Origin of the sequence: Methylophilus sp. 3sh_L, assembly GCF_046766015.1 — a bacterium.
Taxonomy (GTDB): Bacteria; Pseudomonadota; Gammaproteobacteria; order Burkholderiales; family Methylophilaceae; genus Methylophilus.
Genome location: NZ_JBKOUF010000004.1, coordinates 115,344 through 210,402 on the forward strand (window position 1 = coordinate 115,344; position 95,059 = coordinate 210,402).

Consider the following 95,059-nt stretch of genomic DNA (forward strand, 5'->3'; position numbering starts at 1 on the left):
GAAGATGGCTGGCGTAGTTTTTCAGCCTCACGTGTAAAACAGTTGTTTACCAAGGCCGGTTGGCAGAACGAAAAAACCTCAGTAAATGTCAGCTTGTCGCTCGCAGACAACAAAATGCGTGGCAATGGCTTGCAAGCAGGTAGTTTGATTGATTCCTTGGGCTACAAGAGCAATTTCACCGTGCCTGACCAGACCAAAAACAACATGGCTTTTGTCAACCTTAACTTGAGCCATTACTTTGCTGACGACATTCAGTTAAGTGGCAATGTTTACTATCGTGATGTGCGGACTAAAACTTTCAATGGTGATTTGAATGATGGTTTTGAGTTAGCTGCAGGTGGGTTAGATGACAATAATGCTGACTGTAATGGTCCAGATGCTGACGAGAATTGCTCAGGTGCGATTAACCGCAGCAGATTAACGCAGAAGAGTTATGGCTTTACGTCGCAGTTAACCTTTTCGCAAGATTTGCTGGGCTTGAAAAACCAGTTTATCAGCGGCTTAGGTTACAACCGGGGTAAGACCAAGTTCTCGCAAAATACTGAATTTGGCTTGTTAAACAGCGATCGTGGCGTGGATGGCAATGGTCTGTTTAATGCTCTCACTGATCAGGTGAATTTAAGCGGTGTTAACCGTACCTGGAGTGTCTTTGCAACTGACACCTTGTCTCTGAATCCTTACTGGCATGTGACGGCCTCTGCCCGTTACAACACGACCAAAATTGATAATGATGACAAGATCACCCCCAGTGGTTCTGGCTCTCTGACAGGCACACACACTTTTAACCGTCTGAACCCATCTTTGGGCGTGAACTTTACGCCCAACAATCAATTGACGGCGTATGCGTCTTATAGCGAAAGCAGCCGGGCACCAACCTCTATTGAGTTGGGCTGTGCGGATGAAAACAATCCTTGTAAGTTGCCTAACGCAATGGCCGGGGACCCACCGTTGAAGCAAGTGGTGAGCAAAACCTATGATGCAGGTCTGCGTGGCTTCCTGACACCGACCATCACCTGGAGTTTGGGTGCCTATCACACGATCAACACCAACGATATCCAGTTCTTGACGTCTGCGACTGCGCTCAATAATGGTGCTGGCTTTTTCTCTAATATCAGTAAAACTAAGCGTCAGGGCATTGATGCTAGCTTGGCCGGGCGTCTAGAGGCATTTACATGGAATTTAGGTTATAGCTTTGTTCAGGCGACCTATGAGTCCTCTTTCCAGATTGCCAATGAGGTGAATACCAGTGCGACAGTAGATCCAGCTTCAGGCAACAGCTTCATTCAGGTAAATAAGGGCGATTACATGGCTGGTATCCCTAAGCACCAGCTCAAGCTTGGTTTGGGTTATGACGTGACTTCTGCCTGGAATGTAGGCAGCAATATTGTGGCTTTTTCCAGCCAGTATTCACGTGGCAACGAAAACAACCAGGACACAAGCTCTGGCGGTAAGGTGCGTGGATACACGGTTGTGAATTTGTTCACAAATTATCGCTTCGAGAATGGCTGGAACATCTTCGCGCGTGTAAACAACCTGTTTGACCGTGAGTATTACAGCTTGGGCATGCTGGGGCAGAATCCGATTGACCCAGCCACTGGCCAGTTTAGCGGTAATTCTAGTAACGATACGTTTTATGCGCCAGGTGCACCTAGAGCTGGCTGGATTGGCGCACGCTACGAGTTCGGTGCCAAGAAGTCAGTCGCGTCTTATGACAAAGACTAAGTAAAGAGGAAGATGCGTGCTTTCACAATTTTCATCATCAGTGGATAAATCCGGCTTAATGCCTCCCCTCAAGAAAAAAATCTTGCTGGTCGAGGATGAGGCGCTTTTTGCGCGCGCGGTGGTTAAGCGCCTGCAAAAAGCGGGGTTTGAGTGCGAGCACGCAGAATCTTTAAACGATGCCAGGCTGCTGGTGAAGCAGTTTGAACCGGATATGGCGCTGCTCGATATGCGCCTGCCGGATGGTAACGGTCTCGATTTGTTATCAGAGTTTATTGCCAGAAATATCAATACGATTGTCATGACTGCGTTCGGTGACGTGAGTGATGCAGTCAATGCCATTAAGCTGGGGGCGATCGATTACTTAAAAAAACCGATTGATCTCGAAGAGTTGTTGCTCATTATCCAAAAAAATGAGAAAACGACTGAATTGCAAACCAGCCTCGATTACTCGCGCCAGCGGGATGCGATTGTCAACGACTCTGTCCAACTGATAGGCGAAAGCACGCCTATGCAAAGTGTACGGCAGCAGATTACGCGGATTGCCCAGCTCAGTGCACTGAGTGATGCCGTGCAGCCGACGGTGCTGATCACAGGCGAAACCGGGACGGGTAAAGACGTTGTCGCCCGTTTTTTACACGCCAGTTGTGCCAACCATGAAAAACCGTTTGTGCATGTGGATTGCGCCTCATTGCCGGCGGAGTTGATAGAAAGCGAATTATTCGGCCACGAAAAAGGGGCCTTCACAAATGCGGTGGCCTCACGGCCAGGTTTGATTGAGTCCGCTGAAGACGGGACTTTATTCCTGGATGAGATTGGCGAGTTGCCTTTAGGCTTGCAAGCCAAATTACTGAATGTTTTGGAGCGCAGAGTGGTGCGTAGGCTGGGCTCTACCAAAGAGCGGCCAGTGCTTGCACGTGTGATTGCGGCGACCAATCGCGATTTATACCAGATGTCGAATGAAGGCCGCTTTCGCTCTGACCTGTATTACCGCTTGAATGTCATCACCATGAAAATGCCGCCCTTGCGTGACCGTGGGGCGGATGTCTTATTACTGGCCAATTATTTCCGGCAGCTGACTGAAAAGCGTTATGCCTTGCCGCATCATGAGTTTAGTGCGGCAGCATTGATGGCGATACAAAGTTATCATTGGCCAGGTAATGTGCGTGAGTTACGCCATCAAATCAGCCGTGCTGTGTTGATGTGCAGTCAGTCTATGATCTCCGAGCATGATTTGGGCCTGCCACAAGTGGGCATCAACCAGGTGGCGAGTGTGTTGCAAGGTGAAAGCCAAGTGACGCTGGATGATGCAGAAAAAGCCATGCTATTAAATGCCTTGGAACAGTCCCGTAATAATGTTTCCAAAGCCGCCAGGCTGTTAGGTATTACGAGAATGACTATGCGCTACCGGATGGATAAACATGGCATCTCTGTGTAATCCCTTGCCTTTCAGGCAATACTCATAAAGCGCCCCGTCACTGCGGGGCGCTTTTTTATGCCGGACGCAGTACTGGCGCCTGATGTAAATCAAGCGCGCAGCCACTTGCACATAAATCGCGCATGGTATCATTACGTTTTTACAGTGGAGCTAAAAATGATTGGTACCCCGTTAAGCGCAAATGCGACCAAAGTCATGTTGTTGGGAAGTGGTGAGCTTGGTAAAGAGGTGATTATTGCCTTGCAGCGTTTGGGGGTCGAAGTCATTGCGGTAGACCGTTATGAGCATGCACCGGGTCACCAGGTCGCACATCATGCCTATGCCATAGACATGACGGACGCCGATGCCCTCAAAGCGTTGGTAAGTCAGGTCAAACCCCATTATATTGTCCCGGAAATCGAAGCGTTGAATACGCAGGCACTGGCTGAGATTGAAGCGACAGGGGTGACGGTTGTTCCTACGGTCAAAGCCGTACAATTGACCATGAACCGTGAGGGCATTCGCCGGCTAGCCGCTGAAGAACTGGGGTTGCCGACTTCCCCGTACGCTTTTGCGCGTTCAGAGGCTGAACTTCAGGCGGCGATTGATGCGGGCATCGGCTATCCCTGTTTTATTAAGCCGACCATGTCTTCGTCTGGTAAAGGCCAATCCCGCATTACGCAAGCCTCAGAAGTCAAAACGGCTTGGGAGTATGCGGCGAGTGCGGGACGTGTCAATCAGGGCGTGGTCATTGTCGAAGGCCAAATTGATTTTGACTATGAAATTACCTTGTTAACCGTGCGTGCCAAAAATGCGGCCGGGCAAATAGAAACACATTTTTGTGCCCCGATTGGCCATGTGCAAAAGCAAGGCGATTACGTTGAAAGCTGGCAGCCGCAAGCAATGGATGCGCAAGCCTTGAAAAATGCACAGGAGATTGCCAAAAAAGTCACCGATGCTTTAGGTGGGCAGGGCTTGTTTGGGGTTGAGCTGTTTGTCAAAGGCGAGCAGGTCTGGTTCTCCGAAGTCAGCCCAAGGCCGCACGACACCGGCATGGTGACCATGTGTACGCAGCGCCTGAACGAGTTTGAGTTGCATGCGCGTGCCATTTTAGGCCTGCCGGTGGATGTGGCTCAACGTGAGACGGGGGCAAGCGCCGTGATTTATGGCGGTGCAGATAGCAAAACACTTGCGTATCACGGCCTCGAAGCCGCCATGTCTGTGCCTAACAGTGAGATTCGCCTGTTTGGTAAGCCGGAATCTTTTGTGCGCCGCCGCATGGGGGTCGCCCTGGCTACTGCCGACAATACTGAACTTGCGCGCACGCGTGCCAAAGAGGCTGCAGCACTGGTGACGCCTAAAGTCGCAGGGTAAGCGCGATGGCAATCACCGAAATACAAGAGCCAAATGCCGCTAAACAGTCATTGTTTGATTGGCTGGGCGGCGCTGAGAAGGGCACTGAAACCATACGGCAGCTGGTAGAAACTTTTTACGACATCATGGATAGTGATCCGAAAGCGGCTGGACTACGTGCTATTCATCAACCCGACCTGACTGAGGCACGGGAAAAGCTGTTTATGTTTTTAAGCGGCTGGACCGGTGGACCCCAGTTGTACATCGAGCGCTATGGCCATCCCAGATTGCGTGCCCGCCATTTGCCATTCTCGATCGGTGAGTCTGAGCGCGATCAATGGATGTATTGCATGATTAAAGCCATGCATACCTTACAGTTTGAAGAGTCACTGATGAAGCACATTGCCAACCAATTGTATGGTGTGGCAGATTTTATGCGTAATCGTGAGGGCTAGTTGCCTACATTCTGAGCATATGAAACGCTAGGTAGAAAATGAAAAAGCCCCGGGAAACCGGGGCTTTTTCATGGCGATTACCAAATGCTAAGCGCTCTTGGCTGCGTACCTGATATGCATAGTTAAGACTCGACCGTCGCAGTTTCTGCCACATTGTCAGCAGGTGCTTGCGGTAGATCCTGTTTCTGTTTGGTGCGACCATTTCCGCGCTTGGCCTGGGCACGGCTCTGCGGGGTTGCTTTAAAGCCAAATCCGCCTAGCAACGCCGCCACCACTTTGCGTTTTACATTTGCTGTGGCTTTGGTGACTGCTGGTTTAGGCGTTGCCGCTGTGGATGACGGTTCATATGGTTGCTGGAACCAAGCATCTGCGCTGCTAGATGGTTTTGAACTACGGCCACGTGTAGCGCTGCTGACATTCGCTTTTTCTTTAGAAATCTGTTTTTTGATGAGTTTTTCAATCTCGTCAAAATACTTGGTTTCATCCTCATCAATGAGCGAAATGGCTATGCCTTTAGCGCCGGCACGGCCGGTGCGGCCAATACGGTGCACGTAATCTTCTGGCGCCGTAGAGATTTCATAGTTAATCACTAATGGCAAATCGCTGATATCCAACCCGCGGGCAGCAACATCGGTCGCGACCAAGGCATGTATGCTGCCAGCCTTAAACGCGTCAAGTGCTTCGATCCGTTCTTTTTGAGACTTGTCACCATGAATCGCACTGCAAGGCACCTGGTCACGCTCGAGTGCTCGGGCAAGCTTGCTGGCAGAAAGTTTGGTTTTAGTGAAAATAATCACTTGCTGATTAGGATATTGCTTGAGCAGTTGGACTATAAAGCGTTGTTTCTGGTCAGTGTTCACCAGGTAGGCTTTTTGCTCAACATTGTCATTGGTGGCGTTACTGCGGGCCACTTCAATCAGCGTCGGATTGTTTAAAAAAGCGTCCGCCAGTTTTTTTATTTCATCTGAAAACGTCGCCGAGAACATCAGGTTTTGCCGCTGCTTAGGCAGCAAGGCCAGAATGCGCTTCAAGTCAGGCATAAAGCCCATATCCAGCATGCGGTCAGCTTCGTCCAGCACCAAAAACTGCACCTGGTTTAACGACAAGGTTTTTTGCTCAACATGATCGAGCAGCCGCCCTGGGGTCGCTACCAGAATTTCAACGCCAGTCTTGAGGATAGGCGTTTGCGTTTTGATGTCTACACCGCCATACACCACGGTGCTACGCAACGCCGTGTGCTTGGCATAGGTTTTGATATTGTCATAGACCTGAATCGCCAGCTCACGCGTCGGTGCCAGTACCAAAGCCCGGATCGGGTGCTTGGCGGGCGAGGTGCTGGTGCTGGCCAATGGCAGCAAGGTATGCAAAATCGGTAACGAAAACGCGGCCGTTTTACCCGTCCCGGTTTGCGCCCCGGCCATCAAATCCATGTGCTGCAAAGCAAGTGGAATCGCCTGCGCCTGAATCGGCGTCGGCGTAGTATAGCCAGAATCCTCAATCGCTTTGAGCAGCGGCTCGGCCAGGCCGAGCGCACGAAAATCTACAATGGTTTGCTCAGTCATAGGTGAGTCTTAGGCAAATGAACGGGGACGTTTGGCACCGCCATTGTCACCAAAGGATTTCCCTGCCGGACGCGGTTTTTGATTGCCACGGCTGGCGTTAGGGTTGCCAAAGCGTTCCTGGCTATTGTTTGAACGAGGGCGGCGTTGGCCAAATTCGTCAGCCAAAGCGCGGGCAAACTGGAAGTCGGTATCCTTGTTGTAGTGCTTGCTGTTACCGTTCACTTCTTTGTTTTGTCCGGCTTCAGGGCTGCGTGGCGCACGTGGTTTATTGTTTTGCGCATCGCGGTTACCTTCACGTGCAACGCGTTCACCAAATGATTTTGGTTGACCTGAGCGATCATCGCGGCGGAAGCCACCTTTGCCCTGTGGTTTGCCTTGGCCTGGACGTTTGCCGCGGCGGCCTTCGCCGTCATCCATGCGGACTGCGCGTTTTGGCTCAAAACCGGCAATTACTTCAGCCTGTAATTTCTGGCCGGTGTATTGCTCAATTTTGCGCAACAAATGGCGGTCAGCACTTGAAGCAAACGAAATCGCAACGCCAGTGTTATTGGCACGACCAGTACGGCCGATACGGTGTACATAGTCTTCAGCAAATTTAGGCAGGTCGTAGTTGATCACGTGAGAAATGCCTTGTACGTCGATACCACGGGCTGCAACGTCAGTCGCGACCAGCACTTTTACATCGCCATGGCGCAATTTAGTCAGCGTGCGGTTACGTGCGCCTTGTGTCATGTCGCCATGCAAGGCTGCGGTACGGTGGCCAGCAGCGTAGAGGTCTTCAGCCAGCAAATCAGCGTGACGCTTAGTGCTGGTGAAAATAATGGTTTGATTGACATCTGGGGCAATCAGCAAGTGCTCCAGTAGTTTGTTTTTGTGGTTCATGTCGTCGACAAAGTGCAGACGCTGCTCAATATTGGCATGTCTTTCTTTCTGGCCTGCGACTTGAATGGTCAGCGGATCACGCAAGAAACGTTTGCCGATATCCATAATGCCATCCAGGGTTGCAGAGAACAGTAGGGTTTGGCGATCTGCAGGCAAGGCTTCACAAATGCGCTCGACGTCTGGCATAAAGCCCATGTCCAGCATGCGGTCAGCTTCATCCAGCACAAGCATCTGCAAGCGGCTCAGGTCAATGCGGCCACGCTCAAGGTGGTCAATAAAACGGCCTGGGGTCGCTACCAAAATATCCAATGGTTGTGACAGCAACTTGTTTTGTAATGGGTAAGGCATGCCACCGACGATGCTGATACAACGCGCACGCAAAAATTTACCGTATTTACGTGCGGCTTCGTTCACTTGCGCTGCCAGTTCACGCGTTGGTGTCAGTACCAAAATACGTGGACCACGGCCGCGAACCGGATGCTGCGTCGCCAGCAGGTTTAAAGCGGGTAGGGTAAAAGCAGCGGTCTTGCCGGTGCCGGTTTGTGCAGAAGCCATGATGTCACGACCTTGCAATGCTTCAGGAATAGATTGTGCCTGAATCGGAGTTGGGTTTTCATAGCCTGCGTCGGTCAATGCGCGCAAAATGGAGGGGTCGAGATTTAAATCTGCAAAAGACAAGGAATGTCCCTTTCATCAACAATTAAAAAGGGCGCTAGTAAAGCAAAAGCAAAGCTTGTCAGTTTGACCAGCACGAATTGATGTGCGGAAAGATTAACAAAGCCAAAGCAACATTACATGATTAGAAATGAATTGCTTTTACCGGCGCTTGGGCATGGCCACTAACCGATAAAAGAAGATGTGTCATCAAGACTTCATCTAAAGATGATAACCTCAAAATTTCGCGAGTTATCGACAGGTCAGGGCAATGAATTTAAAACGTAAGATAGCGGGTCAAGTACCTGCTGCGCTTTAAAGTTGCTCGCAGTATATCCAATTTATTTTAAAAGTCAATTATTTAGTTGATTTGTGATAAAATCGCGCCCTTTCCAAACAGATGGCAGTTCACATGGCACGCAACTTAAGAAATATCGCAATTATCGCCCACGTTGACCACGGTAAAACCACCATGGTCGACAAACTCTTGCAACAGGCCGGCACCTTTGCTTCACACCAGCAAGTCACTGAACGTGTGATGGATAGTAATGACCTGGAAAAAGAGCGCGGCATTACGATTTTAGCCAAAAACACTGCCGTAAACTATGAAGGCACCCACATCAATATCGTGGATACCCCCGGGCACGCTGACTTCGGTGGCGAAGTAGAGCGCGTGTTGGGTATGGTGGATGGTGTTGTGTTGCTGGTGGATGCTGTTGAAGGCCCGATGCCGCAAACCCGCTTTGTGACCAAGAAAGCGTTGGCTCTGGGCCTGCGTCCCATCGTTGTGATTAACAAGGTTGACCGTCCTGGCTCCCGTACTGATTGGGTGATTAACCAGACCTTTGATCTGTTTGCTAATTTGGGTGCTACCGACGAGCAACTGGATTTCCCTGTCGTGTATGCCTCAGCACTGAACGGCTTTGCCACATTGGATATGAACAAGCCCAGCGACACCATGCGTCCGCTGTTTGAAACCATTTTAAGCCACGTGCAACCACCAGAAGGTGACAGCGATGCACCGCTGCAATTGCAAATCTCCGCATTGGATTACTCTACTTACACTGGCCGTCTGGGCGTAGGCCGTGTTAAAAATGGCCGTATCAAACCAGGCCAGGTCGTTGCCGTGATGCGCGAAAACGAACAAGTGGCACAAGGCCGTATCAATCAGGTATTAGGCTTTCAGGGTCTTGAGCGCGTACCAGTCGAAGGCGCTGAAGCCGGCGATATCGTGATTATTTCCGGTATCGAAGAGATAGGCATTGGCTTCACGATTGCTGACCGTGACAAACCAGTCGGCTTGCCACACCTGGGCGTAGACGAGCCCACCCTGACCATGGACTTTATGGTCAACACCTCACCGATTGCTGGTACAGAAGGCAAGTTTGTGACTTCACGCCAGATCCGTGACCGTTTAACTAAAGAATTGCTCACCAACGTCGCGTTGCGAGTAGAAGATACAGAGGACACTGACGTGTTCCGTGTATCTGGCCGTGGTGAGTTGCACCTGACAATTTTGCTGGAAAACATGCGCCGTGAAGGCTTTGAAATCGCTGTGGGTAAGCCGCGCGTGGTGTACCGTGAAGTCAATGGTGAAAGATGTGAGCCTTATGAAATCCTCACCGTCGACGTTGAAGATGAACACCAAGGCGCCGTCATGGAAGAACTGGGTCGCCGCCGTGGCGAAATGACCAACATGGAGTCTGACGGCAATGGCCGTACCCGTGTGGAATACCGTATCCCAGCCCGTGGCCTGATCGGCTTCCAGGGCGAGTTCTTGAGCCTGACACGTGGTACCGGTTTGATGGCACACATTTTTGACGACTACGCACCAGTGAAAGCAGACATGCCAGGCCGCCGCAACGGTGTGCTCATTTCTCAAGAAAACGGCGACGCCGTCGCCTACGCATTGTGGAATCTGGAAGACCGTGGCCGCATGTTTGTCAGCCCAGGCGACAAACTCTACGAAGGTATGATTATTGGTATCCACAGCCGTGATAACGACCTGGTCGTTAACCCGATCAAAGGTAAAAAACTCACTAACGTGCGTGCGTCTGGCACCGATGAAGCAGTACGCCTGACCCCACCAATCAAACTGACACTGGAGTCTGCAGTAGAGTTTATCGACGATGACGAATTGGTTGAAATCACACCAAAAACCATCCGCCTGCGTAAGCGCTACCTATTAGAGCACGAGCGTAAACGTGCTTCTAAAGACTAAGTCATTTGACAATAAAAAATGCCAGCGAAAGCTGGCGTTTTTTATTGCAAGAATGCTGGCTGATGAAGCATTCAAAAGTGCGCTTGCAACGGTTTAAAAAATAGCTTTAAATCAGTTGTGTATAAGGTTTCTTCAGCACGTTGGTCATGAAGCTTTGCCTTTGGGGTGCTAGTTAACGATGAGGGTAATATGAAAACTATCCGCATAATTGTCAGAAATATGCAGCAGACCGACTATTCGGCGCAAGTTCCCGGTGTTGTTTTGCGTCCCGGCGAAAATGATCTTGATATTCTTCACTGGCTCAATCTCCGTAGACATCTCAAGAGTCAAATCGATGGCGGCTTTGTGACAGTCAATGCCGCAGATGAAGCCACCGCTACTGAATCAATCAAGCAGGAGTATTTTAAATTATTCGAGACGCTTGGTGTTCCTACTGTAAAGGTCGCTTCCGAAAGTGGCGATTATTGTAAAGGCGCATTGCGAAATTTCGCCGATGAGTGGCTTATCTCAAAGTCTGAAGACCGTTCGACTGCTGCAATCGCGGCAAGTCTTGAGGCGAATTCGCTTGCCCGAGATTCCAATGACATAGCACGGTCTTCAAGCCGAGAGGCCGCCAAGGCGAATCGACGTGCTTCTATCGCATTGATAATTGCGGTTATCGGAGCTCTTGCTGCTGTCGGACAGGCAATCGCAGCATTCAAACAAACTCCCAATAGTTCGTGCTCATCATCCCAAACTCTGCGGTCAATCGAACCTTGAATATTGGGTTCATTAATAGTCTTATCAAGCATTCAAATCATGAACAAATTATTTAATAAAGCGAGCGTAATTTTTCTTATTTTTTGCTTATCTTCACTAACCACAAATGCTGGAAATGATAAATCGTCAACAGGCTTTGACATTGATGAAGAAAGGAGAGAGCAGGCTGTTCAAGATGCGAAAGCTATGATTAAGGAAAGCTGGGAACAATATAAACAAACCATATCCTTAATTACAACAGGATTTAAATGTGATGTTGTGGACGATATTTCTGCAAGTGTAGCTATACGAAAAATTCAGTTTATTATGCAGGATGAAAAAAACCACTCAGGCCTGATAGATGACACAACGTTAGATATTGAGAAGCTTACACAAGAGTCAATTAAAGATGGAAAAGTTGCGGCAGAAAATGGCGCATGCAAAAAGATGACTGCATCCCAACGTGTGCAATTACGGTCTCTCGTTTCTAATCTTTCAAGATAATACCTAGTAATTATTGTTTCCAATTTTTCTGTAGTTTCATAGGTTTCAAGTTAAATTGCAAATGACAGTCGAGTAGAGTGAGCAAATTCGGCGCCTATGCATTCTGGTTCTAAATAGCCTCGCCTATTGCAACCCGCTCAGCTTGAGATAAACTGCTTGTGATTTTGTCATCTTGGCAGGCCTTATGGAAAAGCTGGAAAAATACCGCGTTAACCCTAAAAAATTCTCCCTCAAGCAATATTCTCCCGATGACCGCTCCGCGCGCAGTGAAGATAAAGCGCAGGATTTGGCCGAGTTGGCAAAACTGACGGAGGCGATTAATGCGCGGCAGGATATTTTGCATGCTGAGGCTAAACACAAGGTGATTCTGCTGTTGCAGGGCATGGATACCAGTGGCAAAGATGGCACAGTCAAGCATGTGTTTAGTGCTTGCGACCCATTAGGTATCCGGCTGGCGAGTTTTAAGGCACCTAGTGCTGAAGAGTTGGCGCATGATTATTTGTGGCGGGTGCATGCGCAGGTGCCGGCCAAAGGTGAATTGGTGATTTTTAACCGTAGCCATTATGAAGATGTATTGATTGTTAAAGTGCATGGTTGGATTGATGAGGCGGAATGCCAGCGCCGTTACCAGCAAATTAATGATTTTGAACGCATGTTGACCGAGACCGGCACCACGCTGATTAAGTGTTTTTTGCATATCTCAAAAGATGAGCAAAAAGAACGCTTGCAAGAGCGCCTGGATGAGCCGACCAAGCATTGGAAATTTAACCCTAAAGATCTTGAGGAGCGCGCGCTTTGGGATGACTATATGCAAGCATATGAGTCTGCCTTGCAAGCCACCTCTACTGAATATGCGCCGTGGTATGTGATTCCGGCCAACTCAAAAACCAACCGCAACTTGCTGATTTCGCGCTTGTTGCTGGAGACTTTAAACGCATTGCCGCTGGCTTATCCGTCTAAACCCAAAGCGTGGGATGCGTTAAAAATTAAAGACTAAGCGCTGGCCCTGCAGAATTTAATGATTTTACGCTGTGAGAATGCGTGGTAGTTACAGTCTAATACGCCAATTGCGATTATCATCTTCCCCATGAGTTTACGTTTCAGGTTAAATCTTTTAGTCACCATGCTGTCGCTGGCTTTTTTGGTTGCGGCAGGCGTGGTGCTGGTGCGCGATACCAAAGACAGTATTCGTGAGCGGGTGGAGGCGGCTACGCGCGTAACGGTGCAATTGCTGGATACGGTGATTGTCAGTTCTGCCATGAATCCCAGCCTGGGGCCTACGCATTATGTGCTACAGGATTTTTTGCGCTCTTTGGGCTATGTGCGTAGCAGCCGCATTGAGCTCTATGATTACGCCAATAATCCTTTGTATCTTTCCCCCGAGTCGACTTTTAAATCTGAGGTCGTCCCGCCACAATGGTTTGTGCGTCTGGTGGCGCCTAAAGTAGAAACCGTGACTCGCCGAGTGCGTTATGGGGTGCTGATTATCCATTCCAGCGCAGAAGGATCGATTCGGGAGGCATGGTCCGGGTTTCGCCAGTTGATGATTATGGGCGTTGGCTTTTTTGTGCTGCTCAACTTGCTCGTATATGGCCTGTTGAGCCACGCTTTGCGGCCGGTCAGCCATATTTTGCATGCGATTAACCGCATAGAGCAGGGCGATTTGACGACGCGGCTGGCGCGCTTTTCTGTGCCTGAATTTGACCGCATTGGCCAAAGTCTTAACCAGATGGCGGTCTCGCTGGATGCCGAGCGCCAATTGGAGCAAAACCGCCAGCTGACGCAACTGATTCAACAGCATATTGAAGACGAACGGCGCAGCCTGGCGCGCGAGCTGCACGATGAGCTCGGCCAATATGTGACAGCCATCAAGACCTTTGCCGTGGCGATTGTCAATAAAACCAAGGCGACTGCGCCAGATATCTCCGCGAATGCGCAAACCATCGTGGCAGCTGCCAACCATATTTATGATGGCATGCACAATATCATCCGCCAGTTACGCCCGGCCGCCATGGATAATATGGGCCTGGTTGAAACCTTGCGCGATATGGTGTCTGGTTACCAGGCACAGCATCCGGAGTTAAACATTCAATTGCATGTGGCCGGCGAGTTTTTGCCTATGGGCGAGAATGTGAACATCAATCTATACCGCATTGTGCAAGAGGCGGTGAATAACGCCATTAAGCATGCACACGCGCAGTGTATCAATGTACATTTACTGGTAGATGACCAGGGCCTGCGCCTGATGGTTTGCGATGATGGTGTGGGGATGCATATTGATAGCGTGGATCAGACCAGGCATTTTGGTTTACTGGGCATGCGCGAACGTGTACAGGCATTGCATGGGCAATTTAAAGTGGTTTCGCAGCCGGATGCCGGCCGTGGAACCACCTTGGAAGTTCGGTTGCCTATACAATCAGCATAATTAAAGGGGAGACAAGTGTGATTAGTGTAATGCTGGTGGATGACCATGCCGTGGTCAGGATGGGATTCAAAATGCTGCTGGAATCCGACCAGGATATCAAGGTGATTGCTGAAGCTGAAAGCGGCGAGGCAGCCATTAAGGCCTACCAAGAGCATCATCCGCAAGTGGTCGTCATGGATATCACCATGCCGGGCATTGGCGGGATGGAGGCAATAGAACGGATTCTAGCCAAAGATAATCACGCGCGTATTCTGGTGCTGTCTGCACATGAAGATTCTGTGCATCCCAAGCGCGTGCTCAATGCTGGCGCGATGGGGTATGTCACCAAGCGCAGTGCGGCTGAAGAGTTGATTAAAGCCATCCGCAGCGTAGCCATGGGTAAAAAATACATCGAGGCCAGTGTGGCACAGCAAATGGCCATCCAGCAATTATCGGGTGAGCAGAATCCTGTTGATGTGCTCAGCGAACGGGAATTTGAAGTGTTTATGTCGCTGGCGCGCGGTAAATCAACCAACGAGATTGCTGAAACCCTGTTTTTGAGCCCGCGGACGGTGGGCACCCATTTGTACAACATCAAGCAAAAACTCAATGCACAAAACTCTGCCGAGATTGCGCTGATTGCCATGCGCTGCGGCCTGTTGGAGCCCTAGGTGCCTAATTAACGCCAGCGTGCATATTTACTAAAAAGTCATTCTTAGAAATAAGGATGACTTTTTTATTGGGTCTTGGGTGGATTGCGTCTACGGTTGGTTGTGTCTAGCGGGAGGTTTCGGATCGGCTACGGGTACTTAATACACCGAAGGCGATAATCAGCAGGATGCCTGCGGTTTCAAGCAGCGTCAGGGTTTCTTGCCAGAACAGGATCCCAAGCAGGGTTGCAAATACGATGGTGCTATAAGCCAGGCTTGCGACAGTCAGGGTGTTGCCGGTACGGTAAGCACGGGTGAGGGCTAGTTGGCTCAGGGTTGCTGACAGGCCAAGGCCGCCCAATAATGGCAGGTCTTGCCAGCGTAGCGGCGTGACATGGTCGATCAACATCCAGCCACCGCTGGCAATCGTGCATACCAGTGTGAAATAGAAGACAGTGCGCCAGTCTGGCTCGCCTTGTATCCCCAGTTGTTTGACGTGCACGTAGGCCAGTGCTGCACCTATGCCGGATAACAGGCCGACACCCCCTGCCAGCCATTGATCGTGATGAATGGTGGGTTGCAAGAGCAGGCAAATGCCAATAAAGCCACCCACGACGCAACTATTTAACCTTAGCCGCTGTTGCCAGGTTAGCGGCTTATCACCTGTGAGTAGCCAGGGGGAGAGCAGCGCGAGGAACATGGGCGATGTGTAGTTGAGTGTGATCGCGGTGGCTAGCGGCAGATGGGCGATGGCATAAAAAATAGCAGCAAGGCAGTGAATCCGACACCAGCCCTGCGCATCTGCATATTGAGGAGGGGCGTCTTGATCTGCTGGCCTTGGCTGTAGACGATGGCAGCAATCATTACAAAGCCGAAGGCCGAGCGGTAAAACACCAATTCACTGGTGGTAAAGCGGGCGGCCCCCGCTTTAACAAATGCGCCCATGATGGCAAATCCCAGCCCGGCCACCAGCATCCAGTAGCTGCCCAGCGGCCAGTATTTGGGATGCCAGCGGTTTAGATGCTCTTGTTTGCGACGCTCGGAGTTTGGCAACCCGTGGACCTAACGCAGCATGTGATCCGGCAAATGCGTTTCCATTTGGCGGCGATACCATTGATGAAAATGCTCCAGGCCAGTTTCCATCGGGTGCTGGTAAGGGCCACGTTCATCTTTGCCTAGCAGGTATAAGCCTTTGCGGCCATCATGCATGCGCTGGCAAATTTCTTTATCTTCGACCGCCGTTTCAAAATAGGCGGCTTGCTGTGCTTGAATATATTCGCGCTCAAACAGTGCGATATCTTCTGGATAATAAAATTCGACCACATTTTTGCAAGATTCGACGCCGGTGGGGATGATATGCGAGACCACCAACACATTGGGGTACCACTCAATCATCACAAAAGGGTAAAGCACAAACCAGATTGCACCGTATTTAGGGGCTTGTCCTTGCTGGTAATCAGTCACGGTTTGTTGCCAATGCTTGTACACAGGGGACAAGCTGTAATCCGGCATTGGCTTATAACCCACGGTTTGCACACTGTAGTGCTCACCAAATTCCCAGTGCAGTTCGCCGCAATCGACAAACTGGTTCAGGCCGGGGTGGAAGGGGCCGACATGGTAGTCTTCGAGGTAGACTTCGATAAAAGTCTTCCAGTTAAAATCATAGTGATCAACAATCGCAGAATCAAAGTAATAGCCGGTAAAGTCAAAGTCCTGTTTGCAACCAAGCGCTTTTAATACCTGGCTAATCTCCAGGCCTTTTTGCTTACCTGTAGCTTCGTTGGCTTTAAACAGCAAGCCTTGCCATTCGGTCAAGGGCTGATTTTCGAGGTGCAGGCAAGGGGTTTGCTCAAAGTGCGGGGCGCCAAGCAGTTGGCCATTCAGGTCATAGGTCCAGCGATGTAGCGGGCAGACGATATGTTGCGTATTACCTTGTCCATTCAGCATGACGGCTTGGCGGTGACGGCAAATGTTGCTGATTAATTGCGGGCGTCCTTGCTGGTTAACCAGGGCCAAGGCGTCGTGCATCCAGTCCAGGGTTCGGTAATCTCCGGCGTTTGGCACCATACGTGTATGCCCCAGGTATTGAGGCAACAATGAGAACAAATGTGCTTGCTCCAGCGCGTAGATTTCCGGATTGAGATACCAGTCTACGGGTAATTGTGCGAAGCGAGTCTGATTTTGTTCTTTGTTTAAAGAGGTGACAGAGCCCATATGCCCAACGGATAAGTTACTTGCAAAAAAGGTGAATTGTGCCCGAAATGGGGGTAAATGAAAAGTCAGCGCCCCTTTATCTACTGTAAAAAACTGGTTCAATCATTTGATTTTAATCAAAAAAATGTGGGGTTTGTGCTGTATGGACCCAAGGCTGGCGCCCATTGAAGGCAAAAACGGGGCTTAACCAACTGTCATAAATTCAGTTATAATGTTTGAGGTTTTTGTGTATAACAATACGTAAACGATAATTGCAATTTTTAGGAGCAATCGAATGGCAAACTTATTAGATCAGTTGAAAGCAATGACAACTATCGTGGCTGACACTGGTGATGTTGAAGCAATCAAAAGTGTTAAACCTGTGGACGCAACCACAAACCCATCTCTGGTATTGAAGGCTAGCCAAATCCCAGAATACGCACCCTTGATTGAAACTGCCATTGCTTATGCTAAAGCACAAGGCGGCTCTAAAGAGCAACAGATTGAAAACGCAGCAGACAAACTGGCTGTGTTGATTGGCGCTGAAATCACTAAAGTGGTTCCAGGCCGTATTTCTACAGAAGTGGATGCACGTCTGTCTTTCAACATCGACGCGATGATTGCTAAAGGCCGTAAACTGATCAAATTGTACGAAGAATCTGGCATCAGCAAAGAGCGCGTACTGATCAAGCTGGCTTCTACCTGGGAAGGTATCAAGGCCGGTGAGCAGCTGGAAAAAGAAGGCATCCAATGTAACCTGACACTGTTGTTCGGTTTTGGCCAAGCGCGTGCTTGTGCTGAAGCGGGTGTATTCCTGATCTCCCCATTTGTTGGCCGTATCCTGGACTGGTACAAAGCGAAAAACCCCGGTACTGAGTACACACAAGAAACAGACCCAGGCGTGGTTTCCGTTCGTGCGATTTATCAGTACTACAAAGAGCATGGTTACAAAACTGTTGTGATGGGTGCTTCTTTCCGTAACACTGGCGAGCTGATCGCTCTGGCTGGTTGTGACCGCCTGACTGTGTCTCCAAACCTGCTGCAAGAATTGGCAGCAACAGAAGGGACTTTGGCGCAAGTGTTGAAAGACGGCGGCAAAACTAAAGAAGTCCCTGCCAAATTGACAGAAGAAGAGTTCCGCTTCCAGTTGAACCAAGACGCAATGGCGACTGAAAAATTGGCAGAAGGTATTCGCGGTTTCGTGGCTGACCAGAAAAAACTGGAAGACGCTTTAGCCGCAAAACTGTAATATCGCGATGCGATAATGCAAACGGGCAGGGACCTGCCCGTTTGGCTTTAAAAGTCAGGCATAAGTAAGCCTGCAACATTGACTTATTTTGGCTGCGAGCTTACTATGAGCGACCAGCTTGAATTGGTAGTACGCTAGCAATAGCATTTAAATTTTAACTTTTGGAGAAAAACATGGCATTAACACAAATGGCATTAGACTCATTGGATTTCGACGCAACTATCGCTTTGGCAGAAAAAGTTGCTCCACACGTTGACATTCTGGAAATCGGTACACCATGCATCAAGCACAACGGTATCAAATTGCTGGAAACTTTGCGCGCTAAGTTCCCAAACAACAAGATCTTGGTTGACCTGAAAACTATGGACGCTGGTGAGTACGAGTCTGAGCCATTCTACAAAGCCGGTGCTGACATCTGCGTAGTTTTGGGCGTATCCGACATCGGTACAATCAAAGGCGTAATCAAAGCTGCTAACAAATACGGCAAAAAAGCTCAAGTTGACCTGATCAGCGTTGAAGACAAAGTTGCTAAAACTAAAGAAGTTGCTGCTGCTGGTGCACACATCATCGGTATCCACACTGGTTTGGACCAACAAGCTGCTGGTCAAACTCCATTTGCTGACCTGGCTGCTGTTGCCGGTTTGAACCTGGGTGTTGACATCTCTGTTGCTGGTGGCGTTAAAGCTGCTACAGCTGCTCAAGTACGTGACGCTGGCGCGACTATCATCGTTGCAGGTGCTGCTATCTACGGCGCTGCTGACCCAGCTGCTGCTGCTGCAGAAATCACTGCTATCGCTCACGCTTAATTCATTTAAGCATCAATAAGCAATTATTGATTAGCGATCATAAAAACCCGACCCAGTAATGTGTCGGGTTTTTTATTCAATTTTATGTTTACACAGGATTTAAAAATGGATCATCAACAATTTATTCTGGACAACCTGAAACGCATTCTGGACGTGACCGACAAATCAAAAGCGGCTGAGCTGCTGAAACTGGTCGATGAAGCCGGTTCTACCTTTATCGGTGGTGCAGGCCGTTCACTGCTGGTATCACGCTTTTTTGCCATGCGTTTGGTTCACTCCGGTTATAGCGTTTACATGATCGGTGAAGTCGTGACTCCAGCCATCAAAAAAGGTGACTTGCTGGTATTGGTTTCTGGTTCCGGTGGTACAGCGACCTTGCTGCCATTTGTGAAAAAAGCCAAAGAAGTGGGCGCTAAATTGGTTGTCATTTCCATGAAGAAATCTTCACCAATGGCAGATGTGGCTGACCTGGTGATTCAAATTGGTCAGGATGACAGCTTCCCACTGGTGAAAGGTATGCCTATGGGTGGTCAGTTTGAGCTGTCCACACTGGTATTCTTGGAAGGTGCAATCTCTGAATTGATTCACGCCAAAGGCCTGACTGAAGAAGGTATGCGCGCATTGCACGCAAACCTTGAATAAGCTTTCAAGGATGTACCTATAAAAAAACCGGTCATGCGACCGGTTTTTTTATATCCCCCCAGTGCATCAAATCTTGCTGGGTGAGTTGTTTTTGATGCAATGCACTGGCGATCAAGACGCCTTTGGCGCCAGCTTGCGATAAGGTTTCAATATCTTGTGCGTGGCGTACACCACCTGCAGCATATAAAGCATGCTGCGGATGCTGCGTTTTGAGTGTGGCCAGTTGCGTATAGTCTGGGCCGAGATTGGCGCCGACCTTTGGCAAACTCATGATGATGGTAGGTTGTGTCCATTGTTGTGGCGACGAGAGCAGTTCGGCCGGCCCATGAAACCCATCTCTAAAAAAATCCAGTGAGAGCACGCTACTCGGACAGATTTGCCGCATTTGGGCATAGGTTTGGGTATCTGGCATGGACTCACTGGCCAAAATGGGCGTCATGCTGGCGGATTGCCATGACATTAGCTCCTTGGCATGTTGAAAGCCTGCATCTATCCACCAATTTAATTGTGGGAACTCGGCCATGGCTTGTTCGATCAGTGTAAGGTGGTTAGGGCGTGTTTCCTGTCTGGTGATGGCATTTAAATCCGCAATATACAGGCAGTCAAACGGATAAACTTGTAAAATAGCTGCCACGATATCGATCAGTGTATGGCTGTCAGTCAGCTGGGATTGAATAGGGCGGTAATGCTGACGCTGACCTTGTATGGCCTGAACCACCTGGCCATGCATCAAATCGATGACGGGAATAATATGCAAAATACCACTCGTTTCAAAATCTGGGTTTGTGAATATATCAGCGCGGGCGGCTTGGCTTCAGAAACGTTGCCCGCCAGTTTGTTACAGGAAGGCTTGCTGATGCGTGACGCCTTGCTAGCCAATCTGGCTGCACTTGGCGTGGATTGTATCACTAGCCATGATTATCGCGTGATGCCACCTATGCATGCGCAAAGTGTAGCAATAGGCCCGCTTGATGGTGCCAATTCCGTTTGGCAACAACAACTTGCGCAATCGGCTGTGGATGCCTGTTGGGTTATTGCCCCCGAGACCGATGGTGTGTTGCATGACTTATGTCAGCAAGTGCAAGCGCTGGGCTTGCCTTGGATAGGGTGTTCCGCGCAGGCGATTGAAGACACAACCAGCAAAGCACGGATGGCGGAACGTTGTCGCGCTGCAGGCGTGGCCGTATTGCCGCATGTCATGTTGGCGGAGGTTAAAGATTTTGAAGCGTTGCCTTGGGATGACCAAGAAAATCAGCATGGTTGGGTGGTGAAGCCAGAGGATGGCGCAGGATGTGAAGCCACTTTTTACTTTAAAAATAAATCTGAAGTTATTGAATTTAATCATAATTTAAAAAATAATTCTTTGTTGCAGTCGTCGCGTTTTTTACTGCAGCCTTATGTGCCGGGGGCAGCCTTGAGCATGTCGGTCATTGCTACCAATAACGCAGTGAAAGTGATCGCCGCCCACCGCCAGCAAGTAGAGATTATCAACGGCGAATTTATTTTTAGTGGAGCCGGTGTAAATGAGGCTGCGGGTCAGTTAAATGCGATGCAACGGCTGGCCGAGCAGGTTCAGCGGGCGATTCCTGGTTTGGTTGGCTATTGGGGCGCTGATATGATTTTGAAAGAAACAGGCGAATTAGTCCTGGTTGAAGTGAATCCACGGTTAACCACGCCTTACATTGCTTTATCTCAAGTTCTATCCCAGAATCCAGCAGCCATGATTTTGGAGGCCGTATTGAATAACAAGTTACCAGATTGCATAGCGGAGTCTACCGTGCGGCTTTCGTTAAACAGTCATCAAGAGGGGGAATATGACCGGGTCTAAACCTGTCATTGGATGGGATATTGGCGGCGCACATGTGAAAGCCGTGCTGTTGGATGCAGATGGTCAGGTGCTTAAGGTCTCGCAGCAGGCATGTGCACTATGGAAAGGCCTGCCGCTCCTGGAAAACGCCATCACACAGCTTTTGCAGAGCTGGCAATTATCAGCAGAGGCCTGTGACCATGTGGTGACCATGACCGGTGAGCTGGTCGATTTATTTGAGAACCGGCCGCAAGGTGTTCTGGCGATTGCTGCAACCGTCAATCGGCATTTGCCTGCTGCCCATTTTTATCAGGCGACCAAAGAAACGGGAGGGGCGTTCACCACCGAGGTTGGCGGCAAAGCTTCAGCGATTGCTTCCATGAATTGGCATGCTTCTGCACAATGCCTGGCCGAGGCGTTGCCTCATTCTGCGATTGTAGTGGTTGATATTGGCAGTACGACCTGCGATGTGACCTTATGCGAACAGCGGCAGGTGTTGCCAGCTGGCTGGACGGATGCCGAGCGCATGCAATATGCGGGACTCTGTTATACCGGGGTGGTACGTACGCCGCTGATGGCTTTAGGACCGATGATTGCTTGGCGCGGTGCTGCGCGGCACATAGCCGCTGAATATTTTGCGACAACTGCGGATATATACCGTATTTTGGATGAGTTGCCGGTGAATGCGGACCTGGCCGACACTGCAGATGGACAAGGCAAATCGAAGCTGGAGAGTATGCGTCGTATTGCGCGTATGCTTGGTCATGATATGGGGGATGCGGAAGCGGCTAACTGGCAGTCACTGGCGATGGCATTTAAGACTGCGCAGTTAAAGTTAATCAAAAACAGTATTCAAACGGTGACTCAGCCACTGGGTAACCGACCATTTACCTTGGTGGGTCTGGGGGCCGGAAGTTTTCTGGTGAGTCAGTTGGCAGACGAGTTGGGGATGCAGTATTTTTCGGCGGCAGTGGCGGTAACGGCTAGTGAAAAAACTTTAAAAATGGATGCAGAGGTGTGTTTTCCTGCCTATGCAGTAGCGAGGTTATGGCAGCAATGGCATTGATAACACTGGCACTTCCTTATGCTGAGGGCTTGCATTGGTTCAAGCAGGTGAGAGACCTGACTTGGCCGATCTTGCTCGAAAGCGGACAGATTGAGGCGACCGGTCTGGGGGGAAGCGTGGATGAGGAAATGAGCCTCGGAGCACGTTTTGATATTGTGGTGGCTGCGCCGGTGGCGAGGGTGATTCACCGGCGTCCTTATACGGATGTACTGGTCGGCCAGCAACGTAGCCGTACAGAAGCTGACCCGTTGCAGGTCATTCAGCAATGGTTACAACCGCACCCAGTTGTGCGGACCGCAGAAATCCCCTTTGCCGGAGGCGCCCTCGGCTATTTTGCTTATGATTTTGGCCGCAGTATTGAGTCACTGCCTGAGTTGGCGCAACAAGATGTACCTTTGCCTGAGCTGATGGTTGGGATTTATGATTGGGCGATTGTGGTGGATCACCATGCACGCCAATGCAAGCTGGTTTCGCATTTGCGTTATCTTGAGCGGTCCGACTTGGATCAACTGCATGCCCGGTTGATGTCGGGCGCCAACGAGCCGCATTCCGAGCCGTTTGCCGTGGTTGGTGAAGTTCAGGCCAATCTGGACCAAGCTGCTTATGCCCAGGCCTTTGCAAGGGTAAAAGACTATATCCGTGCCGGGGATTGCTACCAGATTAACCTTGCGCAGCGCTTTGCTGTTGAGGTGCGCGGCGACCCCTGTGAGGCCTACGACCAGTTCCGGCAGCTTAGCCGTGCGCCATTTATGGCCTTGATGCAAGTTGAAGATGAAGCCGGACAGCCTATTGCGATCCTGTCTATGTCGCCAGAGCGTTTTTTGCAGGTCGTCGATCAACAGGTCGAGACCCGCCCGATCAAAGGCACCCGCCCGCGCCACCCCGATGCTGTGCAAGATGCAGCGATTGCGCAGGAGTTATCCCTATGCATTAAGGACCGTGCGGAGAATCTGATGATTGTCGATCTGTTGCGCAATGATATCGGCAAGGTTTGTGCGGTAGGGTCGGTGAAGGTGGAGGCCTTATTCAAACTGCAGCGTTTTACGAATGTGCATCATCTGGTGAGTATTGTCCGAGGGCAACTGGCACCTGGATTTCATGCATTAGATTTGTTGCGTGGCTGCTTCCCAGGCGGCTCTATCACTGGCGCCCCCAAATTGCGAGCGATGGAAATTATTGAAGAGCTGGAGCCACATCGACGAGGCATTTATTGCGGCAGTATTGGGTATATTGGTTTTGATGGCTGTATGGATACCAATATTGCGATCAGGACCGCCGTAATTACGCAAGACCGCATGACTTTTTTTGCCGGGGGTGGAATCGTTGCGGACTCTGATTGCGCTAAGGAGTATCAGGAAACCTTTGACAAGGCCTCGCAGTTTTTCAAACTGGTTGCTGCGTTTAAAACACAAAAATAAGGTCAATAAGCAATGTGGGTGATCAAGCTTGGTGGTAGCGTGACTCACTATGAGAGTCTGATGCAGTGGTTGAAGCTGGTTGTACGCTGGGGAGATGGAAAAGTGATTCTTGTCCCCGGTGGTGGCGTATACGCGGATGCAGTACGTGAGTTTCAGCGCATGCGGGCGGTGCTACCAGAAGGGCATATTGACGATGGCCAGGCGCATGCCTTGGCAATTTACGCCATGGACCAGATGGCGCGTAGCCTGGTGGCCATGATGCCTGAACTCACCTTGGTGCGTAATCCGTTTGAAATTGCCGAACGCGGCTGGCAACACCGCGGCCTGGTCTGGTTGCCGAGTGAGATGGCATTAGGTCAGGCATTTGCGACCGAACATCCTCTACCACAGAGTTGGGATATCACTTCAGATAGCCTGGCTGCCTGGTTGGCTTTGCAGTTGGATGCCTGTCAGCTGTTAATGGTCAAATCAGACGAGCGTTTAAAAGCGCTCAACTTAAGGCTGACGCTGCCTGAATTGCAGGACATGGGGATTATGGATACAGGCTTGACGTCATTTTTAAATCAGGCGCGCTATCGCACTTGGGTAATGCATCAAAGCCACTATACGCTTTGCGAGTCAGGGTTTGATGCAAGTCAGCTTGCACGTAGCGGCGTATTGAGTATGTGAATGGCAATACATGCGGCTAGCCTGCTTAGGTATGTACCGCTTTCTCAAACCGGCCAAAATGCAACATGATGGTAGGTAAAATCAGCAGGTTGAGAATGGTGGATGATACCAATCCGCCGACAATAATCGTCGCCATTGGACCTTCAATTTCGCGGCCTGGCTCGCCGCTCCCAATCGCAAGAGGTAATAATCCTAACGCCGTTACTAATGCAGTCATCAATACGGACGGCAGCCGCTCTGAAGCGCCACGAATACAGGTTTCCAGATTCCATTCACAGCCCTCATGGTCTACCAGATGCTGGAAATGAGACACCATCATAATCGAGTTACGCAAAGTAATACCGAATAAGGTGACGAAACCGACCATAGAGCCCACCGAGATCCAGCCACCAGTGAAAAATGCGGCAATCATTCCACCCAGTAAAGCGAAAGGGAGGTTTACAAAAGTGAGTAAAAGATTCCGTAGCCTGCCAAATGCAATATAGAGAATGAGGAATATGGCCACACCCGCAATCAGTGCATGGACAATCAAGTCTTTACGAGACTGGGCATTCTCTTCAGATTCACCGGACATTTCGAGGTAGTTGCCAGCCTCTAAATGTAAGTCCTTTTTTAAAGTATCTTTTAAATCATGCATGATCATTGCCTGATCTCGTCCACCTATATTGGCAGTAATGGTCTGGATACGCTTCGCACCTGAATGCAATATTTTAGAGCGTCCATTTTCCTGCTGAATGTAGGCTACATCCGAGAGTTTTAACATCTGTCCTTCGCTATTGAAAATCGGAATATTGCGCATATCGCCGATGTCATCGCGTGACTCATCATTGAGTAATACGCTCACACCTACCGGGCGGTTCCCGATGAATACCTGATTCACTGGCAGGCTTTCATAACACGCGCGTATGGTATCCAGGATATCCATAGGTTGTAATCCCCAAACCGTGAGCCTGTCCTGTTTCAGGCGAATCACAATTTCTGGCGTACCGGGCGGGGACTGGATCATGACATCCTTCACCCCTTTGACTTTGCTAATTAGCCGAGCGACTTTCTGGGCATCCCTGTCCAGGGCATCAAGGTCTTGCCCAAAGACATTGATGACTAGCCCGGCCGCATAGCCAGAAATGGTTTCTTCAATGCGCTCAGTCAAAAAGGTATTAATCGCAAAGTTTGAGCCGACAAATCCCGTTTCTGCCCTGTTGTCATTGTCAGAGTCTACTGATTCTCCAGTAATTTCTTCGCGGATTTCCTGAAGGATGCGATCCTGTTTTTTACCAGATAGCGTTCCAATTTCGATTTCAAATTCACTGTAATGCGTACCAAAGGTATCTGCTGCATGTGGCGCCCTGCCTGCCCATTGTGCGATTGATTTCACCCCAGGAATCTCGCTTAACGATTTGGTGACCGCATTCCCCAGCTGTATCGATTGGGTTTCAGACGTCCCAGGCACAGTAGTCATATGCATAATGAAATGACCTTCATGCAAGGCCGGGATAAACTGGCTCTTAAAAAAAGGTAACAAGCCTAGGCCAAGGAGGATAGTGATAAAGCTGCCTATCAGGATTTTTGTATGATGATGCTCAATTTTCGTTAACAGACCGTGGTAGCGCTGCTTGAGTTTGTGGATGACTGGCGCATCTTCCGTGTCCAGGTTTGCTTTGCCGAGTAAGGCATAGCAGAGGGCAGGGGTGATGGTGAGTGCAACGGCCAATGATGCCAAAATCGCTGAAATATAAGCATAGCCAAGGGGGGCGAATAGCTTCCCTGCCACCCCTCCAAGCGTTAATAACGGCAGAAAGACCAATGCCACAATAATGGTGGCATAGACCACTGAGCTGCGCACCTCGATTGAGGCATTAAACACCACCTGGTGGATGGGTTTAGGTTGGCTGAGTAAGCGGTTTTCCCGCAGGCGGCGAAAAATATTTTCAGTATCGATAATCGCATCGTCAACCACTTCGCCTAACGCAATGGCTAAACCACCAAGAACCATAATATTCAATCCCACCCCAAATTTATGCAGGACAATGGTGGCAGTTAATAATGACAGTGGAATCGCCGTGGCTGAAATAATCGCTGTCCGGATATTGAACAAAAATACAAACAAAATCCCAACGACTAGAATAGAGCCAATCAGAATGTCATTCTGCAGACCGTCAATGGCGGATTCAATGAAGTTTGCCGGACGAAACAGTCCTTCATGCAAATGTGCCTTTTCTGCAGCCAACATGGGTTTGAGCGACTGGATCGCTTGCTCAAGTGACTTGGTGACGGCATGGGTATTCGCGCCCAGTTGTCCCTGAACCGACAGATATATTCCAGGCTTGCCATTAATGGAGGACGCGCTAATCGAAGGGGCTTTTCCCTCCACGACTGTTGCAACATCACTGATGCGAATGGTACGTCCCTGTTTTCTTACCAGTGTGATATTAGCGATTTTCGTCGGGTTGGTAGATTGGCCCTGGCTACTTAGGATGATCCGCTGGTTGTCGCTTTGAATATATCCCGCACCACTGACGCCCGTGGCTCTTTTTGCGGCATTGACGACATCCTGGATATTTAACTGATAAAGAATTAGTTTTTCCGGATCGACCTTGATCTGGAACTGGCGGATATCCCCCCCGTAGACATTGACGTCGGCGACACCAGCGACAGACAACAGGTGCGGCACGATGCTCCAGTCCACCAGTGTGCGCAGCTCCATCAACGATTTTGAGTTTGAGGTCAGACCCAGGCCCATCACGGTACTGGCTGAAGAGGTGAGGGGGGTGATGTTAGGGACAATGCCGGGGGGGAGCTGCCCGACTAATGTATTCAAGTGTTCGGCAATAATTTGCCGGTTCCGGTAGATATTATTTTCTTCTTTAAAAATAACCGTCACAATAGAAAGTCCAGGGATGGACTGTGAGCGGAGACTTTTGATCCCGATGGAGCCTGCAATACTATTCTCAACCGGTTGTGTTACCAGCTTTTCAACTAGGCTCGCCGACAAGCCTGGTGACTCTGTCTGGATAACCACTTGGGTCGGTGCAAATTCTGGAAATACATCCAGATTGCTTTGGGAAATACTGTAGCTGCCATAGACGATGATCAGGACAGCAAGCCCGATCATTACGCCGTAATAACGAATTGCAAACCTTACGAGTGCGGTCATGATTTAACTTAACCTGTGTCTGTCAGTCGTCATTCTCGTTTTTAATCGAGAATTTCAGTTCTTCAGAGAGCAGCAGCTGTGCGCCCTTTGTCACAATTTCCGTCCCAGGTTGAAAGTTCTGGTCGAACCAGCCATCTTCAATTTCGGTGTCTGCTGCGATAGGTTTCCTTAAGAATGTTTGCGGTTTGGTCTTGACGTAAATCCACGCCATCCCGCCATGCCAGACAATCGCAGAGTTCGGGATATGCACGCCTTTTTTAATGCTGTCTGCAGCCTCTTTGGGAATGACGTTGACACGCATCCCGATACGCAAGTAATCCGCCGGTGCACTGTAAAAGTAGGTTTTACCGATATTGCTCATATCCGTTTGCAAAGATTGGGAAACATAACTCGCTTGCAGTGGTTTTACACTTTCATGGATCGGCGTAATGTTAATGGTGGAGTTTTTGGAAGGGGCTTTATAACTGAGAGGGAAGCTCACCTGAACAAGTACTCTTTTTTGTACCAGCAAATCATGCAACTGGCTGGAGTTGTTGTCACGCGTGACCAAGGTGACTAATTCCTCCCCCCACTGGGCGATAATTCTGTCATTTAATGCTTTAAGTTGTGATTTTGCAGTGTCAATTTGCGTCTGGTTATTTTGCACAACGGCATAAGCATCTTGCACCACTTTGTCTGAGACGTTTTTATCATCTTCATTTAGTAACTTAAAACGTTTGTACTGCGCCATGTGATTAGGCAGGGTGCTTTGCGCTAACTCCAGTTGTGACTTCAATGCCTGGTACTGACTGTTGTAATCAATCAGCGGCTGGATGGAAATGACCGTCCCTAGCACTTTAATATTGTCCTGGTATTCATACATCTGCAACGGTTGTACTTGAATGCCACTGTTTTTTTGTGCTGCCTGGCTGAGTTCTACGGTTTGCAGGCCGTTTTTCGTGCTGACCCTGGAGGGGCTTTCTAACGCTTCATCCTCTTGATTTTGTCTGGAGGCATATTCATCCTGCCCGAGAAAAGCAATGATCCAAAATAGCAAAATAATCAAAATAGTTTGTACTCCAATGAGTACGTGCGTTTTGTTTATTCTCATGGGGTCACGAATTTTGGAGTAATTTGATTGGGTAGGCCTTGATCTGCAAGCAAAAATGGCTTTTGGATTGCATTTTCAATGTCTAGTAATGCTCTTAGCACCGCAGACTTTTGCATGATCAAGCGTTGATCATTAATGTAAAACTGCACTTGAGATTGCAGCCATTCGACTTTGTCGATTAATCCAGCTTTCCACTGACGTTCTAGTAGCTGCATTCTTTTTGGTTGGTCTTGAGTGTCATGGATCGTTTGTATCAAAATTTGAGCAGATTGTATGTATTTTTTGTAAGACTGCTCAGATAAAGTAATGACTTGGTATTGAAGCGCGTAAAATTTAGCGGCTTCGTTTTCACGGATCTGCTCGGCCTGTTTTCTCATGGTGTCGTTATAACTGGCCGTGCTGATCAGCGAGTTGATGCCTAACATCCAAATAAAATCACCAAAAGAAAACTCAATGCCGGGATCAATCGAGACATTGGGATATTGCTTGGCAATTTGCAGTTTTAATTTAGATTCTGCTTGGGCATACATGGCTAAAGAGCGTTGTATGTCCATGCGGTTAATCAGTGCTTCTTTACGAATACTGGCTGCAGACTTCAATAATGACTTGTATTGGTTTGTTTTGCGTAAAGGTTCATCCATATCAAAAGACTGGATGTTTATTTTGGATTGCTGTTCATCGCTGAGCCCTGCATCATGCATGACTTTCTGCTCGATCAGAGCTAATGAAGATTGCATTTGTTGTAATTGCGAGGCGGTCTGGTCGTATTGCAATTGTATTGTCAATATTTCAGACTTGCCTATCATGCCTGCCTGAAGGCGTTTCCGATAGGCATCAAGTAACGCTGTTTGAACATTTTTCAGCTTGACTATATTTGCAATCATCGCCTGTTTTTCAGCACGATCAATCAGATCCAAAGACAGCTGGTTTCTCAATCCCCAAGCCGCTTCGCCAATTTGAATCTCTGCAACATTGACTTGATGCTTGGCGATTTCCTGAGCGATCTCGGTTTTACCCGCGGTAACGATAGGAATGCTAAATCCAACGACATTGGAGGACGGATCAACTTCGTCCGAGGTTTTATTGCTTCTGGAAACAAGCGCATTAAAGCCTGGTTGCGGTTTCAATCCAGCGACCATCAAATCAGCAATCGCAACGTCGTAATTTGATTTTACGACCTTGAGTGAGGGGTGAAAGAATATTGCCGCTGCGGTCAGGGAGTTGATGTCCCAACGCTTAACTGGCCAGCCAACCGCTGGCATTTGTGAGGTCACGTACTCTTTAAAACCTGTTTGTTCTGGAGAAGCGTCAAGCAAATCGCGACTGCTTAATTCAGGTTTTAATGGCTTCGCTTGATAGGTTTGAAAGCACGCAGACAATGCAATCGTAATAAAAATTACATATCTCCGCATGCTGTTTTAAGTGATCTATTTAATTAGTCTACGATGCTTGCATGTACTGCGTTTAACGCATCTTTTAATAGATCTTCTGGCAGCTGGTTAATGGTTGTCGCGAGTAGGTCTGCAGCTTCTACCGTTCTAATGGGGAGATCGGTTGTATTCAACTCAGCAATTAACCCTGCGGCTATGCCTGTAATTTTTAGCAATATATCGCGCTCTTTCATCAATAACTCCAGCTCGGCGCGTAATAAAGTATCTTCTGGACTGTTAGGGTGTTGTTTCATAGTTTTAATCTTTAAGAACCAAGCCTCGAATCTTGAAGCTCTGTCTTCGGCTTGTCAATCCTCAATTGCATATGCCACTAGTCGCAGACATTCTGTTTATTAAGGACTTACCTTGAGCGGGCAAAATGCAGTATAATCTCTGGATTAGTATATTGATGCTAATTAAGCGAAAGTGGCGAAATTGGTAGACGCACTGGATTTAGGTTCCAGCGCCTCGCGGCGTGAGAGTTCGAGTCTCTCCTTTCGCACCACCTCACCAAGTCAATGGTCGGGGATTTAAAATAAAGGCTTCCTTCGCGGAGGCCTTTGTTGTTTTGAGCATTTGCAAAATTGCGAACATTCTTAAATTTAAAAATCTTCGAATAGACACGCTACAGGTAGAGTTGGTTAAATCATTTAGTTTAGTTGATCTCGCGGGAAGGAATAAGGAATGAATATTGTACAAACAGCGAATGCACCAGCTGCCATTGGCCCTTATGCGCAAGGGGTAGTGGTGGGGAATATGTTATATACCTCAGGGCAAATTGCATTGCGCCCGGATGGTAGTTTGAATGATGGCGACATCGAGACACAAACGCGTCAGGTGCTGGCAAATTTGCAGGCGATCATTGAGGCCGCAGGCGGCAGTTTGCAGCAAGTGGTTAAAACGACCGTGTTTTTGAAAAATCTGGATGATTTCGTCGCCATGAACCAAGTGTATGCTGAGGTATTTGCGACGCATACGCCAGCACGCTCTACCGTACAAGTAGCCAAGTTGCCACGCGATGTATTGGTTGAGATTGAGGCGATTGTTGCGCTGGCTTAATTGCTTTAGCTGCACGGCTTGCAATTCAAACGGATATCCCCATTTTTTAAATATGTTGAGCGATTATTTAATGGGTAATGGGTGAGCGTGTTAGTTTAAATCCACAGTCTTGCGTGGCGTTGTTATTCGGCACCGCGCTAAACTGGCTTTAAGTTTATTTCAATTAAGAGTTGTGTTATATTTTTACGCTCTTTTTTCATCATTTGATCGCCGGCTTTAGCCATTAGAGTGTGGTCAGGTTGTGTGAAAACATTATTAAATGCGCATTCAACGGCGCCCACTTACATAACCCATCGTTTAATAACGATTTTTACAGGAAGTTCAGCATGGCAGCAGTATCTGTTGAAACAGTCAGCAACTTGGAACGTCGCATGACAATCAAAGTCCCTTTGGCACCATTGGAAGGGCAAATCAGACAACGTTTACAGCAAATTTCCCGTACCGCCAAGTTTGCTGGTTTCCGTCCGGGCAAAGCGCCAATCGGCTTGGTTAACCAGCATTACGGCAATCAGGTGCGTGATGAGATTTACTCCAAAGCGGTGGAAACCAGCTTTGGTGAAGCCGTAGAGCAGAATCAGTTGCGTGTGGCAGGCTTCCCGAATATTGAGCACATTCCTTTTAAAGATGCTGCTGAAGAGTTTGAATACATTGCTACTTTCGAAATTTTTCCGGAAGTGCAACTGGGCGACTTGAGTAAAGTCAAAATTGAGCGTCCTACCTTGGAATTGACCGATGCGGATGTTGAAAAAACATTAGACGTATTGGTGAAGCAGCGCGTGAGCTACGAGCCGGTAAAACGCATGTCGAAAAAAGGCGACCGCATTAACATTACTTTGACTGCCTCTATTGATGGCGAACAGGTTGAAAGTACTGGCGACCGCGGGATTGATCTTGTAATTGGTGAACCAGGCCGCGTGAAAGAGTTTGATGATGCGTTGATCGGTAGCAAAGCCGGTAATGAAAAAACATTTGAGATCACTTACCCGGAAGATCACAATCCAGCGCAGTTAGCGGGTAAAACGGTTTCATATGCAGTAAAGTTTGTGTCTGTGTCACAGCCAGTTTACCCTGAAGTGGATGCTGAGTTTGCGAAAAGCCTGGGGGTGGAAGATGGCAACATCGACACCATGAAGGCTGAGATCAAGCAAAGCTTGGAGCAAGAGGTTGACAAACGTATTAAGGCGCGGGTCAAAGAGTCTGTATTCCAAGCGTTGGTTGACGAGAGCAGCTTTGAATTGCCTAAAGCAGTAGTGACGGCTGAGACCAATCGTTTGATGCAGGTGGCAGCACAAAACCTGCGTCAGCGCGGCGTTGATCCTGCCCAGGTACCAATGGAGCCTTCAGTATTTGAGTCGCAGGCACAGCGCAATGCCAAATTGCGTTTAGTGTTGACTGAATTAGTGAATGCCAACAACTTGCAGGCAAACGCGGATCAAGTGCGTGCGATGGTAGATACTTTCGCGCAAAGCTTTGAGAAGCCAGATGAGCTGGTCAACTGGTATTATGCAGATGTGAAGCGTCTGGACGAGCCCGCCGCTTTGGCAACGGAAGAAAATGTGGTTGCCTGGGTGTTGGACAAAGCCAAAGTGACAAACAAAAAAATTAAATTTGATGAATTGATGATGGCAGGTGCTTAAACCATGAATTATATGAACGCGAACGAAGGCATGATGCAACAACGTATGGAGCCACAAGGTCTGGGATACATTCCCATGGTCATCGAGCAAAGTGGCCGGGGTGAGCGTTCATATGACATCTACTCGCGATTACTTAAAGAGCGTGTGATTTTTTTGGTGGGTCCTGTGAATGACATGACCGCCAATCTGGTTGTGGCGCAGTTGCTGTTCCTCGAAGCTGAAAACCCTGACAAAGATATCTCTCTGTATATCAACTCTCCAGGCGGTTCGGTGACTGCTGGGATGTCTATTTATGACACCATGCAGTTTATCAAACCGGATGTGAGTACCCTGTGTATTGGCCAGGCGGCAAGCATGGGCGCATTTTTGCTCACTGCCGGGGCTAAAGGCAAGCGTTTCTGTCTGCCCAACTCCCGTGTCATGATTCACCAGCCTTTAGGTGGCTTCCAGGGCCAGGCGTCAGATATCGAGATCCATGCCAAAGAGATTTTGTATCTTAAAGACAAACTGAATGGCATCATGGCGCATCATACCGGCCAAAATATTGAAACCATTGCCAACGATACCGATCGTGACAATTTTATGAGTGCTGACGCTGCCAAAGCTTATGGTTTGGTGGATCAGGTGATTGCCGCACGTAGCGCTGCTTAATCAGCGTGTAACTAGCAGGGGAATAGCATGGCAAACAAGTCTGACAGCGAGAAGCTGTTATATTGCTCGTTTTGTGGCAAAAGCCAGCATGAAGTTAAAAAACTGATTGCAGGCCCCTCTGTGTTTATTTGTGATGAATGCGTTGATTTATGCAATGACATTATTCGCGAAGAAATCCAGAGCCTCAATGAAATCAAATCGGCAGATAAAAAATTGCCGACGCCTCAAGAAATTTGTTCTATCTTGGATCAATATGTGATTGGCCAGGTGCAGGCGAAAAAGAATCTGTCTGTAGCGGTGTACAACCACTATAAACGCTTGGGTTACAACCCTTTGTCTGACGGTAACCAGTCTGGCAAAGACGATGTTGAAGTGCAAAAAAGCAATATTTTGCTGATTGGCCCGACCGGTTCTGGCAAAACCTTGCTGGCACAAACCCTGGCGCGTTTACTGGATGTGCCGTTTGTCATGGCTGACGCCACCACGTTAACCGAAGCCGGTTATGTGGGTGAAGACGTTGAAAACATCATGCAGAAACTGCTGCAAAAGTGTGATTACGACGTAGATAAAGCGCAGCGCGGCATTGTTTATATTGATGAGGTCGACAAGATTTCCCGTAAGTCTGACAACCCTTCGATCACACGTGATGTGTCTGGTGAAGGTGTACAACAGGCCTTGCTGAAACTGATCGAAGGTACGATTGCCTCGGTGCCACCACAAGGCGGACGCAAGCATCCTAACCAGGAGTTTGTGCAGTTGGATACCACCAATATCCTGTTTATTTGCGGTGGTGCGTTTGACGGGCTGGAAAAAGTGATTCGTCACCGCTCTGAAAAAGGCGGCATTGGTTTTGGTGCCGAAGTGAAGAGCAAAGAGGACGTGCGTGCGGTTGGTGAAGTCTTGCGCGAAGTTGAGCCTGAAGATCTGATCAAGTTTGGCTTGATTCCAGAGTTCATTGGTCGTTTGCCAGTGGTGGCAACCCTTGAGTCTCTTGATGAAGCTGCGTTGATGACGATTTTGGTAGAGCCCAAAAACGCGCTGACCAAACAGTACATGAAGTTGTTCAAGATGGAGGGGGTGGAGCTGGAGTTTGAAGAATCCGCTTTGCGCCTGATCGCTAAAAAAGCCCTTGAGCGTAAAACAGGTGCCCGCGGCCTGCGCTCAATTCTTGAGCATGCTTTGCTTGACCTCATGTATGAGCTGCCATCTCTGAAGAACTTGTCCAAAGTGATTGTGGATGCTGGCGTGATTGAACACACCTCCGAACCAATTCTGATTTATCAGGATGCGCAAAAACGCGTTGAAAACGCACATTAAATCCCGCTTGCAATAGCCGTCCGGCTATTGCAAGATAGCATCTAATAGCATGAGATGCTTGCTCTCTTGAATTCTCAAAGAATGTTCCCATCTATATGCAAAGGACTTGTTCCTTTGACACTTATTGAAAGACGCTATGACAGAACACACTTTGCTTGACTCCGAGACACCGGAAAACGCTTTAATCCCTTTATTGCCTTTGCGCGATGTCGTCGTCTATCCTCACCTGGTGATTCCTTTGTTTGTTGGCCGGACCAAATCGGTCAAAGCGTTGGAACGTGCTTCTGAAGGTGACAAAAAGATTTTGCTGGTTGCGCAGAAGTCAGCCAACAAAGACGATCCTGTGGCTGAAGACTTGTATGAAATTGGTACCTTGGCCACTGTGCTGCAGATGCTCAAGCTGCCAGATGGCACAGTGAAAGTCCTGGTAGAAGGCTTGCATCGCGTACGCGTTTCCGATTTTGTGGAGACTGACGAGTGCTTTATGGCCTTGGGTGAAGAAGTTGAGCAAACAGACCAGGATGACAAAGAGGCCGAAGCCTTGATGCGTACGGTCATGACCCAGTTTGATCAATACGTCAAACTGAATAAAAAGATTCCCCCTGAAATTCTCACCTCGCTGGCGACGATTAACGAGCCAGGACGCTTGGCTGACACGATCTCCGCACATTTGACGCTTAAGCTCGAAGAAAAGCAGAAGGTACTGGAAATGCTCAGCGTGATTGAGCGACTGGAACATTTGCTCTTCCTGATGGAATCCGAGATTGACATCCTGCAGGTAGAAAAACGTATCCGTGGCCGCGTAAAACGCCAGATGGAAAAAAGCCAGCGCGAATATTATTTGAATGAGCAAGTGAAAGCGATCCAGAAAGAGCTCGGCGAACAAGATGAGAACGCCGAAATGGAAGAGCTGGACCAGCGGATTAAAAATGCTGCCATGCCAAAAGAGGCTTTGGCCAAAGTAACTGCCGAATTCAAGAAACTGAAATTGATGTCACCAATGTCTGCAGAAGCTTCTGTGGTGCGCAATTATATTGATACTTTGTTGAATCTCCCTTGGAAGAAGAAAACAAAAATCAGCAAAGACCTGCAAGCCGCCGAAGCGATTCTGGATGCGGATCACTATGGCCTTGATAAAGTCAAAGAGCGGATTGTCGAGTATCTGGCGGTACAGCAACGTGTAGGTAAACTCAAAGCACCTATCCTGTGCTTGGTTGGCCCTCCAGGGGTGGGTAAAACCTCGCTGGGGCAGAGCATCGCCAAAGCTGTTAACCGTAAGTTTGTGCGCATGGCCTTAGGTGGCGTACGTGATGAAGCCGAAATCCGCGGCCATCGCCGTACCTACATTGGCTCCATGCCAGGCAAAGTGCTGCAAAGCATGACTAAAGTCGGTGTGAAAAACCCATTGTTCTTGCTCGATGAAGTCGACAAGATGGGGCAGGACATGCGTGGTGATCCGTCTTCAGCCTTGTTGGAGGTGTTGGATCCAGAGCAAAACCATACCTTTGCTGACCACTATGTCGAAGTGGATTATGACTTAAGCGATGTCATGTTCGTCGCCACGGCGAATAGTATGAATATCCCCGAACCATTATTGGACCGGATGGAAATTATTCGACTGTCAGGCTATACCGAAGATGAAAAAATCAATATTGCCCAGCGCTATTTGTTGCCTAAGCAGCTAAAAGCGCACGGTTTGAAATCTACAGATATTTCTGTAGCAGAGAGTGTGTTGCGCGATATCGTGCGTTATTACACACGTGAAGCAGGTGTTCGCCGACTCGAGCAAGAAATTGCCAAAGTCTGCCGTAAAGCCGTCAAGGAACAATTGCTAGCCAAAGGTAAAACTAAAGCGGTTAAAAAGATTAATGTCTCCAGCAAGAATATCGAGCAATACCTGGGGGTAAAACGTTATGACTTTGGTGTCGCAGCCAAAGAAAACCAGGTAGGGCAGGTCACTGGCCTGGCATGGACTTCAGTCGGCGGTGAATTGCTGACCATTGAAGCGGTCACTTTGCCTGGTAAGGGTAAAACGATCACCACGGGTAAATTGGGCGACGTGATGCAAGAATCTGTCACCGCCGCCATGAGTGTGGTGCGCAGCCGTTCAGAAGGGTTAGGGATTCCGACCGATTTTTACGAGAAGAAGGATATCCATATCCACTTGCCAGAAGGTGCGACCCCTAAAGATGGTCCAAGTGCCGGGATTGCCTTAACGACAGCCTTTGTTTCTGTGTTGACAGGGATTCCTGCCCGCGCTGACGTGGCAATGACAGGCGAAATTACCTTGCGCGGGGAGGTGTTGGCAATTGGCGGCTTGAAAGAAAAATTGCTAGCCGCTCACCGTGGGGGGATTAAAACCGTATTGATTCCATCTGCCAACGAAAAAGACCTGGTTGAAATACCGGCCAACATTAAAAAGGATCTCGACATTCATTGCGTTAAATGGATAGATCAGGTGCTTGATCTTGCACTGGAAAGAGCACCACAACCGTTGGCTGTGGAAGCGCCTGCAGTCGAGATTGTCGCCGCTGGCGAGGGGAATGCCGAGCAAGCTGTCACGCATTAGGAAAATTGATGCGAATTATTGTCAAAAGGCCGGAATACCGCTTGACAGCTCGTTTTGCGGCTTGATATAAAGACGGTACAGGATGTACCTGTCTTTTTAACTAGTTATTAGGGGAAACACGTGAATAAATCAGAATTGATAGATCATATTGCAAGTGCTGCTGGTATTTCTAAAGCCGCTGCGGCTCGTGCTCTGGATGCAACAACTGAGGCTATTTCCGGTGCATTGAAAAAAGGTGATATGGTGACCTTGATTGGTTTTGGTACATTCTATGTAGGTGAGCGTTCTGCCCGTTCTGGCCGTAATCCTCGTACCGGTGCAACAATTAACATCAAAGCTGCTAAATCTCCTAAATTTAGGGCTGGTAAAGGTCTTAAAGATGCTGTAAACTAGCATTCTTTGGTTGAGCGGCGTTTGTTGCTTAACTGTAGTAGCAACACCAGTGGTTGTTACGGGTGCTTAGCTCAGTTGGTAGAGCGTCGCCCTTACAAGGCGAATGTCAGCGGTTCGACCCCGTTAGCACCCACCAAACAATTTAAATTAAGAGTGCGAAGTTTGCGCTCTTAATTTTTTGAGTGACACGGTACTTAAGAAATTACTTTAATTAGCAATGCTAAGTACCGAATAAATAATTAAAAAAATTAGTTGATTTTATAAAAAACAATGTTATAATTTCAGCTTAACGATTACCGGGAGCGGTAGTTCAGTTGGTTAGAATACCGGCCTGTCACGCCGGGGGTCGCGGGTTCGAGCCCCGTCCGCTCCGCCAAATAAAAGCCCTGATTATTCAGGGCTTTTTTCTTTTTGTTCGATTAGAACGCCTCTCGTTTCTTTACTTGATATTCCAAATTTGGAATCAGGTTTATCTAGTATGTTTGTTCCGTATCGACGGCAGCTCTTTTACCATTCGTTTTAATCTCTCAGACCTCAAACGCTTATTTGATTGAGTGCATTAGCAGCGTACGGTTTATTTTGCATCAAATCTTTAGCTGCAATGCCAGAAGGGTATTGCACTCAGGCGGTTTTAATCGCTTTATGGTATAGTTTGCTGTTGCAAAAAATCAGGTAATGGAATCGAAAAAATGTTGGAAGCACTTAGAAAACATACACAAGGATGGATGGCAAAAATCATTCTGGCACTGATCGTTGTGCCGTTTGCATTGTTTGGGATTGACTCCTATTTGAATCAGGCGGGTGGTCAGGTAGCAGTGGCGAAGGTTGATGGCCAGAAGATATCCCTGCAGGAATATTCAAACGCGGTAGAAAATGCGCGTAACTACATGCAATCCCAGGGGCAAAAAGTAGATACGGCTTTGCTCGAAAGTCCGGCCTTCAAGCAATCAGTGCTGGAAGGCATTATCACACGTCGCCTGATTGAGGGGGCTATCCATGATTACCGCTTTAAAATCAGTGATGAGCAACTGAGTCAGCATATTCTTGGGATGCCGGAGTTTCAAAGTAACGGTAAGTTTTCTGAGGAAACCTATAACCAGTTGCTGACGCAAAACAAGCTGACACCTGCTAAATTTGAGCAGAGTGTACGTAAAGACCTGGCGGTGCAGCAGGTCAGGGATGGGCTGAGTAATCTGGTGTTTATGCCTAAAAAAGTCGCTGAGCAATCGTTGATGTCGGAATTTGAACAACGTGAGGTCAGTGTGACAGAGATTAAAGACGCTGATTTTATGAATCAGGTGACTGTTACACCTGAGCAGGTGCAAGCGTATTACAACCAGCATAAAACCAAATTCATTGCGCCCGCTAAAGTGAAGTTGCAGTTTGCTTTGCTCTCTGCGGCAGGCTTGATGGGCCAAGTCAGCGTGACTGACCAAGAAGTTAAGCAATACTATGATGAAAATGCGGCTAAATTTCAGGGTGATGAACAACGCCAGGCTAGCCACATCTTGATTGGCGTGAATGGGAACGCGACACCTGCTGAAAAAGCTGCTGCAAAAGAAAAAGCAGAGTCCATCCTCAAGCAGGTCAAAGCGAATCCTAAAAGTTTTGAAAAGCTGGCGATTGAGTTTTCCCAAGACACCGGCTCAGCAAGCAAAGGTGGCGATTTAGGCAGTTTTGGCCGTGGTGCCATGGTCAAGCCTTTCGAGGATGCGGCTTTCTCGATGAAGGTTGGCGACATCAGTGATTTGGTAGAGTCTGAGTTTGGCTACCATATTATCAAGCTGACAGGCATTACTGGTGAGTCTTCCGATTTTGATTCGATGAAGCTCAAAATCAAAGCTGAATTGTTGTTCCAGAAAGCACAGGCTAAATATGCTGAATTGGCCGATGATTTTGGCAACACAGTTTACGAGCAGTCTGGCAGCTTAGAGCCAGCGGCCAAGAAATTTAATTTGCAACTGCAATCCTCCCCAGCCATGAGCAAGGAAGAAGTTGCCAAGTTCTTCAAAAGCGATCGCTTTGCCTCATTGGTGTTCTCTGATGATGTGCTTAAAGATAAACGCAATACCGAAGCGGTGGAGGTCTCACCGAATAATTTGGTCTCTGCACGCGTCATTGAATATAGTCCAGAAGCGCCGCGCAGCTTTGATGAGGTGAAGGCTGGGATTGAAGGCCTGCTTAAAGCTGAAGCTGCTGACAAATTGGTTCAGAAAAAAGGCGAAGCCTTATTGGCTGATCTGAAAGCTGGTAAAGCATCCAACGCAGAGTGGATTACGCCCGTAACTGTAGACCGCAGAAATGCACAGGGCTTGAGCGATGGTGTCATGAGAAATGTGTTCAAAGTCAACACACATACACTGCCTGCATACTATGGCTTTAACGAGGCTAACAAAGGCTATACCGTGATTAAAGTGATTGCGGTGAATCAGAAGCTCAAAGACCAGCCAGATGTGGCTGATAGAGCCTTTAAAGTGTATCAGATGGCACTGGGGGCAGAGATGTCACATGCTTATGTGGCTTCACTCAAAGCCAACAAAGATATTCAGTTTAATGCCAAAGTATTGTTATCCAAAGGTAACGAATAATTAGCGGACTGAAGTAAAAAAAGGAGGGCATAGCCCTCCTTTTTGTTTTTTAATTGCGTACGCAGTCTTCAATGACTCAGTATCCATTGGTCAACCGCCGAAGTAGATAACCCTGCGAGCAACACACAGTTTAAAAATATTGTGAGCCAGAATAGACGCTGAAAAGAAGTTTTTTTAGATTTGTGATGAAAAACTGTCTGTGCCAAGACTGCTCCTGGCCAGCCGCCCATCAAAGCGAGTACATGCAAGGTCATCTCTGGTGTGCGTCTTTGCTTGTTCTTGGCCGCTATTTTATCTTGCCTGTAAATGATCAGCGTGAGGGCGCTAGCAATGAGATAGGGCCACAGGTAAAGCTGGGGCAGTTGTCCAGTGAGCCAAGAGAGTGTCAAACCGGCAACAAAACAGGCTGCAAATAATCGTATCAACATTTGCGAATTTTATCGGCTGATTCAATAAATACTTATTTGAAATAAGGTTAAGGGGCTGAAGGGTATTTCCAAGCCTGAGAAGAGATGATCAAGCCATAAAAAAACGCCTGACTTTGAAGGACAGGCGTTTTTGTTGGCTGAGGCACATTTAGTCGATTTGACCAGCGGCAGTAATATTCATACCACCATCTACATAAGTGATTTCACCAGTCACACCTGAGGCGAGGTCGCTGGTCAGGAAGGCGGCGACATTGCCAACTTCGTCAATAGTCACGTTACGGCGCAAGGCGGCGTGTTTTTCGTTAAAGCCGATCATTTTGTCAAAATCGGCAATGCCTGAGGCAGCCAGCGTTTTGATTGGGCCGGCAGAGACTGCGTTAACGCGGATGCCACGTGGACCAAGGCTTTGTGCCAGGTAACGGACGTTGGCTTCGAGGCTGGCTTTGGCTACGCCCATGACGTTGTAGTTAGGCATGGTACGCTCTGCGCCCAGGTAGCTGATGGTCAACAGGCTGCCATTGAGGCCTTGCATCATCGGGTAGGCTGCTTTGGCCATGGCTGAAAAGCTGTAGGAGCTGATATCGTGTGCGATGCGGAAATATTCGCGGTCGATTCTTTCGAGGTAGTCACCATCAAGAGCGACCTTAGGGACAAAAGCAATCGAGTGCACCAGGCTATCCAGGCCATCCCAGACCTTTGCAAGTTCTACGAACAGATTGTCAATTTGTGCATCTTCGGCAACGTCACAAGGCAGAACGATCTCTGATTCAAAGTCTGCGGCCAGGTCACGTACACGCTTTTCGTGTTTGTCGACTTGATAAGTAAATGCCAGTTCGGCCCCTTCACGTTTCATTGCAGCTGCGATGCCATAAGCGATTGAACGGTTGCTCAGCAAACCGGCAATCAGGATTTTTTTTCCAGCAAGAAATGCCATGCTTGTTCCTGTGTGGTTGTTAGTTCGTTTGGTCAGTAGATTGAAGAATTAGCGTATTGTGTTGGAACGTGGGTCGAACACATCTCGCAGTCCTTCGCCGAGCAGATTATACCCTAACACCGTGATTAAAATGGCAAGTCCGGGAAACACCGATAACCACCAGGCAAACTGGATATACTCTTTACCATCAGTAAGAATGTTGCCCCAGGAAGCTTGTGGCGGTTGTACGCCCAAGCCCAAAAAGCTGAGGCCGGATTCGAGCAGCACGGCGCTGGCAATGCCCAACACGACACTGACCAGAATAGGGGTGAGGCTGTTAGGCAGGCAATGCTTGAAAATAATGCGGCTGTCCAGAGCACCGAGCGCCGTGGAAGCGGTGACAAATTCACGTTGTGTCAGGCTCAGGAATTCAGCGCGCACCAGCCGGGTGACCCCCATCCAGGAGGTGAGGCCGATGACCACCATGACGTTGGTAATCGAAGGACTTAAAAAGGCAATCACGGCCAAAATCAAGAAAAAACTAGGAATAGATAACATCAAATCAACCAGTCGCATGATCAGCGTATCTACCCAACCACGATAGTAGCCAGCTAAAGCACCGAGCACGACACCGATAGCCGTAGAAATCCCCACCGCGACCAAGCCTACCAATAGCGAGACGCGGCCGCCAAACAGCATCCGGCTCCAGACATCCCGCCCTAGGCCATCCGTGCCCATCCAGTGCTGGCCCGAAGGCCCCAGCAGAATCTGCTTGACCTGGATTGCATCTGGATCATAAGGGGCAATCCAGGGCGCGAGCAGCGCCAGCAGCAGGATCACGCTGATAATGATCAAACCAGTCAGGGCTAAGGGATTTTGCAGGACTTTTTTCATGTCTGGATGGCCTAGCGTTGCGGCATGACCCCTTTACGCAAGCGCGGATCCGCCCATGCGTAGGCAAGATCAGCCAATAAGTTGCCCACAAGTGTCATGGCTGAGCCTATGGTGAGTATGCCCATGACGACCGGGAAATCACGCATCATCACCGCTTCATAAAACAGTTTACCCATGCCTGGAATGGCAAAAATGGTTTCTGCAATCACCGAGCCGCCAATCAAGCCCGGCAGTGACAGGCCGACCAAAGTAATTAGTGGTAGCAGGGCATTGCGCAGAGCATGTCTATAAGTCACGACCCGGTCGCTCAAACCCTTGGCGCGGGCGGTGATCACAAAGTCCTGGCTCAGTACGTCCAGCATACCGTTTTTCACAAACATGGTGACGCCAGCGAGACCGGTCAATGCTGGAATGATGACAGGCAAGCACAAATGCATGAAGAGATCTTGTGATTTTTGCCAAGCATTGAGTTGGTCATAGTTGAGGCTATGTAGGCCCGAAATCGGAAACCAGGGGTGAATCACGCCTAGCCAGTACATCAGCAGTAGTGATAACCAAAATCCGGGGATAGAAAAGCCAATAAAGTTAAATAAGGTAATACTGCGATCTTGCCAATAACCATGCTTTTTGGCCGCCATCACCCCCAATGGAATCGCAAAACTCAGTGTCAGCAACAATCCAACAATATTCATCAGCAAGGTCACCGGCAGGGCTTCTTCAATCATGCCCTTGGTGGTATTGCCGTCTTTGTCCGTTTCTGACCAAAATACCGGTTTTTGATGGCTGGCAAACGAGTGACCAAAATCGAGGTGAACCATGCGCTCTAGCCATAAGCCATACTGCACGATAATGGGTTTATCCAGATGGTAAAGTTCACGCAGTTTTTGTCGTGACTCCTCTGAGGATTTGGGATCGAACGCAGATTCCGTACTGGTGATATCGCCAGGCGCCAGATGCATGATAAAGAATGAAATCAGACTGATGCCGATCAACATCGGGATCATCCATAACACACGTCTGATTAAATAACGCAGCATTGTTTATTCAGCCTGTATTTGCGCGCGGCGTAGCGGCGCCGGAATATACCATTTTTGTGAATCGTAGCCGACCCCCGCCGGTGGCACAGGATTCATAATCCCATGCACACGTTTGTGGATCGCAGTGAGCCCATACCCTGCAGACAGGTAAACCAAAGGACTGTCGTCATAAAGGATTTTGGCGAAGTCATGATAAATCTGCATGCGTTTTTGTGGGTCAAATTCAAGCCGCCCTTGCTCTAGCAGATGGTCTACTTGAGGATTGTTGTAGCCGATAAAATTGAATTGACCCGGATTCTGCTGACTGGAGTGCCAGATATTGTATTGGTCAGGGTCCAGACCGAGCCCCCAGCCCATCACCACGGCATCAAAATTGCCCGGTTTAATAAAGTTAGTCAATAAACTGGCCCATTCCAACGTGCGCAAGCGGGTATCAATCCCGACCTCCTTGAGTCTGCGTTGAATAATGACTGAAGTTTTCTCGCGCTGCTTGTTACCGAGGTTGGTCAAAATTTCAAAGGACAACTTTTGACCTTGTTTATCCACATATCCGTCGCCATCGCTGTCCGTGTAGCCTGCTTCAGCTAACAATTGCCTGGCTTTGGCTGGGTCGAATGCATAGGGTTGCAGTGTAGGATTGCTCCAGCGTGTGCCCGGCTTGTACGGGGAGGCAATCGCAATACCGAGGCCGAGATATACGCCGTCTATAATCTCTTGTTTGTCAATGGCATAGTTGATCGCTTTACGCACACGCACGTCATCAAAGGGTTTGCGCTTGAGGTTAAAGCCCAGGTAGGTATAACTATTCCCTAACTCTTTATACTGATTAAGCCTGGCCGCCAGGGCGGGGCGTGAGGGAATAATACGCGCATAGGTGATCGGATCCATGTTCATACTATCAATATGATCCGCCATGAGCTCCAGAAACTGGGCAGCTGGATCAGGGATCACACGCTCCACCACGGTTTCAATATTGGCCGGGCCCATGACCGACTTCGGGTTGCGGCTTAATTTGATGTATTCACCATGCCGCCACTCCTGAAGCTGGTAATAATGGCTGCCTAGCGGTTTTTGCCCAAAACTGGTGGTATGTATATCTTGTCCCGCCAGTTTGTGTTTGGGCAATACTTGCAAACTGGCCCAGCTTTCGAGCGCGGGCGCAAAGGGTTGCGAGTAGTGCACGATAAACGTTTGCGGGTCCGGGGCTTCTGCCTGAGTGACGAGCTGGTAATCAGAAGCATAGGGGCTATGTGTTTTTTCGTCGGTAATCAGCTGCCATGTAAAAAGCACATCCGCACTGGTAAGTGGCTTACCATCCGCCCATTGCAAATTGGGCTTTAGCCTGAACGTGATGGTCTTGTTGTCTTTTGCGACTTGCCAGGAAGCCGCTAATTCACCAGCCAGATCAAGATTCTGGTCATATTTGAGCAGCGAGTTAAACAGGTAACTGCCTATCGCCAGCGAAGCGGACTCACCGGCCACCATGCCGATCATGCTACTAGGGTCTGAAGGCATGGCGCTCATTAAGGTGCCACCGGCCTGTGGTGGGTATACTTGATCAAACACTTGTGTTGCCTGGTCAGGCGATTCTGGACTACAGGCTGACAGGAGACCAGTCAGGGTGAGAATCATCATTCCATGGAACAGCGCTCCCCAGCGATTGCTTTGCGGATTCTCATTATGAGACACAACATGCAAATTGAGCGGTGAGTGTGCGGTGCGCATGATAGGCTTGGTTAGTGTTTGCTGGCGTGACTTTTCTTGTGATTCGATGTGGTGTTCTTTTTCGCTGTCCCTGACGAAGAGCCGCTATGTTTGCTGTGACTGCTCGTTTTCTTGCCACTAGATTTTACGCTTGTTTTCGAGTCATGCGATTTCTCAGAGTTCCCTTTGCTTGATTTGCTGGCATGGCTTTCTGGTTTTTCAAGTTGTAACACCTGACCAACGGCCAGCTTTTTAGATTTGAGATGGTTCTGTTGCATAATTTGCTGGCTGCTGATGCCATAGCGCTTGGCCAGGGTGGATAAAGTCTCTCCAGATTTCACTTTATGCGAAATCGTCGTGGGTTTGCTGGGAGACTCTTTTTCTACCGGGACTTCTATCGGCAATTGCGCCATCGCCGCCACATCAATCGGCCGTGTCAGACCTGCAGATTCAACGCTCGCAGGCACCAACAAGGGGCGACGCACAATTAGGTTGCGGTTTGGCTTCAGGTTATTGGTCGCACTGAGCTCATAAATACTGATATCAAACTTGCTGGCAATGGTACCTAGGCGTTCGCCACGCTTAGGCTGGTAGCTGTGCCAATTAGACAGAGGCCGGTTATAGGCATTTAAATTTTGTGTGAAGTTGCTGGCTGCCCACGTTGGCAACAACAGCTTTTGATAACTGTTTTCGGTAATGAGTACCGGGCGCGTAAAGCTTGGGTTTAACGCACTAAATTCTTCCAGCGTTATCCCTGCCAACTCGGCCGCCAATTTTGCATCAATCTTGTTAGGGGCTTGTACGGTAGTAAAGTAGGGGCGGTTTGGTATCTCGTTGAGCGTCAACCCATATTGCTCAGGCCGGAAAATAATGTTTTTGATCGCCTGCAGCTTGGGCACGTAATTGCGCGTTTCATCCGGTAAAGACAGATGCTGGTAATCGGTAGGTAAGCCCAGGCGCTCGTTACGTTCAATGGCGCGTGCAACGGTGCCTTCGCCCGCGTTATAAGCTGCCAATGCCAAGTCCCAGGCGCCAAACATGGTGTAAAGTCTTTGCAAGTAGTTCAGTGCTGCCTGCGTAGCCGCAGTGACATCTTTGCGGGAATCTTTCCAGTAATTTTGCTTGAGCCCAAAGTCTTTGCCGGTGGAGGGGATAAATTGCCAGATCCCTGACGCCTTGCTGGTAGACAGCGCTTTAGGATTAAAGCCACTTTCTATCATAGGTAAGAGCGCAATTTCGGTGGGCATGCCTCTTTTCTCAACCTCCACCACAATATGGTAGAGATATTTTTTACTCCGCTCCAACATGCGTGAAACGTAGTCAGGGCGTGAGGCATACCATTGCTCATGTTTGTTGGTGTAGCTTGAATCGATGTCCGGCATGTTAAAGCCATCGCGCACACGATCCCACAAACTATTTTGTAAGGTCAGACTATCTTCAAACTGATAACTGGAGGTGTAGCCTTCGGTCCCTGATTCCCCATAGCTTTCGTCATAACTGCCATTGTCATCAGACATGGTAGCTGGTTCCACATATTCAGCATGTGCCAACCATGGCGAGGCTGAAAGTGCAATGCAGACGATGATTCTTTTAAAACGCATGACGGTAATACTTTATCCTGAGAGTGTTGTGTAAACCGCTGGGCGATACACATGGATTGCTAAATCCGGATGGCCATAGCAGCCGTGCCGATCTGGTTGAGATAGGCCTAACGCACACATGCGTTTTAAGGAGGACATCATTCTACGTTAAATTCGGGGGGAGACAAGCCCTTGCCAGCAGGCCCGGACTGTGCTTAAAGCTGATGTGTTTAGAAGTCATTGCGGCGGGTGCGAAGTTCGGTAAATACGTCTAGTGCTGAACGGGATTGAAACTCCGGGCGCTGGCGCAGCTGTTCGCAACGTAAAAAAGGATTGGTCGCCAGTTCTTGTGATAAAGGCGTTGGCAAACTGGGATGTTGCTGATTGCGTAACCACTGCGTTTTTTCGATGCGTTGGTGTAATGCGCGGTTATCTGGTTCTATGGTCTGCGCAAAAGCCAAATTGCGCGCGGTATATTCATGCGCCGGATAAATGAGCGTCTCAACCGGCAGCGCAGCAATCAGTTGTAGTGAAGCATACATTTGCGCGGGCGAACCCTCAAACAAGCGGCCGCAGCCTGCACCAAACAGGACGTCGCCGCTAAACAAATGCTGTTGGTTCACATAATAAGCCACGTGATCAAGCGTATGGCCCGGCAAGGCAAGCACTTCACAGCTTAAAATACCGTCTGGCAGCAGGCTGATGCTATCTCCAGCATGCACGGGGATCGTCTGCATGGTCTGATAGGAGGGGTGTGAACTGTCTGGGGCGTACACCGGGCATCGCCAATGTTGTTGCAAGCTGGCTGCGCCGCCCACATGATCAGCATGATGATGTGTGAGCAAAATACCTTTTAGTGTGAGATGGCTAAGACTTAACGCCTGCTCCACCACATTGGCATCGCCTGGATCGACTACCCACGCCAGCGCGCCAAACTGGATCAGCCAAAGGTAGTTATCGCTAAAAGCGGGCAGGGGAGTCATTGCTATACTTGCAGAACTTTTGTCCATCACGCATCATTGAAAAAATCATGATGCTTGTCAAGGGCGATTCCTTGACCAGTATTCCAGCGGTGTTTTAAGTGCCTGAGGAAATTTATCTTGCAATCAAGCCAGCCAGTGTTTTTTGAACAAATGCCTCTGGGGCAATATATTGTCGCGCGTGAAACGCCTATATACGCACAAGCTGTGGCAGACGTGTTCGGCTTTCATGCGCTGCAGATCGGCTGGCAAGCGCATGACCTGCTTGAGCAGTGCCGGATCCCTTATAAACACTCTTTGCAGCTGACGCCATCAGCCAATACATCATTATTATGTGAAAGTGAGTTCTTGCCATTTGCTGAAAATGCAGTCGATTTGGTCTGCATGCCGCATGTGCTAGAGCAGTGTGCGAATCCTCAGCAGACACTGCGTGAAGTGTTCCGAGTCCTGGTGCCAGAAGGCACCTTGATGCTAACCGGAGTAAGTCCAGCAAGTTGTTTGGGCATGCGCGCTAGGGTCGGGCAATTCAAGCAGGCTGGCAGATTCAGCCGGTTGTTTACCGCCTGGCGCATTCGTGACTGGTTAAATGTGTTAGGTTTTGAAGTGGTGCAAAGTGGTTATTTGATGCACGCTTTTCCATTCAATGACCCTGACTGGCTGGCACGTCAGGCTTGCCTGGAACGCTGGGGCGCCCGACTTTGCGGTATGAGTGGTGGCATTTATTTTTTGATTGCCAAAAAAAGAGTCCTCAATATCCGCTTGCTAAAACCGGAGTGGAAAAAGCTAGCGTTGAATCCGGCTTTGCAAGTAAGAAAAGGCCGCTCCAGCATACAAAAAAATGGGCAAAAGCAGTTAGAATGCGCGGATGTCGAATCAACAATGGATAGAAATTTACGCTGATGGTGCTTGCAAGGGCAACCCGGGTGTGGGTGGTTGGGGTGTATGGCTCAAGGCTGGCGAGCATGAAAAATCGCTCTACGGTGGTGAAGCATTGACTACGAACAACCGCATGGAGCTGACAGCGGTGATCCAGGGCTTGCAAGCGCTCAAGAAGCCTTCAAGTGTTAGGGTCTATACCGATTCCAGCTATGTGCAAAAAGGAATGACGGAGTGGCTGGCAGGCTGGAAACTCAAGCAATGGCGTACAGCGGATAAAAAGCCTGTTAAAAATGCTGACTTGTGGCAACAGCTCGATGACATCGCCAAACCTCACCAGATTGAATGGATTTGGGTGAGGGGGCATGCCGGTAATGCAGGCAACGAGCGTGCAGATGCGTTGGCAAATCAAGGTGTGCTGACTGTGGCAATGAGATAAGAATAGGAGTGCTGTTTAAATGAGACAGATTTTTCTGGATACGGAGACCACTGGACTCTATCCCGATCAGGGACACCGGATTATTGAAATCGCGGCGGTTGAGATGTTAAATCGCCGGCCGACTCAGCGCCATTTTCATTTGTATATCAATCCTGAGCGGGAGATTGATGCCGGTGCGCAGGAAGTGCATGGCATTTCACTGGAGTTCTTGCAGGATAAGCCGCTATTTGCGCAAATTGCACAGGATTTTATCGAGTTTATCCGTGGCGCAGAACTGATTATCCATAATGCGCCGTTTGATGTGGGCTTCCTTAACATGGAATTGTCCAGGTTAGGGATGGATCCGTTGGCATCTTTCATCAGTGGTGTCATCGACACCTTGAAAATGGCCAAGGAAATGCGTCCAGGGCAGCGGAATAACCTCGATGCCTTATGCCGTCACTACGGTATCGATAACTCGCAGCGGACCTTGCACGGTGCTTTGCTAGATGCCGAACTGCTTGCCGATGTCTACATTGCCATGACGCGCGGACAAGAAAGCTTATTGATGGAGCTTTCCACGCCTGAACAACAAACCACGGCGCAGAGCCATATCGAGGTCGACTTCTCTGCACTAAAGCGATTACAGCCGAGTGAAGAAGAGCTGGTCAGCCATCAGCAATATATTGAAAGTCTCAGCAAATCTGGCGCTTTGCCCTGGTGAAAATCGTCTTTTGTTGTGATTTGATGCGCGTCTGCGGCGTTTATTTACTGTTTAGATGCCTGATGCTTGCAGTAATATCAAAAGATATTTCAACGTTGTGAATAATTATTAAGCAGAGATTCTATGCACACAGACACCATTGTAGTCACTGGGGGCGCCGGATTTATCGGTAGCAATTTTGTCAATGCCTGGATAAAGTTGAAGCTGGGTAAGTTGGTCAACCTGGACAAGCTCACCTATGCGGGCAATATGGAGAATCTGGCGGAGATTAGCCACGACCCGGACCATGTGTTCATTCATGCGGATATCGGTGACCGCGCGGCGGTGAAAACCCTGCTGGAAACCCACAAGCCGAGGGCGGTGCTTAATTTTGCGGCCGAAAGTCATGTAGACCGCTCTATCCATGGTCCTGATGCGTTTATCCAGACCAATGTGGTCGGTACGTTTAACCTGCTTGAAGAGGTCCGCGCCTATTGGCAAGCACTGCCGGTAGAGTCACAACAGTCTTTCCGTTTCCTGCATGTGTCTACCGATGAAGTGTATGGCTCGCTGGGTCCGAATGATCCAGCTTTCAAGGAAACCAACCCTTACCAGCCCAATAGCCCTTATTCAGCCTCAAAAGCGGCCTCAGATCATTTGGTGCGTGCCTATCATCACACCTATGGCCTGCCGACCCTTACCACTAATTGCTCCAATAATTATGGCCCTTACCACTTCCCGGAAAAATTGATTCCGTTGGTAATTCATAACGCCTTGTCTGGCAAACCCTTACCGATCTATGGTAACGGTAGCAATATCCGTGACTGGCTGTATGTCGAAGACCACTGCAGTGCCATCCGTAAAGTGCTGGCTAAGGGCTTGCCTGGCGAGACCTACAATATCGGTGGCTGGAACGAGAAAACCAATCTGGACGTTGTACATACGCTGTGCGATATCCTCGATCAGGAACGCCCCAAAGCGCAAGGCAGCTATCGCGACCAGATTACGTTTGTCAAAGACCGTCCAGGCCATGACCTGCGCTACGCCATTGACGCCAGCAAAATCGAGCAGACCGTAGGCTGGAAACCACAAGAAACCTTTGATACCGGTATCCGCAAAACGGTGCGTTGGTATCTGGAACATGCTCAATGGGTCTCACGCGTCACTAGCGGCGAATATCAGCACTGGCTCAGTACAAACTACCATGAACGTGGCGAGGAGTTAGCATAATGGCAAGAAAAGGCATCGTATTGGCCGGCGGCTCCGGCACCCGCTTGTATCCAGTGACGCAAGTCGTCTCCAAACAACTGCTACCGGTATATGACAAACCCATGATTTATTACCCCCTGTCAGCCCTCATGCTGGCAGGCATCCGTGAAGTCCTGATTATTTCTACCCCGATGGACACCCCACGCTTCAAAGAACTGCTAGGCGATGGTAGCCAATGGGGCATGCGCATTGAATACCAGATACAACCCTCACCGGATGGACTGGCACAAGCCTTTATCCTCGGCGAGTCGTTCATTGGTAACGATACCAGTGCCTTGGTACTGGGTGACAATATTTTTTACGGACATGAGCTCGGTGAAATGGCTATGACTGCCGGTAAGCGCGAGCAGGGGGCCACGGTATTTGCTTATCCTGTCAATGACCCAGAGCGCTATGGTGTGGTTGAGTTTGATGCCAAGGGTGCTGCGATTAGTCTGGAAGAAAAGCCGGCCCATCCTAAATCGCGCTATGCGGTGACAGGGCTTTATTTTTACGATCAGCGTGTCGTTGATATTGCCAAGAACCTCAAGCCTTCGGCCCGTGGCGAACTGGAGATCACGGACGTTAATAAACATTATTTAGCGGCAGGTGATCTCAATGTCGAAGTCATGGGACGAGGCATGGCGTGGCTGGATACCGGCACGCACGAGTCTTTGCTCGAAGCCAGTGGCTTTATTCAAACCATCGAAAAACGCCAGGGCTTGAAAATTGCCTGTCTGGAAGAAATTGCCTACCGGCAGGGCTTTATTAATGCAGAGCAACTGGATAAGTTAGCCGACAAATATGCCAAGAATGGATACGGGCAATATTTGAAACTGATTTTAAAAGAACGGGTGTTTTGATGCAGGTGACTGCCACTAAAATTCCAGAAGTATTAATTCTAGAACCCAAGGTGTTCGGTGATGCCCGGGGGTTTTTTATGGAAAGCTTCAATGCGCAAGCCTTCAAGCAAGCCACGGATCTAGAGGTGACTTTCGTGCAAGATAACCACTCCCGTTCGGCCAAAGGTGTATTGCGTGGCCTGCATTACCAGATTCAGCAAGCGCAGGGCAAGCTGGTCAGAGTGGTTGCTGGGGAGGTGTTTGATGTCGCTGTCGATTTGCGTCAGAGTTCAGCGACCTTTGGACTATGGGAAGGCGTGCATTTAAGCGCTGAAAATCACCGTCAGCTCTGGATTCCACCTGGCTTTGCGCATGGTTTTGTGGTGCTCTCAGAAACGGCTGACTTTCTGTATAAAACGACAGATTACTATGCACCACAGCATGAAGCCTGTCTCAAGTGGGATGACACTACGATTGGCATAGACTGGCCGCTAGACTTTGCCCCTAGCTTGTCCGCCAAAGATCAGCAAGGACTCCCTTGGACAGAAGCCCCCAAATTTGATTAATTTGGATAACCTTTAATTAGACCTTGTGCCCACACATGAAGAAAATCCTGCTAACAGGTATCAACGGTCAGGTTGGACATGCCATTGCAGCGCAATTGCTACAACAGCGCATTACTGATGTAGAGCTTGTCAGTTGTACCCGCCAACAACTGGACCTTAGCCAGACAGAGCAGATCCGGCAAGTGATCAGGCAGGTCAAACCTGACCTGATTATTAACCCTGCCGCCTATACCGCGGTAGACCAGGCCGAAACCGAGCATGAACTGGCCTTTGCCATCAACGCCACGGCCCCACAAGTCATTGCAGAAGAAGCCGCACGACTGAATGCAGCGCTCATCCATTTCTCTACCGATTACGTGTATGACGGCAGCAAATCCAGTGCCTACCTTGAAACGGACGCAGTCAATCCGGTCAGTGTCTATGGCGCCAGCAAACTCGCTGGCGAGCAGGCAATTGCTGCGGTTGGCCTCCCACATCTCATCCTGCGTACCAGTTGGGTCTATGGTAGCTACGGCAAGAACTTCCTCAAAACCATCATCCGCTTAGCACAGAGTAGGGAACAACTACGCATTGTGGCGGACCAGCATGGCGCCCCCACGGCCGATATCGCCATTGCTGAAGCAGTCGCGCAATTAATTGAACGCTGGCAGCCGCTCAACCCTGAGCAAACCGGGATTTATCATTTGGTGAATCGAGGTGAAACCAGCTGGTATGGCTTTGCCAGTGAAATCATGGCGCAGTATCAAGCACGTGCAAAACAACAAGGCTGGCCAGCCTTAATGCTCAAAGAACTGCAAGCCATTTCATCTGCGGAATATCCAACGCCAGCCCGTCGCCCACAAAACTCAAGGCTGGTGAGTGATAAGCTGGCGCAAGTGTTTGGTTTGAGTTTACCTGACTGGGAGATCTCACTGAAGCGGGTGATGGCAAGCCTGAGTGATGTGGCGTACTAACTATAATCGAATGCGTCCGTCCAGCTATTGGGCGTTTCGTAAAGGCGTACTCTCTCCAGTTTAAGCTGATTACCGAAGGTATCACGATATTGCGCCTTGAGCAGCTTAAAGGCTTCAGCAGCCATGTTTTCGGCCGTTGGGATGGTCGGGAATACCACTGTCTTGTGGTTGGGCAGGCTATTTAGAAAGTCCAGTACCGCGGTGTCGCCGTGGTAAACCAGAAAAGCATGATCCCAGCGATCAACGATGGTTTCTCGGGCAATTCTTTTCACATCGGCAAAATCCATCACCATGCCATTTTCTGAGGCACGTTCCGCCTGGATGATTTGTCCAGACAATGTAATTTCAATTGCGTAGCGATGACCGTGCAGATTACGGCATTGACTTTTGTGATCAGGAATACGATGACCGGCATCGAATTCCAAGCGTGTAGTAATTTCCATCACGCCATTATATCAGCAACCAGGATTCACGCTGATGCGTGATTACCGATTGCAAATCATGCATTAATACAAATCATCAATATTCATCAATGCGTCTTCGTCGGCAGAATAGTGCTTATGACTTTTTTCATAGCTGCCATAGCCGCTATCAAAATCATCCACTTCATCGCCTGCAAAGTCTTCCAGCATTTGATCAATTTTCTTGAATTTGTCGTTAGGTGCTGCTTTTTGTAACATGATGATCTCCCATGACGTTATTCTGTTAACAAAACCTGTCAGTATTCAATCCCTTTGAGTAGTCTTTAGCATAGACTGTGCCAAGCATGGCAAAGGTTCCTTACAATAAGATTAACGGCGGATATTAAAAAAAGTAAAATAGCCCGATTCAGTAGAGAACAATCAAGCTAACACATTGTCTACAAAGGCATAACACAACCATAACTATCTGGAGAGATGCAATGCGCAGTTTTATATTGATGTTTTTAACCTTGGGGGGGATAACCATGGCCCAGGCTGATTGCTTACCATTTTATCAGCACCAGTTTAAGACCCTACAAGGTCAAACTGTCGATTTTTGTCAATTTCAAGACAAACCCGTGATCGTTGTAAATACCGCAAGTAAATGCGGCTTTACGCCACAATTTGAAGCGCTGGAAGCCATGTATGAGCAATATAAAGATAAAGGCTTGGTTGTGATTGGGTTCCCCTCAAACGATTTCCGGCAAGAACCTGGTAACAACAAGCAAATTGGCGACTTCTGTAAACTGACCTATTCTGTCAAGTTTCCGATGGTGGAAAAATCCAGTGTGACTGGGAGTAATGCTAATCCGTTTTACCAGCAATTGATTAAACAGACCGGCCAGGCGCCGCAATGGAACTTCTATAAATATGTGATTCTGCCAGGTGGCCAAAAGATTTACTCATTTAACAGCATGACCCGTCCTGAAAGTGATGAGATTCTGGGCAAAATCAAACCTTACCTCAAATAAAGCATCCACCTGATTTGACCGCAAGCTCTGCCTTAAAAATGGGCAGAGCAAGGTAAAACAAAACGATATAAAGTTTTTTTCATCTTTTCTTATCAAAGTCGTTGACAAGATATCTAGCCATCATTAATATGGCGCCTTCTTTGAATTGCACTGCAAAACAAAGAGCTGCAATACCAGAGATTCGGGGGTATAGCTCAGCTGGGAGAGCGCTTGCATGGCATGCAAGAGGTCAGCGGTTCGATCCCGCTTATCTCCACCAAGTGATTGAAAATATTGAATTTTTTTAAAAATAAATATTTCAATTATTTGAAAAACTGGTATAATGCACGGGTTGTTAAATTTCTTAGGTCCCCATCGTCTAGAGGCCTAGGACACCTCCCTTTCACGGAGGCGACCGGGGTTCGAATCCCCGTGGGGACGCCAAAAATCACTCAGTGATTTCTAGCATTAAATCAAAAGTAGCTAATCAATTTCTATAGCGTTAAAGCGCCTGCTTTAACGTGGTTTTATTTTAAATAAAATCTCGCATTCACTCTCAATACCTTAGTGGTCATGCTTTTGTAAGTTTTGCGTCGTCAATCTTAGCAATATTCACTCCTGACAGTTTTAATGCGATGTTAAAGATTTTGCCGCATCGGGCGTTAATGCTATTAACACGCCTCTTTAGTGGAAGCATTCATAAATATAAGGAAAAATATGCTATCAAAAATTATATTGCTCGCAGGGTGGATGATCTCCGTTGCAACATACGCAAGGGCGACAGATAAGATGTCTGTACCAGAGCCCGAGAGTATGAGTCTCATCGCAATTGGTTTAGGGCTTATTTGTGTGATCGTCGCGCGAAAAAAATAGTTAGATGTTGGCCTCAACGAACGGCCTCAAATAATCTTCTTTTTAAGAATACCTAAAGTTTTGTTTGATAGCCTCAAAGACTTGAGGAATGCTGTTTTACAGTAACATCACAGTAAAAAACCCGGCAATGCCGGGTTTTTATTTTGGGTAAGCGTTTATCCGCGGATATTACTTTGAGCCGAAAATTGCGATAACTCTACATATGGCTGTGGTTGCCAGCCTGCAGCACGATGCTCCGCCACCACATTAGTGAAGATGCCGCCACGGACATAAAACTTAGCCGTTACACGCATAAATTTCGGGTCAATGGCCGAGACGAGATCATCGAGGATCTGATTGGTGACGGCTTCGTGGAAGCAGCCCTCATTGCGGAATGACCACATGTAAAGTTTAAGACTTTTTAGCTCAACACATAGTTTGTTGGGGATATAGTCCAGATAGATCACTGCAAAGTCAGGTTGGCCGGTTTTGGGGCACAAACAGGTAAACTCGGGGATTTCCATATGAATATGGAAGTCTCTTTGCGAGTTTGGGTTGTCAAAGGTTTCCAGGGCTTTGGTTGGTTGTGCTGTGGGTTTTCCACCAAGTAAATGTTCGTTCATTGTGCGTATGTTTCGTCTTAAAATGGGTATTATACCGCTTAAGCTACCACTCAAATTCTAATAAGCGGTTTACTTACTTTGCGTCTGACACATTTAAAACTTGCGGGGTTCAAGTCTTTTGTTGATCCAACGACCATCCACCTGCATGGGCGTCGGGTAGGCGTGGTAGGGCCAAATGGCTGTGGCAAGTCTAATGTCATGGAATCAGTCCGCTGGGTGTTGGGTGAGTCTTCTGCTAAGGAAATGCGTGCTGATGCCATGGATGCGGTTATTTTTAACGGATCCTCGCAACGCAAGCCGATCTCGCGCGCCAGCGTCGAACTTATCTTTGATAACAGCCTGGGAGGTGCCAGTGGTGAGTGGAATCAATATGCCGAAATCTCGGTCAAGCGAGTGATCGAACGCGATAAAGGCTCTACCTACTATATTAATAACACTGCGGTACGCCGTCGCGATGTGGCAGACTTATTTCTTGGTACTGGCCTTGGCGGGCGGGCGTATGCCATCATCGGTCAAAATACCATTTCACGGATTGTTGAAGCTAGGCCCGAAGAGCTACGTGTATTTCTTGAAGAGGCCGCAGGAATCAGCAAATATAAAGAACGCCGGCGTGAAACAGAGCTGCGCCTGCGTGATACCCGAGAAAATCTGGCGCGTGTAGAAGACATTTCACGCGAAATGAACAAGCAGATTCTCAAGCTGGAGGCACAAGCTGTGGTGACGCAGAAATATCAGTCACTGCAAACGGCGTTTAAGTTGGCCGAGGCGCAGTGGTGGTGGTTGCGCAAGCGGGATGCCGTGCTAGCTTATGAATCCGCTTCACAAGCCGTAGAGCAAGCGGTCAATGCGCTTGAGGAGAAAATGGCGGCATTACGGCATTGCGAGCTGGCTTTGGAGCAAGCGCGCCAGCAGCAGCAAACGGTCTCTAGCGAATTGCATACGGCGCAAGCGGCGTTCTACGAGGCCAATGCGCAAGTGTCCAATCTGGATTTACAAGTGAAACAATCAGAAGAGGCCCGCCTCAGGTTGTTACAACAGCAACAACAGATTCAGGGGCAGATAGAACGTGGCAGCCAGCAGCAATTGCAGTTGCAACAGCAGCTGGACGAAAAAACAGCCGCACTCGCGTTAGCGCAACAAGCCATGACTGAGCAATCGCAACAGGTACAAACCTTACAACAAGCCTTGCCTGCGCAGTCGTCCCAGTTGCAAGGCATTCAGCAAGCCGCTAATGAGGCACAACAAGCCGTACAACATTGCCGACAGCAAATCCAGCTTGAGCAAAATAAGCTACAGTTTTTGCAACGCAATCTCTCAGAAGCCAATCAGCGCTTACAACAATTACAGAGTGAGTTGTCAACCTGGGCCTTGCCAGATATGCAGGCGTTAGCGCGTTATACGCAGCAACAGGAGCAATATCAAGCCGAACTACAGCAGGAAGAGCAGCAGCTAAAGCAATGGCGAGAGGACGAACAAAAGCAGCAGCCACTTTTGCAGCAAGCCAGGCAAGACTGGCAGCAGTCGCAACGTCAACTCAACCAGCTTGAGGCCGAAATACAGTCTTTGCAAAAACTACAGCAAAGCCTTAAGCAAGACCAACAGCTGGGGCCGTGGTTGCAAAAAAGCGGTTTGCAATCGTCGATACGTTTGTGGCAAGCCGTACAAGTCGATACCGCTTGGCAGCCTGCGCTCGAAGCGGTTCTGGGCCATAGATTGAATGCCTTGCTGTCTGCGTCTTTATCTGCATTGACAGCATTACCGCATCCGCAAGCCGCGTTAGCCATTGCCATGCCTGGCGTGGAAAGCGATAGCCTATCTGAGCGTTGGCAAGGATTGCCTAGCCTGTATAGTTTGCTCACGCTTAAGCAACCAGAGGTTGCCGGTGTTTTGCAGCACTGGCTGATGGGCATTTATGTGATTGAAGATGTCACCCAGGTCGAAAAATTGCAGTCGCAACTCCCGCCAGGAGTAAGTCTATTGAGCAAGCAGGGAGATCTCTATCAACGGTATAGCGTGGTTTATCACGGTCGCCAGAATGCCATGCAAGGGGTGCTGGAACGGCAGCAGCAACTGGATCAATTACAGACCGGTTTGAAAGCCGCACAAGGTGCGGTGAATGACGCCCAGCAACAAGTGCAGCGCATTGAACAAAGACTACTGGACTGTCGGCAGCAACAGCAGCATGCGCAACCCAGGATCAAGCAACTTACCGCAGCAATCCATGAGGCACAAATGCAACGAGCAAGCTTGCAGCAGTCTTATGACAACGCTACGCGTCGGCAAACCGCCTTGCAACAGGACCTGTCAGCGCTGCAGGTCAAGCAGCAGAGTCTGCAAGACGAGATTTCCCAGGCGCAAGCACGGATAGAGCAGCATCAAGCGCAGTTTTCCAGCCTGGAGCAGGCGGCACGCGAGGCGCAGTCACTCAAGCACCAATCAGAGCAAGCTTATTTTGACCTGCGTGAACACGTGCAGCAGGCAGAAAAAGCCCATCAGTCCCAGGTGTTTGAGCAAACGTTATTGCAAAATGCCGTCAATGATTTGCAGCAACGCTTGAGCCATCTCAGTCAAGAGCGTGAGCATTTGCAATTACGTCTGCAAGAGACCGAGCAAACACTCGCGATTAGCGCCATGGAAACTTTGAAGACGCATTTGGCTGAAGCCTTAAACAAGCAGCACACGTGTGAGCAAGCGCTGGCGCAAGTGCGTAACGATCTGGCGCAGAAAGAATCTGCTTTGCAGGCTGAAGAGCGTCAGCGCATGCAGATTGAGCAGCAACTGCATCCTTTGCGCGACACACTCGAGCAACGCCGCCTTAAGCAGCAGGCCTGTCAGCTGCAAGTCGAGCAATGCCAGCAGTCCTTGGCTGAAACCGGCCTGGATGAAGTAATGCTTCAGCAAGGTCTGGATCATGACAGCAAAGCAGAAATACTGGCCCAAACGACACAAAAGCTGCAACAGCAAATCCAACAACTCGGTGCAGTCAATCTGGCTGCGATTGAAGAATTGGCCAGCGAGCAGGAGCGTAAAGGCTATCTCGACAACCAGCTCCAAGACCTGCTAACGGCCAGTGAAACGCTGGAAGAGGCGATTCAGAAAATAGACCGTGAAACCCGCGGTAAACTGCGCGCCACCTTTGATGAAGCCAACCGGCATTTTGGCGAGCTGTTTAATACCTTATTTAACGGTGGCAATGCCAAGCTGGAGCTTTTGGGCGATGAAATTCTGGATACCGGGGTGCAAGTGTTTGCGCAGCCGCCCGGCAAAAAAAATACCACCATCCAGTTATTATCCGGAGGGGAAAAGGCGCTGACGGCCATGGCGCTGGTGTTTGCCTTATTCAGATTAAATCCGGCGCCATTCTGTTTGATGGATGAGGTCGATGCACCGCTGGACGACAGCAACACTGAACGTTTTTGCCAACTGGTGCGTGTGATGTCAGAAAAAACCCAATTCCTATTTGTTTCACACAACAAAATCACCATGGAGATGTCTGAGCAGCTGATTGGTGTCACCATGCAAGAGTCCGGTGTCTCGCGGATTGTCGATGTCGATATTGACGAGGCTATCCGCATGCATGCGGCTTAGCGGCAGTTTTGTTGTATCATAATGCAAGCGTTATAAAGGATTGTTAAGTCACATGTCTGATTTGTGGATGATATTGGTGTTGCTCGGGGTCAGCATCGTTCTGGCAGTGGTTGTATTCAACTGGTGGCAGGAAAAAAAATATCGTAGAGACGTTGAATACCGTTTTAGCCATACCCGCAGTGATCTGCTGGATAGTGAACCCTTAGCTAAAGGTAAGGAAGGCGGCAAGAAGGCCGCGATCGATACCACGCCTGTCTCTGAGGAGGTCGAGGGGTGGATGTCTGAGCCACGCGTCCGCCAAACGGGCATGCGTCCTGCTGCCCAATCCGCAACGAAAATTGAACCTGAATTTTCCAGTACAGAATCCATAAAAGCAGCAGAGCCAGTCCAGATCAAACCGAAGTCAGCACCTGTTTCTACACCGGTTAAGCCAGTCACAGTGCAGCAAGCAAAAACGCCGGTGTTAAATGACGCAAACCAGGCGACCCCCACCGCGCCGGTAGAGCCTCCCGCTTATCAACCGCCAGTGGCAGAGCCTGTCCTGGCGGAGGCCGTTGAGCAACCAGCGTTGGTTTTTGCAAGCCCACAAGTTGAAAAACAGCAGATTGAATCGATCGCTGAACAGCCTGATTCTCAATCTTCCTCTGGACTGCCAGCCGAAGTGCACCCCTCCATGGACTGGGTGGGGCTGATTGATGCGCCATTAGGGGTCATGCTGGTGGAGTTGGAAGATATGCAAGCAGAAGTGAGAACCTTCCCGCAGCATGCTACCCTTTGGGCTCAAAACTCAGCCACAGGTGAGTGGCAAGACGTATTAAGCCTGGATGCTGCGGCCATGCAAACACAAACACCAGCCAGCCAGGTAGCTTGCAGTTTGCAATTGGCCGACCGCGGTGGTCCGGTTGATGTGGAAACACTCAAACGTTTCCAGAAGTCTATGGAAACCTTGGCGCGTGCATTGGGCTTAACTGTCGTCTGGCAAGGTGGATATGAACCAGCCTCTCAAGCGCAGGCGATTGATGCTTTCTGTATTGAGGTGGATAAAGCGGTTGAATTTCACGTCTTAGCCAATCAGGGCATGTTCCATGCGACTAAACTGCGTGGATTGGCCGAAGCATGTGGCATGCAGCTCAGTGCCGAGGGGCGCTTTGAATTGTTTAACGCTGACGGCCAATTGGTGTTTTCAGTGCGAAATTATGAGGGTAAGCCGTTTTCTGCGGATATGTTGAAGTCTGCAGTGATGACAGGCGTGACTTTCCAGCTGGATATTCCTACCACGCCTGACAGCATGCAGGTATTTGACCAGATGGTCGAGATTGCACGTCACCTGGCGACCAGCCTCAATGCGAGCCTGATAGACGTCAATCGCAAAGCGATTGGTGATCCACAGCTGGATAAAATTCGCCAGCAATTGAAAAATATCTCTAACGCGATGGCATCCCAGGGCATTATTCCTGGCAGCCGCCATGCCCAGCGCCTGTTCTCCTGATGATCACGATGCAAGAGGCTGCGCTGGCGCTACAGCAGCTTAAGCAACGTATTGCCGAGTACGACTACCATTATTATGTGCTGGATGCGCCCTTAGTCAGCGACAGTGAATATGATGGCCTCTATCGCCAGTTAGTCGATATTGAGCAGCAATATCCAGCGTTAATTACGGCAGACTCCCCCAGCCAGCGTGTGGGGGGGCAGGCTTTATCTGCATTCGAGAGTGTGCAGCATCGGCAAGCCATGCTTTCTCTCAATAATGCGTTTTCAGACGCCGAACTTGACGCATTTGACCGGCGGGTGCGCGAAGGCACGGGGGAGGCGGTGGTCGAATATGCGGTCGAGCCCAAGTTTGATGGCCTGGCAATCACCTTGACCTATGAGCACGGCATATTTGTGCAAGGCGCCACCCGTGGCGATGGCTACACAGGTGAAAATGTCACTCACAACCTCAAAACCATACGTGCGATTCCCAGCCGGTTGAATCTCCCCCAGCCTCCCGCATTACTTGAAGTGCGCGGAGAGGTCTTGATGCTAAAAAAAGACTTTGAAAAGCTAAACCAGCAACAGGCGGCTGCCAAAGGCAAACTGTTTGCCAATCCCCGCAATGCGGCCGCGGGGAGTCTGCGGCAATTGGATCCGCAGATTACCGCAAAACGTCCCCTACATTTTTTTGCTTATGGCTTGGGGGCGAGCATCGGCATCCCAGAATTACATTCTCATGCTCAAGCCATGCAATATTTGGCTGACTTACGTTTTCCTGTCAGTGATTTACGTGCCGTTAAATCCGGTGCCCAGGGCCTGCGTGAATACTACGCCGAGATTGGCGAAAAACGGCACCAGTTACCGTTTGATATTGATGGCGTGGTTTATAAAGTAAATGACTTTACCTTGCAGGCCGACCTGGGCTTTGTCTCGCGTGCGCCACGCTGGGCGGTGGCACATAAGTTTCCGGCCGAAGAAGCGACCACCCTGGTTGAGGATATCACCGTACAGGTGGGCCGCACGGGTGCGATTACGCCTGTGGCCAGGTTGAAACCGGTATTTGTCGGTGGTGTCACGGTGACCAATGCCACTTTGCATAACGAGGATGAATTACGGCGTAAAGATATCCACATTGGAGACACCGTGATTGTAAGACGGGCAGGGGACGTGATCCCGGAGGTCGTTTCGGTGAAACTAGAGTTGCGTCCAGCAGATGCACGCAGCTTTGTGATGCCTGCTGTCTGCCCAGAGTGTGGTTCGCATGTGGTCCGTCCGCAAGATGAGGCGGTCGCGCGCTGTACTGGCGGATTAATTTGTCCGGCACAGCGCAAACAGGCTATTACGCACTTTGCTTCACGCCGCGCGATGGATATAGAGGGCCTGGGCGAAAAGTTGGTAGACCAGCTGGTTGACCGCGAGCTTGTGCATCACCTCGATGATATTTACCGGCTGACGTTGCCTATGCTCAGTGACCTCGAACGGATGGCGGAAAAGTCTGCACAGAATGTGCTGGCAGCCATTGAAAAAAGCAAGCAAACGACCTTGCCCAGATTTATTTATGCATTAGGTATTCGCAATGTGGGTGAGGCCACTGCAAAAGACCTGGCACAACATTTTTGTAATCTTGATGCCTTGATCCAGGCTGATGTAGCCGCACTCACGCAAGTCAAGGATGTCGGGCCGATTGTGGCAGAAGCCGCTTATCAGTTCTTTCAGGAACCGCATAACCGCGAAGTGATAGCTGCCATGCGCGATTTAGGCGTGCATTGGGCCGACATTGAAAAAAAAGCCACTTTGACCCCGTTTGCTGGCAAAACCTTTGTGCTCACTGGCACTTTACCTACGCTTAAGCGTGACCAAGCCCAAGCGATGATTGAAGCCGCGGGCGGTAAGGTCAGCGGCAGTGTCTCGGCCAAAACCAGTTATGTGGTGGCCGGAGAAGAGGCGGGCAGCAAACTTGAAAAAGCGCAGCAACTGAATATCGCCATTCTGGATGAGGCTGCATTGTTCGCCATGTTACAGGCCGCTTCTGATGATGACATTACCGCGGAAACGCCCACTGATTCAACCGAACCTCACACAAAACAATCGAGTTTATTCTGAATATGAACTTAAAATTAACTTTAATTTTAGCTTTTAATTTATTGATTATTAATGAATCAATGGCTAAGGATGCTGCGTTGGATGCCTGTGATACTGCCGTACAAAAACGGCAATATACTGAAGCCGTCAAACTGGCTGAGCAGCATGCTAAACAAGCTGAGTTTTGGCTTTGCAAAGGCCGCGCGCAATCGGGTTTAGGGGATAACACCGCCGCCCAGCAGAGCTTTAAACAGGCCCTTAACCTCAAACCAGAAGGATTGGATCTGATTGCGGCGCATATGCTGTTGGGGAATGCACAGCTGGAAGCCAAGGTACATGCGGCAGCGCTGGAAAGTTACCAGCAGGCACTCAAGTTTAGCGAGCAGCAAAACATGCGCCGCTATGCCCGTGTTGCCCACAACCTGATCGGCGAAGCCTATTTTGAAATGGAGCAGTATGCTGACGCGCTCAAATCATTTGAAGCTGGCGAAAAGCTCTCCTTGAACGACGACGAGCGCGCGGATAGCTATATCCACGAAGCCATGACCTATCAGCAATTGCATGAGGCTGAAAAAGCGATTGAATATCAGCTCAAGGGCGTCATGATGCTGCGCAAATCAGGCTCCCCTGACCAATATGCTGAAGCCAGCCTGACTTTGGGGCAATTGTTTACCGATAAAAAAGACTTTGTCGGGGCAGACAAAACCTACCAGCGCTTGATGGACTATGCGCATGACAATGGCGGCGAATTTTATGAAGCCAAGACCGCCATCCTATGGGCAGCTTCAAAAAAGGCTCAGGGGGATCATGTGGCGGCACAACAATTACTACAGCAAGCAGGCGTGATCGCTGCCAAATTGAAAGACCCTGAACTGGATACGTTATTGGCCCAGACCAAGTAACTTCTGTACCCGCTAGCATACTTAATTAAAGGGGGAGGGCTGGAAAAGCACCCCCCATGCTGGCAAGTCAAAACTCCAAGCTGATCAAAAGAATTATTTTTATTTGGAATCCCCTGTAAGGTTTTCCTGTCATACGCGACAAACATACAATTGTCACCACACAGGAAACATCATGCAATTTGACCCTCACCGCAGTAACCCCAGCGGAATCTTACCCTCCGAAATCACGCCGCAAGCGGTGTTTGAGCAACGCCGTACTTTAATCAAGGCCGCTGGTGTCGCCGCTGCCAGTATCTGGTTGCCGAAAACCGCGCAGGCTACTCAATCCCTGGAGTTTCAAAAAACTGCCTTTGGTAAGGAAGAAACGTTAACCTCTTTGCAGGATGTGACCAATTACAACAACTATTATGAATTTGGCACCGGTAAAGAAGATCCGGCGCGTGAGGCTGTGCTGTTCAAGCCGACGCCATGGACCATCAAGATAGAAGGTGCGGTCAAGCAAGCCAAAACCATCAGCATTGAGCAGCTGATGAAGCTGGCACCGCTGGAAGAGCGGATTTACCGTATGCGCTGTGTCGAGGGGTGGTCTATGGTCATCCCATGGATAGGCTTGCCGCTAAAGGCGCTGATTGACTGGGCGCAACCGACTGGCAATGCAAAATATATCGAGTTTGTGTCCTACAATGATCCCCGGCATATGCCTGGCGCGCGCATGCCGATACTGGACTGGCCGTATGTGGAGGGTTTGCGCATGGATGAGGCCATGCAACCCCTGACACTTCTCGCCGTGGGGCTGTACGGCAAAGTGTTGCCTAACCAGAATGGTGCGCCTGTGCGGCTGGTCGTGCCATGGAAATATGGCTTCAAGGGCGCCAAGGCCATTTCTACCATCCGCTTTGTCGAGCAGATGCCAACCACAAGCTGGATGCGCGCCAGCCCGCGTGAATACGGGTTTTACGCGAACGTGAACCCGCAAGTTGATCATCCACGCTGGACGCAGTCCTCAGAGAAGCGTATCGGCGCAGGACTGTTTGCCGGGCGCGTGAAAACCAGGCTGTTTAACGGTTATGACGAAGTCGCCAGTTTGTATACCGGCATGGACTTGAAGAAAAACTTCTAATATGGAACGTGTATTTTCGTTACCTTCCATGTCTGTCAAAAGCCGCATCAATGGGTTGAAAATATTGGTTTGGCTGGGTGCATTATTGCCGCTGTTGCGCCTGGTCTATCTTGGGGTCACCAACGAGCTGGGCGCGAATCCGGTAGAGTTTATTGAACGCTCGACCGGCACGTGGGCGCTGGTATTTTTGTTACTATCCCTAAGTGTGACACCGCTCAAACATCTCACGCAGCAAGGCTGGTTGATCGCCGTACGCCGCTTGCTGGGCTTGTGGATGTTTGCCTACGCCTGTTTACATGTGACCAGTTATGTCTGGCTAGACTACCAGTTTGACTGGTCAGATATCGTCAAGGACATCGTTAAGCACCCTTATGTGTTAGTTGGCGCGCTGGCTTTATTGTTTAGCCTGCCTTTGGCGGCGACTTCCAATCAGGCGGCCATCCGTACCCTCAAACAACGCTGGAAAATGCTGCATAAACTGGCGTATTTGATTGCCATACTGGCCTTGCTGCATTTCTGGTGGCTGGTTAAAAAAGATCTGACCGAACCCATGATTTACAGTGGAGTGTTTGGCTTGCTCATGCTGTTGCGATTGCCTGCATTTACTACACGAAAACGCAAACTCAATTAACCCTGCTAGCACGCTTAACGCAATCACTTAGTTATTTTCTTGAAAGCCGGACGTGTGCCTCCTTACCGCCTCTAAAAGAGTGCGGCATACCATTTAATCATCGCGGGAGTACTAACTGTTAAGCATTGAAGCTGACAGCTGTTAAGGTATCCGTGCTTGACATTGAACCGCTTTTTGGACACATTATTATAAATATAACGCGTTGCTACATCAGACAGGTGGCGCTATTCTAAAAATTATTCGGGGGTGTGTCATCTGTTTGCCTGCGTTGTAAGCGCGGGATTCATCCGGGTGTGCACTGCGGTTGTGAAAGTTTGCGATGTCTTCTGTAATATTGGTGCCAAGTGTCTCAATGTTGGCCAACCCTGCACTTTGTGCGTGTCTTGAGCAGTGGTCTGCTCTCATTAGCCCCGACCAGTTTTACCTGGCAGTTGAAACTAACGCGGCGGGGGAATGTATTTCAATTCTTTCCCCAGACAATGCAATACCTGCATTGCGGGCAGACAATCGCCTAACGCATACCATTTGGTCAGCATTGCCCAATAGAGCGCATGGACCTCTCCGGGCGCTGTTGACTTCAGCTTCCAAAGATACACCGCAGCAACTGATCCATATCGCCAGCGGTGAGTCGCCCGTGCAATGGCTAGAGTGCCGGGTAGACTCTTTTACTAATTTGACTGGCGAACAGCGCTGCCTGTTACTCGTTCATGATGTCAGCCAGCAGCACCAATCAGCATTTGCTTACCAGCAGGAACAGCAACGCGCACTTGATTATGACCGCTTCAAATTCGCGCTGCTGGAACTGATCCTCAAAGCCCAAGATACAGAGCAGATACTCGTCTGGATTACCCGCGAGATTGAGGCCCTGCATGCGGATACTTATTGTGCCATCGTCCTGACCCATGACTTAGGTCAACGCGTGCAAACGGTTATCGCCCCCAGTTTACCCCCGGCTTTGTTGCAAACATTACGACAGTTAAAGCTTGAAGCCGGGAATGGCTCGCTGGCGACAGCGATTGCCACCAGGCAACGCGTCATCGTCGACAATGTGATGACACATCCTTACTGGGAACATCACCGGGCGGCAGCGCTGGATGCCAGCGTCGCGTCAGGCTGGGCAGAACCTATTCTCAATGCCAGCGGTGAAGTGTTAGGAGGCATTGCCTTGTATGCACGCCAGGTCAAACTGCCGTCTGCCGCAGAGCAATCCATGCTCGGCCAAGTCGCCCGCTTAGTCAGTATTGTGGTTGACCGGCACTTGTCCCAGCAATCTATACAAACGTTGGCGTATGTAGAGACCGTCACCGGTTTGCCTAACCGTAAGAAAATGTATGAAGTGTTGCAGGCGATGCGCAGCCAGCCCAGTGCAGGTGAGTATATTGGCCTAATTTATATTGATCTCGACTATTTCAAGTGGATTAACGAGGCGCATGGGCATAGTGTAGGCAACGCAGTACTAAGTCAGGTGGCAGAGCGCTTGCAAAAAATAGCCCAACCGCATTTTATTGCCTGTATGGGAGGGGATGAGTTTTTGATTTTGCTTTCCGGACTGGCGACTCAAAAAGACAAAGCCGCGCAGCAGGTGTGGGCCTTGCAGCGCAAATTAGCTAAAACACTGCAGCGGCCATTTATCGTTGCAGGGCAAAAGTTGCCAGTGACCGCCAGCATGGGCTTATGCACCTTTAGCGGGTTAGACATGGAAGATACGGACCATGTGAAAGCCGCGGATATTGCCCTGCATAAAGCCAAACAGTCTGGCCGTAACCATGCGTGTATGTATGAGCCTGGCATGCAAACTGAAATAGCAGCACAAGCCAGGCTGGAAGCCGAGTTGCGTGAAGCAATTGCCCAGCAGCAATTGGAAGCTTATTACCAGGTGCAGGTTGATCATACTGGTCGACCGTTCGGCGCCGAGGTTTTACTGCGCTGGCAGCATCCAAGCAGGGGGCTGATTTCACCCATAGAATTCATTGCCGTCGCCGAAAGTAGCGGGCTGATTGTTGAGATCGGGCAGTGGGTGCTGGATCAAGCCTGTGCGCAAATTTCGCTTTGGCAGCGCTCACAAAAAACGCGTGAGCTCAGCTTATCGGTCAATATCAGTGCGCGCCAGTTCCGCCAGGCCAATTTTACTAACATGGTCAAAGCTTGTTTGCAGCGGCATCAAATCAACCCTAACGCACTTCGGCTGGAGCTGACGGAAAGCTTGCTGCTAGAGAATGTCGATGATGCCGTCCGTATCATGACCGAACTGAGTCAATTGGGGATTCAATTTTCACTGGATGACTTTGGTACCGGCTATTCTTCCTTGCAATACCTCAAAAAATTACCGTTATACCAACTCAAAATTGACCGTTCGTTTGTCAGTGATATTGTCACCGACAGTCATGACCGCACCATAGTGCGTACTATTATCGCGATGGCGCAGAGTATGTATCTGGGCGTGATTGCCGAAGGGGTGGAAACGCCTGAACAACTAGAGCTATTGTTTAACAATGGCTGTCGTCGCTATCAGGGCTACCTGTTTGGCAAGCCTATGCCTATCACTGCCTTTAATGCATGGCTGCAAGAGGCTTTAGTTTAATCATAGTATTTTTGCTAAAGCAGCTTAGGCGCTAGTGCCTTACAGCGTTTAGGGCTGACGTGTGGTTTTTTCAATAATCGCAGCCGGCAAGGTGACAGGCGTCACCGATAGGTCTGGGGTGGCTGGTGCTTCGGCGGGCGAAATTTCCTGACGGTTTGCCAGATTGCTGGTGAGTTGCTCGCTGCTTTCTGCACTCAGGATACGTAAGGTGATGCGGCTATTGAGCGACTGGGCCAGACTATTGTCACTGCTGGACACTGGCCGCGTTTCTGCTAGGCCCAATGCGGATAGCCGTTTGGCTGCAATGCCGTCACTCACCAGGGTGGCCGCGACGCGGGCGGCCTGGGTTGCCGTCAGCGCCCAGCGTTTACTCTCTGCCTCTGGTGTGCCGCTGAATAGATGTTTGTCGCTATGCCCCTCAATCTGGATAGTACGGTATTCATTTTTTAATTGGGCGCTAATAATATGCAGCACCTGGCTGGCTTGTGGGGTCAAGACGGCCTGATTGTTCTGGAACAGCAGGCTATTAGAGATATCCATTTCAACCCCCAGATCTGACAGGTAAACCGTCACCTGTTTTTGCTCTATCCAGTTTGCCAAGGTATTAGAGAGCTGTTGACCCATGGCACGGATTTTTTCCAGATCCCGCTGTTTTTTTTCCTGATACAAATAGCTGAGCGGCAAAGGCTTCATCACCGCGCCTGGGTTTTGTCCTTTTTGAGGCTGGATGCCAGAGGGTTGTAATCCGGGTGCTGGCAAGCCAGGCGTGCTATTTTGTGGCTGGCCGGTGCCCCCCATTTCCCCTTGAAACGCTGAGACCACTGAGCTGGAGAGCGCTCGGTATTTATTCAGGTTAATGGTGGAGGTGGCATACATGACGACAAAAAACGCAAACAGCAGGGTGATAAAGTCTGCGTAAGAGATCAGCCAGCGTTCATGGCTCTCGTCATCCTCCTCATGCTTGTGGCGTCTGTACATCACGATTGCCTCAAGTGCAGGTAAGACTCCAGCCGTTCACTGACCAGTTTGGGATTGTCTCCGCGTGCAATTGAGACCCAGGCATTGAGCAACATTTCACGCCTGGACATCTCATGCTGGACATGGCCTTTGAGTTTGTTAGAGATGGGCAGGAATACCAGGTTAGCTAAGGCCACGCCATAAATGGTGGCGACAAATGCCACTGCGATGCCACTACCGATTTTACTCGGATCAGACAGATTTTCCATGACATGAATCAGGCCCAGCACCGCGCCCAAAATACCTACGGTAGGTGCATAGCCACCAGCGGCTGACCAGATTTTGGCCGCTTCGCGCTCTTGCTGTTCATAGTAGTACATATCAATGGCACAGACTTCGCGAATACGGTCAGGGGGCGTGCCATCGACCAGCAATTGCAAGCCTTTGCGCACAAACGGATCCTGTTCGCGTTTGATGTGGCTTTCCAGTGACAACACACTCTCTTTACGCGCCTGCTGGCTCCATTGATTGATTTTGGTAGCGAGCTTTTTGCGGTCATCCTGTGGATGCACAAATACCAGCTTGAGCATGCGCAAGCCTTTGATAAACAGTTTGAGCTCGGTTTGCAGCAAGACTGCGCCTATGGTGCCTAACATGACTACCACAAACGCGGCAGGTTGCATGAGGGAGTTAAGATGTCCTCCTTCAATGACTTGGCCGAGGACCAGGCCGCCGATCGCAATCAGCAGTCCGGCCAGGCTACCCCAGTCCATCAGGAAACCCCGGTCCAGGCTTTTTGACGCATGGAGGCGCGCAAGCGTGCTACGGCCTGGCTGTGAAGCTGGCAAACCCGTGATTCAGACACATTCATGATCGCGCCAATTTCTTTCAGGTTCAGCTCTTGCTCGTAATACAAACCCATCAGGATTTTTTCGCGCTCAGGCAAATTATCAATAGACTCAATCAGTGCCTCGCGGAAATCACTTTCGAGCAGGGATTTGACCGGGTCGCTGCTGTCATCGTCGACATAACGGTCTAGGAAATGCTCACTGCCATCATCATCCTGAAAGTCTTCGTAATAAATGAGCTGGTGACCTTGGCAGTCGCTCAAAATATCATAGTAATCTTCCAGGCTAAAATTCATGTGCTTGGCGATTTCGGATTCAGTTGGCGGACGGCCCAGCTTTTGTTCCAGCTGCTGCACAGCCAACTCAATATCACGCATGTTTTTACGGATGCCGCGAGGCAGCCAGTCTGCGCCACGTAGCTCATCCAGCATGGCGCCACGCACGCGTTGCGAGGCATAAGTTTCAAACTGTGCCCCATGCGTATCTTCGTAGCGCTGTATTGCATCCATCAGGCCGATCATGCCCGCTTGCACCAAATCGTCCAGCTCCACACATGAGGGGAGTTTGGCTTTCATTTGATACGCCATTTTTTTGACCAGGCCGCTATGCTGTTTTAGCATCTGGTCGGTATTTTGAGTCGTGCCTTTAGCGGTATACATGTTCTTCCTCTTTGACTTTAGGCAACAGCCATGGATGGCATGGAAATCCGTTGTTGTTCAAGACGATGGGCGACGGTTTTAAACGCGAGGGTGCTGGAAAGCTGTTTACTGGCTTCTGTCGCTGGGCGGGCGCTACTGTTCGCATTTACCACGCCTGTTTGCGCAGGCATGGCCCCAATAAAGTCCAGTGAGAGCCCTAAAAACTGTTTGCACACCTGGTTTAAGCGCATAAAGTATTGCTTGCCTTGATCCTGGTTAGCATCTGTCACGACCACGCCCAACGGGATCTGGCCGTGTCGCTGGCTAATATGCTTGATGGTGGCATAGGCAGACTTGATGGCGTCGTCGCTTCTATCCATTTGTATGATCAACTCATGCTCGGCAATGACCGGCAGCATCAGGCTATAGTCTTGACTATCCAGTTGGGCTTCAATCATCACGGTGTCGTAATCGTACGCAAGTTGCTCCACTATACCGTTAAGTTGCACTTTTAAATCTTGAGATAAAGGCGAGGTTAACAGGTCATTTTCACCCAAGCAGGTGAGGTCGTAGCCTTGCGGATGTTTGAAAATGCCACGCTTAATGGCCTGGCGTTGCACGGCAATGCCTTGCAAGGAATGCGTCATGGCAGCTTGGCGGTGCGAATGTACGAGGAGAAAACGCTGCTCTGGCGTCAGCATACTGGCTGCCAGCTGGCGCACCCACTGGCTCGCAGGTTGCCCGTTCGCCCCGATCACACTAATGATGCGGGCAGAGGTTTTGGCCATGATACGGCGCAAGCCATCCGCCTGGTCACGGTAATTAAACATGTGGCTGCTCCTGGCTGGCGGTTTGCATCATGCTGGAGATCACCAAGGGCAATTCTTCATCAAGGTATTGATAAGGCAGGCTGGCCTGATGCGGAGTCAACACGCGCTCGACCAAGGCTTGCTTATCTGCCAGCTCGATATCCTCTGGCACGCGTTGGCCACTGGTGGTGTAAAACAAGCGCATGCGTTCACGGATCAATACGTCCAGCACATTGCCAATCGCTGCCGCTTCATCCAGTTTGGTGACGATACAGCCCGCGATATCATGTTTTTTATAGCTACGCATCACGTCGGTCAGCGTGTCACCGGTAGAAGTGGCATTCAGGCACAACAGTTTCTGGATCGGGCTATCCGCACGGCTTAGCATCGACAATTGCTCAGTCACTGCCTGGTCACGCTGACTGACGCCTACCGTATCCACCAGGATCATATGCTTGTTTTTGAGTTCATTGAGGGCGATTTTGAGGTCTTCCTCATCTTTCACGGCATGTACCATGACCCCCAAAATCTTGCCGTAAATACGTAATTGTTCGTAACCACCAATGCGGTAGCTGTCGGTGGTGATCAGGCCTAAGTTCTGGGTCCCATGCTTCATCACATAACGGGCAGCCAATTTGGCGGTGGTGGTGGTTTTGCCGACGCCAGTTGGGCCGACCAAGGCGTAAATGCCACCACGGTCCAGCAACGCATCCTCATCGTCAAGCGTGTGCAGGTTGCGGCTAATCACTTCTTTGGCCCACATCGGTGCCTTGTTCACATCGATATGGTTAGGCATTTTTTCAGCAATCTGGCGGGAGAGAGAAGCGCTGAAGTTAGCTGCGAGCAAAGTGCCCAGCACTTTAGATTTGGCCGGACTATGTTGCAAATGATGTTGCCAGGTCATAGCACTCATCTGTGTTTCAAAGTGGCTGCGCATCTGGCGCATTTCCACCATCATGCCTTGCATTTTCTCTTCCAGGGTTTGTGTTGCCAGCTGATAGGCCTGTTCCTGTTGTTCGCTATGTTGCTTGAGCATGTCCATGATGGCGGACTCATTAACATTGGCCTCTTCAGGGATTGGCGCGGCTGGCTGCTGAACGACACGGGGTGCCGGTGCGGGCGGGCGGGGTTGTTCTTTGGCACTGACAAAATCCAGCAGGCTGCGGGCTTGTTCCGTGCCTGGTTCACCTGACGCCTGGCTGGGTTTGGCATCAATGTCAGATTCCAGCATGGCCATGATTTCAGTGCCGCCGTTGACACTACGATTCGCAACAATAATGGCATCTTCTCCCAAGGCCTGCTTGACCTGGGCCAGGGCTTCACGTGCATTTTTGCCAAAAAATCTTCTGATGTTCATATTACTGCGCTCCGATTAAACTGGTGACACGAATCGATTTGTTGTCTGGCAACTCATCGTGGGATAACACTCTGAGGTGCGGGACGGTTCTTCTTAAAAATCTGGATAATGCTTGACGGAGAGGGCCGGCGACCAACAGGACTGGCGTCAAGCCCATCTGTTCTTGCTGTCTGGCGGCCATTTCGGTCTCTTGCGACAGTCTTTCGGCAATGCCCGGCTCAATCACGCCTTGGCTGGACTGGTTATTTTGCATGGCCTGCAACAACAGTTTTTCCAATTGACCATCCAGGGTCATGGCGGTGATTTCGTTGCTGTAGGGGAACAGGTCTTGCACAATGGCGCGGCCCAGCTTGATGCGGACCATGGCGGTCAGATCATTTGGGTCCTGGCTATATTGCGCATGATCAGCCAATGTTTCCAGAATGCTGCGCATGTCACGGATATGCACGCCTTCGTTGAGCAGGTTCTGCAAAACCTTTTGCAAGGTGGAGAGGCTGATCATTTTGGGCACAATTTCTTCAATCAGTTTGCTGGACTCTTTACTCATGTGATCCAGCAATTGCTGTACTTCCTGGCGGCCAAGCAATTCACCCGCATTGAGTGAAATAATGTGGTTCAAATGCGTGGCAATCACGGTGCCAGGGTCAACCACGGTATAGCCCAGGCTTTGTGCATACTCTTTCTGCTCTGGGTCTATCCATACAGCAGGTAAACCAAAAGCCGGATCAGTGGTGCGGGTGCCATCAAGTTCACCCGTCACCGCACCTGGATCAATCGCCAGCATTTGGTGATAGTTAGATTCACCGGTGGCCATTTCCACGCCTTTCATGGTGATGCGGTAAGCGTTTGGTTTCAAGGTCAGGTTGTCACGGATGTGTACAGTCGGCGCCAGAAAGCCGATTTCCTGGGCAAATTTCTTGCGGATCCCCTTGATACGTTTAAGCAATTCACCGCCTTGGCCTTTATCGACCAGCGGAATCAAACGGTAGCCCACTTCGAGGCCGATGGTATCTACAGGCAGCACATCATTCCAGGTGGCTTCTTCCGCTTCACTGGCGGGGGCCAGTTTATCGTCTGGCTGTGGTTCAATGACGGCCTGCTGTTTGGCTTTTTCCTGTTTTTGTTTAACTGAATAGGCCATGCCACCCAGCAAACCGCCCAAGCCCAAAAAGGCCAGGTGAGGCATGCCTGGAATCAGGCCGATCCCGCCAATAATGCCGGCGGTGATGGTCAGCACGCGTGGATTTTCAAACAGTTGGGTAATCAGCTGGCCACCGATATCTTCATTGTTGGCCACGCGTGAAACCACCACACCGGCGGCGATGGAAATCACCAGCGAAGGAATTTGTGCGACCAGGCCGTCACCAATCGCCAGCAGGGTGTAGTTTTTCACCGCATCGCCAAAGCTCAGGTCATGTTGCACCATGCCGACAATCAACCCGCCGACAATGTTGATGATAATGATCAGGATACCGGCGATGGCATCACCACGTACATACTTACTGGCACCGTCCATCGCACCATAAAACTCAGACTCCTGGCCCACTTCTTTACGGCGGCGGCGGGCTTCATCTTCACCAATCAAGCCCGCGTTCAAATCTGCATCAATTGCCATTTGCTTACCGGGCATCGCGTCCAAGGTAAACCGTGCGCCCACTTCGGCAATCCGGCCCGCACCTTTGGTGATCACGGTAAAGTTAATGATGGTGAGGATCACGAACACCACAATCCCGACCGCATAGTTGCCCCCAATCAGGAAGTGGCCAAAGGCTTCAATCACTTTACCTGCGGCATCTGGACCAGCGTGGCCCTCAGTCAGCACGATACGAGTGGAGGCGACGTTAAGTGACAAGCGCAACATGGTCGTCATCAGCAACACGGTAGGGAAGGCGATGAAGTCCAGTGGTTTGGTGGTTTGCAGGCCGATCATCAATACCAGGATAGACAGGGCAATATTAAAGGTGAAAAACACATCCAGCATGATTGCTGGCAGTGGCAAGATCATCATTGCCAATAGCAAAACAATAATGAGTGGCGCGGCGATTGCGCGGCCGTCCATTTTTCCCATTAATTGTTGCCAGTTATTCATCTCGATGACTCCTCAAACTGCTTGTTTAATCACTTACTTAGTTATTCAATGTCTGTTGCTGTGGCAGGCGCTGCCACCAATGCATGTGGATCCAGCGCGTCAGGCACTGGCACATCCTTGGGGACCACAGGGCGGATGCCGCCATGTTGCTTGAATACGCGCAGTTGAAACACATAAGCCAGAATCTGTGCCACAGCCGCATATAATGTTTGTGGAATTTCCCGCTCCAGCTCGGCATGGGCATACAAAGCCCGCGCCAGTTTTGGAGATTCCAGTGTCATCACCTGGTGTTCCGCTGCAATTTCCTTGATTTTCTGCGCAAGCACATCCACGCCTTTAGCCACTACTACAGGGGCGGCATTTTCACCTTCCTTATAACTGATGGCCACGGCATAGTGGGTCGGGTTAGTCACGACCACATCTGCCTTAGGCACATTGCTCATCATTCTTCTGCGGGCCATTTCACGTTGCTGCTGACGGATGCGGCCTTTAATTTCAGGGCTACCTTCAGACTCTTTGGACTCATCCTTGAGCTCCTGTTTGGTCATCTTGTGTTTTTGCGCATATTGATAGAGCTGATAGGGCACATCAATCACTGCAATCAGTACCAACGCTGAGGCCAGCGTCAGAAAGCCGGTGACCATAAAGTCGCTGACCGTGCTGATACCACTTTCCAGCGGCATATTGGACAACCCCAGCATCGGCTGTAAGTCTTTTTTGACCAGGCTATAGCCAACCGACCCAACCAGCGCTGTTTTGGCAATTGATTTCACCAACTCGACCAGCGAGTTTTTGGAAAACAGGTTAGTGATCCCCTTCATGGGGTTGAGCTTGCCAAAGTTAGGGACCAGTGATTTTTGTGACATGACCCACCCACCCACCAAAATAGGGGAGGCGATGGCAACCGCGACCACAATTACGGCCAGAGGCAAAAATGCCCACATTGCCTGCTCTACCACTTTAATCATATGCACAATCAACAACTGAGGCTCAAAGGCCATCGCTCTATCCAGCGTCAAGCCTTGGCGTAATACATTCTTCATGGCTTCACCCATGGGCTTGCTCATCATCATGATGGCAATGCCACTGGTGAACAGGACTGCACAAGCTGCCAACTCCCGCGACCTGGGAACATCGCCGTCTTCGCGTGCCTTCTCCAATCGCTTGGGGGACGCGTCCTCGGTCTTTTCCATATCGCTGTCTTCAGCTGCCATGTCTTTCACTCGTTTCGGGTTTGCACACCACGCCATGTCGTGTGTCTTGTGAGTGATTATTGGCTAGATGAAGTTTTTTTTAAGTTGGGAATAAAAGGGCTATTTGACCGCTTTCTATCACTTGCAGATTGTTTGTTGTTAAGGGGTGTAAAACATAAAATTATTTTTTATTTATAAACAGTGACTTATCAAATTTATAAAATTTTTTTGTGTCTTCACCCTAAAGTTTTATTCAGTGGGGACGTTAACCGGAATAACGCGAATTGTATCTAGCCGAAAAAATTGACCGCAAAAAACGAATAAAAGTCATTGTTTACGGAATACAACAAGAAAACTTGAATTAATTTTTGAATTGGAAATCAAAAAATGCTGACAGACTGCACATAACGAACTTTTAGCTTAACTTTAGGTTTAAGCGATAAGTTATTGATATTATTGTGAGTGAAGAATGCCGTGTAGGGGTTTGTAAGACAAACTCCTACACGGCCGTTTTCGTCTGTCTTACAAAATAAACCGACAAACCCTGATTGTTGCAGTTCATGATTGCGCGCAAAGTACGCCTAACGCTCAGGCGGACTTAAATTAACGCAAAAAAACGGAGAAAAGATCATGAACATGCAAAACGATTTACTCGCTGAAATCAAGGATGCCAACTTGAACTACCTGATGTTGGCGCAACAACTGATCCGTGCTGACAAAGCCACTGCGATCTTCCGCCTGGGGATTAATAAGGAAATCGCAGATCTGCTCGAAAATCTGACCAACCTGCAATTACTCAAACTCTGTAACACCAACATGCTGTTGACCCGCTTCCGCTTTGACGACAGCGAAATCCTGGGAATGTTGACCAGCTATGCCAAAGACCCTGCCCAAGCCCATCTGCATACTGCAGTATTGATGTCAGCCCAGGCAGCAGACTCCACCGTGTAACCAGCGTGGCTTAAACCACCCGGCGATTAGAAAGAGAAAAGAGGATATCATGCAAAAGAAGAGTGTAGTGAACGAAGCAGAACAAATTCAACTGGCAATGCAAATGATTGAGCTGGGCGCACGCCTGCAGTTGCTCGAATCGCAAACCACATTGTCACGTGAGCGCCTGATCAAGCTGTACAAAGAGATGAAAGGCGTTTCTCCTCCAAAAGGCATGTTGCCATTCTCTACCGACTGGTTCTTGACCTGGCAGCCAAACATTCACTCCTCCATTTTCTACAACATTTATCGCTTTATGGTGGATTACGCTGGGGTAGATGGTATTCAGGCGATTATCAAAGCCTATACCCTGTATATGCAACAAGTGCAGAGCCCCGAAGCCGAAAATAAAGATGAGCCTGTATTGTCACTGACACGCGCTTGGACCTTGGTTCGTTTCATTGAGAGCAAAATGCTCACCACTAAAGTGTGTCATTGCTGCGGCGGTCAATACATCGTCAATAGCTACGACTTGAACCAAAACTATGTCTGCAACCTTTGCCACGTGCCATCCCGTGCAGGTAAAACCAAAAAAGCAAAAGAACTGAGCTACAAACTGGTTTCCATGACGGCTTAATTGCAAGGATCGTTTTCCCTGCACTTTGTAAAGTAAAGGATTGTGCATGCAATCGGCAAAACTTCCGGTACAGACGCTGTTATCCAAATCGTGGCGACAGCGCCTGCTACCGAAACGGTTGTGGTGTCAGGCATTGCTAATCCAAACCTTGAGTATGCTGTTGATCGCGGGCCTTGCGCCTAGCGTGATCAACAGTGTATTCGCATTTGAATTAAATCACCTTGGCCTTTCTCTAGACAGTGTCTGGATTTGGCTACTGTTACATATTTGTCTGGTCAGCCTGCTGGCTAAAGCCGCGCAAATGCCGATCTGGTGGCGGTGGATTCATGTGGTTTTTCCGGTTGCCGTCTTGGCGATGCAGCATATCGATTTGCCTGCGACTGTTTATCTGGCTGGGTTTGTGATTACCCTGACGCTCTACTGGTCGGTTCACAACACCCGGGTCCCTTTTTATCCTTCTTTTCCTGCCACCTGGCGTGCATTGCATCACGTGTTAGAGCAACATGGCGACGACAAATCACTTAAAGTCTTGGACATTGGCAGTGGTATTGGCGATCTAGCGCTGTTTTTGGCGGCGCAACGTATTCATGATGAAGTTTCCGGCATTGAAATCGCGCCATTACCTTGGGCCGTCAGTGCGGTCAGGGCGGTGTTTTCTGGGACCAGCGCCAGATTTACGCTGGGTGATTACCGCCAACTCGACTTTGCAAACTTTGATGTCATTTTCGCTTATCTTTCACCCGCAGTGATGCCGGATGTCTGGCAAAAGGTGCGGGCAGAGATGCCTTCGGGCACGCTCTTTATCAGCTCCGAATTTCCTGTGCCTGACATGACCGCACAACGCATTATCTATCCGCAAAAAAACGCCCCCGCTTTATACGTCTACACCTTGTAGGCGCTTGCCTGCGCTTTTCCCCTCTCTTTTCGGCATGCCCACTGTTTTTTGGCCTGGCTGTAGCAGGCCAGAAATCTAACCTTTATTAACCATATTTAATAAGGGGCTAAAGCCCTTTTGTTTGAATAATTGAAATCCCAAGCCAATTGCTATGCTTTTACTGTTGGTAAAACCATTGTGGAGTGAAGGCATGTTAGTCATTGTGGGTTACATCGTTATTTTAGGGGCGATCTTTGGCGGGTACGCGGCGGCAGGGGGCCATTTGGGTGGCTTATGGCAACCGTTAGAGGTTGTCATGATTTTCGGCGGGGCGGTCGGTGCGTTTGTTGTCGGTAACGATGCCAAGTCACTGAAGGCTACCCTCAAAGGCTTGCCCACCGCATTCAAAGGTTCGCATGTCAATAAAGCCATGTATATGGACTTGCTGGCATTGCTGTTCGAGATTCTGACCAAAATCCGTAAAGAAGGCCTCATGGCGATCGAGAAGGATGTTGAAGATCCTGAATCCAGTGCCATATTCAGTAAATATCCCAAGATTCAGCATGACCATCATGTGGTCGAGTTTATTTGTGATTACTTGCGTTTGATGGTGTCCGGCAACATGGATGCCTTTCAGGTAGAAAACTTGATGGATAACGAAATTGAAACCCACCATCAGGAAGGCCATGTGGCGGCGCATTGTATTGCAAAACTCGGTGATGCCTTGCCAGCCTTTGGTATTGTTGCTGCCGTGATGGGTGTGGTGCACACCATGGAAAGCTTGCATTTGCCACCCAGTGAACTCGGTGTGCTGATTGGTCACGCGCTGGTAGGGACCTTCTTGGGGATTTTGCTGGCTTACGGCTTTGTCGGCCCGCTCTCAGGCGTATTGGAAGCCAAGCTAGAAGAGGGCACCAAAGTATTTCAAACCATTAAGGTTACGCTGTTGGCCAGCTTGAATGGGTATGCGCCTGCCATTGCGGTGGAGTTTGGCCGTAAAGTCTTGTACTCCACTGAGCGTCCAAGTTTCTCTGAGCTTGAAGAGTACGTTAAACAAGCTAAAAAATAAGCCTGGCAAACAAAATTAGTCTAAATAAAGCACAGGACCAAACGTAGAGGACCACGAAAATGGCAGAAGAACATATTGCCCCCATTATCGTAAAAAAAATCAAGAAAGGCGGCGGCGGTCACCATGGCGGTGCCTGGAAGATTGCTTACGCTGACTTTGTGACCGCGATGATGGCATTCTTCCTATTGATGTGGTTGTTGGGCTCGACCTCCAAAGCACAGCGGGAAGGGATTTCCGAATATTTTAAAACCCCCCTTAAAGTCGTGCTCATGGGGCCTGGCGTGGGTGCCAGCGACTCAGCCTTGAAAAATACCGGTGGCAAGGATGTCACCCTTAAGCAAGGCCAGGTCAAGCCTGTAGATGGCGACCCAGGCCGCAACAAAACCATTAAAGAACAAGAGTTAAAAGAAGTCCTTAAAAAAGCTGAGAAAGCCAAGCTGGAAGAAATCAAGGCCAAGATTGAACAGGCAATTGATGAGAATGCAGAACTCAAGCAATTTAAATCGCAATTAAAACTGGACATGACGGCCGAAGGCCTTCGCGTGCAAATCATCGACGAGCAGAACCGTCCTATGTTTGAAAACGCACGTGCCGATTTGCAACCGTATGCCAAGAAAATCCTGCGTGAAATTGGCAAAACACTCAATGGTGTGGATAACAAAATCAGCCTGTCCGGCCATACCGATGCGACGCCTTATGCAAGTGGCGACCAGGGCTACAGTAACTGGGAGCTGTCGGCTGACCGTGCCAATGCTTCAAGGCGTGAACTGATTGCGGGCGGCATGGATGAAACCAAGCTGCTCAGGGTGGTCGGGATGGGTTCAGCCATCATGCTGGACAACGAAAATCCGTTTAACCCGATTAACCGCCGTATCAGCTTAATCGTGATGAATAAAGAAACCGAAGAAGAATTACTCAAGGATAACGAAAAAATTTCTGTCAGTGAACGTGATCATTCACAAGTGGATGCATTGCAGAAAAACGCGGCAGCACCTGCAGAGCAAAAGTAGGGGGTCGCAAAAAGCGCAAGAAATAAGTGATTTTTATGATGCTTATTTCTTGATTGAAAATCAGGGGAATCAGGCAAGATAGGACCACTATGAAAACATTGCCCATAGAAGAACTAAGAGAATTACTGGCGGCGGTATCGCGTCACGGTGATTGGCATTTGCTCGAAATCGAAACCGATTTGCAGCAAACCAGCTTTTTACTCAATGAAGCGATTGAAAAACTCAGTGCCAGCTTTATGAATGTGTATGCCCAACTGATGGAGCAACAGTCCGCACTCCAGTTACTGGTAGAGGCGGGTAAGTTGCAGCCGGAGGAAATGCAGCAATTACAGGTGTTTCAGGACAATATTGGCCAGGAAGTGAACAAAGTTGTCACTGGCATGCAGTTCCAGGACATGACCAATCAATTGCTGCAACGGACCATTAACCGGGTCAACGGTTTAAAAGTGCTGTTGCATGAATTGTCCAGTCACCAGTTTCCGATGGCTGCGGACGATGAACATGAAGAAATCAGACATTTTATTATGCAACTGAACCAGAACTTTGATCAGGGCAGCCAGCATCTGACCGGTAACTTACGTAAGTCGGTCAACCAGCAGGATTTGGCAACTGGTGATATCGATTTATTTTAGTCACAGCGGCGTTTTACAAAATTAGTGAAAAAGGCGAATCAAACATGGCGAAAACAATTTTAACAGTAGACGACTCCGGATCATTGCGTCAGATGGTGACGTTTAGCCTGAAAGCTGCAGGTTATGACGTGGTACAGGCAGTGGACGGTCAGGATGGCTTGAATAAAGCCAAAGAAAAAACCGTAGACCTGGTGTTAACAGACCAGAACATGCCAGTGATGGATGGACTGACCCTGATCACCAATTTGCGCACATTGGCTTCTTACCAGAAGGTGCCTATTTTGATGCTGACGACTGAGTCCTCAGATGAAATGAAGGCCAAAGGTAAAGCGGCAGGTGCCAATGGCTGGTTGGTGAAACCCTTTGATCCAAAACGGTTGATCGAAGTCGTACAAAAAGTAATTGGTGCCTAAGCACCATCGGGTAAAGGAACTGGAGTAAACAATGACAGTGGATATGAGCCAGTTTTATGAGGTGTTCTTTGACGAGGCTGAAGAGTTATTGGCCGAAGCAGAACGCCTGTTGCTAGATATTGACGTGGAATCTCCCGATATCGAGCAGTTAAACGCGATTTTCCGTGCTGCGCACTCAATTAAAGGCGGCGCCGCAACCTTTGGTTTTATGGACATGGCTGAAATCACCCATGTACTGGAAAATCTGCTGGATAAGCTGCGCAAACAGGAAATGGCGTTAACAACTGAGCACGTGGATGCCTTTTTGGCGGCCAAAGACGTGATCAAGATGCAGCTCGATGGCCACCGCCATGGGTCTGAGGTTGATGCAGAGCAAGTCGGCGACGTTTCCATGATGCTGAAATCCCTGTCTGAAGGTAAGAGCGCCATTCCAGAAGATCCGGTGATCGCCGCCGCGACCCCTGAGCCAGAAGTATTGGTGGTGGATACCCAAAAACCAGCCTTGTCCGTGAGTGAAGAAGAAAAAGCCAAAGGCATTACCTTGTATGACGTGGGTCTGCCAGCGGTTACAGAAAAAGATCTGGCGAACTTGAAAGACGAACTGGCCTTGTTAGGCGAGGTGGCTGTTTATCAACGTGCGCCTGGCTCACATGCTTTGTTAGTCAAAACAGATTCCAGCGCAGATGACATTGTGTCCATCTGCTCCTTTATTGTAGACCCTGATGCCCTGGTGATTCAGGTGGCAGGGGATAGTGCCAGTGCGCCTGAGACGGCTGCAACGCCTGAACCTACACCTGTGGCCGAGGCAGTCGCAACCGCACCTGTCGAAGAAGATCTGGGTTATGGTTTCTTTGATGATGACCCGATTATTCCGGCAGCAGCGAAAGCCGAGCCTGCGCCAGTGCAACCACAAGCTGCTGAAGTTAACGCGGATGGCAAGGTACAAGTCGCAGAAGAAATGGGCTATGGCTTGTTTGGCACGAATAATGAGGAGCGTCAGGAAGATGGTTATGGCTTCTTTGCGCCGTTCAAACCACATCCTGATGCGCCTAAAGCACAGTTGATTGGCGATGAGCCTGCTGCTGAAGCTCAGCCAGCGGCCGCTGCCGTACCTGTGCAACCGCAAGCGACCGAAGTCGCTGCAAAAGAGGTCAAAGACGACCGCAGAACGCAACAACGCCGTGAATCTGACAAGCCAGCAGCACAAAATGCTGAAAGCAGTTCTATCCGGGTTGGCATTGAAAAAGTTGACCAGCTGATTAACCTGGTGGGCGAGTTGGTGATTACCCAAGCCATGATTGAACAGCGGGTGAATGCACTGGATCCGGTGGATAACGAAGCACTGATTAATAGCGTGAGCCAATTGACCCGCAACACCCGCGACCTGCAAGAGTCTGTGATGTCTATCCGCATGATGCCGATGGACTTCGTGTTCTCCCGCTTCCCACGGATGGTGCGTGACCTGGCTGGCAAGTTGGGTAAAAAAGTCGAATTTGTCACCAGCGGTGCCACCACTGAGCTCGACAAGAGCTTGATTGAGCGGATTGTCGATCCATTGACCCATTTGGTGCGTAATAGTGTAGACCACGGCATTGAAAAGCCGGAGGTGCGTAAACAATTAGGCAAACCTGAGAACGGTACCTTGACGCTCTCTGCAGCGCATAAAGGCGGCAGTATTGTGATTGAAGTGACCGATGACGGTGGTGGTCTCAACCGTGACAGGATTCTGGCCAAAGCCATGTCTAATGGCTTGCCTGTGAGTGAAAGCATGTCGGATGCAGAAGTCTATAACCTGATTTTTGCACCAGGCTTTTCTACCGCTGAGGTGGTCACCGACGTGTCGGGCCGCGGCGTAGGCATGGATGTCGTGAAACGGAATATCACGGCCATGGGCGGTAATATTGAAATCCGCTCGGCCTTGGGCTACGGCACGACCATTTCGATCTCCTTGCCACTGACACTGGCGATTCTGGATGGCATGTCTGTTTCACTCGACAAGAGCGTCTATGTGGTGCCACTAAACCTGATTATGGAAACCCTGCAACCACGCGCAGAGGACCTGAAAACTGTGACAGGCGAAGGCTTGATGGTACATGTGCGGGGCGAATACCTGCCTATCATTGCCTTGCATGCGTTGTTTAACCATCCGACACAGATCACTAACCCCACCGATGGTGTGTTGCTGATCCTGGAAGCAGATGGCAAGAAATCTGCCTTGTTTGTAGACCGCCTGGTCGGCCAGCAACAAGTGGTGATCAAGAGCCTGGAAACCAACTTCAAGCGGATTCCCGGTGTGTCAGGCGCCACCATCATGGGCGATGGCTCGGTGGCACTGATTCTGGATGTGCCTGCCATTATCCAAATGGGCCAGACTACAAATTATGTCACTGGTGGATTGGCATTTTCCAACCAGAATTATTCGACCTCACAAACACATATCAATGCATAAGGAGTATATGCAATGAGTACAACAACAGAATTAGCAAACACATCAGCCAATGCTGCAGGCAGCAGCCTGAAGACGGCCGCGGGGGAATATCTGACCTTTGTGCTAGGCAGCGAACAATACGGGATTGAAATCCTCAAGGTACAAGAGATCCGCGGCTATGACGCGGTGACGCAAATCGCTAACTTGCCATCCTTTATCAAAGGTGTGATCAACTTGCGCGGCAAAATCGTGCCGATTGTGGACTTACGTATCAAGTTCAATCTGGGCAAAGTTGAGTATGACGAATTTACGGTCGTCATCATTCTGAACCTGAATGGCCGTATTGTCGGCATCGTGGTCGATGGCGTTTCTGATGTCCGCGAGTTACGCGACGAGCATTTGCGTGAGGTGCCCACGCTGGTTACCCGCATCGACACTAAATACATTGTGGGCCTGGCCACCATTGAGCAAGAAATGCTGATCCTGGTGGATATTGAAAAGCTGATGACCAGCGATGAAATGCAGCTGATGGATGCCGCTGTACATTAAATACTGAAATTGAAGCACTGAAATTGCAATAAAAACGCTGAGACCGCAATCACAGCCTTCATACGATAATAATTATAAATATTGCGACTCATTTTATAGAGGTCTTAAACAAGGGACAAATCATGCTTTCTACGATGATCAATAAATTGGCAGCAAACACCCGGGGGTATCAAAACATCTTGAATCAAGTGGCGGAATTCAGCGCCCTGAAGTCAGAAATCAACAAGGCACGGGCGATTGTTGAGTTAAATGACAAGGGTGAAATCAGCCATGTGAACGAAAACTTGTGCCATTCATTGAAGTATGCGGCAAACGAGCTGGTAGGCAAGCATCATCAAGTATTACTTGAGCGCGCTGACACAGACAAACCAGAATATGAACAATTCTGGAGCGCACTGCGCAGTGGCACCTCCCAAGTTGGGACGTTTAAACTGACGGATAAAGCGGGCAAAACGGTCTGGTTCCAGGGGTATTATGCACCTGTCATGCAAGGCAGCCAGTTGCGCAAGGTTGTTGCCTACTTGACCGATATTACCGCCGACAAATTACGTAACCTTACCCTGCAAGAAGAAGAACACGCGCTAAACCAGTCTTTTGGGGTAATGGAATGCGACCTGCAAGGCCATATTCTCGAATGTAATCAAGTGTTTCTGGCGCCGCTGGAATTCCAGCGATACGAAGTCATCGGCAAACATGTATCCATCTTGCTCAAAGCCTCGACCGCTCAAAGCGATCAATACAAGCAAATGTGGGACAAGCTTAAAAAAGGCCAAAATGCAAAACTGGAAATCTGCCGTGTTTCAAAATCCGGCAAAGAGTACTGGTTTAGCTCCAGTTATGTGCCGATTCAAGACACGGCTGGCCAGTTAGCCAAGGTAAAAGTCTATTCATACTGCATTACCGAAGAAAAACAGCGTGAGATGGACTTTCAGGGCAAAGTCGCCGCCATCAATAAAGTACAAGCTGTGATTGAGTTTGACCTCAATGGCAATATTTTGCACGCCAACGACAACTTTCTCCAACTGACCGAATACTCTTTGCCAGAGGTAGTGGGTAAGCATCATAGTATTTTGGTCAGTGAGCGCTACAAAAACAGCCCGGACTACAAAGCCTTTTGGGATAAACTGGGGCGCGGTGAATATGACGAAGGTGTATACCATCGGTATAGCAAACACGGTAAAGATCTCTGGTTGCAAGCCTCTTACAACCCTATCCTTGGGGTAGATGGCAAACCGACCAAGGTGGTTAAATATGCCACCGATATCACCAAGGCCGTATTGGCGGACAAGGAGCAATCCAAACACGCCCGTGAAGCGTTGATGATCAAGAATGCATTAGAGGCTTCTTCGAGTAGCCTGATGGTCGCAGACAAGGACGGCATCATCACCTACATGAATCCAACCGCCTTGGAGCTGATGCGGGAGTCCACAAAAACCTTCAAGCAACTGTTCCCACACTTTGATGCAGATAAATTGATCGGCCAAAGTTTTGATGCTTTCCATAAAAATCCGGCTCATCAACGTAATTTGCTTGGACACCTGACTGGTAAACATCAAACCGAGCTGGCGATCGGCGATATGTTCTTCCGCCTGACCGCCAACCCGATTTTTGATAACAATGGTGAAAGACTGGGCACGGTGGTCGAGTGGGTAGATCAAACCCAGGAAAAACGGATTGAAAACGAAATCCGTACGGCCTTGCAAGGTGCGGTGGAAGGCGATATTACTTACCGCCTGGATACTTCCGTGGCCAAAGGGGCTGCGCTGGAAACTATGAACTCGATTAACCAGCTCATGGATATTATGAACGACGTGTTAGTCAATGTCCGTGAGGCAGGTGAAACAATTAACACCGCAGCCCACGAGATCTCTAGTGGCAATAATGATCTGTCCAGTCGCACAGAGCAACAAGCTTCTAACCTTGAAGAGACGGCTTCCAGCATGGAAGAATTGGCATCAACCGTTAGACAGAACGCCGAAAACGCACGCCAGGCAAACCAAATGGCTGAAGCGGCTTCGCAAGTGGCCATCCGTGGCGGCGATGTAGTCGGTAATGTGGTGACAACGATGAGCGCGATCAACGAGAGTGCGCGCAAAATTGAAGACATTATTTCTGTGATTGACGGCATCGCCTTCCAAACTAATATCCTGGCATTGAACGCGGCGGTTGAAGCGGCACGCGCCGGTGAGCAAGGCCGTGGGTTTGCAGTGGTGGCCGGTGAAGTGCGTAACCTGGCACAACGCTCAGCCAGTGCGGCTAAAGAGATTAAAGAGCTGATTACTGATTCCGTCAGCAAAACCACTGAAGGCACCAAGCTGGTGGAAAGTGCCGGCGAAACCATGCACGAAGTGGTTACCTCTGTTCAACGCGTGACCGATATCATGAGTGAAATCACCGCAGCTTCTGCTGAACAAAGTGCTGGCATTAATCAGGTGAATGACGCGGTCAATCACATGGATGAAGTCACGCAGCAAAATGCGGCATTGGTTGAAGAGGCCGCTGCCGCTGCAGAGTCCCTGGTTGAACAAGCCGCTACGCTGATGGATACCGTGAATAAATTCAAATTACGCGGCGTCTCCCAAAGCAGCCATGTGAGTCGTCCGGCGGTGAGTAAAGCAGCGCCAGCAATGAACAAGCCAAAGCCCAGCATCAGTCAGGCCACGCATAATCCAGCGCCGGTCAAAGCAGCAAAAACGGGCACCGATGACCAAGAGTGGGAAGAGTTTTAATGTGATCTCTTAATCAAGGAGGTGCTATATGATCAGAAGTCCTGAAATAATAGAAAAGGTTATTGAAGGTTTGAAGTTCTGGGCCTCCTTAATGAGTGGTTACCCGATGTAATCAGGCTCTTTCTTGTGAAGTGCGAGTGCATCTTTTCGAAATTCTGAAGGTAGAAATGCAATGAAAACCTGGCTAGGTGCACTCAAGCAATGGATGACTGTAGGCAGTCATGCTCAAGTGGGTGAGGCAAACGCTGAACCCTTACTAAAGATGGAGGCACTCCATCAAATCATGGCGATGATTGAGTATAGTGCTGAAGGCATCGTACTCGACGCTAATCCAAAATTTTTCGAGCTAACAGGCTATGCGCGTGATGAGGTCTTAGGTCAACATCACCGCATTTTCCTACCCGCATCAGACCCTGATGCCACGCAACAACTGCTCTGGCAAAAGCTTTGCCAAGGGGCTGCACAAACCGGCCAATTTAAACGATTAAGCAAAGGTAATCGCGAAGACTGGATTGAGGGCGGTTATCTTCCGTTAAAAAATCCGGCTGGGGAGGTGGTTAAAATCGTCCATTACTTCAGCCTGATTACCCCACTGAAATCACGCGAGCTGGACAATCAAGGCCAGATAGAGGCGTTGAACCGGGTGTTAGGCGTGATTGAGTTCTCGCTGGATGGCACCATCCTGGCGGTGAATCAAAACTTTGCACTGACCACCGGTTACGACGCTCATGAAGTCATTGGCAAACATCACCGCATGTTTATGCCAAGCACAGAGGCAGCCTCGGCTGACTACGTCAAATTCTGGCAAGATCTGGCCCGCGGCGAGTTTAAATCCGGCATTTACAAGCGTAGAGGTAAAAACGGCCGCGAAGTTTGGTTACAAGCGACCTACAATCCAATTTTGGATAGCGAAGGCAAACCGGTCAAAATTATTAAATTCGCCACCGATGTGACCCAGCAAAAAGCGAGGGATGTCGACCTGGCCAGCCAGATCGCGGCGATTCATCAAATCATGGCGGTGATAGAGTTTGACTTGCGCGGCAATATTCTTGACGCCAATGATAACTTTTTAACAGCGGTTGGCTATCAAAAGCATGCCGTGATCGGCCAACATCACAAAATGTTTGTTTCGGCTGAGATACAGCAATCGCCGGAATATGCGCAGTTTTGGCAGCAGCTGGCACAAGGAAAAACGCAAGCGGGCATTTACCAACGGGTAGCGGCAAATGGTAAGGCTTTATGGTTACAAGCCAGCTACAATCCGATTTATGACTTGAATGGGCAACCTTATAAAATCGTTAAATACGCGGTTGATGTGACTGAGCAACACCTGCGTGACCTTGATAACCAGGGTCAAATGACAGCGATCCAGCGCTCATTAGGTACCATAGAGTTCTCGCTTGATGGCCACATTACTAAAGTCAACGACAACTTTTTGCAAGTCGTCGGTTATCAAGCCTCTGAGTTGATTGGCCAGCATCACAAAATGTTTATGCCAGCCAATGAAAGAAACGCATCCGAGTATCAATATTTCTGGCAACGTCTTGGCCGTGGAGAGTTTATCCATGGCGTCTTTAAGCGCATCGATAAACACGGGCAGGATATCTGGCTGCAAGCCAGTTATAACCCGATCTTAGATGACAATGGCAAACCGATCAAAGTGGTCAAATTTGCGACTGACATTACCCAGCAAAAACGCGCAGAAACCGGGCTGATCGAGGCTGTACTCTCCACAGAGCAACTACTCGAGGCGGCGCAAAATGGCGATATGACCGCACGTATAGACTTGCAAGGTAAAACCGATCAGGTGCTGAATTTGTCCAGTGGCATTAATCGTTTGATGCAACGCATGTCCGAAATCCTGATTCAGGTGAAAGACGCTGCCACAACAATTAATAGTGCCTCGAATGAAATCTCTACCGGCAATATTGATTTGTCTACCCGCACGGAAAGACAGGCGCATAGCCTGCAAGAGACGGCATCCAGCATGAGCCAGCTGGCGGGTACCGTAAAACAAAATGCCGAAAATGCCAAGCAAGCGAACCAGATGGCCGAGGCCGCATCCAAGGTGGCCGAGCGTGGTGGGGAAGTCGTCAGTCAGGTCGTGGATACCATGACCGCCATCAGTGCAAGTGCTCGTAAGATTGAAGATATTATTTCTGTCATTGACGGCATTGCTTTCCAGACCAATATCCTGGCGCTGAATGCGGCGGTCGAAGCAGCACGCGCTGGCGAGCAAGGTAAAGGCTTTGCAGTAGTGGCTGATGAGGTGCGCAACCTGGCCCAGCGTTCGGCCAGTGCAGCCAAGGAAATCAAGCATCTGATCACAGACTCAGTCAGCAAGACCAGCGAGGGCACGCAATTGGTTGAAAGTGCCGGCCAGACCATGGCTGAAATCGTACAATCGGTCAAACATGTCAGCGACATTATCAGTGAGATTTCTATAGCCTCTATTGAACAAACTTCAGGCATCGATAGTGTGAATCATGCCATTACCAGTATGGATGATGTGACGCAGCAGAATGCTGCCCTGGTTGAACAAGCCGCCGCTGCGGCAGAATCATTGGTAGAGCAGGCAAGCCAGTTATCCAATATGGTGGCTGAGTTCAGGTTAGAGGAATCGGGCACGCAAGCTTACTCCCGGGACAGGACACGTACCGGCACTTTTAACTGAGGGGCATGCATACTGAAATTGCTGATTGAAGCCGACTTCGAGTCGGCTTTTTTCATGATTTCAAATCAAGGATTTGAAGCTTGATTCTGTTTATGCTTGAACATTTATCGCATGTCTTGGTGTTCTACACTCACAGGCAGAAGTAAAAATTGTAATTTCGTCCTAGTGAAAGTACAACATTTTGAGAGAGAACAGATTATGAAAATCAACTTGCCAGTAACACAAAAAGAGATTGAGCTCAAAGAGGGCGCCTCTATTGTGTCGAAAACGGATTTAAAAGGGGCGATCACGTATATCAATCGTGAGTTTATCGAAATCAGCGGCTTTAGTGAGGCTGAGCTGATCGGTAAAAACCACAATATTATCCGGCACCCCGATATGCCCGCTGCAGCGTTCGAAGATTTATGGCGTACAGTGAAGGCAGGTAAACCGTGGAATGGCATGGTGAAAAACCGCTGTAAAAATGGCGACCATTATTGGGTAGAAGCCAATGTGGCACCGATTCGCGAAGGGGCCACGGTCATTGGTTATATGTCTGTACGTAACAAGGTGACCCGCCAGCAGATTGAGCAGGCGGAAAAACTCTATAAAGAAATGCGCGATGGCAACATCCCGCAACCCAGCTTGACTGAAAAACTGGCAGCAAAAGTGCATGACTTACCTATCCTTTATAAGTTATCCGCAGCGGTGTTTGCGCCAGTGGCGGTGGTTTCATCTATTGGCCTTTACCGCCATGATCCTGGTGCCTGGGTCGGGCTGGGCGCAGGGGTGGTCACTGCATTGGTGGCAGGCGGGCTATTCTCACTCAAACTGAAGCGATCTGTGGCCGTGATGTCGCATGCGATTCATGGCTTGGCGGGTGGCGAATTGAACGTCAAAATCAATACCCGCGGTAACGATGAGTTTGGCAGCCTGATGAAGACACTCAAATCCATGCAAATCAAGGTGGGATTTGACGTCAATGATTCGCGGAAGATGGCTGAAGAAGCTGGCCGACTGCAAACCGCGCTGGATCAAAGTGCCACCGCTTTTACCTATAGTGATGGTCAGCACATGTTGCAATATATGAATGGTGCGGCACGAGCGCTATGGCAGCAGATGGTAGATGAAATTGCCAAAGAGCAGCCTGGCTTTACTTTAGAGAGCATGTTTGGCAATGCGATTTCCAGCTATTTGCCTGAGGCTTACCGCGCAGCATTTGCTGAGGTTTCGAAAATACCGCGGGTGATTGAATTTGCCGCTTATGGCAGAAAAATCAAAGCCACCATTGTTTCCGTGTATACCGACAAGGGTGAGTATCTGGGCCGCATGACGCAATGGGATGATAAAACCGCTGAAGATATTGGTCAGCAAGAGGTGTTCCGCCTGGTGCGTGAAGCTGCCGCAGGTAACTTGGGGCAACGTGTAGATCTTGGAAAACTGCCTGAAGGCTTTGTGCTTGAAATCGGCAAGGGGATTAACCAAATTCTGGATGCCTTGATTAATCCGCTCAATGTCGCCGCCAAATACGTGGAGGACATTGCCAAAGGTCATATCCCGGCCAAAATTACCGATGCTTACCAAGGTGACTTTAACACCTTGAAAAACAACCTGAACCAGTGCATTGATGCGCTCAATACCCTGATTGCCGAAATGAACCACATGAGTGCCGAGCATGATGCAGGGGATATTGATGTTCAAATTGATGTCAGCAAGTTTGATGGCGCCTATCGCACTATGGCTGGTGGCATTAACCAAATGGTGGGCGGGCACATTGTTGTGAAGAAAAAAGCCATGGCCTGCGTGAAGGGCTTAGGTGAGGGTAATTTCGATACGCCACTGGAAAGATTCCCAGGTAAAAAAGCCTTTATTAATGACACCATCGAACAGGTGCGCGCTAATTTGAAAGCGTTAAATGCCGATACCACCATGCTGGCAGAAGCTGCCAAAGATGGACGGGTCAGCGTGCGTGCCGACGCCGACCGTCACCCAGGCGACTACCGTAATATCATTCAAGGGATCAACAGTACCCTGGATTTAATTGTTGAGCCGATTGCTGCCGTGACTGAGGCCGTGGAAACCATCACCACTGCTGCCAATGAAATCTCCAGCGGTAACTCGGATCTGTCTGCCCGTACCGAGCAACAGGCCTCCAGCCTTGAAGAAACTGCAGCCAGCATGGAAGAGTTGGCCTCCACGGTGAAACAAAACGCCGAGAATGCCAAACAGGCCAACCAAATGGCTTTGTCAGCCTCCAGTGTTGCCGCTAAGGGTGGCGAGGTGGTAGACCAAGTGGTTGAAACGATGAGTGCGATTAACGAAAGTGCCAAAAAGATCGAAGACATTATCTCGGTCATTGACGGCATTGCTTTCCAGACCAATATTCTGGCCTTGAACGCAGCCGTAGAAGCCGCACGCGCGGGGGAACAGGGTAGAGGTTTTGCCGTGGTCGCGGGTGAGGTGCGTAACCTCGCGCAACGTTCCGCCAGTGCCGCCAAAGAAATTAAGGAACTGATCACAGACTCAGTCAATAAAACCGCAGAGGGCACCCGACAAGTTGAACATGCAGGTACCACCATGCAAGAGGTGGTCAGTTCTGTACAGCGTGTTGCCGATATTATCAGTGAAATTTCTGCTGCCTCGGTCGAGCAGACCAGTGGCATTGACCAGGTGAACCAGGCGGTGACTAGTATGGATGAAACCACGCAACAAAACGCTGCACTGGTAGAAGAAGCCGCTGCGGCCGCTGAGTCACTGGTCGATCAAGCTAATCATTTAGCAGAGGCCATCAGCCACTTCAAAATGGAAGGTGGACGTCACTCAGGCGGTCATCATGCCATGAGAAAAACGGGGACACATGGCTAATAAAATAAAATTGTAATTTTTGTGTAACAACCCTCAAGAAATCATAAGGTCTGTCGTTATTAACAATAAGTGGTAGTGAAAAGCCACCTAAACCATGGTTAATAATTTTTATGGAGACTTTATGAAAACAAACTTGAAAACAGCTTTAAGCATTATCGCATTATCTACGTTGGCATCTAGTGTGTCTGCGGCTGAAGTATGCAAAGTATCTATGATGGGTCGTGTATGCTTTGAAGAAGGCAGTCAGGAAGTGACAGCTGCACACATGAAAGGCGACGCAGTCGCAGAGGCATCAGCAGCCAAGAAAAAGGTTGATGTTGCTGAAGCGGAAAAAACCAAGAAATAATACATTTCTTGCGTTGAAAAATCCCCCTCCACAAAGGGGGATTTTTTATGCTCATCACCAAGCTTTAGCCCCGGCAAGAAAGAGAAAAACTTGAGTAGGAAAAGACTGATAAAAAGCGTGTTTATTAACGCATGAAATATGTGTGGGATATTACAAAATAAACAAGAGCCTGATAAAAGGCGAATAAAAATCTGGATTCGGAGTTTAATATGACCATTGCGAAGAGAATGTATATTCTGATTGCAGTTGCTGCGCTAGGGCTATTTACCTTGGCAACGCTCAGCTACTTTCAGACGGATCGTGTATTCAAGTACACCAATGTGGCTAACGAAAATGCGGCCCCAAGTGTTGAGGCATTGGATGATACGCTGGCAGAGTTTGAGCTGTTAAATAGCTTGATCTGGCAGCATATGCTCAATACCGACAATGTCAAAATGCAGCAGATTGAGAAGCAGGTTGCCGAAACCCATGGCGAGTTGATGGCAACGCTGAAAAAGTACGATAAGTTAGTCAATGATGCTAAAGACAAGCAGTTGCTGCAAAAGGATTATGAAGCCATTAAATCCTATGATGAGTTGGGTAGCAGCGCATTGACTTTGTCTTTGTCTAACAAAAAAACTGAAGCCCGTGACGTATTACTGGCCAACCAGGCAGTGATCGAGCATGTGCAGCAAGCGATTCGCACACATCGTGCTTACAATAACGAAATCGCCAAACAAGGGGCTGCTGCCGCGATTAAGGTCAAGCAAAATGCCCTATGGATGTTGATTGCGATTGCGGCCCTCTCATTAGCGGTTGTGGTTTCCATTGGTTTATACATCAAGCGTAGCCTGTTCAAGCAGTTAGGCATGGAGCCTGCCGACTTGACTGTGATTGCACGCAATTTTGTAGAAGGCAACCTGACCCAGAAGATCGTCTTGCCAGAGGATGACAAAGCTAGCGTGGCATATTCTATCCGTGTGCTGCAACGGACTTTGGATGGCTTGGTTCAGTCATTAAACTACGTGAGCCAACAGCATGATGCAGGTGACATTGATTGCACCGTAGACCAAAACCGCTTTAAAGGTGGTTATGCAGAAATGGCCGCTGGTATCAATAAAATGGTGGCGGGTCATATCGCCATGAACCGCAGCGCGATTGAAGTGGTAAAAGCGTTTGGTGATGGCAATCTGGATATGCCTCTGGAACAGTTCCCAGGCAAGAAAGCGTTTGTGAATGAGGCGATCGAGCAGGTACGTACCAATATCAAGCGTTTGGTAAACGACACCGACGACTTGGTGCATGCTGCGGTTGAAGGGCGCTTATCCACCCGTGCGGATGCCAGCCAGCAT

Annotated in this window: 79 protein-coding genes, 5 tRNA genes and 1 pseudogene (1 of these 85 running past the window's edge); 59 read left to right on the forward strand and 26 right to left on the reverse strand. The window is 49.3% G+C overall.

The genetic code is table 11. The features are described from left to right. The 4 genes from ACIDF8_RS10025 to ACIDF8_RS10040 form a co-directional block, all read left to right on the forward strand. Positions 1-1,722, forward strand: the 3' portion of a protein-coding gene (locus tag ACIDF8_RS10025; RefSeq protein WP_412010481.1) for a TonB-dependent receptor. It extends 639 nt beyond the left edge of the window; 1,722 of the gene's 2,361 nt are visible here — the last part of the coding sequence; its start codon lies beyond the left edge, outside the window; it ends in the stop codon at positions 1,720-1,722. 16 nt (positions 1,723-1,738) lie between these two features. Continuing rightward, positions 1,739-3,157 carry a sigma-54-dependent transcriptional regulator gene (locus tag ACIDF8_RS10030; RefSeq protein ID WP_412010482.1) on the forward strand — a complete coding sequence of 473 codons (1,419 nt, stop codon included), beginning with the start codon at positions 1,739-1,741 and terminating at the stop codon, positions 3,155-3,157. A 156-nt stretch (positions 3,158-3,313) separates the two neighbouring features. Continuing rightward, positions 3,314-4,510: a formate-dependent phosphoribosylglycinamide formyltransferase gene (gene purT, locus ACIDF8_RS10035; protein ID WP_412010483.1), complete on the forward strand. Its 1,197-nt coding sequence runs from the start codon at positions 3,314-3,316 to the stop codon at positions 4,508-4,510. Between the two features lie 5 nt (positions 4,511-4,515). Next, the gene (locus tag ACIDF8_RS10040; protein ID WP_412010484.1) at positions 4,516-4,944 is read left to right on the forward strand and encodes a group II truncated hemoglobin; all 429 of its coding nucleotides are present in this window, start codon (positions 4,516-4,518) and stop codon (positions 4,942-4,944) included. Positions 4,945-5,066: 122 nt separating this feature from the next. Here ACIDF8_RS10040 and ACIDF8_RS10045 read toward each other — a convergent pair whose 3' ends face one another. Together ACIDF8_RS10045 and ACIDF8_RS10050 are read right to left on the reverse strand one after the other, a co-directional pair. Next, the gene (locus ACIDF8_RS10045) at positions 5,067-6,506 is read right to left on the reverse strand and encodes a DEAD/DEAH box helicase (protein WP_412010485.1); all 1,440 of its coding nucleotides are present in this window, start codon (positions 6,504-6,506) and stop codon (positions 5,067-5,069) included. A gap of 9 nt (positions 6,507-6,515) precedes the next feature. After that, complete coding sequence (locus ACIDF8_RS10050) at positions 6,516-8,066, reverse strand: DEAD/DEAH box helicase (RefSeq protein ID WP_412010486.1); 1,551 nt, start codon at positions 8,064-8,066, stop codon at positions 6,516-6,518. A gap of 388 nt (positions 8,067-8,454) precedes the next feature. On the opposite strand from ACIDF8_RS10050, the gene typA reads away from it, so the two are divergent. From typA to ACIDF8_RS10080, 6 genes are all read left to right on the forward strand, one after another. Beyond that, the gene (typA, locus tag ACIDF8_RS10055) at positions 8,455-10,263 is read left to right on the forward strand and encodes a translational GTPase TypA (RefSeq protein ID WP_018985307.1); all 1,809 of its coding nucleotides are present in this window, start codon (positions 8,455-8,457) and stop codon (positions 10,261-10,263) included. 189 nt (positions 10,264-10,452) lie between these two features. Continuing rightward, positions 10,453-11,022 (forward strand): hypothetical protein, encoded by a 570-nt coding sequence (locus ACIDF8_RS10060; RefSeq protein ID WP_412010487.1) that lies wholly within the window; start codon positions 10,453-10,455, stop codon positions 11,020-11,022. A 39-nt stretch (positions 11,023-11,061) separates the two neighbouring features. Continuing rightward, on the forward strand, positions 11,062-11,505 hold the full coding sequence (locus tag ACIDF8_RS10065; RefSeq protein WP_412010488.1) for a hypothetical protein: 444 nt from the start codon (positions 11,062-11,064) through the stop codon (positions 11,503-11,505). Between the two features lie 184 nt (positions 11,506-11,689). After that, entirely contained in the window at positions 11,690-12,502 is an 813-nt protein-coding gene (locus tag ACIDF8_RS10070) for a polyphosphate kinase 2 family protein (RefSeq protein ID WP_412010489.1), read from the forward strand. A gap of 126 nt (positions 12,503-12,628) precedes the next feature. Then, a complete protein-coding gene (locus ACIDF8_RS10075; protein ID WP_412010552.1) occupies positions 12,629-13,930 on the forward strand; it encodes an ATP-binding protein in 1,302 nt (433 codons plus the stop codon). Positions 13,931-13,959: 29 nt separating this feature from the next. Further along, a complete protein-coding gene (locus ACIDF8_RS10080; protein ID WP_412010553.1) occupies positions 13,960-14,580 on the forward strand; it encodes a response regulator in 621 nt (206 codons plus the stop codon). 106 nt (positions 14,581-14,686) lie between these two features. On the opposite strand, the pseudogene ACIDF8_RS10085 reads toward ACIDF8_RS10080, so the two are convergent. Both ACIDF8_RS10085 and ACIDF8_RS10090 read right to left on the reverse strand, forming a co-directional pair. Continuing rightward, positions 14,687-15,534, reverse strand: a pseudogene (locus ACIDF8_RS10085) (DMT family transporter). An 87-nt stretch (positions 15,535-15,621) separates the two neighbouring features. After that, entirely contained in the window at positions 15,622-16,773 is a 1,152-nt protein-coding gene (locus tag ACIDF8_RS10090; RefSeq protein ID WP_412010490.1) for an aromatic ring-hydroxylating oxygenase subunit alpha, read from the reverse strand. 274 nt (positions 16,774-17,047) lie between these two features. On the opposite strand from ACIDF8_RS10090, the gene tal reads away from it, so the two are divergent. From tal to hxlB, 3 genes are all read left to right on the forward strand, one after another. Beyond that, the gene (gene tal, locus ACIDF8_RS10095; RefSeq protein WP_412010491.1) at positions 17,048-18,001 is read left to right on the forward strand and encodes a transaldolase; all 954 of its coding nucleotides are present in this window, start codon (positions 17,048-17,050) and stop codon (positions 17,999-18,001) included. 173 nt (positions 18,002-18,174) lie between these two features. After that, positions 18,175-18,807 carry a 3-hexulose-6-phosphate synthase gene (hxlA, locus tag ACIDF8_RS10100; protein ID WP_194747659.1) on the forward strand — a complete coding sequence of 211 codons (633 nt, stop codon included), beginning with the start codon at positions 18,175-18,177 and terminating at the stop codon, positions 18,805-18,807. 105 nt (positions 18,808-18,912) lie between these two features. Further along, the gene (gene hxlB / locus ACIDF8_RS10105) at positions 18,913-19,449 is read left to right on the forward strand and encodes a 6-phospho-3-hexuloisomerase (protein WP_049638528.1); all 537 of its coding nucleotides are present in this window, start codon (positions 18,913-18,915) and stop codon (positions 19,447-19,449) included. Positions 19,450-19,480: 31 nt separating this feature from the next. On the opposite strand, the gene ACIDF8_RS10110 is transcribed toward hxlB, so the two are convergent. After that, positions 19,481-20,206 (reverse strand): HisA/HisF-related TIM barrel protein, encoded by a 726-nt coding sequence (locus tag ACIDF8_RS10110; protein WP_412010492.1) that lies wholly within the window; start codon positions 20,204-20,206, stop codon positions 19,481-19,483. Between ACIDF8_RS10110 and ACIDF8_RS10115 the strand changes: the two genes are divergently transcribed. The 4 genes from ACIDF8_RS10115 to ACIDF8_RS10130 are packed head-to-tail and all read left to right on the forward strand — an operon-like array spanning position 20,201 to position 24,409. Beyond that, positions 20,201-21,277 carry an ATP-grasp domain-containing protein gene (locus ACIDF8_RS10115; RefSeq protein WP_412010493.1) on the forward strand — a complete coding sequence of 359 codons (1,077 nt, stop codon included), beginning with the start codon at positions 20,201-20,203 and terminating at the stop codon, positions 21,275-21,277. The genes ACIDF8_RS10110 and ACIDF8_RS10115 overlap by 6 nt on opposite strands. Then, positions 21,264-22,322, forward strand: a complete 1,059-nt coding sequence (locus ACIDF8_RS10120; protein WP_412010494.1) for a hydantoinase/oxoprolinase family protein — start codon at positions 21,264-21,266, stop codon at positions 22,320-22,322. The genes ACIDF8_RS10115 and ACIDF8_RS10120 overlap by 14 nt, the downstream gene beginning before the upstream one ends. Continuing rightward, positions 22,313-23,740, forward strand: coding sequence for an aminodeoxychorismate synthase component I (gene pabB / locus ACIDF8_RS10125; RefSeq protein WP_412010495.1), 1,428 nt, complete (start codon positions 22,313-22,315; stop codon positions 23,738-23,740). The genes ACIDF8_RS10120 and pabB overlap by 10 nt, the downstream gene beginning before the upstream one ends. A 12-nt stretch (positions 23,741-23,752) precedes the next feature. Continuing rightward, complete coding sequence (locus ACIDF8_RS10130; protein WP_412010496.1) at positions 23,753-24,409, forward strand: hypothetical protein; 657 nt, start codon at positions 23,753-23,755, stop codon at positions 24,407-24,409. Positions 24,410-24,434: 25 nt separating this feature from the next. Here the strand turns inward: ACIDF8_RS10130 and ACIDF8_RS10135 are convergent, their stop codons facing one another. From ACIDF8_RS10135 to ACIDF8_RS10150, 4 genes are all read right to left on the reverse strand, one after another. Next, positions 24,435-27,566: an efflux RND transporter permease subunit gene (locus ACIDF8_RS10135; protein ID WP_412010554.1), complete on the reverse strand. Its 3,132-nt coding sequence runs from the start codon at positions 27,564-27,566 to the stop codon at positions 24,435-24,437. A 19-nt stretch (positions 27,567-27,585) separates the two neighbouring features. Further along, entirely contained in the window at positions 27,586-28,608 is a 1,023-nt protein-coding gene (locus ACIDF8_RS10140; protein ID WP_412010497.1) for a hypothetical protein, read from the reverse strand. Positions 28,609-28,649: 41 nt separating this feature from the next. Further along, the gene (locus tag ACIDF8_RS10145; RefSeq protein WP_412010498.1) at positions 28,650-29,969 is read right to left on the reverse strand and encodes a TolC family protein; all 1,320 of its coding nucleotides are present in this window, start codon (positions 29,967-29,969) and stop codon (positions 28,650-28,652) included. Between the two features lie 119 nt (positions 29,970-30,088). Further along, complete coding sequence (locus tag ACIDF8_RS10150) at positions 30,089-30,337, reverse strand: hypothetical protein (protein ID WP_412010499.1); 249 nt, start codon at positions 30,335-30,337, stop codon at positions 30,089-30,091. A 166-nt stretch (positions 30,338-30,503) separates the two neighbouring features. Here ACIDF8_RS10150 and ACIDF8_RS10155 point away from each other — a divergent pair. The 10 genes from ACIDF8_RS10155 to ACIDF8_RS10200 all read left to right on the forward strand — a co-directional run bounded on the left by ACIDF8_RS10155 (position 30,504) and on the right by ACIDF8_RS10200 (position 40,297). Continuing rightward, positions 30,504-30,588: transfer RNA gene (locus ACIDF8_RS10155), tRNA-Leu, on the forward strand. A gap of 179 nt (positions 30,589-30,767) precedes the next feature. Next, on the forward strand, positions 30,768-31,142 hold the full coding sequence (locus ACIDF8_RS10160; RefSeq protein ID WP_412010500.1) for a RidA family protein: 375 nt from the start codon (positions 30,768-30,770) through the stop codon (positions 31,140-31,142). Positions 31,143-31,468: 326 nt separating this feature from the next. Next, positions 31,469-32,779: a trigger factor gene (tig, locus tag ACIDF8_RS10165; protein ID WP_412010501.1), complete on the forward strand. Its 1,311-nt coding sequence runs from the start codon at positions 31,469-31,471 to the stop codon at positions 32,777-32,779. Positions 32,780-32,782: 3 nt separating this feature from the next. After that, positions 32,783-33,430, forward strand: coding sequence for an ATP-dependent Clp endopeptidase proteolytic subunit ClpP (clpP, locus tag ACIDF8_RS10170; RefSeq protein ID WP_412010502.1), 648 nt, complete (start codon positions 32,783-32,785; stop codon positions 33,428-33,430). A gap of 27 nt (positions 33,431-33,457) precedes the next feature. Next, positions 33,458-34,747: an ATP-dependent Clp protease ATP-binding subunit ClpX gene (clpX, locus tag ACIDF8_RS10175; RefSeq protein WP_412010503.1), complete on the forward strand. Its 1,290-nt coding sequence runs from the start codon at positions 33,458-33,460 to the stop codon at positions 34,745-34,747. 136 nt (positions 34,748-34,883) lie between these two features. Next, complete coding sequence (gene lon / locus ACIDF8_RS10180; RefSeq protein WP_412010504.1) at positions 34,884-37,316, forward strand: endopeptidase La; 2,433 nt, start codon at positions 34,884-34,886, stop codon at positions 37,314-37,316. Positions 37,317-37,436: 120 nt separating this feature from the next. Then, positions 37,437-37,709, forward strand: coding sequence for an HU family DNA-binding protein (locus tag ACIDF8_RS10185; RefSeq protein WP_018985281.1), 273 nt, complete (start codon positions 37,437-37,439; stop codon positions 37,707-37,709). A gap of 60 nt (positions 37,710-37,769) precedes the next feature. Continuing rightward, a tRNA-Val gene (locus tag ACIDF8_RS10190) sits at positions 37,770-37,845 on the forward strand. Between the two features lie 163 nt (positions 37,846-38,008). Continuing rightward, positions 38,009-38,085, forward strand: a tRNA-Asp gene (locus ACIDF8_RS10195). 313 nt (positions 38,086-38,398) lie between these two features. After that, positions 38,399-40,297, forward strand: a complete 1,899-nt coding sequence (locus ACIDF8_RS10200; RefSeq protein WP_412010505.1) for a SurA N-terminal domain-containing protein — start codon at positions 38,399-38,401, stop codon at positions 40,295-40,297. A 68-nt stretch (positions 40,298-40,365) separates the two neighbouring features. On the opposite strand, the gene ACIDF8_RS10205 is transcribed toward ACIDF8_RS10200, so the two are convergent. The 7 genes from ACIDF8_RS10205 to gloB form a co-directional block, all read right to left on the reverse strand. Continuing rightward, the gene (locus ACIDF8_RS10205) at positions 40,366-40,725 is read right to left on the reverse strand and encodes a DUF1294 domain-containing protein (RefSeq protein ID WP_412010506.1); all 360 of its coding nucleotides are present in this window, start codon (positions 40,723-40,725) and stop codon (positions 40,366-40,368) included. Between the two features lie 148 nt (positions 40,726-40,873). Next, positions 40,874-41,659: an enoyl-ACP reductase FabI gene (locus ACIDF8_RS10210; protein WP_412010507.1), complete on the reverse strand. Its 786-nt coding sequence runs from the start codon at positions 41,657-41,659 to the stop codon at positions 40,874-40,876. Between the two features lie 48 nt (positions 41,660-41,707). Then, positions 41,708-42,532 (reverse strand): ABC transporter permease, encoded by an 825-nt coding sequence (locus tag ACIDF8_RS10215; protein ID WP_412010508.1) that lies wholly within the window; start codon positions 42,530-42,532, stop codon positions 41,708-41,710. An 11-nt stretch (positions 42,533-42,543) separates the two neighbouring features. Beyond that, positions 42,544-43,569 carry an ABC transporter permease gene (locus ACIDF8_RS10220; protein ID WP_412010509.1) on the reverse strand — a complete coding sequence of 342 codons (1,026 nt, stop codon included), beginning with the start codon at positions 43,567-43,569 and terminating at the stop codon, positions 42,544-42,546. Positions 43,570-43,572: 3 nt separating this feature from the next. Further along, positions 43,573-45,204 carry a peptide-binding protein gene (locus tag ACIDF8_RS10225; RefSeq protein WP_412010510.1) on the reverse strand — a complete coding sequence of 544 codons (1,632 nt, stop codon included), beginning with the start codon at positions 45,202-45,204 and terminating at the stop codon, positions 43,573-43,575. Between the two features lie 101 nt (positions 45,205-45,305). Further along, a complete protein-coding gene (locus ACIDF8_RS10230; RefSeq protein WP_412010511.1) occupies positions 45,306-46,874 on the reverse strand; it encodes a transglycosylase SLT domain-containing protein in 1,569 nt (522 codons plus the stop codon). Positions 46,875-47,083: 209 nt separating this feature from the next. Then, positions 47,084-47,836: a hydroxyacylglutathione hydrolase gene (gene gloB, locus ACIDF8_RS10235; RefSeq protein WP_412010512.1), complete on the reverse strand. Its 753-nt coding sequence runs from the start codon at positions 47,834-47,836 to the stop codon at positions 47,084-47,086. 117 nt (positions 47,837-47,953) lie between these two features. On the opposite strand from gloB, the gene ACIDF8_RS10240 reads away from it, so the two are divergent. The 7 genes from ACIDF8_RS10240 to rfbD all read left to right on the forward strand — a co-directional run bounded on the left by ACIDF8_RS10240 (position 47,954) and on the right by rfbD (position 53,439). Continuing rightward, entirely contained in the window at positions 47,954-48,733 is a 780-nt protein-coding gene (locus ACIDF8_RS10240; RefSeq protein ID WP_412010513.1) for a class I SAM-dependent methyltransferase, read from the forward strand. Next, positions 48,699-49,148 (forward strand): ribonuclease HI, encoded by a 450-nt coding sequence (rnhA, locus tag ACIDF8_RS10245; RefSeq protein WP_412010514.1) that lies wholly within the window; start codon positions 48,699-48,701, stop codon positions 49,146-49,148. Before ACIDF8_RS10240 ends, rnhA begins: the two co-directional genes overlap by 35 nt. Before the next feature lie 19 nt (positions 49,149-49,167). Further along, positions 49,168-49,851 (forward strand): DNA polymerase III subunit epsilon, encoded by a 684-nt coding sequence (gene dnaQ, locus ACIDF8_RS10250; protein WP_412010515.1) that lies wholly within the window; start codon positions 49,168-49,170, stop codon positions 49,849-49,851. A 123-nt stretch (positions 49,852-49,974) separates the two neighbouring features. Further along, positions 49,975-51,060: a dTDP-glucose 4,6-dehydratase gene (rfbB, locus tag ACIDF8_RS10255; protein ID WP_412010516.1), complete on the forward strand. Its 1,086-nt coding sequence runs from the start codon at positions 49,975-49,977 to the stop codon at positions 51,058-51,060. Beyond that, entirely contained in the window at positions 51,060-51,941 is an 882-nt protein-coding gene (gene rfbA / locus ACIDF8_RS10260; RefSeq protein ID WP_412010517.1) for a glucose-1-phosphate thymidylyltransferase RfbA, read from the forward strand. The genes rfbB and rfbA overlap by 1 nt, the downstream gene beginning before the upstream one ends. Beyond that, a complete protein-coding gene (rfbC, locus tag ACIDF8_RS10265; RefSeq protein ID WP_412010518.1) occupies positions 51,941-52,486 on the forward strand; it encodes a dTDP-4-dehydrorhamnose 3,5-epimerase in 546 nt (181 codons plus the stop codon). Before rfbA ends, rfbC begins: the two co-directional genes overlap by 1 nt. Before the next feature lie 35 nt (positions 52,487-52,521). After that, positions 52,522-53,439 (forward strand): dTDP-4-dehydrorhamnose reductase, encoded by a 918-nt coding sequence (gene rfbD / locus ACIDF8_RS10270; protein ID WP_412010519.1) that lies wholly within the window; start codon positions 52,522-52,524, stop codon positions 53,437-53,439. Here rfbD and queD read toward each other — a convergent pair. Both queD and ACIDF8_RS10280 read right to left on the reverse strand, forming a co-directional pair. Continuing rightward, positions 53,436-53,882 carry a 6-carboxytetrahydropterin synthase QueD gene (gene queD / locus ACIDF8_RS10275; RefSeq protein WP_412010520.1) on the reverse strand — a complete coding sequence of 149 codons (447 nt, stop codon included), beginning with the start codon at positions 53,880-53,882 and terminating at the stop codon, positions 53,436-53,438. The genes rfbD and queD overlap by 4 nt on opposite strands. A gap of 63 nt (positions 53,883-53,945) precedes the next feature. Beyond that, on the reverse strand, positions 53,946-54,119 hold the full coding sequence (locus tag ACIDF8_RS10280) for a hypothetical protein (protein ID WP_412010521.1): 174 nt from the start codon (positions 54,117-54,119) through the stop codon (positions 53,946-53,948). Positions 54,120-54,358: 239 nt separating this feature from the next. Between ACIDF8_RS10280 and ACIDF8_RS10285 the strand changes: the two genes are divergently transcribed. From ACIDF8_RS10285 to ACIDF8_RS10300, 4 genes are all read left to right on the forward strand, one after another. Then, positions 54,359-54,871: a glutathione peroxidase gene (locus ACIDF8_RS10285; protein ID WP_412010555.1), complete on the forward strand. Its 513-nt coding sequence runs from the start codon at positions 54,359-54,361 to the stop codon at positions 54,869-54,871. A gap of 183 nt (positions 54,872-55,054) precedes the next feature. Then, positions 55,055-55,130: transfer RNA gene (locus ACIDF8_RS10290), tRNA-Ala, on the forward strand. 88 nt (positions 55,131-55,218) lie between these two features. Then, positions 55,219-55,294, forward strand: a tRNA-Glu gene (locus tag ACIDF8_RS10295). A 345-nt stretch (positions 55,295-55,639) separates the two neighbouring features. Then, positions 55,640-55,723 carry a PEP-CTERM sorting domain-containing protein gene (locus ACIDF8_RS10300; RefSeq protein ID WP_412010556.1) on the forward strand — a complete coding sequence of 28 codons (84 nt, stop codon included), beginning with the start codon at positions 55,640-55,642 and terminating at the stop codon, positions 55,721-55,723. A gap of 155 nt (positions 55,724-55,878) precedes the next feature. Here ACIDF8_RS10300 and queF read toward each other — a convergent pair whose 3' ends face one another. Further along, entirely contained in the window at positions 55,879-56,325 is a 447-nt protein-coding gene (queF, locus tag ACIDF8_RS10305; protein WP_412010522.1) for a preQ(1) synthase, read from the reverse strand. A gap of 78 nt (positions 56,326-56,403) precedes the next feature. On the opposite strand from queF, the gene smc reads away from it, so the two are divergent. From smc to ACIDF8_RS10340, 7 genes are all read left to right on the forward strand, one after another. Continuing rightward, the gene (smc, locus tag ACIDF8_RS10310; protein ID WP_412010523.1) at positions 56,404-59,913 is read left to right on the forward strand and encodes a chromosome segregation protein SMC; all 3,510 of its coding nucleotides are present in this window, start codon (positions 56,404-56,406) and stop codon (positions 59,911-59,913) included. Between the two features lie 52 nt (positions 59,914-59,965). Beyond that, on the forward strand, positions 59,966-61,402 hold the full coding sequence (locus ACIDF8_RS10315) for a cell division protein ZipA C-terminal FtsZ-binding domain-containing protein (RefSeq protein ID WP_412010524.1): 1,437 nt from the start codon (positions 59,966-59,968) through the stop codon (positions 61,400-61,402). After that, entirely contained in the window at positions 61,402-63,489 is a 2,088-nt protein-coding gene (ligA, locus tag ACIDF8_RS10320; RefSeq protein ID WP_412010525.1) for an NAD-dependent DNA ligase LigA, read from the forward strand. Before ACIDF8_RS10315 ends, ligA begins: the two co-directional genes overlap by 1 nt. 59 nt (positions 63,490-63,548) lie before the next feature. Continuing rightward, positions 63,549-64,370, forward strand: a complete 822-nt coding sequence (locus ACIDF8_RS10325) for a hypothetical protein (protein WP_412010526.1) — start codon at positions 63,549-63,551, stop codon at positions 64,368-64,370. Positions 64,371-64,542: 172 nt separating this feature from the next. After that, complete coding sequence (gene msrP, locus ACIDF8_RS10330; protein ID WP_412010527.1) at positions 64,543-65,490, forward strand: protein-methionine-sulfoxide reductase catalytic subunit MsrP; 948 nt, start codon at positions 64,543-64,545, stop codon at positions 65,488-65,490. 1 nt (position 65,491) lies between these two features. Continuing rightward, positions 65,492-66,121 carry a sulfite oxidase heme-binding subunit YedZ gene (locus ACIDF8_RS10335; RefSeq protein ID WP_412010528.1) on the forward strand — a complete coding sequence of 210 codons (630 nt, stop codon included), beginning with the start codon at positions 65,492-65,494 and terminating at the stop codon, positions 66,119-66,121. Positions 66,122-66,692: 571 nt separating this feature from the next. Continuing rightward, positions 66,693-68,702, forward strand: a complete 2,010-nt coding sequence (locus tag ACIDF8_RS10340) for a putative bifunctional diguanylate cyclase/phosphodiesterase (protein WP_412010529.1) — start codon at positions 66,693-66,695, stop codon at positions 68,700-68,702. Positions 68,703-68,750: 48 nt separating this feature from the next. Here ACIDF8_RS10340 and ACIDF8_RS10345 read toward each other — a convergent pair whose 3' ends face one another. Genes ACIDF8_RS10345 through flhB form a run of 7 tightly spaced genes read right to left on the reverse strand, consistent with a single transcriptional unit; the run spans position 68,751 to position 76,614 of the window. Beyond that, positions 68,751-69,680 (reverse strand): flagellar motor protein MotB, encoded by a 930-nt coding sequence (locus ACIDF8_RS10345; protein ID WP_412010530.1) that lies wholly within the window; start codon positions 69,678-69,680, stop codon positions 68,751-68,753. After that, entirely contained in the window at positions 69,680-70,432 is a 753-nt protein-coding gene (locus ACIDF8_RS10350) for a flagellar motor protein (protein WP_412010531.1), read from the reverse strand. The genes ACIDF8_RS10345 and ACIDF8_RS10350 overlap by 1 nt, the downstream gene beginning before the upstream one ends. After that, positions 70,432-71,166, reverse strand: coding sequence for an RNA polymerase sigma factor FliA (locus tag ACIDF8_RS10355; RefSeq protein ID WP_412010532.1), 735 nt, complete (start codon positions 71,164-71,166; stop codon positions 70,432-70,434). The genes ACIDF8_RS10350 and ACIDF8_RS10355 overlap by 1 nt, the downstream gene beginning before the upstream one ends. 17 nt (positions 71,167-71,183) lie before the next feature. Beyond that, positions 71,184-71,975 (reverse strand): MinD/ParA family ATP-binding protein, encoded by a 792-nt coding sequence (locus ACIDF8_RS10360; protein WP_412010533.1) that lies wholly within the window; start codon positions 71,973-71,975, stop codon positions 71,184-71,186. Then, positions 71,968-73,311 carry a flagellar biosynthesis protein FlhF gene (flhF, locus tag ACIDF8_RS10365; RefSeq protein WP_412010534.1) on the reverse strand — a complete coding sequence of 448 codons (1,344 nt, stop codon included), beginning with the start codon at positions 73,309-73,311 and terminating at the stop codon, positions 71,968-71,970. Before flhF ends, ACIDF8_RS10360 begins: the two co-directional genes overlap by 8 nt. 1 nt (position 73,312) lies before the next feature. After that, positions 73,313-75,400 carry a flagellar biosynthesis protein FlhA gene (flhA, locus tag ACIDF8_RS10370; protein ID WP_412010535.1) on the reverse strand — a complete coding sequence of 696 codons (2,088 nt, stop codon included), beginning with the start codon at positions 75,398-75,400 and terminating at the stop codon, positions 73,313-73,315. Between the two features lie 41 nt (positions 75,401-75,441). Beyond that, positions 75,442-76,614 (reverse strand): flagellar biosynthesis protein FlhB, encoded by a 1,173-nt coding sequence (flhB, locus tag ACIDF8_RS10375; RefSeq protein ID WP_412010557.1) that lies wholly within the window; start codon positions 76,612-76,614, stop codon positions 75,442-75,444. A 609-nt stretch (positions 76,615-77,223) separates the two neighbouring features. On the opposite strand from flhB, the gene flhD reads away from it, so the two are divergent. The 14 genes from flhD to ACIDF8_RS10445 form a co-directional block, all read left to right on the forward strand. Next, complete coding sequence (flhD, locus tag ACIDF8_RS10380) at positions 77,224-77,544, forward strand: flagellar transcriptional regulator FlhD (protein WP_194747599.1); 321 nt, start codon at positions 77,224-77,226, stop codon at positions 77,542-77,544. A 49-nt stretch (positions 77,545-77,593) separates the two neighbouring features. Next, positions 77,594-78,160 carry a flagellar transcriptional regulator FlhC gene (gene flhC / locus ACIDF8_RS10385; RefSeq protein ID WP_412010536.1) on the forward strand — a complete coding sequence of 189 codons (567 nt, stop codon included), beginning with the start codon at positions 77,594-77,596 and terminating at the stop codon, positions 78,158-78,160. A 46-nt stretch (positions 78,161-78,206) separates the two neighbouring features. Next, positions 78,207-79,055, forward strand: coding sequence for a class I SAM-dependent methyltransferase (locus ACIDF8_RS10390; protein ID WP_412010537.1), 849 nt, complete (start codon positions 78,207-78,209; stop codon positions 79,053-79,055). A gap of 190 nt (positions 79,056-79,245) precedes the next feature. Further along, positions 79,246-80,103: a flagellar motor stator protein MotA gene (motA, locus tag ACIDF8_RS10395; RefSeq protein ID WP_412010538.1), complete on the forward strand. Its 858-nt coding sequence runs from the start codon at positions 79,246-79,248 to the stop codon at positions 80,101-80,103. Between the two features lie 59 nt (positions 80,104-80,162). Beyond that, positions 80,163-81,113 (forward strand): flagellar motor protein MotB, encoded by a 951-nt coding sequence (gene motB, locus ACIDF8_RS10400; RefSeq protein WP_412010539.1) that lies wholly within the window; start codon positions 80,163-80,165, stop codon positions 81,111-81,113. Between the two features lie 89 nt (positions 81,114-81,202). After that, the gene (locus ACIDF8_RS10405) at positions 81,203-81,745 is read left to right on the forward strand and encodes a chemotaxis protein (protein WP_412010540.1); all 543 of its coding nucleotides are present in this window, start codon (positions 81,203-81,205) and stop codon (positions 81,743-81,745) included. Positions 81,746-81,789: 44 nt separating this feature from the next. Further along, positions 81,790-82,158, forward strand: a complete 369-nt coding sequence (locus tag ACIDF8_RS10410) for a response regulator (protein WP_412010541.1) — start codon at positions 81,790-81,792, stop codon at positions 82,156-82,158. 31 nt (positions 82,159-82,189) lie between these two features. Continuing rightward, positions 82,190-84,607, forward strand: a complete 2,418-nt coding sequence (gene cheA / locus ACIDF8_RS10415; protein ID WP_412010542.1) for a chemotaxis protein CheA — start codon at positions 82,190-82,192, stop codon at positions 84,605-84,607. A gap of 12 nt (positions 84,608-84,619) precedes the next feature. Then, on the forward strand, positions 84,620-85,135 hold the full coding sequence (locus ACIDF8_RS10420) for a chemotaxis protein CheW (protein WP_412010543.1): 516 nt from the start codon (positions 84,620-84,622) through the stop codon (positions 85,133-85,135). A gap of 122 nt (positions 85,136-85,257) precedes the next feature. After that, positions 85,258-87,864, forward strand: coding sequence for a methyl-accepting chemotaxis protein (locus tag ACIDF8_RS10425; protein ID WP_412010544.1), 2,607 nt, complete (start codon positions 85,258-85,260; stop codon positions 87,862-87,864). 172 nt (positions 87,865-88,036) lie between these two features. After that, on the forward strand, positions 88,037-90,538 hold the full coding sequence (locus ACIDF8_RS10430; RefSeq protein ID WP_412010545.1) for a PAS domain S-box protein: 2,502 nt from the start codon (positions 88,037-88,039) through the stop codon (positions 90,536-90,538). Positions 90,539-90,736: 198 nt separating this feature from the next. Further along, positions 90,737-93,382 (forward strand): methyl-accepting chemotaxis protein, encoded by a 2,646-nt coding sequence (locus ACIDF8_RS10435; RefSeq protein WP_412010546.1) that lies wholly within the window; start codon positions 90,737-90,739, stop codon positions 93,380-93,382. A 121-nt stretch (positions 93,383-93,503) separates the two neighbouring features. Next, a complete protein-coding gene (locus ACIDF8_RS10440) occupies positions 93,504-93,728 on the forward strand; it encodes a hypothetical protein (protein ID WP_412010547.1) in 225 nt (74 codons plus the stop codon). A gap of 209 nt (positions 93,729-93,937) precedes the next feature. Then, the coding region (locus ACIDF8_RS10445) for an MCP four helix bundle domain-containing protein (RefSeq protein ID WP_412010548.1) at positions 93,938-95,059 on the forward strand (1,122 nt) is incomplete at its 3' end.

What these genes read in the sequence shown, in the direction of transcription:
- queF (WP_412010522.1), bottom strand. Translation starts at nt 56,325, where the DNA reads ATGAACGAACATTTACTTGGTGGAAAACCCACAGCACAACCAACCAAA.
- lon (WP_412010504.1), top strand. Translation starts at nt 34,884, where the DNA reads ATGACAGAACACACTTTGCTTGACTCCGAGACACCGGAAAACGCTTTA.
- ACIDF8_RS10200 (WP_412010505.1), top strand. Translation starts at nt 38,399, where the DNA reads ATGTTGGAAGCACTTAGAAAACATACACAAGGATGGATGGCAAAAATC.
- hxlB (WP_049638528.1), top strand. Translation starts at nt 18,913, where the DNA reads ATGGATCATCAACAATTTATTCTGGACAACCTGAAACGCATTCTGGAC.
- purT (WP_412010483.1), top strand. Translation starts at nt 3,314, where the DNA reads ATGATTGGTACCCCGTTAAGCGCAAATGCGACCAAAGTCATGTTGTTG.
- ACIDF8_RS10080 (WP_412010553.1), top strand. Translation starts at nt 13,960, where the DNA reads ATGCTGGTGGATGACCATGCCGTGGTCAGGATGGGATTCAAAATGCTG.
- ACIDF8_RS10355 (WP_412010532.1), bottom strand. Translation starts at nt 71,166, where the DNA reads ATGTATACCGCTAAAGGCACGACTCAAAATACCGACCAGATGCTAAAA.
- flhA (WP_412010535.1), bottom strand. Translation starts at nt 75,400, where the DNA reads ATGAATAACTGGCAACAATTAATGGGAAAAATGGACGGCCGCGCAATC.
- ACIDF8_RS10205 (WP_412010506.1), bottom strand. Translation starts at nt 40,725, where the DNA reads ATGTTGATACGATTATTTGCAGCCTGTTTTGTTGCCGGTTTGACACTC.
- ACIDF8_RS10405 (WP_412010540.1), top strand. Translation starts at nt 81,203, where the DNA reads ATGAAAACATTGCCCATAGAAGAACTAAGAGAATTACTGGCGGCGGTA.
- ACIDF8_RS10215 (WP_412010508.1), bottom strand. Translation starts at nt 42,532, where the DNA reads ATGAAAAAAGTCCTGCAAAATCCCTTAGCCCTGACTGGTTTGATCATT.
- ACIDF8_RS10390 (WP_412010537.1), top strand. Translation starts at nt 78,207, where the DNA reads ATGCAATCGGCAAAACTTCCGGTACAGACGCTGTTATCCAAATCGTGG.
- ACIDF8_RS10435 (WP_412010546.1), top strand. Translation starts at nt 90,737, where the DNA reads ATGAAAATCAACTTGCCAGTAACACAAAAAGAGATTGAGCTCAAAGAG.
- ACIDF8_RS10425 (WP_412010544.1), top strand. Translation starts at nt 85,258, where the DNA reads ATGCTTTCTACGATGATCAATAAATTGGCAGCAAACACCCGGGGGTAT.
- ACIDF8_RS10060 (WP_412010487.1), top strand. Translation starts at nt 10,453, where the DNA reads ATGAAAACTATCCGCATAATTGTCAGAAATATGCAGCAGACCGACTAT.
- flhC (WP_412010536.1), top strand. Translation starts at nt 77,594, where the DNA reads ATGCAAAAGAAGAGTGTAGTGAACGAAGCAGAACAAATTCAACTGGCA.
- ACIDF8_RS10325 (WP_412010526.1), top strand. Translation starts at nt 63,549, where the DNA reads ATGGCTAAGGATGCTGCGTTGGATGCCTGTGATACTGCCGTACAAAAA.
- flhF (WP_412010534.1), bottom strand. Translation starts at nt 73,311, where the DNA reads ATGAACATCAGAAGATTTTTTGGCAAAAATGCACGTGAAGCCCTGGCC.
- rfbB (WP_412010516.1), top strand. Translation starts at nt 49,975, where the DNA reads ATGCACACAGACACCATTGTAGTCACTGGGGGCGCCGGATTTATCGGT.
- ACIDF8_RS10280 (WP_412010521.1), bottom strand. Translation starts at nt 54,119, where the DNA reads ATGTTACAAAAAGCAGCACCTAACGACAAATTCAAGAAAATTGATCAA.
- msrP (WP_412010527.1), top strand. Translation starts at nt 64,543, where the DNA reads ATGCAATTTGACCCTCACCGCAGTAACCCCAGCGGAATCTTACCCTCC.
- ACIDF8_RS10345 (WP_412010530.1), bottom strand. Translation starts at nt 69,680, where the DNA reads ATGTACAGACGCCACAAGCATGAGGAGGATGACGAGAGCCATGAACGC.
- ACIDF8_RS10440 (WP_412010547.1), top strand. Translation starts at nt 93,504, where the DNA reads ATGAAAACAAACTTGAAAACAGCTTTAAGCATTATCGCATTATCTACG.
- ACIDF8_RS10300 (WP_412010556.1), top strand. Translation starts at nt 55,640, where the DNA reads ATGTCTGTACCAGAGCCCGAGAGTATGAGTCTCATCGCAATTGGTTTA.
- queD (WP_412010520.1), bottom strand. Translation starts at nt 53,882, where the DNA reads ATGGAAATTACTACACGCTTGGAATTCGATGCCGGTCATCGTATTCCT.
- ACIDF8_RS10045 (WP_412010485.1), bottom strand. Translation starts at nt 6,506, where the DNA reads ATGACTGAGCAAACCATTGTAGATTTTCGTGCGCTCGGCCTGGCCGAG.
- ACIDF8_RS10350 (WP_412010531.1), bottom strand. Translation starts at nt 70,432, where the DNA reads ATGGACTGGGGTAGCCTGGCCGGACTGCTGATTGCGATCGGCGGCCTG.
- ACIDF8_RS10115 (WP_412010493.1), top strand. Translation starts at nt 20,201, where the DNA reads ATGCAAAATACCACTCGTTTCAAAATCTGGGTTTGTGAATATATCAGC.
- typA (WP_018985307.1), top strand. Translation starts at nt 8,455, where the DNA reads ATGGCACGCAACTTAAGAAATATCGCAATTATCGCCCACGTTGACCAC.
- ligA (WP_412010525.1), top strand. Translation starts at nt 61,402, where the DNA reads ATGATCACGATGCAAGAGGCTGCGCTGGCGCTACAGCAGCTTAAGCAA.
- rfbA (WP_412010517.1), top strand. Translation starts at nt 51,060, where the DNA reads ATGGCAAGAAAAGGCATCGTATTGGCCGGCGGCTCCGGCACCCGCTTG.
- ACIDF8_RS10420 (WP_412010543.1), top strand. Translation starts at nt 84,620, where the DNA reads ATGAGTACAACAACAGAATTAGCAAACACATCAGCCAATGCTGCAGGC.
- tig (WP_412010501.1), top strand. Translation starts at nt 31,469, where the DNA reads ATGGCAGCAGTATCTGTTGAAACAGTCAGCAACTTGGAACGTCGCATG.
- pabB (WP_412010495.1), top strand. Translation starts at nt 22,313, where the DNA reads ATGGCATTGATAACACTGGCACTTCCTTATGCTGAGGGCTTGCATTGG.
- flhD (WP_194747599.1), top strand. Translation starts at nt 77,224, where the DNA reads ATGAACATGCAAAACGATTTACTCGCTGAAATCAAGGATGCCAACTTG.
- clpP (WP_412010502.1), top strand. Translation starts at nt 32,783, where the DNA reads ATGAATTATATGAACGCGAACGAAGGCATGATGCAACAACGTATGGAG.
- ACIDF8_RS10120 (WP_412010494.1), top strand. Translation starts at nt 21,264, where the DNA reads ATGACCGGGTCTAAACCTGTCATTGGATGGGATATTGGCGGCGCACAT.
- ACIDF8_RS10285 (WP_412010555.1), top strand. Translation starts at nt 54,359, where the DNA reads ATGTTTTTAACCTTGGGGGGGATAACCATGGCCCAGGCTGATTGCTTA.
- ACIDF8_RS10225 (WP_412010510.1), bottom strand. Translation starts at nt 45,204, where the DNA reads ATGATGATTCTCACCCTGACTGGTCTCCTGTCAGCCTGTAGTCCAGAA.
- ACIDF8_RS10430 (WP_412010545.1), top strand. Translation starts at nt 88,037, where the DNA reads ATGAAAACCTGGCTAGGTGCACTCAAGCAATGGATGACTGTAGGCAGT.
- ACIDF8_RS10360 (WP_412010533.1), bottom strand. Translation starts at nt 71,975, where the DNA reads ATGTTTAATTACCGTGACCAGGCGGATGGCTTGCGCCGTATCATGGCC.
- ACIDF8_RS10075 (WP_412010552.1), top strand. Translation starts at nt 12,629, where the DNA reads ATGCTGTCGCTGGCTTTTTTGGTTGCGGCAGGCGTGGTGCTGGTGCGC.
- tal (WP_412010491.1), top strand. Translation starts at nt 17,048, where the DNA reads ATGGCAAACTTATTAGATCAGTTGAAAGCAATGACAACTATCGTGGCT.
- ACIDF8_RS10335 (WP_412010528.1), top strand. Translation starts at nt 65,492, where the DNA reads ATGGAACGTGTATTTTCGTTACCTTCCATGTCTGTCAAAAGCCGCATC.
- rnhA (WP_412010514.1), top strand. Translation starts at nt 48,699, where the DNA reads ATGTCGAATCAACAATGGATAGAAATTTACGCTGATGGTGCTTGCAAG.
- ACIDF8_RS10150 (WP_412010499.1), bottom strand. Translation starts at nt 30,337, where the DNA reads ATGAAACAACACCCTAACAGTCCAGAAGATACTTTATTACGCGCCGAG.
- rfbD (WP_412010519.1), top strand. Translation starts at nt 52,522, where the DNA reads ATGAAGAAAATCCTGCTAACAGGTATCAACGGTCAGGTTGGACATGCC.
- ACIDF8_RS10410 (WP_412010541.1), top strand. Translation starts at nt 81,790, where the DNA reads ATGGCGAAAACAATTTTAACAGTAGACGACTCCGGATCATTGCGTCAG.
- ACIDF8_RS10315 (WP_412010524.1), top strand. Translation starts at nt 59,966, where the DNA reads ATGTCTGATTTGTGGATGATATTGGTGTTGCTCGGGGTCAGCATCGTT.
- hxlA (WP_194747659.1), top strand. Translation starts at nt 18,175, where the DNA reads ATGGCATTAACACAAATGGCATTAGACTCATTGGATTTCGACGCAACT.
- ACIDF8_RS10230 (WP_412010511.1), bottom strand. Translation starts at nt 46,874, where the DNA reads ATGCGTTTTAAAAGAATCATCGTCTGCATTGCACTTTCAGCCTCGCCA.
- clpX (WP_412010503.1), top strand. Translation starts at nt 33,458, where the DNA reads ATGGCAAACAAGTCTGACAGCGAGAAGCTGTTATATTGCTCGTTTTGT.
- ACIDF8_RS10160 (WP_412010500.1), top strand. Translation starts at nt 30,768, where the DNA reads ATGAATATTGTACAAACAGCGAATGCACCAGCTGCCATTGGCCCTTAT.
- motB (WP_412010539.1), top strand. Translation starts at nt 80,163, where the DNA reads ATGGCAGAAGAACATATTGCCCCCATTATCGTAAAAAAAATCAAGAAA.
- ACIDF8_RS10065 (WP_412010488.1), top strand. Translation starts at nt 11,062, where the DNA reads ATGAACAAATTATTTAATAAAGCGAGCGTAATTTTTCTTATTTTTTGC.
- ACIDF8_RS10130 (WP_412010496.1), top strand. Translation starts at nt 23,753, where the DNA reads ATGTGGGTGATCAAGCTTGGTGGTAGCGTGACTCACTATGAGAGTCTG.
- ACIDF8_RS10070 (WP_412010489.1), top strand. Translation starts at nt 11,690, where the DNA reads ATGGAAAAGCTGGAAAAATACCGCGTTAACCCTAAAAAATTCTCCCTC.
- ACIDF8_RS10210 (WP_412010507.1), bottom strand. Translation starts at nt 41,659, where the DNA reads ATGGCATTTCTTGCTGGAAAAAAAATCCTGATTGCCGGTTTGCTGAGC.
- cheA (WP_412010542.1), top strand. Translation starts at nt 82,190, where the DNA reads ATGACAGTGGATATGAGCCAGTTTTATGAGGTGTTCTTTGACGAGGCT.
- dnaQ (WP_412010515.1), top strand. Translation starts at nt 49,168, where the DNA reads ATGAGACAGATTTTTCTGGATACGGAGACCACTGGACTCTATCCCGAT.
- rfbC (WP_412010518.1), top strand. Translation starts at nt 51,941, where the DNA reads ATGCAGGTGACTGCCACTAAAATTCCAGAAGTATTAATTCTAGAACCC.
- flhB (WP_412010557.1), bottom strand. Translation starts at nt 76,614, where the DNA reads ATGGCAGCTGAAGACAGCGATATGGAAAAGACCGAGGACGCGTCCCCC.
- ACIDF8_RS10040 (WP_412010484.1), top strand. Translation starts at nt 4,516, where the DNA reads ATGGCAATCACCGAAATACAAGAGCCAAATGCCGCTAAACAGTCATTG.
- ACIDF8_RS10220 (WP_412010509.1), bottom strand. Translation starts at nt 43,569, where the DNA reads ATGCTGCGTTATTTAATCAGACGTGTGTTATGGATGATCCCGATGTTG.
- gloB (WP_412010512.1), bottom strand. Translation starts at nt 47,836, where the DNA reads ATGACTCCCCTGCCCGCTTTTAGCGATAACTACCTTTGGCTGATCCAG.
- ACIDF8_RS10090 (WP_412010490.1), bottom strand. Translation starts at nt 16,773, where the DNA reads ATGGGCTCTGTCACCTCTTTAAACAAAGAACAAAATCAGACTCGCTTC.
- motA (WP_412010538.1), top strand. Translation starts at nt 79,246, where the DNA reads ATGTTAGTCATTGTGGGTTACATCGTTATTTTAGGGGCGATCTTTGGC.